General features: G+C 38.6%; 105 protein-coding genes and 1 other RNA gene (1 of these 106 running past the window's edge). 19 read left to right on the forward strand and 87 right to left on the reverse strand.

Annotated elements, in window-relative coordinates; genetic code table 11:
- Positions 1 to 354: 354 nt before the first annotated feature.
- The 5 genes from QYB95_RS09465 to QYB95_RS09485 form a co-directional block, all read right to left on the reverse strand.
- Complete coding sequence (locus QYB95_RS09465) at positions 355 to 1,467, reverse strand: conserved virulence factor C family protein (RefSeq protein WP_301138101.1); 1,113 nt, start codon at positions 1,465 to 1,467, stop codon at positions 355 to 357.
- 12 nt (positions 1,468 to 1,479) lie between these two features.
- Entirely contained in the window at positions 1,480 to 3,366 is a 1,887-nt protein-coding gene (locus tag QYB95_RS09470) for an ABC-F family ATP-binding cassette domain-containing protein (RefSeq protein ID WP_301138102.1), read from the reverse strand.
- Positions 3,367 to 3,559: 193 nt separating this feature from the next.
- Positions 3,560 to 4,348, reverse strand: coding sequence for an ABC transporter permease (locus QYB95_RS09475; RefSeq protein ID WP_301138103.1), 789 nt, complete (start codon positions 4,346 to 4,348; stop codon positions 3,560 to 3,562).
- Positions 4,348 to 5,250 (reverse strand): ABC transporter ATP-binding protein, encoded by a 903-nt coding sequence (locus QYB95_RS09480; protein WP_301138104.1) that lies wholly within the window; start codon positions 5,248 to 5,250, stop codon positions 4,348 to 4,350. Before QYB95_RS09480 ends, QYB95_RS09475 begins: the two co-directional genes overlap by 1 nt.
- The gene (locus tag QYB95_RS09485; protein ID WP_301138105.1) at positions 5,247 to 5,486 is read right to left on the reverse strand and encodes a PLD nuclease N-terminal domain-containing protein; all 240 of its coding nucleotides are present in this window, start codon (positions 5,484 to 5,486) and stop codon (positions 5,247 to 5,249) included. Before QYB95_RS09485 ends, QYB95_RS09480 begins: the two co-directional genes overlap by 4 nt.
- Before the next feature lie 118 nt (positions 5,487 to 5,604).
- Between QYB95_RS09485 and QYB95_RS09490 the strand changes: the two genes are divergently transcribed.
- Positions 5,605 to 6,144, forward strand: coding sequence for a transcriptional regulator (locus QYB95_RS09490; RefSeq protein ID WP_301138106.1), 540 nt, complete (start codon positions 5,605 to 5,607; stop codon positions 6,142 to 6,144).
- A 109-nt stretch (positions 6,145 to 6,253) separates the two neighbouring features.
- Here QYB95_RS09490 and QYB95_RS09495 read toward each other — a convergent pair whose 3' ends face one another.
- The 4 genes from QYB95_RS09495 to QYB95_RS09510 form a co-directional block, all read right to left on the reverse strand.
- The gene (locus QYB95_RS09495; protein ID WP_301138107.1) at positions 6,254 to 7,693 is read right to left on the reverse strand and encodes a M20 family metallopeptidase; all 1,440 of its coding nucleotides are present in this window, start codon (positions 7,691 to 7,693) and stop codon (positions 6,254 to 6,256) included.
- On the reverse strand, positions 7,686 to 8,996 hold the full coding sequence (locus QYB95_RS09500) for an amidohydrolase (protein ID WP_301138108.1): 1,311 nt from the start codon (positions 8,994 to 8,996) through the stop codon (positions 7,686 to 7,688). The genes QYB95_RS09495 and QYB95_RS09500 overlap by 8 nt, the downstream gene beginning before the upstream one ends.
- The gene (locus QYB95_RS09505; protein WP_345783715.1) at positions 8,878 to 9,246 is read right to left on the reverse strand and encodes an AbgT family transporter; all 369 of its coding nucleotides are present in this window, start codon (positions 9,244 to 9,246) and stop codon (positions 8,878 to 8,880) included. The genes QYB95_RS09500 and QYB95_RS09505 overlap by 119 nt, the downstream gene beginning before the upstream one ends.
- A gap of 217 nt (positions 9,247 to 9,463) precedes the next feature.
- Positions 9,464 to 10,753, reverse strand: a complete 1,290-nt coding sequence (locus QYB95_RS09510; RefSeq protein ID WP_301138109.1) for an AbgT family transporter — start codon at positions 10,751 to 10,753, stop codon at positions 9,464 to 9,466.
- Between the two features lie 461 nt (positions 10,754 to 11,214).
- Here QYB95_RS09510 and QYB95_RS09515 point away from each other — a divergent pair, with 461 nt between their 5' ends.
- Positions 11,215 to 12,171, forward strand: coding sequence for a hypothetical protein (locus QYB95_RS09515; RefSeq protein WP_301138110.1), 957 nt, complete (start codon positions 11,215 to 11,217; stop codon positions 12,169 to 12,171).
- 187 nt (positions 12,172 to 12,358) lie between these two features.
- Here the strand turns inward: QYB95_RS09515 and QYB95_RS09520 are convergent, their stop codons facing one another.
- Positions 12,359 to 12,982, reverse strand: a complete 624-nt coding sequence (locus QYB95_RS09520) for an HD domain-containing protein (RefSeq protein WP_301138111.1) — start codon at positions 12,980 to 12,982, stop codon at positions 12,359 to 12,361.
- A 654-nt stretch (positions 12,983 to 13,636) separates the two neighbouring features.
- Here QYB95_RS09520 and QYB95_RS09525 point away from each other — a divergent pair.
- On the forward strand, positions 13,637 to 14,059 hold the full coding sequence (locus QYB95_RS09525) for a DoxX family protein (RefSeq protein WP_301138112.1): 423 nt from the start codon (positions 13,637 to 13,639) through the stop codon (positions 14,057 to 14,059).
- Between the two features lie 62 nt (positions 14,060 to 14,121).
- Here the strand turns inward: QYB95_RS09525 and rbsB are convergent, their stop codons facing one another.
- From rbsB to QYB95_RS09565, 8 genes are all read right to left on the reverse strand, one after another.
- Positions 14,122 to 15,039 carry a ribose ABC transporter substrate-binding protein RbsB gene (gene rbsB / locus QYB95_RS09530; RefSeq protein ID WP_301138113.1) on the reverse strand — a complete coding sequence of 306 codons (918 nt, stop codon included), beginning with the start codon at positions 15,037 to 15,039 and terminating at the stop codon, positions 14,122 to 14,124.
- Positions 15,040 to 15,052: 13 nt separating this feature from the next.
- On the reverse strand, positions 15,053 to 15,994 hold the full coding sequence (rbsC, locus tag QYB95_RS09535) for a ribose ABC transporter permease (protein ID WP_301138114.1): 942 nt from the start codon (positions 15,992 to 15,994) through the stop codon (positions 15,053 to 15,055).
- Positions 15,981 to 17,477 carry a sugar ABC transporter ATP-binding protein gene (locus QYB95_RS09540; RefSeq protein WP_301138115.1) on the reverse strand — a complete coding sequence of 499 codons (1,497 nt, stop codon included), beginning with the start codon at positions 17,475 to 17,477 and terminating at the stop codon, positions 15,981 to 15,983. Before QYB95_RS09540 ends, rbsC begins: the two co-directional genes overlap by 14 nt.
- Positions 17,478 to 17,502: 25 nt before the next feature.
- Positions 17,503 to 17,892: a D-ribose pyranase gene (gene rbsD / locus QYB95_RS09545; RefSeq protein ID WP_301138116.1), complete on the reverse strand. Its 390-nt coding sequence runs from the start codon at positions 17,890 to 17,892 to the stop codon at positions 17,503 to 17,505.
- On the reverse strand, positions 17,889 to 18,767 hold the full coding sequence (rbsK, locus tag QYB95_RS09550) for a ribokinase (protein WP_301138117.1): 879 nt from the start codon (positions 18,765 to 18,767) through the stop codon (positions 17,889 to 17,891). The genes rbsD and rbsK overlap by 4 nt, the downstream gene beginning before the upstream one ends.
- Positions 18,764 to 19,750: a LacI family DNA-binding transcriptional regulator gene (locus QYB95_RS09555; RefSeq protein ID WP_301138118.1), complete on the reverse strand. Its 987-nt coding sequence runs from the start codon at positions 19,748 to 19,750 to the stop codon at positions 18,764 to 18,766. Before QYB95_RS09555 ends, rbsK begins: the two co-directional genes overlap by 4 nt.
- A gap of 394 nt (positions 19,751 to 20,144) precedes the next feature.
- On the reverse strand, positions 20,145 to 20,711 hold the full coding sequence (locus QYB95_RS09560) for a hypothetical protein (protein ID WP_301138119.1): 567 nt from the start codon (positions 20,709 to 20,711) through the stop codon (positions 20,145 to 20,147).
- A gap of 215 nt (positions 20,712 to 20,926) precedes the next feature.
- Positions 20,927 to 22,654, reverse strand: a complete 1,728-nt coding sequence (locus QYB95_RS09565; RefSeq protein ID WP_301138120.1) for an ABC transporter ATP-binding protein — start codon at positions 22,652 to 22,654, stop codon at positions 20,927 to 20,929.
- Between the two features lie 227 nt (positions 22,655 to 22,881).
- Here QYB95_RS09565 and QYB95_RS09570 point away from each other — a divergent pair, with 227 nt between their 5' ends.
- Positions 22,882 to 23,082, forward strand: a complete 201-nt coding sequence (locus tag QYB95_RS09570; RefSeq protein WP_036203795.1) for a cold-shock protein — start codon at positions 22,882 to 22,884, stop codon at positions 23,080 to 23,082.
- A gap of 173 nt (positions 23,083 to 23,255) precedes the next feature.
- On the opposite strand, the gene QYB95_RS09575 is transcribed toward QYB95_RS09570, so the two are convergent.
- A complete protein-coding gene (locus QYB95_RS09575; RefSeq protein ID WP_301138121.1) occupies positions 23,256 to 24,419 on the reverse strand; it encodes a PstS family phosphate ABC transporter substrate-binding protein in 1,164 nt (387 codons plus the stop codon).
- Positions 24,420 to 24,634: 215 nt separating this feature from the next.
- Here QYB95_RS09575 and QYB95_RS09580 point away from each other — a divergent pair, with 215 nt between their 5' ends.
- Positions 24,635 to 25,234: a YitT family protein gene (locus tag QYB95_RS09580; RefSeq protein WP_301138122.1), complete on the forward strand. Its 600-nt coding sequence runs from the start codon at positions 24,635 to 24,637 to the stop codon at positions 25,232 to 25,234.
- 123 nt (positions 25,235 to 25,357) lie between these two features.
- Here the strand turns inward: QYB95_RS09580 and QYB95_RS09585 are convergent, their stop codons facing one another.
- From QYB95_RS09585 to QYB95_RS09605, 5 genes are all read right to left on the reverse strand, one after another.
- Positions 25,358 to 25,507 carry a hypothetical protein gene (locus QYB95_RS09585; RefSeq protein ID WP_301138123.1) on the reverse strand — a complete coding sequence of 50 codons (150 nt, stop codon included), beginning with the start codon at positions 25,505 to 25,507 and terminating at the stop codon, positions 25,358 to 25,360.
- On the reverse strand, positions 25,500 to 25,868 hold the full coding sequence (locus QYB95_RS09590; RefSeq protein ID WP_486684537.1) for a YhjD family protein: 369 nt from the start codon (positions 25,866 to 25,868) through the stop codon (positions 25,500 to 25,502). Before QYB95_RS09590 ends, QYB95_RS09585 begins: the two co-directional genes overlap by 8 nt.
- 163 nt (positions 25,869 to 26,031) lie before the next feature.
- Positions 26,032 to 26,784, reverse strand: a complete 753-nt coding sequence (locus QYB95_RS09595) for a VOC family protein (protein WP_301138125.1) — start codon at positions 26,782 to 26,784, stop codon at positions 26,032 to 26,034.
- A gap of 15 nt (positions 26,785 to 26,799) precedes the next feature.
- On the reverse strand, positions 26,800 to 27,318 hold the full coding sequence (locus QYB95_RS09600) for a YbaK/EbsC family protein (protein ID WP_301138126.1): 519 nt from the start codon (positions 27,316 to 27,318) through the stop codon (positions 26,800 to 26,802).
- Positions 27,319 to 27,427: 109 nt separating this feature from the next.
- Positions 27,428 to 28,102 (reverse strand): phosphopantothenoylcysteine decarboxylase domain-containing protein, encoded by a 675-nt coding sequence (locus QYB95_RS09605; RefSeq protein ID WP_301138127.1) that lies wholly within the window; start codon positions 28,100 to 28,102, stop codon positions 27,428 to 27,430.
- Positions 28,103 to 28,470: 368 nt separating this feature from the next.
- On the opposite strand from QYB95_RS09605, the gene QYB95_RS09610 reads away from it, so the two are divergent.
- Entirely contained in the window at positions 28,471 to 29,457 is a 987-nt protein-coding gene (locus QYB95_RS09610) for an SEC-C metal-binding domain-containing protein (RefSeq protein WP_301138128.1), read from the forward strand.
- Positions 29,458 to 29,531: 74 nt separating this feature from the next.
- On the opposite strand, the gene QYB95_RS09615 is transcribed toward QYB95_RS09610, so the two are convergent.
- Positions 29,532 to 30,889 (reverse strand): IS3 family transposase gene (locus QYB95_RS09615; RefSeq protein ID WP_301138129.1). Its coding sequence is split into 2 segments (ribosomal slippage): positions 29,532 to 30,424 and positions 30,424 to 30,889, totalling 1,359 coding nucleotides; the frame shifts between segments, so codons are not numbered across the junction.
- Positions 30,890 to 31,014: 125 nt separating this feature from the next.
- Between QYB95_RS09615 and QYB95_RS09620 the strand changes: the two genes are divergently transcribed.
- The gene (locus tag QYB95_RS09620) at positions 31,015 to 31,236 is read left to right on the forward strand and encodes an acetyltransferase (RefSeq protein WP_301138130.1); all 222 of its coding nucleotides are present in this window, start codon (positions 31,015 to 31,017) and stop codon (positions 31,234 to 31,236) included.
- 147 nt (positions 31,237 to 31,383) lie between these two features.
- Here the strand turns inward: QYB95_RS09620 and QYB95_RS09625 are convergent, their stop codons facing one another.
- Positions 31,384 to 31,578 (reverse strand): zinc-finger domain-containing protein, encoded by a 195-nt coding sequence (locus QYB95_RS09625; protein WP_301138131.1) that lies wholly within the window; start codon positions 31,576 to 31,578, stop codon positions 31,384 to 31,386.
- Positions 31,579 to 31,733: 155 nt separating this feature from the next.
- Between QYB95_RS09625 and QYB95_RS09630 the strand changes: the two genes are divergently transcribed.
- Entirely contained in the window at positions 31,734 to 32,123 is a 390-nt protein-coding gene (locus QYB95_RS09630) for a reverse transcriptase-like protein (RefSeq protein ID WP_301138132.1), read from the forward strand.
- Between the two features lie 118 nt (positions 32,124 to 32,241).
- Here QYB95_RS09630 and coaW read toward each other — a convergent pair whose 3' ends face one another.
- Both coaW and QYB95_RS09640 read right to left on the reverse strand, forming a co-directional pair.
- Positions 32,242 to 33,087 carry a type II pantothenate kinase gene (coaW, locus tag QYB95_RS09635; protein WP_301138133.1) on the reverse strand — a complete coding sequence of 282 codons (846 nt, stop codon included), beginning with the start codon at positions 33,085 to 33,087 and terminating at the stop codon, positions 32,242 to 32,244.
- 257 nt (positions 33,088 to 33,344) lie between these two features.
- Positions 33,345 to 34,412, reverse strand: coding sequence for a 3'-5' exonuclease (locus tag QYB95_RS09640; protein ID WP_301138134.1), 1,068 nt, complete (start codon positions 34,410 to 34,412; stop codon positions 33,345 to 33,347).
- A 332-nt stretch (positions 34,413 to 34,744) separates the two neighbouring features.
- On the opposite strand from QYB95_RS09640, the gene QYB95_RS09645 reads away from it, so the two are divergent.
- Positions 34,745 to 35,572, forward strand: a complete 828-nt coding sequence (locus QYB95_RS09645) for a squalene/phytoene synthase family protein (protein ID WP_301138135.1) — start codon at positions 34,745 to 34,747, stop codon at positions 35,570 to 35,572.
- A gap of 77 nt (positions 35,573 to 35,649) precedes the next feature.
- Here the strand turns inward: QYB95_RS09645 and QYB95_RS09650 are convergent, their stop codons facing one another.
- From QYB95_RS09650 to QYB95_RS09660, 3 genes are all read right to left on the reverse strand, one after another.
- Positions 35,650 to 37,218 (reverse strand): histidine kinase N-terminal 7TM domain-containing diguanylate cyclase, encoded by a 1,569-nt coding sequence (locus tag QYB95_RS09650; RefSeq protein WP_301138136.1) that lies wholly within the window; start codon positions 37,216 to 37,218, stop codon positions 35,650 to 35,652.
- Positions 37,219 to 37,295: 77 nt separating this feature from the next.
- Positions 37,296 to 38,621 carry a D-serine ammonia-lyase gene (dsdA, locus tag QYB95_RS09655; protein ID WP_301138137.1) on the reverse strand — a complete coding sequence of 442 codons (1,326 nt, stop codon included), beginning with the start codon at positions 38,619 to 38,621 and terminating at the stop codon, positions 37,296 to 37,298.
- Entirely contained in the window at positions 38,614 to 39,084 is a 471-nt protein-coding gene (locus tag QYB95_RS09660; RefSeq protein ID WP_301138284.1) for a YaiI/YqxD family protein, read from the reverse strand. Before QYB95_RS09660 ends, dsdA begins: the two co-directional genes overlap by 8 nt.
- Positions 39,085 to 39,246: 162 nt before the next feature.
- Between QYB95_RS09660 and gdhA the strand changes: the two genes are divergently transcribed.
- Both gdhA and pepF read left to right on the forward strand, forming a co-directional pair.
- Positions 39,247 to 40,620 carry an NADP-specific glutamate dehydrogenase gene (gdhA, locus tag QYB95_RS09665; protein ID WP_301138138.1) on the forward strand — a complete coding sequence of 458 codons (1,374 nt, stop codon included), beginning with the start codon at positions 39,247 to 39,249 and terminating at the stop codon, positions 40,618 to 40,620.
- Between the two features lie 210 nt (positions 40,621 to 40,830).
- Complete coding sequence (pepF, locus tag QYB95_RS09670) at positions 40,831 to 42,636, forward strand: oligoendopeptidase F (protein WP_301138139.1); 1,806 nt, start codon at positions 40,831 to 40,833, stop codon at positions 42,634 to 42,636.
- A gap of 171 nt (positions 42,637 to 42,807) precedes the next feature.
- Here the strand turns inward: pepF and QYB95_RS09675 are convergent, their stop codons facing one another.
- From QYB95_RS09675 to QYB95_RS09695, 5 genes are all read right to left on the reverse strand, one after another.
- Complete coding sequence (locus QYB95_RS09675; RefSeq protein WP_301138140.1) at positions 42,808 to 44,016, reverse strand: NAD(P)-dependent malic enzyme; 1,209 nt, start codon at positions 44,014 to 44,016, stop codon at positions 42,808 to 42,810.
- Between the two features lie 404 nt (positions 44,017 to 44,420).
- Positions 44,421 to 45,320 (reverse strand): stalk domain-containing protein, encoded by a 900-nt coding sequence (locus QYB95_RS09680; protein WP_301138141.1) that lies wholly within the window; start codon positions 45,318 to 45,320, stop codon positions 44,421 to 44,423.
- A gap of 92 nt (positions 45,321 to 45,412) precedes the next feature.
- On the reverse strand, positions 45,413 to 46,237 hold the full coding sequence (locus QYB95_RS09685) for an MBL fold metallo-hydrolase (RefSeq protein WP_301138142.1): 825 nt from the start codon (positions 46,235 to 46,237) through the stop codon (positions 45,413 to 45,415).
- A gap of 110 nt (positions 46,238 to 46,347) precedes the next feature.
- The gene (locus tag QYB95_RS09690; protein ID WP_301138143.1) at positions 46,348 to 47,154 is read right to left on the reverse strand and encodes a sulfurtransferase; all 807 of its coding nucleotides are present in this window, start codon (positions 47,152 to 47,154) and stop codon (positions 46,348 to 46,350) included.
- Positions 47,155 to 50,778 (reverse strand): dynamin family protein, encoded by a 3,624-nt coding sequence (locus tag QYB95_RS09695; protein WP_301138144.1) that lies wholly within the window; start codon positions 50,776 to 50,778, stop codon positions 47,155 to 47,157.
- 429 nt (positions 50,779 to 51,207) lie between these two features.
- Here QYB95_RS09695 and QYB95_RS09700 point away from each other — a divergent pair, with 429 nt between their 5' ends.
- The 4 genes from QYB95_RS09700 (at position 51,208) to QYB95_RS09715 (ending at position 54,504) form a co-directional block, all read left to right on the forward strand.
- Complete coding sequence (locus QYB95_RS09700) at positions 51,208 to 51,663, forward strand: chemotaxis protein CheX (protein WP_301138145.1); 456 nt, start codon at positions 51,208 to 51,210, stop codon at positions 51,661 to 51,663.
- 485 nt (positions 51,664 to 52,148) lie between these two features.
- On the forward strand, positions 52,149 to 52,274 hold the full coding sequence (locus tag QYB95_RS09705) for a hypothetical protein (RefSeq protein ID WP_301138146.1): 126 nt from the start codon (positions 52,149 to 52,151) through the stop codon (positions 52,272 to 52,274).
- 33 nt (positions 52,275 to 52,307) lie between these two features.
- Complete coding sequence (locus QYB95_RS09710; RefSeq protein ID WP_301138147.1) at positions 52,308 to 52,805, forward strand: cytochrome c oxidase subunit II; 498 nt, start codon at positions 52,308 to 52,310, stop codon at positions 52,803 to 52,805.
- A complete protein-coding gene (locus QYB95_RS09715) occupies positions 52,786 to 54,504 on the forward strand; it encodes a b(o/a)3-type cytochrome-c oxidase subunit 1 (RefSeq protein WP_301138148.1) in 1,719 nt (572 codons plus the stop codon). The genes QYB95_RS09710 and QYB95_RS09715 overlap by 20 nt, the downstream gene beginning before the upstream one ends.
- 111 nt (positions 54,505 to 54,615) lie before the next feature.
- On the opposite strand, the gene QYB95_RS09720 is transcribed toward QYB95_RS09715, so the two are convergent.
- The 19 genes from QYB95_RS09720 to QYB95_RS09810 all read right to left on the reverse strand — a co-directional run bounded on the left by QYB95_RS09720 (position 54,616) and on the right by QYB95_RS09810 (position 77,606).
- Positions 54,616 to 56,091, reverse strand: coding sequence for a class I adenylate-forming enzyme family protein (locus QYB95_RS09720; protein ID WP_301138149.1), 1,476 nt, complete (start codon positions 56,089 to 56,091; stop codon positions 54,616 to 54,618).
- Positions 56,092 to 56,108: 17 nt separating this feature from the next.
- Positions 56,109 to 56,849: a 3-oxoacyl-ACP reductase FabG gene (gene fabG, locus QYB95_RS09725; RefSeq protein WP_301138150.1), complete on the reverse strand. Its 741-nt coding sequence runs from the start codon at positions 56,847 to 56,849 to the stop codon at positions 56,109 to 56,111.
- A complete protein-coding gene (gene phaZ, locus QYB95_RS09730; protein ID WP_301138151.1) occupies positions 56,833 to 57,759 on the reverse strand; it encodes an intracellular short-chain-length polyhydroxyalkanoate depolymerase in 927 nt (308 codons plus the stop codon). Before phaZ ends, fabG begins: the two co-directional genes overlap by 17 nt.
- Positions 57,746 to 58,780 carry a 3-oxoacyl-ACP synthase gene (locus QYB95_RS09735; RefSeq protein ID WP_301138152.1) on the reverse strand — a complete coding sequence of 345 codons (1,035 nt, stop codon included), beginning with the start codon at positions 58,778 to 58,780 and terminating at the stop codon, positions 57,746 to 57,748. The genes phaZ and QYB95_RS09735 overlap by 14 nt, the downstream gene beginning before the upstream one ends.
- On the reverse strand, positions 58,777 to 59,781 hold the full coding sequence (locus QYB95_RS09740; RefSeq protein WP_301138285.1) for a branched-chain amino acid ABC transporter permease: 1,005 nt from the start codon (positions 59,779 to 59,781) through the stop codon (positions 58,777 to 58,779). The genes QYB95_RS09735 and QYB95_RS09740 overlap by 4 nt, the downstream gene beginning before the upstream one ends.
- Before the next feature lie 20 nt (positions 59,782 to 59,801).
- Complete coding sequence (locus tag QYB95_RS09745; protein WP_301138153.1) at positions 59,802 to 60,665, reverse strand: branched-chain amino acid ABC transporter permease; 864 nt, start codon at positions 60,663 to 60,665, stop codon at positions 59,802 to 59,804.
- 12 nt (positions 60,666 to 60,677) lie between these two features.
- Positions 60,678 to 61,385, reverse strand: a complete 708-nt coding sequence (locus tag QYB95_RS09750; RefSeq protein ID WP_301138286.1) for an ABC transporter ATP-binding protein — start codon at positions 61,383 to 61,385, stop codon at positions 60,678 to 60,680.
- Complete coding sequence (locus tag QYB95_RS09755) at positions 61,360 to 62,136, reverse strand: ABC transporter ATP-binding protein (RefSeq protein ID WP_301138154.1); 777 nt, start codon at positions 62,134 to 62,136, stop codon at positions 61,360 to 61,362. The genes QYB95_RS09750 and QYB95_RS09755 overlap by 26 nt, the downstream gene beginning before the upstream one ends.
- 199 nt (positions 62,137 to 62,335) lie before the next feature.
- Positions 62,336 to 63,562, reverse strand: a complete 1,227-nt coding sequence (locus tag QYB95_RS09760) for a substrate-binding domain-containing protein (RefSeq protein ID WP_425609194.1) — start codon at positions 63,560 to 63,562, stop codon at positions 62,336 to 62,338.
- 181 nt (positions 63,563 to 63,743) lie between these two features.
- Complete coding sequence (locus QYB95_RS09765; RefSeq protein ID WP_301138155.1) at positions 63,744 to 66,929, reverse strand: AfsR/SARP family transcriptional regulator; 3,186 nt, start codon at positions 66,927 to 66,929, stop codon at positions 63,744 to 63,746.
- Between the two features lie 157 nt (positions 66,930 to 67,086).
- Positions 67,087 to 68,991 carry an ATP-dependent DNA helicase gene (locus QYB95_RS09770; protein WP_301138156.1) on the reverse strand — a complete coding sequence of 635 codons (1,905 nt, stop codon included), beginning with the start codon at positions 68,989 to 68,991 and terminating at the stop codon, positions 67,087 to 67,089.
- A 252-nt stretch (positions 68,992 to 69,243) separates the two neighbouring features.
- Positions 69,244 to 70,383 (reverse strand): THUMP domain-containing class I SAM-dependent RNA methyltransferase, encoded by a 1,140-nt coding sequence (locus QYB95_RS09775; protein ID WP_301138157.1) that lies wholly within the window; start codon positions 70,381 to 70,383, stop codon positions 69,244 to 69,246.
- On the reverse strand, positions 70,380 to 72,131 hold the full coding sequence (locus QYB95_RS09780) for a putative bifunctional diguanylate cyclase/phosphodiesterase (protein WP_301138158.1): 1,752 nt from the start codon (positions 72,129 to 72,131) through the stop codon (positions 70,380 to 70,382). Before QYB95_RS09780 ends, QYB95_RS09775 begins: the two co-directional genes overlap by 4 nt.
- A gap of 253 nt (positions 72,132 to 72,384) precedes the next feature.
- Positions 72,385 to 72,767, reverse strand: an RNA gene (gene rnpB, locus QYB95_RS09785) — RNase P RNA component class B.
- A gap of 119 nt (positions 72,768 to 72,886) precedes the next feature.
- Entirely contained in the window at positions 72,887 to 73,186 is a 300-nt protein-coding gene (gpsB, locus tag QYB95_RS09790; protein ID WP_301138159.1) for a cell division regulator GpsB, read from the reverse strand.
- Positions 73,187 to 73,464: 278 nt separating this feature from the next.
- Complete coding sequence (locus tag QYB95_RS09795; protein ID WP_301138160.1) at positions 73,465 to 74,715, reverse strand: ribonuclease H-like domain-containing protein; 1,251 nt, start codon at positions 74,713 to 74,715, stop codon at positions 73,465 to 73,467.
- Between the two features lie 6 nt (positions 74,716 to 74,721).
- Positions 74,722 to 76,998, reverse strand: a complete 2,277-nt coding sequence (locus tag QYB95_RS09800) for a DEAD/DEAH box helicase (protein WP_301138161.1) — start codon at positions 76,996 to 76,998, stop codon at positions 74,722 to 74,724.
- Complete coding sequence (locus QYB95_RS09805) at positions 76,988 to 77,359, reverse strand: YppE family protein (RefSeq protein ID WP_301138162.1); 372 nt, start codon at positions 77,357 to 77,359, stop codon at positions 76,988 to 76,990. Before QYB95_RS09805 ends, QYB95_RS09800 begins: the two co-directional genes overlap by 11 nt.
- Positions 77,360 to 77,378: 19 nt before the next feature.
- Complete coding sequence (locus tag QYB95_RS09810; RefSeq protein ID WP_301138163.1) at positions 77,379 to 77,606, reverse strand: endonuclease; 228 nt, start codon at positions 77,604 to 77,606, stop codon at positions 77,379 to 77,381.
- Between the two features lie 149 nt (positions 77,607 to 77,755).
- Here QYB95_RS09810 and recU point away from each other — a divergent pair, with 149 nt between their 5' ends.
- Positions 77,756 to 78,370 carry a Holliday junction resolvase RecU gene (recU, locus tag QYB95_RS09815; protein WP_301138164.1) on the forward strand — a complete coding sequence of 205 codons (615 nt, stop codon included), beginning with the start codon at positions 77,756 to 77,758 and terminating at the stop codon, positions 78,368 to 78,370.
- Between the two features lie 26 nt (positions 78,371 to 78,396).
- Complete coding sequence (locus QYB95_RS09820) at positions 78,397 to 81,063, forward strand: penicillin-binding protein 1A (protein ID WP_301138165.1); 2,667 nt, start codon at positions 78,397 to 78,399, stop codon at positions 81,061 to 81,063.
- 460 nt (positions 81,064 to 81,523) lie between these two features.
- Here QYB95_RS09820 and QYB95_RS09825 read toward each other — a convergent pair whose 3' ends face one another.
- The 16 genes from QYB95_RS09825 to dapB all read right to left on the reverse strand — a co-directional run bounded on the left by QYB95_RS09825 (position 81,524) and on the right by dapB (position 97,556).
- Positions 81,524 to 81,874, reverse strand: a complete 351-nt coding sequence (locus tag QYB95_RS09825) for a YpoC family protein (RefSeq protein ID WP_301138166.1) — start codon at positions 81,872 to 81,874, stop codon at positions 81,524 to 81,526.
- The gene (nth, locus tag QYB95_RS09830) at positions 81,871 to 82,533 is read right to left on the reverse strand and encodes an endonuclease III (RefSeq protein ID WP_301138167.1); all 663 of its coding nucleotides are present in this window, start codon (positions 82,531 to 82,533) and stop codon (positions 81,871 to 81,873) included. Before nth ends, QYB95_RS09825 begins: the two co-directional genes overlap by 4 nt.
- 11 nt (positions 82,534 to 82,544) lie before the next feature.
- Positions 82,545 to 83,264, reverse strand: coding sequence for a DnaD domain-containing protein (locus QYB95_RS09835; protein ID WP_301138168.1), 720 nt, complete (start codon positions 83,262 to 83,264; stop codon positions 82,545 to 82,547).
- Between the two features lie 179 nt (positions 83,265 to 83,443).
- Positions 83,444 to 84,739, reverse strand: a complete 1,296-nt coding sequence (asnS, locus tag QYB95_RS09840) for an asparagine--tRNA ligase (RefSeq protein WP_301138169.1) — start codon at positions 84,737 to 84,739, stop codon at positions 83,444 to 83,446.
- Complete coding sequence (locus tag QYB95_RS09845) at positions 84,736 to 84,876, reverse strand: hypothetical protein (protein WP_301138170.1); 141 nt, start codon at positions 84,874 to 84,876, stop codon at positions 84,736 to 84,738. The genes asnS and QYB95_RS09845 overlap by 4 nt, the downstream gene beginning before the upstream one ends.
- On the reverse strand, positions 84,864 to 86,057 hold the full coding sequence (locus QYB95_RS09850; protein WP_301138171.1) for a pyridoxal phosphate-dependent aminotransferase: 1,194 nt from the start codon (positions 86,055 to 86,057) through the stop codon (positions 84,864 to 84,866). Before QYB95_RS09850 ends, QYB95_RS09845 begins: the two co-directional genes overlap by 13 nt.
- A gap of 15 nt (positions 86,058 to 86,072) precedes the next feature.
- Positions 86,073 to 86,558 (reverse strand): cell wall elongation regulator TseB-like domain-containing protein, encoded by a 486-nt coding sequence (locus QYB95_RS09855; protein WP_301138172.1) that lies wholly within the window; start codon positions 86,556 to 86,558, stop codon positions 86,073 to 86,075.
- A gap of 27 nt (positions 86,559 to 86,585) precedes the next feature.
- Complete coding sequence (dinG, locus tag QYB95_RS09860; RefSeq protein WP_301138173.1) at positions 86,586 to 89,402, reverse strand: ATP-dependent DNA helicase DinG; 2,817 nt, start codon at positions 89,400 to 89,402, stop codon at positions 86,586 to 86,588.
- A gap of 559 nt (positions 89,403 to 89,961) precedes the next feature.
- A complete protein-coding gene (gene panD, locus QYB95_RS09865) occupies positions 89,962 to 90,345 on the reverse strand; it encodes an aspartate 1-decarboxylase (RefSeq protein ID WP_301138174.1) in 384 nt (127 codons plus the stop codon).
- Entirely contained in the window at positions 90,338 to 91,201 is an 864-nt protein-coding gene (gene panC / locus QYB95_RS09870; protein ID WP_301138175.1) for a pantoate--beta-alanine ligase, read from the reverse strand. The genes panD and panC overlap by 8 nt, the downstream gene beginning before the upstream one ends.
- Positions 91,198 to 92,037: a 3-methyl-2-oxobutanoate hydroxymethyltransferase gene (panB, locus tag QYB95_RS09875; RefSeq protein WP_301138288.1), complete on the reverse strand. Its 840-nt coding sequence runs from the start codon at positions 92,035 to 92,037 to the stop codon at positions 91,198 to 91,200. The genes panC and panB overlap by 4 nt, the downstream gene beginning before the upstream one ends.
- Positions 92,038 to 92,870: 833 nt before the next feature.
- A complete protein-coding gene (locus QYB95_RS09880) occupies positions 92,871 to 93,857 on the reverse strand; it encodes a biotin--[acetyl-CoA-carboxylase] ligase (protein WP_301138176.1) in 987 nt (328 codons plus the stop codon).
- Positions 93,835 to 95,019: a CCA tRNA nucleotidyltransferase gene (locus tag QYB95_RS09885; RefSeq protein ID WP_301138177.1), complete on the reverse strand. Its 1,185-nt coding sequence runs from the start codon at positions 95,017 to 95,019 to the stop codon at positions 93,835 to 93,837. Before QYB95_RS09885 ends, QYB95_RS09880 begins: the two co-directional genes overlap by 23 nt.
- Entirely contained in the window at positions 95,016 to 96,152 is a 1,137-nt protein-coding gene (bshA, locus tag QYB95_RS09890; RefSeq protein ID WP_301138178.1) for an N-acetyl-alpha-D-glucosaminyl L-malate synthase BshA, read from the reverse strand. Before bshA ends, QYB95_RS09885 begins: the two co-directional genes overlap by 4 nt.
- Before the next feature lie 186 nt (positions 96,153 to 96,338).
- A complete protein-coding gene (mgsA, locus tag QYB95_RS09895; protein WP_301138179.1) occupies positions 96,339 to 96,743 on the reverse strand; it encodes a methylglyoxal synthase in 405 nt (134 codons plus the stop codon).
- Positions 96,744 to 96,758: 15 nt separating this feature from the next.
- Positions 96,759 to 97,556, reverse strand: coding sequence for a 4-hydroxy-tetrahydrodipicolinate reductase (gene dapB, locus QYB95_RS09900; protein WP_301138180.1), 798 nt, complete (start codon positions 97,554 to 97,556; stop codon positions 96,759 to 96,761).
- Between the two features lie 632 nt (positions 97,557 to 98,188).
- On the opposite strand from dapB, the gene QYB95_RS09905 reads away from it, so the two are divergent.
- On the forward strand, positions 98,189 to 99,055 hold the full coding sequence (locus tag QYB95_RS09905) for a YitT family protein (RefSeq protein ID WP_301138181.1): 867 nt from the start codon (positions 98,189 to 98,191) through the stop codon (positions 99,053 to 99,055).
- A 156-nt stretch (positions 99,056 to 99,211) separates the two neighbouring features.
- Here the strand turns inward: QYB95_RS09905 and QYB95_RS09910 are convergent, their stop codons facing one another.
- Positions 99,212 to 101,425, reverse strand: coding sequence for an outer membrane protein assembly factor BamB family protein (locus QYB95_RS09910; RefSeq protein WP_301138182.1), 2,214 nt, complete (start codon positions 101,423 to 101,425; stop codon positions 99,212 to 99,214).
- Positions 101,426 to 101,703: 278 nt separating this feature from the next.
- Between QYB95_RS09910 and QYB95_RS09915 the strand changes: the two genes are divergently transcribed.
- Positions 101,704 to 102,075: a VOC family protein gene (locus tag QYB95_RS09915; protein WP_301138183.1), complete on the forward strand. Its 372-nt coding sequence runs from the start codon at positions 101,704 to 101,706 to the stop codon at positions 102,073 to 102,075.
- 202 nt (positions 102,076 to 102,277) lie between these two features.
- On the opposite strand, the gene QYB95_RS09920 is transcribed toward QYB95_RS09915, so the two are convergent.
- The 15 genes from QYB95_RS09920 to QYB95_RS09990 form a co-directional block, all read right to left on the reverse strand.
- Entirely contained in the window at positions 102,278 to 102,952 is a 675-nt protein-coding gene (locus QYB95_RS09920; RefSeq protein WP_301138289.1) for a zinc metallopeptidase, read from the reverse strand.
- 129 nt (positions 102,953 to 103,081) lie between these two features.
- Positions 103,082 to 103,696: a lipoprotein heptaprenylglyceryl N-acetyltransferase LhaT gene (lhaT, locus tag QYB95_RS09925; RefSeq protein WP_301138184.1), complete on the reverse strand. Its 615-nt coding sequence runs from the start codon at positions 103,694 to 103,696 to the stop codon at positions 103,082 to 103,084.
- A 127-nt stretch (positions 103,697 to 103,823) separates the two neighbouring features.
- Positions 103,824 to 104,612 carry a menaquinol-cytochrome c reductase cytochrome b/c subunit gene (locus QYB95_RS09930; RefSeq protein WP_301138185.1) on the reverse strand — a complete coding sequence of 263 codons (789 nt, stop codon included), beginning with the start codon at positions 104,610 to 104,612 and terminating at the stop codon, positions 103,824 to 103,826.
- Between the two features lie 53 nt (positions 104,613 to 104,665).
- Positions 104,666 to 105,340 (reverse strand): menaquinol-cytochrome c reductase cytochrome b subunit, encoded by a 675-nt coding sequence (qcrB, locus tag QYB95_RS09935; protein WP_107937155.1) that lies wholly within the window; start codon positions 105,338 to 105,340, stop codon positions 104,666 to 104,668.
- A 21-nt stretch (positions 105,341 to 105,361) separates the two neighbouring features.
- On the reverse strand, positions 105,362 to 105,865 hold the full coding sequence (locus tag QYB95_RS09940; protein ID WP_301138186.1) for a QcrA and Rieske domain-containing protein: 504 nt from the start codon (positions 105,863 to 105,865) through the stop codon (positions 105,362 to 105,364).
- A 156-nt stretch (positions 105,866 to 106,021) separates the two neighbouring features.
- Positions 106,022 to 106,471 carry a YpiF family protein gene (locus QYB95_RS09945; RefSeq protein WP_301138187.1) on the reverse strand — a complete coding sequence of 150 codons (450 nt, stop codon included), beginning with the start codon at positions 106,469 to 106,471 and terminating at the stop codon, positions 106,022 to 106,024.
- A 429-nt stretch (positions 106,472 to 106,900) separates the two neighbouring features.
- Positions 106,901 to 107,458, reverse strand: a complete 558-nt coding sequence (locus QYB95_RS09950) for a ReoY family proteolytic degradation factor (protein ID WP_301138188.1) — start codon at positions 107,456 to 107,458, stop codon at positions 106,901 to 106,903.
- Between the two features lie 16 nt (positions 107,459 to 107,474).
- The gene (locus tag QYB95_RS09955) at positions 107,475 to 108,710 is read right to left on the reverse strand and encodes a tetratricopeptide repeat protein (RefSeq protein WP_301138290.1); all 1,236 of its coding nucleotides are present in this window, start codon (positions 108,708 to 108,710) and stop codon (positions 107,475 to 107,477) included.
- 163 nt (positions 108,711 to 108,873) lie between these two features.
- Positions 108,874 to 110,169, reverse strand: a complete 1,296-nt coding sequence (aroA, locus tag QYB95_RS09960) for a 3-phosphoshikimate 1-carboxyvinyltransferase (protein ID WP_301138189.1) — start codon at positions 110,167 to 110,169, stop codon at positions 108,874 to 108,876.
- A gap of 37 nt (positions 110,170 to 110,206) precedes the next feature.
- Positions 110,207 to 111,304, reverse strand: coding sequence for a prephenate dehydrogenase (locus tag QYB95_RS09965; protein WP_301138190.1), 1,098 nt, complete (start codon positions 111,302 to 111,304; stop codon positions 110,207 to 110,209).
- Positions 111,301 to 112,401, reverse strand: a complete 1,101-nt coding sequence (gene hisC / locus QYB95_RS09970; protein ID WP_301138191.1) for a histidinol-phosphate transaminase — start codon at positions 112,399 to 112,401, stop codon at positions 111,301 to 111,303. Before hisC ends, QYB95_RS09965 begins: the two co-directional genes overlap by 4 nt.
- A 13-nt stretch (positions 112,402 to 112,414) precedes the next feature.
- A complete protein-coding gene (aroH, locus tag QYB95_RS09975; protein WP_301138192.1) occupies positions 112,415 to 112,789 on the reverse strand; it encodes a chorismate mutase in 375 nt (124 codons plus the stop codon).
- Complete coding sequence (aroB, locus tag QYB95_RS09980) at positions 112,786 to 113,877, reverse strand: 3-dehydroquinate synthase (RefSeq protein ID WP_301138193.1); 1,092 nt, start codon at positions 113,875 to 113,877, stop codon at positions 112,786 to 112,788. The genes aroH and aroB overlap by 4 nt, the downstream gene beginning before the upstream one ends.
- A 2-nt stretch (positions 113,878 to 113,879) precedes the next feature.
- Entirely contained in the window at positions 113,880 to 115,061 is a 1,182-nt protein-coding gene (gene aroC / locus QYB95_RS09985) for a chorismate synthase (RefSeq protein WP_301138194.1), read from the reverse strand.
- Between the two features lie 269 nt (positions 115,062 to 115,330).
- Positions 115,331 to 115,343, reverse strand: partial view of a CheR family methyltransferase gene (locus QYB95_RS09990; RefSeq protein WP_301138195.1) — the final stretch only. 758 nt of this gene lie beyond the right edge of the window; 13 of the gene's 771 nt are visible here — the last part of the coding sequence; its start codon lies off the right edge, out of view; the stop codon is at positions 115,331 to 115,333.

Raw genomic sequence — 115,343 nt, forward strand, 5'->3', positions numbered from 1 at the left:
GAATGCGTTTCATCCCTCTTATATAACGTATCTCAAACTCTTTCTCCCTTCGGAGTGCGTTTCATCCCTCTTATATAACGTATCTCAAACTCTTTCTCTCTTCGGAATGCGTTTTATTCCTTCTCATATAACGCGTGTCGAGCTATTTCTCGCCTCAGAATGCGTTTCATTCCTCGAATGAAACATTCCTTAAGCTTTTTTCGCCTCAAATTCTATTTATTCCTCTTTCGAAAACACCTTGAAGCAACTATTCCATATAGTTACTTAACAAAAAACAACAAACCCTATTTTGCCCACATCACCACAAAAAAACAGATGAAGAAAAGTTCCCCTTTTCCTCACCTGTTCCATATATTATCTCTCTGTCATTTGCTTCCAAACGGAACCTTTTGCTTCTTCCCCTTGTTCGATGCGAGCGATGGCCATTTTCACTTGAAGTTTCACTTCAAATTCTTTGTCATCTTCGGCATCGTGTAATGCTGGAAGGCAGTTTTCCGTTCCTGTTTCGAATAAGTACATTGCTGCACGCCAGCGGACAAGTTTATTTTTATCCTTTAACGCTTCAATCATGTACGGTTCAAACTCTACAAAACCTAAATCACTCATGCAATCTCCTGCTGTCCGTCGAACTGCCGAGCTTTTATCTTTTAGAGCGCGAGCCAGATATGGAACAACCGCTACATCTTCTATCATCCCAAGGTAAACAGTTGCTAGACGGCGAATTGACATTTGCTCGTCTTCCAACGCTTTTTCGAGTAATGGTAAATCGTCTACCTCTGGATCAGGCAGTTGATCCAATAACTGGTAGCGTTTTTGCCAGTCGCCGGCTTCAAGGTATTGCCCCAACGTTACTTTTTCTCTTTGCAAGGTCACAGTGTTTTTCTTGCTTGCTGCTTCAATAATTTGTGCTACACGTTCTTCCGGGTATGTTGCATTGATTTCTTCAATAATTTCTTTGGCAATATCCTCTTTTTCACCATATCGAATACCAAAATCAACCCATTTGCGTTCAAGCAAATAGTTATCATCGAATTTGTTGATTTCTATGGATTGGAAAGCTTGCACAAAACGGTCTCCTACAGAAACACGGTGTTCAATTGCTGAATCAAATACTTTTACCTGCAGTGGAAGACCTCTAAGCATTTGTACATGAACAAACACTTCTCCAAAATGGTCGTCCGCTTGTACTTCCTGGGCAGTAGCCTCACTGTTCTCACCTAGTGCTGCTCCAACACTAGCTAAAATTGGCTCCCATTGGAACTTGGCATTGCGCTCAACTGCTAGAAAGTCGGCAACATGGTAGACCCCTTTTACCCCTTCAATTTCTAAAATTGCTTGAATTTGTTCAGGGGCACTTTCGGCATTATCCTTTGTGTAATTAAAAGCTTTTCCAAACGGAAGTTCCTCGTCTACTACAACTTTCATCGAATTCGGACTTGGTGTTGGCTCGATTGTTACGATCTTCATTACTATCCTCTCCTACCCATTCACGATGTCGTCTAAATACGTCCATCTTTCAATTAATTGTTCATATTCTTTGTTTAAATCATCCAGTTTTTCTGTTAGTTGTTGAAGCTTTGTATAATCCGCTCCAGCCGTTGAGATTCCCTCTTCGGTAGCCTCAATTTCTTCTTCCACTTTTGCGATTGTATCCGAGATGGTTTCCCATTCTTTTTGTTCTTTAAATGAAAGCTTTTTCTTTTCACTTTTCGTTTTTTGCGGTTTTGGTTTTTCCACCTTTACTTCTTTAGCTTCTTCTTTTTGGGTATGCTGTTGTTTCTCGAGGTAGTCACTATATACATCCAGGCTTTCATCAACATTTCCTTGCCCATCCAAAATCCAAAGCTTTTTCGCGATACGGTCCAGGAAGAATCGGTCATGGGAAATTGTTAATATAACGCCAGGGAAATGCTCGATAAAATCTTCTAGAACCCCTAAAGTTTCAATATCCAAGTCATTTGTTGGCTCGTCCAATAACAATACATTCGGCTGTTCCATCAGTAAGCGCAATAAATGAAGTCGTTTTCGTTCCCCACCAGATAATTTTCCTATTGGTGTACCATGAGTATGTAGCGGGAATAGAAATCTTTCAAGCATCTGGGCTGCAGAATATCGTACTCCTTCTGCATCTGTTATGTCATTGGAAGCTTCGCGAATGTATTCAATAATGCGTTCGTTTTCGTTCATGGCAGGGATTACTTGTTTAAAATGCGCTCTTTTTACTGTGGAACCGACAATCACTTCACCATTGTCCGGTTCTAACTCGCCAGCCAATATATTTAATAAAGTCGATTTTCCGTAGCCATTGGCACCAATTATTCCTATACGATCCCCTTGCTGTAATAAGAAATTAAAATCTTTCAAGATCACACGATCGCCAAAAGTTTTTGACAGCTGTTCACCCTCAATTACCTTTTTACCTAGGCGTGATGTCGCAAGCGACAATTCTAGGCTAACATCATTTGAGCCTCGTTCTATTTTAGTATCCAATTCTTCAAAACGTTGAATTCTCGCTTTTTGTTTCGTTGTACGTGCTTTTGCGCCACGGCGAATCCACTTCAGCTCCGAACGATAACGGTTTTGTAATTTCTCTTGAGTTGCTGCATGCATTTCTTCACGAATAGCACGAGACTCTAGATAATCTGCGTAATTTCCTGTATGTCGATACAATGTTTGGTTGGCAAGTTCATAAATATGTGTTGAGATTTCGTCCAAAAAGTAACGGTCATGGGTAATGAATATAACTGCCCCTTTTAGGCGCATCACCATTTCCTGTAACCATTCAGTGGATTGCACATCCAGATGGTTCGTCGGTTCATCAAGCAAGTAAAGGTCTGCCGGCTCAATTAGAACCTTGGCCAAAGCGACCCGTTTTTGTTGCCCACCTGAAAGAGTGGTTACTTGCCGATCAAACATATCGATGCCTAATTTTGTTAGCGCTTGTTTTGCAAGAGCATTTACATCCCAGGCTTCGTCATTGTCCATTTGCTGTTGCAGACGGAACAATTGATTTTGTAATTCTTCGGATTCAGAATTTTTCGATAGCTTTGTTAAAGTATCTTCATATTGTCTATTTAGTTGAAGAATCGGCGAGTCACCCGAGAAGACGGCTTGTAATACGGTCTCCCCTTCATTGAATTGAGGATCCTGCGGTAAATGTGAAATTCGATATTTGTTCGGGTGATCGAGTTCAACCGTATCGGCATCCTGCTGCCCTGCTAAAATGGATAGCAATGTAGATTTCCCCGTTCCATTAATCCCGATTAACCCGGCACGTTCTCCCTCATAAATAGTAAACTCAATATTTTCGAATAGCGTTTTATCGCCAACGGTTTTTGTTAAATTTGATACGATTAAATGACTCATGATATTCCTTCTCTTTCCTTTTAGCTCCTATAAATTTGTAAATTACAAGTTTATCGCTAATTTTATATAAACGCACATTACAATTACTGTTATTTAATTATTATAATTGATTTCAATCAAATAGTGCATTGATTAGCATTTAATTGGAACGATTAATTGATGCGGCCTCAGCTAATTGGAAAGAAATCCAGGCTCACTCATGATCTCCCTTTCTATAAGTAAGCCAATAATTCGTAATAGAAAATAGTATAAAAATCCAGATAAACTCAATGAATACTATACTTATAACCTTTGTGTTAATAGTGCCTGAAATGAGTACCTCCATGGCATATTTACTTAAACTGGCTGGGTTAATAAAATCGATATTGGGAATTAAACTTATAATGATTCTGCACCCCAAAAGAAAAATAATTGAGATCAAAGCGATCATTCCCTGACTCCGAAAAACTGCGCTTACCATCGTTGTGAAGGACACGACGAACAGCACCCAGGTAAGATACAGTAAAAGAGCAATCAGCATATGGGACAATGGGACGACTGTAAATAAATTGTTTACATACAAATAAGAAATTAAAAATCCTATTGTGACACTAAAAGCAGCAAGCAGATAATTTGATGCAACTTTACCACTCAAATATGAAATTACACTAACAGGTCTGGTTAAAATAAAGGCCAACATGCCGCTTGATTTATCTGATTGAATGATTCCCATCAAGGCGATTACAAGAATGATAAGTCCAAGCTGATCAAACTGAGAACCAAATGTACTAGCTAGCACTTCCCCGCCTTCTTGGCTGATTAGGGTAGAATCTATTGTAATTCCTTGCCCGCCGCCTAAAGTATCAAGTATGTTTGGCAAATAATAAGTGACGATCGGTTGAGTACATCCCAGCAGGATGAAGACCATTGGCAGCCAAATTACTTTCAAATCGCGAGCCATTTGAACAAATTCCTTTTTCATTAACAGAATACCGGCATTCATTATCGCATCACCATTTTCAGGAAAATTTCTTCGAGAGTATCTCTTTGAATTTCAAATTTCAGGATATCCACGTTATGTTCAATAGCATTTCTTAATATTAGATTTTTATGGTTATAGATATCATCTACTTTTACTTCAAGTTTATTTCCTTTTACGGTTAGTTCCTTAACATAAGGCAATTTTTTCACAATGTTCATCCACACTCCATCATTGCTGGCAAGTTCTATAATTAACCTATTTTTATTGTTACGTTTGAAAAGCTGTGATATGGATGAATCCTCCAGTTTTACTCCATTCTTGATAATGACAAATCTTTCACAGATTTCTTCGGCATCATTTAGAATATGAGTGGATAATAGGATTGTTGTTTCTTTCTTTATTTCTTGTATGATGTTCAAAACTTCTCTTCGGCCAATTGGATCCAATGCTGATACTGGTTCATCCAGGATAATCAGGGAAGGCTTATGCAGCAGTGCTTGCGCTATTCCAAGCCTTTGCTTCATACCCCCGGAGAATGTCCCCACCTTTGAGTTTTCTGCATCCTGCAACCCTACTTTTCTTAAAATTAGCGGAATTTGATTGTTTAAAGCTTTTTTTGGCACGCCGGAAAGTTGACCCATGAACATTAGCGTTTCTTTGGCTGTCATCCAATTAAAAAAGTTAGGATACTGCGGTAAATAGCCAATTTCTTTTTTCATCTCCATATTTTTATTTCCATTTAGTAAAATTTCGCCTTTTTCTGGTTCAATCATATCTACTATCATTTTTATTAAAGTTGATTTCCCTGCCCCATTTGGTCCGATTAAGCCGACACATTCACCTTTTTGTATTTCCAGATTAAAATTATTAACAACCGATTTGTTTTTGAAGGATTTCGTCACATCTCTTATTTCTAATTTCAAATTTTTTCACTTTCCTTTCTGCCTATTACGAAGTAAAGAATAGGCCCGACTGTGTTAACAAATAGAATAACGATCGTCCATAAAAGCACATTTTCCCTTGTTTTTCTATGGCGATAGAGATCCAGCAGAGCAAACAGTACCAAGAACATACCTATTGCAATAAATGGAAGTACGACAGGAAGGAACTGCATTATTTCGATGTTTTTTAGTTCATCTAATTCGTAGTGGAGCTGCACTTTCAACACCTCATTTCATTATCATTATTGATAATGATAACTAAATTGGTGGATATTTGCAATTGTTATTCTCATTTTTTATAATGAGATTAAAAATATATGTTAAAAAGGTGATGAAATGACGAATAAAGTTGATATATTAATGCATCCAGTAAGAATGAAAATCTGCCAAGCATTAATGAGAAATAAGGAAAATGGGCTAACTCCATTAGAGATGGTAAAAATCATTAAAGACGTGCCACAAGCAACCTTATACAGACATATACAGATATTGGTGGATTCGAGTATCATCCATGTGATTAATGAAAAAAAAGTAAAATCGGTTTCGGAAAAGTACTATGCTTTGAATGAGGTGGAGGCAACCCTCGATGAGGATGAATGGAAAAACATTTCTAATGAGGAGAAGCTTAATTACGTTTCCTACTACCAATTATCCCTTCTAACACAATATCAAAGTTATCTAAAAGGACTTGAGGAGCAAAACGTCAAGGAAGACGGTGCAACTTTTTCGATAGTGGAACTAAAAATTGACGATCAACATTTTTCTCAATTTCAAAATGATTTAGACGAATTAATGAAAAAATACTACAATTACCAGGATAACGAAAAAGATGTACCGGCTCGTACGATTGCCATTACGATTATTCCCGATGTTTGACATAAAAAAAGCAATTGAAAGTATGTCATTTGACCAACCTTCAATTGCCTATTGTTTTGTTCAAGGAAAGATCTTTGATAATGACTACTTCGAGTAATAAAGGTAAAAATTATCCATACATATTTGGTACCACTTCTTTTGGTATGGGGTTAACGTATTCACCTTTAGTTTGTGCCAGCAATTCATCTTTTGCTTGATCAATCAAAACCGGATTTTGCAATAATTCGATAGCCGTCAAAGCTAACACTTTACTTGCATAAAGCATACCTTTATGGGCTAATCCTGTTTTCCCCTGGGAAACAAGCTGCCAGCTGTGCAGCGGCGTGCCTAGTACAAAACATGTAGTAAAGAATTGTGAAGTCGGCACAACCCAGCTTACATCCGCCACATCAGTAGATCCTGCCATCGTAAGTGACGATTTTTGATAGGAAACTACTTCCGGATAAAATGGGTAGTCTGTTTCATTTAAGTAATCTAACTGGCTATCCTCGAAAATCGATTTAATTTCCTGCAGGGCACTTGAAAACTCTTCTGGCGTAAGAGTTTTTGCCATCTTTTTCGCATATTGGAGTTCTTCTTCATTATAAGAAGGTATACCTACTAACTGTAATTTATCGTAAATAATTTTGTTAATGGTATCGTTGGGAATATAGTTCGAACATGCTTTATCAAATTTTACTTTTACTTTTGTCTCAGTCATTAAAGCCGCACCATCTGCAATTTTAACAATACGTTTAAAGATGTTATCGACTTCTTTTATAGTATTCGCTCGAATTAAATATAAAACTTCAGCATTGGCTTGTACAACATTTGGTGATATTCCCCCTGAATTCGTCACTGCATAATGGACTCTGGCACTACTGGGGATGTGCTCGCGTAAATAGTTGACTCCAACATTCATCAATTCAACGGCATCCAGCGCACTTCTTCCCAAATGTGGCGAATTGGCTGCATGTGAGGCAATTCCTTCAAACTCGAAATACACTTGATAGTTTGCTAGGGAAGAATAATTGAATACACTTGTGAATGAATTTGGGTGCCATGTTAATGCAACATCCACTTCCTCAAATACTCCTTCCCGCACCATAAATGTCTTACCTGATCCACCTTCTTCTGCAGGACAGCCATAATAATGGATTCTACCCTCCAGTTCACCTTTGGCAATCAAATCTTTCACCAGGGCAACTGCCCCGACTCCAGCTGTCCCTAGTAGATTATGACCACATCCATGGCCATTGCCTCCTTCAACTAAAGCTTCTCGAACTTCACTCGCGGCTTGCTGACTTAATCCGGGAAGTGCATCATATTCTCCTAAAATACCTATAATTGGACCTTTATTTCCGTACTTAGCGACAAACGCAGTATCAATGCCCCCTATACCCATTTCAATCTCAAATCCGATTTCCTCTAAGTATGTCGTTAGAATCTTTACAGAATCAAATTCTCTAAATCTTGTTTCAGGAATCTCCCAGATTCTATCAGAAAGTTTTATAATATCCTTTTCATACAGTTGATATAAACTCTCAACCTCTTCTAGTTTACTAGGCATTACCTTTCAACTCCTCATAAATCTTGAAAGGTACATTTAACCAGATTTCAAGAGCTGAAAGCATATCGTCTTCCTCGATATCAAACTCTTCGTGATGATGACCTGCTGCCAAATTTGTCCCAATAATGGAATAGCATGCCAAACCACCTTGTTGTTGTACTTTTTGCATTAGGAAAGTGGCATCCTCGGAGCCTGCCTTAAAGTTTTTATATTCGATTACTTCATTAAGGGATTGTTGAAGTTTTGCTGTATCGTTCAAGATTCGAGCCAACTGTTGGTCTGAAGGAATACTTAGAGCATATCCAACCTTATCCAGTTCAACTTGAACATCATACATTGCGGCGATGCCATTAAATATTTGATGTACGCGTTCTTCGTAGAAATCATTGATGGCAGTAGTTTCACCACGAATTTCCAATTGCATTTTTGCGATTGATGGGATAATATTTCGACCACTGCCCGCTTCTAAAGTCCCTACATTTACACGAGCTACTCCTTCACTATGCGGAGGCAGACTGTGCAAAGCAAGAACCGCTTGTGCACTTGCCAATAATGCATTTTTTCCTTTTTCCGCATTAACCCCAGAATGAGCGGCTACTCCTCTAATTGTTACATCAAATTTTGAAGTTGCCAAAAATCCATCTACTCCTGCAACATAGGTTCCTTTAGGGACACCTGTTCCAATGTGAAGTGCACATAGATAATCTATGTTATCCAATAAAGGTGATGAAACAATTGCACTTCCTCCCCTTACTCCTTCTTCGGCTGGTTGGAAGATTAGGATAATTTTTCCGCAGAGCTTATCCTTAACTTTCATTAATTGCTCAGCTAGCCCTAATCCGATTGTAGCATGGCTGTCATGACCACATGCATGCATGAAGCCTTCGTTTTGGGAACGGAAATTCAATTTTTGGGGTACATGGTTTTCATGAGATGATTCCAAAATCGGCAATGCATCGATATCTACTCTATAGCCAATTGTAGGTCCTTCAATACCAGTATCGAAAATTCCAATTACCCCTGTTTTTCCGGCCTCCATTTTTTCTAGCCATTCGGATGAGATATTACTATCCAATGCTTTATTATAAAAAACTTCTGCTAACTCTTTACCAGGCACTCCTAGAGAGACCCCGTTTACAATCTCTTTTCCTACATAAACGTCATAACCCAAAGCTTCAAGTTTTTCAGCTATAATAGCAGAAGTGCGAAATTCCAGCCAACCAGGTTCTGGAAATTGGTGAAAGTCCCTTCTCCATGCTGATAAAACCTGTAAATAACTCTTTTCTACTGTTAAAAAGTTCATCTAAATCATCTCCTATTTTAATAAGTAAATGAACCCCTGGACCAATCGGAATATTAAATAATACAAACACCAGCATCAAAAGAATCCATGCAATTAAAAATACAATCGTGTATGGAATCATTAGCGACATCAGAGTTCCGATACCGGCTTTTTTGTTGTAGGTTAACATGAACCCTAAAATTATCGCGAAATATTGATTGAGTGGTGTTACCATGTTTGTGGACGATTCCCCGATGCGATTAGAAGAGATTGGAGGAAATTAATGAATCAAAGTAAAGCCATCCACGCTTCTGAAAAGGTATGCTTTGTCGAGGAATAACAAAGAAGTGCGAAAGACTGGAACAAATTAATTATACTAAAATTTCCGAATTATATAAATGGAACGCAAATTATTAAGGATATAATTGTATTAATCTTCAATACATAAAATTAGAATGAAAGACTCGAAAATAGGTGAGAATATTTTCCTAATAATTACAGGTAGGGAGCATGAATGTCGGAACAAAAATAGGTGCAACAAGCGACCAAAGAGCAGATCCACTAATGATAAATAAACTCAGAACAGCTACTAGTAAAGTAAATAAAACAACCGCAAAGACATTTGTTAATTTTATTGCAGTTAAGATATCGGCTAAATGTACAGCCATCCACGTAGCGATGTTTGTCCAGTTAAAGTATCCAATAAATTGACCAATAATAAAGATCAATACGATATAACCAGACAAATCCCGGATTGCCTCAGCCATAATATTTGGAACGTCAGCTACCTTAGTAATCTTTTTAACCGACACACCATATGTAATACCTGCCAACAAGAAGAAAGCAACTAGAATCGGTATTATACCGGATAAAAACGGCGAACGTAAAATTGTACCGTCATCATTTAATAGCGGTGAATCTGGAATAACCATCAAAACGATTAACATGCCAACATAGAGTAAGCTTGCAATGCCTGTGTTGCGTAAAGCCCGATTTTCTATTGGCGTAAGTTCGTGTAAATCTGCTTTCTTCTCACCATTATATGGCCCTAAACGTGGTTCTACTATTTTTTCAGTAACAATTGCCCCTAAAAAGGCTAGTAAAAACGTTGAGGCACTCATAAAGAACCAGTTATCTAATGCTGACACTACCATATCCGGATCAATTGTTTTGGCGATTTCTGTTGAAATACCTGACAATAACGCATCCGTTCCTGCTATTAAAATATTTGCTGTAAATCCAATACCAACACCGGCAAGTCCAGCAGCCAAACCGGCAAGCGGATGTCTACCCAAAGATAAAAATACCAATGCAGCTAAAGGAGGAATTACTACAAATGCTGCATCCGAAGCAATATTACCCAAAATACCAATGAAAACGACCATGAATGTAACGATTCGTTTCGGTGTCTTAATAATTGCTTTTGTCATTAATGCAGAAAATAGCCCTACCCGCTCAGATAAACCTATACCAAGCATCATTGTTAATACTAAACCCAATGGTGCAAAACCAGTAAAGTTTGTCAAAGTATTTTCTAAAATATAGCGAATCCCTTCTTTTGACAGCAAATTATTAACCGTTACTGTCTCACCTGTATTAGGATGGATAACAGAAGCATGCATCGTTCCTAAAATAAATGAAATTATTACTAGAATAAGTGTAAGATACAAGAAGAGCATAAATGGATGCGGCAACTTATTACCGATTTTTTCGACGAGATTCAGGAACTTGTTGAAGGCACCATTGTTTTCAACTTTTATCTCTGGATTATTTTCCATAATCAAATTTCCCCCTTTTTTATTTTTGGACTATTTATTACAATGTCTTAAAATAAATATTAAAAAAGTTTGAAAATTTCCACAATAGTAAATTTGGAGGGTTTTAAATGTATAATATATGCGTCTTTTCAACCAAATATTCTTATCGGTGGGTAAAAAAATGTGAAAATATGAAATTTGATAATATCAATCTACAAAATTACATTTATGATGATTTAAGTCATTTAGAGACACTATTTCTTGAGAAGATAAAAAATTGTGATGCAGTTATATTTAGTGCTCAAATTCCCTACATACATATTCAAAAAAAATTTAAGGAATACTTTTTGACAATTCCTTGTGCTTTTTTTGATATTACCGAGCGTGATTTTTATTTTAAAATTGCGGAGATCCAGTATAAGTATCCGGAATTTTCCTTCAAGCATTGTATTATAGATTTTCTTTATAAAGAGAACAACTATTTGAGTTTAAAAGACATACTGTTACCTGAAGATTTCCCGTATCTTCTTGGGGAAAGCATCGAAGTCTATGCCCAACCAGATGCTTATGAGGTTGTATATCAAGCCCACGCTAAACTTTGGCAGGAACAAAGAGTCCGTTTCTCACTTACACGTTTGACAAATTTGTATACTTATTTTGAGGATGAGAACGTTCAAATCATTCATATTACCCCAAGCTTTGAGAGTATGCAGACAACAATTTTGGACGTAGTTAAAGAAATTGAAGTAGCTAATTTAATGAATAGCCAAGTTGTAGCAGGATATCTAGAATTTTCAGTCTCTCAAAATGATCCAACGGAAATCGAATACCGCCAAATCGCCCTTTATAAATCAATTCTGGATTTTAATCGAAAATTAGGAACATCGTTAATTACATATAGAAGTGCAATTCACTATGAATTGCTTACAAATTATAGTGACTTTTCCATGATTACAAATAATCAACAAAATTGCTCTTTAGTTGATTTTTTACGGGAACAACTTTCTTTCAAAGTTAAAATCGGATGGGGTATCGGCAAAACATTACAGGAGGCAAGAATCCAAGCAGAGAAAGCAGCAACCTATTGTACAGGTTCTCTAACAGAATCCTATATTTTAACGAAAGAAAATCATCTAATCGGACCATTGGATGGCAAGACATCAATTGCCATGAATGATTCTGATATCGATAAACTTGAGGAAATCTCCAGGAACACAAATATCTCGTTGCTTCATCTACAAAAAATTTACGGATTAGTATACAAACTAAAAAAAGAATCCTTAACAGCTGAAGAGTTGAGTATTCACATGTCCATTTCGGTTCGTACAGCAAGCCGGATATTAAAGCGCCTGGAGGAATTTAATTACGCTTCACCAATTGCAAATAATGTGACCAGAGCAAAAGGTCGCCCTAGTAAATTATATAAAATGAATCTCTAGACCTTTTTAACATGACATTATGATGTTAACTTACAAATCGAGATATTAAGCAATTTAATAACCCTAAAGTGGCGGTTGAAACCTGCTGCACTTTAGGGTTGGTTTTTTGCTTTAAATAAGAAGATTATTAGCGATTTTATCAATTTGATTTTATTGTGGAAATAGCATTGTGTAAAAAATCGATATCCTAAGCCCGGCCTTCTCTTTCAGCCTTCAACTGGTCCAAAAAACTCTCCATAAATGCATGGCGTTCCTCAGCCATTTGCTTACCTTTTTCCGTCGTCATTAAGTCCTTTAATAATAATAACTTTTCATAGAAGTGCGTGACAGAAGCAGTACTTTTCGAACGGTATTCTTCTTCTGACATATGTATGCGAACTTCTTCTGCATCATCATAGAGTTTTCTGCCCTTTGCGCCGCCATAGGCAAATGTACGAGCAACTCCGACTGCTCCGATTGCATCCAATCGATCAGCATCACGGACGATTTTCGCTTCGATTGATTTTGCAGCTACTTCATTCCCACCGTTGAATGATACACTTTCTATTATTTCTTTGATATGTCGCTTTTTCGCATCCGAAAGAGTTAGCGAGTTTAATAAGGCGTCTTCATTTTCCTTGGAATCTGTATATTTCTTATCACTCACATCATGTAAGAGTACCGCGATTTGGACAATTTCACGATCAGCTTCCGGTTCAGTTTCAAGGATGCTTTCCGCATTCTGAAAAACCCTCTCGATATGTTGAAAATCATGACTTGCATCAAATTGGTTATAGATTTCCTGAACGGCTTGTTTAAGTTGATTTATCATTTAGATCACTCCTATTCTTTCTATTATAGATAGAAAAAAGGGATTGTGCGAGCTTGAATCGTTTCTGTGTATTGGTCTTAATCTACTTTACCGTTAACCAAGTTACGAGCGGCTTTTACTTTTATACGTGCGAAGCTCCTTTTTACGGTCAAGTTTCTTTACTTTACGTGCGCGTTCTCTCCCTTTACGTGCGACCTTCACTATTTTACGAGCGTGGCTCCATTTACGAACCACCTTCTTTTCCTTACGTGCGCGTTCTCACGCTCTCTGAACTGCTTGCATAATTTTACGTGCGAATTCCCTCTTCACGAGCGATTTTCTTATCTAAACTTGTACCTTTGCCTAGTTTACTTGCGGCTTGCTGTTTTTCTTGCGACTTTCAAGCTTTTACTTGCGAGTTCACTTACTTTTCTTGCGAATTTACTGACTTTTTTGCGCCATCCCCTAGTTTACTTGCGAGACTTTGAATCACTTGCGACTTTCAAGCTTTTACTTGCGAGCTTCACACATTTACTTGCGAAACCGCCTAATACTCTTTACTCGCGCCCCCCCCCCCGAACTCCCCTCTTTCAAAACTATTTCACTTGAACAGTATTATATTGGGACAAGCCACAATATGATAGTAAAAAGAAGTGTTGGAGGGGAGTTTCAATAATGCGCAAGAATGAAGTTGGTGGGTTGGTTTTGAGGATTGTGTTAGGGGGCATTTTTCTTCTACATGGATTTATGAAGTTTAAGGACGGCATATCTGAAACGATTACAACATTTGATGGATATGGTATACCATATGCCGAGATTGCCGGCTTTGGTGTAGCGGGAATCGAACTGCTAGGGGGTTTCTTTTTGATTATCGGCTTTTCCGTTCGTTTTGTTTCGTTTCTTCTTACCGGTGTGATGGTTGGTGCCATCGTATTCGTGAAATTTGAAGAAGGTTTTTTAAATGGGTTCGAATTTAATGTGGCGCTTATTGCCATGGCCCTATACCTGCTTTTCTCAGGAAGCAATCTGATGGCCTTGGACCAGCTATTTGCAGAAAAAAACAAGAATCCGAAAGGAAAAATACAATTTCGCAGCTAACTATATCTAAAGAAAAAAACTGCAGCTCTAATTGTATGTCACAATTAAAACTGCAGTTTTTATTATTTTACAAGCTCTAGGTCAACAGGAACAAATTCCTCTACTGTTTCGCCATTTAAATAGGCAACAGCTGTTTCGATTGCTGCTTTCCCGATTTCTTCCGGCTTTTGAGCAACTGTTGCTGCCATTTTTCCTTCTTCTACTTTTGCCACAGCATCGTCTGTTGCATCAAAACCGATGACTGTAATATCTTTACCGCTCGCTTCAATTGCTTCCAGGGCACCTAACGCCATTTCGTCATTTTGAGCAAATACTGCTTGTATCTCAGGATTTGCCTGAAGCATATTTTCCATTACCGTCAATCCTTCACCGCGGTCAAAGTTGGCTGTTAAACTTGACACTAAATCCACTTTGCCATCTACAGCCTTCAGGAAGCCTTCGCCGCGATCTCGTGCTGCCGACGAACCGGCAGTCCCTTCAAGCATCGCAACTTTTGCCCCTTCCCCTGCTAATTCAAGTAAGTATTCCCCGGCTAAAACACCGCCTGCTACATTATCTGACGCGATATGTGAAACTACCTCGCCACCTTCAGTCGAGCGGTCAACCGTAATGACTGGAATTCCTGCTGCATTAGCCGATTCAACTGCAGAGCCAACTGCTGATGAATCTACTGGGTTAATCAGGATCATATCCACACCTTGCTGAATTAGGTCTTCTACATCGGAAGCCTGTTTAGATGCATCATCCTGTGCATCTACGATCGAGATTTCCGCACCCTTTTCTTGCGCATTTGCTTTTGCCCCTTCACTTAATGTAACAAAGAAGGGATTATTTAAAGTTGAAATGGAGAATCCAATTTTAAATGAAGCATTTCCACCAGCCGTATCCTCTTTTGCATTCTCCAAAAATGGTGATTCCATTGAACACGCAGAAAGAACCAGTGTGATAAGTGCTACAAATAGTAATGTAATCTTTTTCATATGTCTGTTCTCCTTAAGCAGTTTTTTTGCGGTCCATCAAGACAGCGATTAATATAACGATCCCTTTTACTACCTGTTGCCAGAAAGAAGAAACCCCGATTAAGTTCATACCGTTATTTAGCACACCAATGATTAAAGCACCGATCAATGTTCCAAAGATCCAGCCTTTACCGCCGTTTAAGCTTGTACCACCTAAAACAACGGCAGCGATTGCATCAAGCTCATAGGATTCTCCTGCTGTAGGTTGTGCGGAATTCAGACGGGAAGTTAAAATTAAAGCTGCAAGTGATGCCAGTAATCCTGTAATCGCATACACAGCAATTTTAACACGGTCCGCATTGATTCCTGATAATTTTGCAGCTTCTTCGTTTCCGCCAACTGCATAAACTCGGCGGCCAAATGTTGTTTTTTGCAAAATGAAATAAAGAACGATAAACGCAATAACCATCGTTACCACCGGGACAGGGAATCCTAAAAAATATCCTTTCCCAAACAATTGGAACGAATAATGGTCACCCAGATCAGAAATAGGTCGACCATCAGTATAAACGAGCGTCAAGCCACGGTAAATTGTCATAGTTGCAAGTGTGGCAATAAATGGAGCAACTTTACCTTTTGTAATAATTACACCGTTGATTGTTCCCAAAATTAAACCAATGATTAAAGCAATGCCCATCGTTAAGAATGGATCCATACCACTTGATAGTAGGCTTGCTGCTATAGCACCAGTCAAGGCTAGGGTAGAACCGACCGAGAGATCAATTCCGCCTGTAAGGATAACAAATGTCATCCCGAAGGCAATAATTGCACTGATGGAAACTTGGCGCAGGACATTGAATATGTTTGCGATTGATAAGAAACTTGGATTTAAGATTGAAACAATAATGATTAATAAAATCAAACCAAATAGTGGTCCAAGTTTTGAGACTAATTCTTTTGATTTATAATTGGACAACTTTTTCTCCTCCTGTTGCATATTGCATAATGACTTCTTGCGTCATATTATCTTTATTTACTTCACCTGTTAAATTGCCTTCTTGCATGACAATGACACGATCAGCCATTCCAATCACTTCAGGTAATTCTGAGGATATCATTAAAATGGCAACACCCGCTTGGGCTAATTGGTTGATAATCTGATAGATTTCTTTTTTAGCGCCAATATCAACACCGCGTGTCGGTTCATCCAATATTAGAATCTCAGGCTCTGTACCAAGCCATTTTGCGATAACGACTTTTTGCTGATTCCCGCCGCTCAATGATTTTGCACTTTGATTTGGGCCTGAAGTTCGTATTTTTAAGTCTTCAATATATTTTGCAACCATCACGTTTTCTTTTTCGGGCTTCACAATTCCTGAAGACGAACATTTCTCAAGATTGGCCAAGGCAATATTGTCCTTGATTGAAAAATCAAGAACCAAGCCTTCCGTTTTTCGGTCTTCCGTAACAAAACCAATTCCATGTTTCATGGCATCGATAGGTGATTTAACGCTAACCTTCTGTCCATCTATGAAGATTTCACCTTTATTTGCTTTTCGATAGCCAAAAATCGTCTGAGCCACTTCCGTACGTCCTGCTCCCATTAGACCAGCTACGCCAAGAACCTCCCCTTTTCTCACCTTGAAGGAAATATCTTGGAATAAACCATTGACTGCAAGATTTCGCACCTCTAATTTTGTATCGCCAATTGCACAATTTCTTTCCGGGAACCGTTCTCCAAGCTCACGGCCCACCATCATTGCCACGATTTCATCAAAATTCGTTTCTGGAATATTGCGCACTCCAACATATTGGCCGTCACGCAGAATCGTGATTCGATCACAAATTGCAAAAATTTCTTCCATACGGTGTGAAATATAAACAAATGAAATGCCTTTTGCTTTTAGCTCATGAATCGTTTTAAATAAAGTCTCGATTTCTCGATCTGTTAAGGCCGCTGTCGGTTCATCCATGACAATATATTTTGCATCACTAGCTATAGCTTTGGCAATCTCGATAATTTGCTGTTTTCCTACCGATAAATCTCCTGTGCGCGTACGAGGATTGATATCGAGCCCTAATTTTGATAGCAGCTCCGATGCTTCCTTTTCCATTTGCCGGTTTTTTAGGATGCCCGTCTTTCCATAAGTTAGTTCTTTACCAAGAAACAGGTTTTGCGCCACTGTTAGATCCGGCAGCATATTAAGCTCTTGGTGAATCACTATAATCCCAAGTTTTTCTGCATCCTTTGGCGTTTTAAATTGAACAGCCTGTCCGTCCACTTTGATTTCCCCGGCATCCTTTGAATAGATGCCGCTTAATATTTTCATCATCGTAGATTTACCTGCACCATTTTCACCCATAAGAGCATGGATTTCGCCATTTGCTAATTCGAATTGAACATTGTCTAATACGACGTTGCCACTAAATGCTTTCGTTATGCCTGACATTTGAATCATGCAACTTCACCTACTTTTATAAATTCTAAAAAATCACACCAGATTGCAATATAACGTTCGCATATGGTGTTGTTTCACCAGTCCGAATAATCAACTTTGCTTGTTTTGTAAGTTCTTTAAATTCCTCATGTGATACATATGAGATATTTGATAAATTGTCTTTTAGTTTTCCAGCAATACTCTCATTCTTTGTTTTTACTTCTTCTGCTGCAACTGCAGCTTCTACAACCAAATCTTCCAAAACTACTTCCAGGATTGAAAGAAATGATGGTTCTCCAAGTTTGTATGCTAGATCAATACAAGGAACGCCATCCGGTATCGGTAGACCACAATCTGCAATGACGATTCGATCAGTATGACCTAATTTGGCAAAACGTCCTGCTAATTCCCGATTCAAGATTCCATGTTTCTTCATTTCATGCCCTCCAAACGTTCCATCACTTTGTCGATTTGAGGCATGCCGCCTTGTGCACCAAATTTCTCAACTGAAAGTGATGCGGCGATATTAGCAAATTGAACAGCATCTTCAATAGATTTCCCTGACGTGATGGCATGGGCAAAGGCACCATTAAAAGTATCGCCGGCACCAGTAGTATCGATTGCCTTAGTTGCAAATCCCGCAACCTTGACGATTTCAATGCCATCATGGTAAGCGGCTCCATCACCGCCCAGCGTTACGATAATTTTATTTGGATACTGTTTTAAAACTGTTTCGTAATCAGTCCCAAAGATTACTTCACACTCTGTTTCGTTTGGTGTTAAGTATGTCACTTTTTCAATCCATTCAGGTTTATAGTTTGCAGCTGGAGCCGGGTTCAATAAAACAGGAATCGAATATTTCTCGCAAACTTCAAGAATATAATCGATTGTTTCTGCTGGAATTTCAAGTTGCAACATGACTAGCGAACTTTTTTGGATTTGTTCCATATTTTGATCAATCATGCGCTGGTCTACATCAAAATTCGCACCAGGTACAACGATAATTCGATTGTCATTATCATTTAAAAGAATATTGGCAATCCCTGTAGAGTTGCTTGACTTCGCGACTCCACCTACCAGGATATTCTCATTTGTTAAATTAGCATATAATTCATTTCCAAAAGCATCCTGTCCTACAGCACCAACCATTTGCACCTGGCTGCCAAGTCTTGCTGCTGCAACAGCTTGATTTGCTCCTTTTCCTCCTGGAATTGTTGTAAATAAGTTGCCAAGCACCGTTTCCCCTTGTTTTGGGAAAATATCTGTCTGAATCGCGATATCCATATTAATACTGCCAATTACAGTAATCATTTGAATCTTTCCTTTCTTGTTGTTTCTCTGATAATGAGCTCCGGATCAATACAAACAGACTCTTGCGTTAATTTGTGGCCTTCAATTTGCTTGATGAGCAACTTTGCTGCCGTTTGCCCCAATTGATAGATATTCTGGGCAACTGTCGTCAAACTTGGTGTGACAACATTGCCAACTTGTATCCCATCAAATCCCACGATTTGCAGGTCCTCTGGAATGCAAATACCTAATCGATGCGCTGCCTTTAAGGCCCCTATAGCCGAAGCATCACTGCAAGCAAATATGCCATCAATAGCAGGATTATTCTTTAAATAGTCATAAAGAATTTTTTCTGCTATCTCAAAATCATAGGGACTTTCAATAATATATGTGTTTATATTTTTATGGGTAGCAGCCAGATTAAAACCATCGACCCGTGTTTGCGATGAAGTAAAGGTATCAGGCCCACTAATGCACAAAAGGTTTGTTGCTCCACAGGCAATTAGATAATCGGTTGCAATCTTTGCACCTTTTTCATTGTTTGTTGTGACAGTAGGAACATTTGAATTTATTGGCCTATCTAAGGCGACGATTGGCAATTTTACCTTTTGCCAATGATTTTCTTGTTCAATAATCGAGGTTAAAATAATTCCTGCCACATATTTTTTTGTGAGTTTTTCTAGATAGTGTTTTTCTTTATTTGCATTTTCATCTGAATTGCAAAGAATAACAGTATAACCATATTCAAAGGCGGTATCTTCCACCGCTCTAGCCAACTCGGGAAAGAATGGGTTCTTAATGTCCGGAATGATCAATCCTATAATATCCGACTGTTTTGTTGAAAGTGAACGAGCCACTTCACTAGGCACATAATTTAATTCTTTTATGGCGGATTGGATTGACTCCCGTGATTTCGCCCCTACATACCCGCTTTCATTTAAATATCTGGAAACTGTAGCAACAGATACTTCAGCTAACCTTGCAACGTCACTAATTGTAGCCATCGTATTCTCACTTTCAAACTGTATAAGTGTGAATGTGGTATCGGTTACATATTGGACAAAAAATAAAAAACCAAGTATGTAATCGGTTCCACATTATTTATGGTATAAGCCCTTTTATATGAATGTACCTTTAATAAGGTGTTGTGAACTTTTCATAAGTCTATGAAAATTGGTTCTCTTAGAGTTTATTAGAGTAACATCAATTAAACTTTTTATAGTATGTCACATTTTAATCAATTAAGCTATACTTAAATTAAATTTTCAACATAATTTCACAAATTCCTTTTGCCATTATCTTTGTATCTGAACACCCTGAAGGAATCAGAGATACTATTCTATAAACCACTGTCAGAAGTAAAAGGTAGCTCATATTTTAAGAGCTACCTTTTTCTATTTATCTTCTATTGAATTTTTTAACGAACATAGCACTTGCAACTATAATTAATAATGCAACACCGGCAAATATAGTAATGAGAATGTCCATCGAATTTTGTTGACCTTCCGCTAGTTCGACAACCTCCGACGGCTTTTGACCCTTTCCTAACGCTGCTAAATCATCCGCAACTTCTACTAATAAAGCGGTATTTGAGCAAAGATTGACAGATTTCTTTCCATCATGTTCATTTCCGTAGACTAAATATTCACCGTCCAGTGTAAATTTGAACCCACAACTTGCCGAGTCACGTTCAGTGTATATAAGAACCTCGGATGCTTCTACACCCTTCCATGTATCTGAAACTTCAAATTTTATTTCCAGTAAGTCTGCCGATGACTTGATGAAAGCGTTTTTGTTTGGATCATGAATAGCGGTTACCTTACCCGTGAACACAAAATCACTGTTATCCATTTCCTCAACTGCCCCACCTGGCTCAATACAGGAACATGCAAGGCTGGAAGTGGATGAAAAGTTAACTAGAAATGGAAAAATGAATAGAAAAACAAGAAGCAGTTTTATTCTCACGGTGTATCCCCCCCTTTAAGTATTGGACACAAAAATGGAAATAAAGTTACAATGCAATTGGTTTTTCCATTGAATTTTGAGGATAATGTTAACAACGAAAGTTGTGGATTTTGAAATAAACAACTTCAATCGGATTAATTATTCATACAATAAAATCCAAGAAAAAATGACTCAAAAGTTAATTAGCATCCTTTTGAGCCATATGAATTCAACTATCAAGTTAATTGCTGTTCAGCATATTTTCTGTATAAGTCATGGGAATCTGTTAATTGTGCGTGGGTTCCAATTCCGGTGATGCGACCTTTTTCAATAAAGATGATTTTATCCGCATCAACAATCGTTGAAAGTCGATGAGCAATAACGAAAGTTGTGCGTCCTTTCATTAATCTGGATAGCGCTTGCTGCACCACACTTTCAGATTGACTGTCCAAACTTGCTGTTGCTTCATCCATTAGCAGTATTTTAGGGTCCCGCAAAAACGCACGTGCTATTGCAATTCTCTGCCTTTGACCGCCAGACAATTTGACGCCACGCTCACCAACTTCAGTATCAAGTCCATTTGCAAAGGAACGAATAAATTCCTCCGCATAAGCCATTTTTGCCACTTCCCATAGTTGTTCATCCGAAGCCTCTTCACTTAACCCATAACAAAGGTTATCCCGGATTGTACCAGCCATCATGGCACTTTCTTGTGAAACATAGCCAATTTGGCTTCTCCAGGAAGATAATGAAATATCATTGATAGGGGTTTCACCGACCATAATTTCGCCGGATGTCGGAAGATAATAGCGTTCCAAAATTGCAAACAAGGTAGTTTTACCCCCGCCACTTGGTCCCGCAAATGCAATCATTTCTCCTGGATTAGCTTCAAAAGAGACATCATGAATAACAGGTTCATCCTCATTATAGGCATATGATACATTTTTCACCTTAATAGGCTCGTTTTTGATATCCATTACAATTCCTTCCTGACCTTCTTCACGCGTCATTTCCAGGATATCAATAATTCGTTCTGTTGCTCCCTTTGCTTTTTGAAGCTCTGTAAAGAACATGGCAAAGGAAGTGATCGGGAAGATAATTTGGAAGAGATATAATAGAAATGCAACAAGTGACCCTGTTGACATCGTTCCTTCTGCAACACGTATCCCTCCATAACCAATAATCATGACAATCACAAACATGACGACCGTATACATAAAGGGCCCGATTAAAGCGAAAATCTTAGCTTCCTTCAACCCAAATCTCAAAAGTGAATTAATTCCCTTTTTCCCTTTTTGCTCTTCCAAGTTTTCAGCATTAGAAGATTTCATTAGGCGGATTTCACTGATTGTTTGTTGAATACTTCCTGAAAAAACGGCTGTTTCATCCTGTAATCCTTTTGAAATTTTGGCCATCCTGGTTCCCAGTGGAACCATGATCACTACGGTTATTGGCACAGAGATCAACATGATTAAAGTCATTTTCCAGTCCATTATAAATAAGATAATCACTGCCCCAATAATTGAAATAAGACCTGAAATAAAATTCGGGAAATGCTGCGAGATTAAGTCTTTAACAATCCCGGTATCATTGACAATCCGACTGACCGATTCTCCACTCTGCTGTGAATCAAAATACGATACAGGCAACCGAATCATTTTTAGCCACATTTTTTCCCGCATATTGGCCACTACTTTTTGGCCAACATAGGCAAGTAAATATGTAGAAACGCCATCAATCACTGCTTGTAGAATAAAGACCGCGACAATGAGAATGATTAAAGTTGTACTGATCTTTGAAAGAGAAAACCCGTCCACAAATTCCCTTGTCAGCATCGGGATTGTAAGCCCGACAATGGTGGTAATCAAGCTGAAGATTAACCCAAAAGTAAGGGCTGCTTTAGGGATTCCGATAGAGAATACTAGTGACAAAAAGGGTTTTAGGCTATTTTTTTGATTATCCATTTTTTAAAACTCCTAATTTATAAATTTATTAACTTTCAAATAATCCTGTCTATAAGTTTTCTCGGGAGGCAATTGGTTGAGCTAAGGAGTTAACATTCGAAATAGGCCAAGTTTTGTTGGTAAAATGTCAAAATGTTGACACTATTAACACAATCATGTATATTTTAAGTCGTAATAGCTCCATATTAATAAATGCCATACTAACGAAATAGGAGGAGATCGCCTCTATGCACCAAGGAAAAGTGAAATGGTTCAATAATGAAAAGGGCTATGGTTTCATTGAATGCAATGATGGTGAAGACGTTTTCGTTCACTTCACTGGCATACAAGAAGAAGGCTTTCGGACGTTGGATGAAGGACAACCCGTATCATTTGATATTGTCGAAGGCAATCGCGGTCCCCAGGCTTCAAATGTTGTAAAACTATAAGTTAGTACCAGTCAATCAAATAAGTAAGACTGGTTTTTTTATTGTTTAAATATTTACTATATCATATTATCGATTGAATTGAGGTATCGTAAACCGATACCTCATTTTTTATGGACACTTAGATAACGCCGCAAATTAAAGAAAGCAACTTTTCAGCTTCTTGAAGAGAATGCTTACTCTTTAACTGGAACATAACCTGCCTCTTCAACTAGCCCTTGTCCTTGTGGCGAAAGAATCCAGTCAATCAGCTTCTGTACGTTGGGATTATCAGTGCCGGCTGTCACAATATAGAAATCCGTTGTGATAGGATACCGATTATTCCGGATATTGTCTTTTGTAGGGGCTACTCCGTCGATTTCAAGTAATTTTATTTTGTTATTTCGGACCATTTCGGTTGAATAAAAGCGAAAAGTATAACCAATTGCATTTTTGAAATTTTTATATTGTGCCACTTCGCTTATTATGCCACCCATTCCTGAAGCAATATCTTCTGTCGGTGCTTCCATTATTGGCTTTTCTCCCATAAAGGACTGTAATGCAGATTGTGAACCGCTATCTTCAGGGCGTTGGAAAGCACGAATCGCATCCTTTTCTCCTCCAACCTCTTCCCAATCAGTGACTTCCCCGGAATAAATCCCTTTCAACTGCTCACTGGATAACCCATCTATCTTATTCTTTTGATTCACAAAAAATACAAAGGCTTCTTTTCCGATTGGGTTAAGGTTTAAATCTAGTCCAAGCAGCTTAGCACGGTTTAATTGCGATTTTGATGGTGCTGCTGCAAAAATCATGTCGACTTTTCCTTCGAATAAGTTCGTGTAAGCACTCGGTGTAGTTGTCACAATCACTTCACTATTATGTATATCATATTCTTTTTTAGGATAAGTAGCTTGTACAATTGCAGAATATAAAGGATATAATGCGGTTGCCCCATCGATTTTAGGCAGGCTTTCCTTTATGGCTAATGAAGATGGTTCGCTTAAATGGGCAACTTTTGAATTATTCAGGAATGGCGCATATTCAGTAATATCCACTTCAGAATCTACGGTCGCCAATCGACTTTTATACCCTTCATATACAGGTTGAATACATGCCAACCCTAATGCGAGAAAAGCAATCGCAAAAAAGATCGCCTTTCCTTTTTTATTTTTTAAAAGCTGAAATTTCATAAAAGCAAATAATATAAGCAGTAAAAGTCCAATAACAACTATTAACCCTATATAATGAACTTTCCCTATTAAAAGAGTGTATAGGATAGCAATTCCTGCGACAAATGCTAAACAAAGAAAGATGAAAATAATCTGAAATACTCGCTCGAAAACTGATTCATTTTTCAAACTAAAAACCTCCTACTTTAAATTTCGATTTAGTCGAGGAGAAGTCCTTTTTACACGTACAATCTATTGTAAAGATTCTATTAATATTGAAACAAGGCTTCCTATAAAATTTTTTGATAGGGTACGTATCTTCTTGCTGTTAAACTCATAATTATGGGATAGGTGTTTTGCTACCGTTTCATGGTCCTACAACTTTACATATAAGGAGAAGTTTTTTGCAACCAAAACCGCCCTATAAACTATATATTATTGACTTTTTCTCAAAGATTCCATGGATTATAGTAGGTGCTTTTACGGCAGCTATTAGTTTGGAAGTGATACTGATTCCGAATGGATTGATAGATGGGGGTATTACAGGTATATCCATGATGCTTTCTGAGATCCTGGGATTATCTTTAAGCTCGCTCCTGTTGTTATTGAATATCCCTTTTGTTTTATTAGGCTATATCCATTTAGGCAAACGATTTGCTTTTTCTACGATGTTGGGGATCATAGCGTTAACACTTTCAACTGGTTTTTTAGAAGTATTTCCGCCTTTTCTTTTTGGAAGTTCCATTTTATTGGTCTTCATCGGTGCCATTTTATTGGGATTGGGTATTGGAATCGTACTTCGAAATGGAGGAGCATTGGATGGGACGGACGTACTGGCGATCCTTATTTCTCGTAAAACTTCCTACTCTGTAGGGGAATCCATTTTTATAATAAATATCTTTATATTCATTTTAGCTTTTCTGATGTTCGGGCTAATGGGTGCCATCGTTTCAATTATTACATACTTTATCGCCACAATTGTGGTGGATATTGTCAGGACATAGAATGATGAATACAAATCAGTAATTTGGTAGGCACTTGTCCGAGACTGGATTAAACGCTTATACACGAAAATTATCCGGCTCGTTCCCTTAGCTAAAATTGTGGTTTAATACAGTCTGCGCCTTCTAAAATCGCTTTGTTTCTTTGATCCCTATCAGCTGCAAAGCAAGTTTGATTTCTTCCAGCGTTTTCTTTTCTATAATCGGAATAATTTCAGCCTTCAATAGTTTACGTTCTGCCTCAGAAAGGCAGCAGGTTTTTTGATGCTTATTCATGATATGCTTCCCCTTTATATTGCTTTAAGATTAAATCATATTTTCGTTCTACTTGCTCTTTTAGTACTTCCCCATGGTATTGAAAGGGTATAATTTTACCCCGGTAATTAAAGCTATAGATACATTCGCTATGATTAAAACACTCATACTTTTCATAGGTAATTCCCTGTTTATAGAGAAATTTTGAAACCCTGTTGAATTCCTCATTCAACGTTTCTAATTGCTGGGTACAGAACGCTAGATAAGGCCGTTTCACCTTAAATGACTCAAATAATTTTTGATCGTGTTTTACCGACCTAATCGCCAACTCAATAATGACATATAAATGGATGCTTGATTTTATATCCTTTGGCAGAACCATGCAGCTCACTCACTTTCCCCAACTTCTTTTTGATCTTAATCCAATTATAAGAACGTTTGTTCCCTATTACAAGTATTAGATTCAAAAAACAACAAAGAAAAAAGAACATGTCCCTATAATAATCCAAACATGTTCTTATAAATCAGGTGACTAGTGATATTCCTTAATCTTTAAAGAGATAACTCGTCCCTTCTATAATTAATTCCTTTTCTTCCTGTGCACCAGAGATTGTTATTTGCGATATTTTGTTATTACCATCAACTGCTTTAAATTTCAATTCACAATTCGCTATTTTTATCGTTCGTATACTGTCAGTACCTTCTACTTCAAGACCGAAAACTTTTCCCCACTCTGCAGCAATCGAGAGGTCCCCTACTTCAATTTCGATCTCCTTAATTTGAAGATCACCTATTGGATGCGGCTTAATCACTCCCGACTCAACAAGCTCTTGAAAACGCTGATCATCATCACCATCCCATTGGATAACGAATGGAAAATCTAGACTTTGACCCGTCTTTCCAAAGTGAAGAAGCTTCCACTTCAGTATGGTACCATCCGGCCGTGTTCTTGAAAATTTTTCGGGGCCATGGACCTCATAGCTTAATAAACGAAGATTTTCAGCTGCCTTCTCGATATTCTCCGTTCTTAAAGCAATTCGAACTACCCCATTTTGAAAGTTCTTTTTTTTGTATGTTTCGTGTAATGTGAAAGGTTCCAGTGCTGATTTTTCAAATAAAGCTTCATCAAAAATGCCGATAAATTCAATATAAGATAACTCGAAATAACATAAGGAATTATAGGTTCCCCACATTTCATGCTTCCCGCCATTAACAGTATGTATTCCATGTTCTCTAGTTGTTTCAACCAACTTTTCAGGTTTTTCAACGAAATGGACTAGATGATCTAGTAAATACAAAGCGTTACCTCCTTTTCAATAATCTATTATGCTGGGTTCCATTTTTTCTTCCATTAACTCGGTATTCCAATCTTTGCTGACATCCACCCAATCAACCGAACCTGAATATTGTTCGAGCTCATCGCATGTTACTTCAATAGCAGAATTAATGCTTCCACATGCCGGGAAAACGGTATTGAAGCGCTTCATTGAAATGTCCAGATATACTTTCAAGTTATTTGCTAAACCAAATGGGCAAACCCCTCCGATGACATGCCCTGTTTGATCTACTACTTCCTGTGCACTCAACATCTTCGCTTTTATATCAAATCGATCGCGGAATTTTTTATTATCTATTTTTGCATCACCTGCGGTTACAATCAAAAATGAGTTCCCTTCCTTATCTTTAAAAGATAAAGTTTTCGCGATTTTTGCAGGAGTTACATTTAGAGCATTTGCAGCTTGTTCAACAGTGGCGCTGCTTTGATTCAATTCCAATATATCTTGTTCCCGTTTAAATTTCCCCAGATGTTCTTTAACACTTTGCAACGACATGCATTACCACCCTTTCCAATTCATTTAAATTACATTATACATGGAATATTCGGAAAACAATAAGCATGGAACTTCAAAAAAAGACCAGAAGAATCCAGTCTCTTCAACATTATCTGTTTGCCAGAATTTCAACTAGTTTTTTAGCTGTTTTTTCTTTTCCATCTATCCTCACTACTTCTCCACTTTGAGCAATTATGAAATGCGGCTCGTCCATTCCATAAAGAGATTTAGAGCTATTGGCTACCATAAACCCGGCTTTTGAAGAATCCATGCGTAGTTGTGCTCGGCTGATCAAGTAATCCACATCATCCGTTGCTTCTAATTTAAAACCAATCAAAGTGGTATCTGGGGACCATCCTTTAATCTGACCCAATACTTTTGGAGCTTTTTTAAAATGAATGATTGGCGGCTCATCTGATGGCATTTTACCTTGTTCCTCCAGCAGATTACCTGATTGGTCATAAACTTTATCAATGATCCAATCAGAACCTGCCGCCGCCATGATAACAAAATCAACAAATTCGTTTTGAACGATTGACTGTATTTTTGCACCTAGATCTTCTATTCCCTCGAACGTCATCAACCGCATTTTTGATGCATTATCCGGAAGCTTGGCGAAATAACCATGTAAATAGATTACCTCTGCACCGGCCGTCAAGGCAGCTTCTGCAAGAAAGCACCCCATTGCTCCTTTAGACAAATTCGTATGGCCCCGCACATTATCCCATTTCTCCAATGTACCGCCACTTGTAATTAACACTTTTTTGCCACGTAAAGTTTGCATTTAAAATCACCTATTTTTAAATTAATATTTTCATTATCACCATTATATATTAAGAATTTCCAACAAAGTTATTATTAAAGTAAAAAAATAAAGTCTAATACATCTATCAAACCCTGGATTTTTAATTAGTATGGCCAGTTAGATGGCGATAGAACAAAAAATAAATCTATTAAACTCTAGTTTTTAATTCTATTTCTAATTTGCAAAACATATAAATAACTATATGTCCGATATTTCTAATAGTTTCAAATAAACTATTATTTTTCATTGGATTATAAAGTCGCTATTATTATAATTGGATAGTAATATCGAATTGTGCTTATTCTACAAAACATTCAACTAGAATTATTGAAAAGGAAGTGTTGTTCATGATAGGACGCAATGACCCATGCCTATGTGGCAGTGGAAAAAAATACAAAAAGTGTTGTGAGGGAAAACAGCAAGTTACAACTGAACAAGTTTTTTTAGATGAAATCGAACACGTTCTTCAAACATTTTATAATGTATATCCTGAGAAAAAGGATATTAAGGATTATATTGATATAGTAAATGAATGGTCGCCAAAGCTGGACTCCCATTTACAGCGTGAATTGATTGAAGCTGTAGCTCTAGACGACTTTTTCTTCCATAAACGTGCAGATATTTGGGCAAACTATTTAAAACGAACAATGAAAAAAATGATTCGTCCGAAAATGGTCGAGCTTTTAAATGGCTGGAACCAACCTTCCTTGTTTATCGGTGAAGTCGTTGCGATCGAGGAAAATTATTTCAAAGCCGTTCATGCCTTGACAAAGGAAGAACTATTTATACGTCGCGAATCAAATCGAGTGATTCCTGAAGGGATGCAAGTTTTTTCTTTCTTGCTTCCTGATGGCTCTAAAGCAGATAATCAATTTTTAGCAGTTTCTACATTGATTTTCTTCCCAACAAACTATAAACAAGCATTCGACAATTTTGCTAGTCAATTTGATCGTTCAAACAACTCTGTTGAACAATTCCTGAAAGACAACCATTTGAATTTCTGGATTGGACTAGTAGATTCAGGTTATAGTGGTGAAGAATATACATCCTTTGAAATCGAGGTTGTGGATCAAGCCAAGCAATTCCTTGAAGAAAAGAACATTGAGGCTCCCCAATTACTCGTTTCACTAGAGGATTACTTAGTCGAGAAAAAACCTAAAGCAAGAAAACCAGCGGCTATTGCTGCAGGTGCAATCCGTTTTGCTCAAGAAAGAAATCTTTTGAACGGAACAACTTTCACAGTAAAGGAAATCGCTGAAAACTTTGGTGTTTCCTCTTCTTCCTTAAACAAATATTATCAAGAATTGTTAGATTATGATGCAGTTCTAGCTTGATGACCAAACAAAAAAATCCTCTCAAACATTGAACTGTGTGAAGTGACCCCTAAAAGTTAGACACGGTTATTTCATTAGGCAGCGGTTAGGGCATGAGTTCGATATTGTATCGGGCTCATGCCTTTTAATTTTGCCTTAATCCGTTTTGTGTTGTAATAAGTTATGTACTTTTCTAATTCAATTTTAAAATGCTCCACACTTTCAAACTCTTTTATGTAGAGAAACTCAGACTTCATAATCCCGAAGAAATTCTCCATGACAGAATTGTCGTAACAGTTTCCTTTACGAGACATACTTTGTACAATCTCTTTAAATTCTAGCGCTTGACGATATCGCTTCATTTGATAGTGCCATCCCTGATCTGAATGCATCAATAGTTGATGCTCTTCTGGTAGACGTTCCAAAGCCTTTTCCAACATCTCTGAAACAAGCGAATACGTTGGTCTAGAGCCAATTGTATAGGTAATAATTTCTCCATTAAATAAATCTAAAACAGGTGATAAATAAAGCTTCTCGCCAAATAATTTAAACTCCGTAATATCCGTTACCCATTTCTGATTTGGGGCATCTGCAGTAAAATTACGATCTAAAATATTGGGTGCGATTTTTCCAACAGTCCCTTTATAAGACTTATATTTTTTCATACGTACAATACACTTCAAACCTAGTTCTTTCATAATGCGTTGAACCTTCTTATGATTCACTTTTTGTCCACGATTCACTAGCTCATCACGAATACGGCGGTAACCATAACGGCCTTCATGTTCCTCGTAAATTGCCTTGATTTCAGCTTTTAAATCGGCATCTTGATCTGGACGACTCATCTTTTTTACTAAATCGTAATATGTACTCCGTACCAGTCCGGCAAACTTCACAAGTGCCTTCACCGGATATTTATGCCTTAACTCAAAGACTACTTGCGCTTTGTCATGCTTGGTGATTTTTCCTTGTTTTGAACTAAGGCATCCAACTTTTTTAAGTACTCGTTCTCCATTTCAAGTTGCTTAATACGTGCTTGAAGTGCTTCTGTCGAGCCTTCTTCTGGTGCTCGTTTTGATTGTTTAATTGAATCTTTTTTCATGGATGGACGCCCCTTTTTCTTTGATTGAAGGGCATCTGATCCTTGTGTTTCAAATTGCTTTTTCCAAACAAGAATTGTGGAGGGAGCCGCTATATTAAACATAGCCGCAGTTTCAACAAAGGACGTACCGTGTTCAATCATATAATTTAGTACGTCTAGTTTAAACTGTTGTGTGTAATTTGTATATCGCTTTATAAATGCTTCCACACCATTGTATTCATACTGTTTCACCCATTTAAGGATTGCCTTATGATTGGTTCCTAAAGATTTAGCTATATCATAGGAACTCTCATTTCCATTTAAGTAACGATTCACTGCTTGTACTTTGTCTTCTGCAGTAAATTTAACCATATAAAAACTGCACCTCCGATTGTTAGATGTGTCTAACAATCGAGGTGCAGTTCAGTGAGAGGATTTTTTGATATCTTTTTCTGGGCTATAGCATTATACAATTACAATTTAATGGGAGTGATAGGATGTTATATAGTAACTGTACTCACTGTAATAGCACAAAAATTCAAGAAGGGGTTATCCGTGCTGCAAATGCTCCATTACGTATGTATCCTGAAGAATCCTTTACTCGAAATGCACCTTTAAATGCTCACCTAAGAAAATCATCTGCGATCTCTTCATATTATTGTCAAGAATGCGGCTGCATTTTAGGATTATTTTTGACGGAACCTAAAAACCTTGATTAAACAAAACAACCGCCCTTCTTAGCAAAAAGAGGCGGTTTTCAAATATCCAAATTAAATAATCTTTCCTGAAACATTATATATTATAATCCTTGTGGGATTTGTTCTTTAAAAATAATTAATCTTTTGGTAAATCGCGCAGGGAAAACCTTAACGTTTTTCATATATTTTCAACAATTCTTGCCCTAAAAACTGTAACTGTTCCCCTACAGTACATTGTTCTATGCAAAATCTATGTGCCCCTGATTTTCCGCGTTTTTTGCGTAAATCCCCTTTAATAGGACAGTCGTTGCAATAAGTGTCCGTTAATTCATCGATATCTTGTATTACTGTATTTTTATTCACGATACTCCCCCTTTACACGAGCATTCCCCTATTTTACTATGTCCGTTTTTCATTTGTCAAAATGATTACACCGAGTTTTGTATTACTTATTTTTTATTTAATAAGATATAATATGGTTAAAATGAAAGTATTCATTCGAAAAAGTAGGGATGTTATTGCTGGAAGTTTATATTGATGGTGCAAGTGCCGGTAATCCGGGACCAAGCGGGATTGGAATTTTTATTAAAGGTGAAGGTCACCATATCATGATCAGCGAATTCATTGGTGAAACAAATAACCATATAGCTGAGTTTATCGCCTTGAACCGTGCATTACAAGAAGTAAAAAAAATCGGATCTTCCCTTATCTCGGTGCGCTCGGATTCAAAAATTGTTGTTGCTTCAGTAGAAAAACAATATGTTAAAAATGAAGAATATAAGCCTTATTTGGAACAAGCAATACAATTAATCGAAACGATGGATCTGTTTTTTATAAAATGGATTCCTGATAGTCAAAATAAAGCAGCTGATGCACTTGCAAGAGATGCTATATTAAAAGGAAAGTAACTGTTATATTCAATATTAAATGAAAAATAAGTATTTTTCATATGTTATGCAGAATCAGTGCGAAATGTATAAGACGGAAAAAGGAATGTCTCAAAATATTGACATTCCTTTTTTGATTTTAGGATTGGATCGTTCTAGAGAGTTCCACTTTATATAATAAGGCTCCAATCGCCCCGGTAAATCCGCAGTCTTTCAAGAATATAGGGTGGTGCTTTTTCAAGATCGTATAGTTCTCAATAACCTTTTTTAGATGCTCATTATTTGTTAATGTTGAACCAATATAGATGATGCTTTCACACTTTTTTTCTTGCGCAAATTGAATGCTTAAAGTAGTAATAACCTCCCCAACCAATCCTTGAATTGTGGCCAAAAGGTCATTCGTTTCGTGTTTCGACTTTTCCAGTATGTTAACGTTTCCAAAATTACTCGCTGTTAAATGCCCTTCAATGGGGGGCTCCATACCCTTAAAGATATCTTTTACAAATAGGTCGATGCCTTCACGGCTTCCGATCGCTGCATTTGCTGTTATTTGAGCGAAGTCCGAAATTCCTGTCATGATTGTCGAAAGTCCAGTCAAAGTTCCTCCACCGACACCTGTTCCTCCAACACGAACATGACTTTCTGCATCCATATGATGAATTGAAGTTCCTGTACCTATATTCGTAATGATGGCATTTTCAAGTTTATGGCCGTATTTCCCCAGTAAATACTTTACACCTTTAAGTGTGGCTTCAAATTCAACTAAATATTGTATGGATTTCATCGTTTTTAAAACATCCAAAAGCTGTTTTGTACGCCCGCCCGTTAATCCGATTTCTTCTATATGCGGATGATCTTCAATCCAAGCTTTCACTTGCGAAAAATCATTTGAAGGAAATACTACGAAATCCATTTCATTTTGCTCATTCGTATAAGCGATCTTAGTTAAAGTTCCCCCTGCATCAATACCTATTACATTTTGCATAACCGTTCTCCTTTTACCGCGCATTAACTTCCAGTATATCCTAGAGGTTTAGTCTTAACTGTTAGTGTATGTCCCATTGGTTCAAAACCATGGAGTGGAGAAATCCTCCACCCTTGAACGCTTGAACGTATATTGTCTATCTCACTCACTAAACTTTAACTTTCTTTGATTTATCGTGCAATTATTTTATCTTAGAATACAATCTAATAGGATTACAGGGAAGTTTTTCCGGCAAGAATTCTATCGGAGCTGCTTCTTTAAATGGGAATCTCCTCTTTTGTAAAGAGATTTCTTTTTTCGAATTCTTCCAAGATGTTTGCTTCATATTTATTGAGCAAGCCAGGGAGCTTCTCTTCGTACAACGGGAGGCTGAGGCTATTCAAAGTAAATTCGTTGACAGCTTCTTCGGAATGTAAAATTTGTTGTAATGTAATGGTTTCCACCTTAGGGAACATAACTTGATGTAATCGATTGATCTTTGACAGCTGTTTTAAGCCACTTCGAGTAATCAATACTTTATTTTGTATATTGGAAACAATCGCCTTCAAAAAAGTTTCTACCTCTTCGCTGGGGTGAATGATTGTCCTCTGTACCGTCTCGGTTACACCCTCTGATACGTTACGCTGTTCTTCCTTTACTTCACAAAGCAGTTTTTCATTGATCGATTTAATCGACTTCATATCAACTGATCCTGAGGAGGAAATATTACCAACAATGAAGGTTAAATATAAATCATATACCTCTTCTTGTTGCCTGAATTCACTTAACAATAATCCAAATTCGTTTGTCTGCTGTTTTTCTATTAGCTCTGACCCATTGGACTCTTTAAAGATATTATATAAACTAATCGCATCGGCTAATGCCCGATGTTGGATATTCGTTTCGATCTTAAATGTTTCCAGTAATTTTGAAAGACTCGGCTGCTCCTTCAGCTGGTTTTCTATCATATATTTTTGCTGAAAATCCACGAAAGGATACAGGAAACTCGAATCCATCCTATGGCGCAGTAATTCATCTTCCAACACTTTGCGGTCAAATTCCCCAAAGGCTACTAATATTGTATCTCCTTCACACCACTGCATAAACTCGGGCATTACCTGTTTCATGGAAGGAGCATGTAATAATTGTTCTGTTGAAATCCCTGTAAGTTTTTGAATATGAGCATTTAATTTTCGAAATTTATACGGTTGAATAAGTTGCGAAAATTCTTCAATAGTTCCATCCGGCAACCACTTGATTGCCCCGATTTCAATAATATTCTGTTTACCACGTATCAATGTAGCCTCTACATCGATAAATATGTAAGTATATTTGCGCACCATCATTCCACCTTAACTGTTCAAGCAGGTTTCATCCTGCTTTTTTGTAAAATCTAAGAAGTTTCGAATTTACCGATTGTAAATTTTTACTTTAGAACTTTACAATCTCTTAAACTCATTGTAACGAAACAGCAGAATTATGACACATATATGACACAAATCACATTATATCATTCATAAATAATAGAATATAGAGTGATTCTGTTGTTGGCATGGTTAAAGTACATTGCCCGAAGAAAAAGAAACGAACTCAAAAAAGCAGATTATCTATTGTTCATTTCTTTAAAATTAATGTACCATTATACTGATGTATTTTATGAACGAAAGGAAAAATCAAAATGTCTGACAAAGAACTCCTTAAAGATGCAATGAGGGTATTGAAAGAAACTAGCCGAACGTTTTATATACCAATCACTTTCTTACAAAAAGAATTGAAAACTGCCGTTGCAAATGCCTATCTAATGATGCGGGCAATCGATGAAATTGAAGATAATGAACATCCCGATGTCACAAGTGACTTAAAACACAATATTTTAATGGAAGTAAGTAAACTATTAAAAGAAAATCATTTTAATGAACAAAAATATCTTGAAATCATCAAACCCGTGGAAGAACAATTGTCTGAAGTAACATTACGCCTTGCTGATTGGATTTCCCTTCTTCCTGCCGGTTCCGAAAAAATTGTAAAAGAGGCTACTAGCGAGATGGCAGAAGGTATGGGGAAATGGGCGAAAAATGACTTCCAGGTTCGGACAAAGGATGACTTAGATGAATATACATACTATGTAGCCGGATTAGTTGGCGTCATGTTATCTGAGCTTTGGGATTGGAATGCTGGGGTTAAGACGGATCGAGAACTGGCAATAGGCTATGGTCGAGGCCTCCAATTAGTCAATATTTTACGAAATCAAGAAGAAGATTTACGGGAACGTGGCGTAAGTTTTGTTCCGGAAGGGTGGACAAGAAATGACTTGTTCCAATATGCGGAAGAAAATCTGGAAAAAGCCGACCTCTATATGAAAGATATTCATAAACGGTCCATTTTATTATTTTGCCGACTCCCACTTGCCTTGGCTCATAAGACACTAAAAACTTTAAAAGAAGGTAAAGAAAAGATGTCTCGGGAAGAGGTCGAAAAAACGGTTGAAGAAATACAAGCAGACTAGCAGAAAAATGGAGATGTCTATTCCTGTATGAGACATCTCCATTTTTTTTGTGTAATTTAATAATTTTAGTGAATGAATTAGACAATTTGCAATTGGTCTATATGCGTTTGAATATTATTTCTACCATTATTCTTCGCTGCGTAAAGTGCCTTGTCGGCATATCTTAGAGCTTGTTTAAACGCCTCTTCCCGATTATATGGAGTAATCTGAATGGGTGAAATTCCAAAGCTGGCTGTTACATTAATATACTGATCATGAATGGCTGTAAGACTTTCCGAGATTGCTGACCTAATCACATCAGCCAGGTCAACTGCAACTTCTAAATCCGTTGCAGGCAGCAGGATAATAAACTCTTCTCCACCATATCTGCCGATCAAATCTTGTGGCCTTAAGCGAGCCTTAGCTAAATTCGCTACTCGCCTTAGAACTATATCCCCCGCTTCATGTCCGTAAGAGTCATTAATCCTTTTAAAATGATCGATATCAAACATAATGATAAAAGCATTTTCTTCTTTATCCAGAATCGATTCCAGCATTTCAACAGATTGATCCATAAAATATCTTCTGTTACAAACTTTTGTTAACCCATCATAGTTCGCCAGCTCACTTAGCTTTTGCTGCATCTCTATTCTTTCAGTAATATTTGCAAAAGTTACGATAGTACCTAGCTTCGCACCTTTCTTATTTACAACATTCGAGAAACGAACTTGATAATGCTCAACTTGAGCGCCTTCTGAACACTCATATTCACATTCCTCACCTCGTGAAATGAGTTCCAGCAGTTTTTTATCTCCGGCAAGCACCATGGCAATCCCTTTACCAATTGAAAAAGTGCCCAACACGGGCATTACTCGCAGGATTGCCTTGTTGAAATCAACAATTGCGCCGTTTTGATTTAAAACAATTACCCCTTCAAGCATGTTATCAAATACTCTTTCCCTTGCGATAGGCAATACATTAAACATCTGAAGAGAAAAAAGTGCAACTCCATGAAAGATAAACGATATGCTCATGGAGACCGGACCTAGATCAATTCCATAAAGACTTAAATCATTTAAGTATAAGGAGTTTGCCACTATCGGGATAAATAATCCGGCAACCATTGTAATCAACTGCACCCGAAATCGAAAAATAGATTTTCTCAGCTGCAAAAGCAGAATGATAATACTGGTCGAAAGGCATAAGAATAAATAAAAGGAATGTAGATAAAAAAAGGGTCCATATTGAAGACTAACGATCGGAAAAGGCGCATCTGCCCGTAAGCCAACTTCTTTGTAATAAAGATGATGTAGTTCGTTTGTGTGATGCATAAAGACCGTTATCAGAGGAAGCGCAAACAACAAAAACAAATACCGTTGTCTAAGTTTTATTCCGATATACTCCAAACACATCAACAACGTAAAAGCAGGTATAAAGGGCATTACAATATACTCCATACCTAACCAAAATTTAATCTCTTTCAAAGAAGTAGCTGACAGTTCAAAGACATATAAAAAAGCGAATATTGACGACAATAATGTGACAAACATATACTGTTTGGCACCTGGAGCATTTTTTAGCTTAAGATATGAAAAAAGAGATAAGATTAAACTTAAAACACCTGCAATGATGATTAATAGTCTATAAAACAATAGTTCATTACCCATTTTTTTCTCCAGATAAATTAAATCAATTTTCTACTATTATATAATTGGTTAACACTGGATTACTAGTTATTTTTTCCTTACAACATCTTCTTTAAAAACTCCCGTCTTTGTTCTTCTGGTACCATATTCCCACCAGTGGACCAAATTAAATGAGTTGCATTTTTCATTTGCAAATCATTTTGTTCTATATAATAGGATTTCCCCTGTTTGAAAAGCGAGATAGGTCCAAAAACAGCTGCATGGGCAGAGGGTTCCATAAAAATGTGCTCTCGATTCCACATTGCTCTTATACTGTTAAACAAAAAAGAATCCTCGACAGTGTAACAACCGCTTAGAATCGGCTCCATCAATTTGCCGACAAATTTTGAAGCTCTGCCTACCGCTAAACCGTCTGCTTCCGTTTGATTTGTCAGCCCTATATCAGTTACCGAAATCTCATCATGCAGGCCAGTCATCATCCCCAGAAGCATACAAGGCGATTGTGTCGGTTCTCCGAAGAATAGATGTACATTGTCGCCATAGATCTTCTTTAAACCATAGGCAACCCCACCTGGGCCTCCCCCTACACCGCACGGTAAATAGACGAATAAGGGATGGGCGGCATCAACGTATATATTGGCGTCATGTAATTGTTTCTCAAGACTAAGAGCTGCAACTGCATAGCCAGCAAACAAGGCTTGCGAATTTTCATCATCTACAAAATGACATCTTGGATCCGTGGCGGCTTGATTTCTTCCCTCTTCAACTGCCTTACTATAATCAGATGAGTATTCAATGACTTTAACCCCTTTTTCCCGCAGCAGCTGTTTCTTCCATTCTTTTGCATCACTGGACATATGTACAGTTACTTGAAAGCCCAGCTTTGCACCCATGATTCCAATACTTAACCCCAGATTTCCTGTAGAGCCAACAGCTATCTTATACCCCCTGAAAAATCGGTAAAATGTGTCATCGTTAAACTTGGCATAATCATCATCATAATCAATTAAGTTATGTTCGATTGCCAGCTGTTCCGCATACTTGAGTACTTCATAGATGCCCCCGCGCGCTTTTATGGAACCCGAGATTGGTAGTGCATAATCACATTTCAATAACAGTTTTCCAGGAAAATCCTCATCAATATTTTCTTCTATCCATTTCTTCATATCGGGAATTTCTTTCAATTCCGATTCAATGATTCCCATTGAATTTTTTGTCTCCGGAAAAGCTATCTTTAAATAAGAAGCAAAGCGCTCCAGCCTCTTTTCCGCTTCAATTACCTGGTCAAAACTAAACTCCTCGCCGCTTGATCTATCCTTCTTTTTATCATTCAACCAAAAAACAGGATTTGACGCAGTGATGTTATCTAAGAAATCCGAATCCTTCACAAGATTTTCTAGGTTTTGCTTTTGGAATTTAACCATTTAATCCCTCCTCTAATTTTGTCGAAATCGCTTGTTCACAAATTTGTCGAAATTCATTTGCGAAGGCAATATTATTTTTTTCTGTTCGTTTTTTTGGTCCTTTTGTGCGCCCGCCTGCTCTTCTGATTTTCGCACTTTCATATCTGAAAGCCAACAATTGGTCAATGTTGTCTGAAGTCATCCCTCTTCCATTTTGATCAACAACAAACGCCCCTTTTGCTAAGCACATGGCAGCCAAACCATAATCTTGTGTAATGACAATATCATGCTTATTGACGGCATTAACCAGCTTAAAATCTACCGAATCAGCCCCTTTAGGGACCATAATTGTTATTGCATTCTCTCTTTCTATCCGATGGGAAGTATCGCAAAACAAGATGGTTTTAATCTCATATCGAGATGAGATGGATAGCGCTAAATCAATAACGGGACACGCATCAGCATCGATTAATAATTGTAGAATGGTTATTCTCCTCCTATTTCAAAAATACCGAAATTATTATTTTAAAAAAATAATTTTATTTAATTCCTTATCCTAACATATACACGTAAGAAAAAAATCGATTGAATTGCAAGAAAAATCATACTATTATACATTCAATCAAACAAATTGGGGGATGACATAATGACGACTCAAATTACTGGAAATAAAGCATCAGCTGAAACTTACATTAACGGAGTGTTTGAACAATTAAAAGTAAAGAACGCACACCAACCTGAATTCCTGCAGGCAGCAGAAGAAATCTTTTTATCCTTGACTCCTGTATTCGAACAGCATCCTGAATACATCCAGCATAATATTCTTTCCCGAATGGTAGAACCTGATCGAATCATTTCCTTCCGCGTTACATGGCAGGACGACTACAATCAAGTACAGGTCAACCGAGGCTACCGTGTACAATTCAGCAATGTTGTAGGGCCATATAAAGGTGGATTGCGTTTCCATCCATCCGTTAATGAATCCATCATGAAATTTTTGGCATTTGAACAAGTTTTCAAAAATACTCTAACAGGTTTACCGATTGGTGGTGCCAAGGGTGGCTCGGATTTCAATCCAAAGGGAAAATCAAATTCGGAAATCATGCGTTTTTGCCAAGCTTTCATGACAGAATTATACCGTCATATCGGAGCGGATGTCGATGTTCCTGCTGGTGATATGGGTGTTGGGGCAAGAGAAATCGGTTACCTATTCGGACAATATAAACGTATCCGTAACGCACACGAAGCTGGCGTATTAACGGGTAAAACACCAGGCTACGGCGGATCATTAGTTCGTAAAGAAGCAACTGGCTATGGTTTAGTTTATTTCGTGGAAGAAATGTTGCGCGATATCAATGAAACATTCTTAAACAAAACGGTGGTTGTATCCGGATCAGGAAATGTAGCAATTTACGCTATTGAAAAAGCTCAAGATTTAGGTGCCAAGGTCGTAGCATGTTCTGACTCAAACGGTTATATTTTTGACCCTGAAGGAATTGATTTAAACATTGTCAAAGAAATTAAGGAAGTCAAAAGTGATCGCATCCAGACTTATGTAGATTACCGCCCAAATGCAACCTATACAGAAGGGTTCCAAGGCATCTGGTCCATTCCTTGCGATATCGCATTACCTTGCGCAACTCAAAACGAAATAGATGGCGATTCAGCTCGCACCCTTCTAGCAAACGGGGTAAAAGTGGTTGCAGAAGGCGCCAACATGCCTTCGAACTTGGAAGCGATTAATGTCTTCCTGGAAAATGGTATCCTGTTTGGGCCAGCAAAAGCGGCAAATGCCGGTGGTGTAGCAACGTCTGCTTTAGAAATGGCGCAAAACTCCGGTCGCTACTACTGGACATTTGAAGAAGTCGATGAAAAATTGCAAGAAATTATGAAGAATATTTATGTAAAGAGTAAAGAAGCTGCATTTAAGTACGGCAGTCCTGGAAATTTGGTAGTCGGTTCCAATATTGCAGCATTTGTTAAAGTGGCAGATGGTTTGATTACCGAAGGCGTATATTAATTTAGTATTCCTTATAAATATTTATGGAGGGCATCTTTAGCATATGCCCTCCTTTTCTTTTTCTCAGCTATTAATCTAAAGATAGGAACTTAAAATCCTCAAAAACGTCAAAACGAACTACAAAGTTTAGAATTTTCTATCAATAGATTTTCAATTCAAACTATATATGATACAATTTATTTCGAATACCGTAATACGGGAGGGAATGGAATGCTTAAAAGAAGCGAAGTAAAGATTGAAGAAACATGGGATTTGACTCCCCTATTTGAAACGGAGCTGCTTTTTGAAGAAGCGGTTGAAAGTGTTTTAGGAAAAGCTGGCGAGATAGAAAAAGAATTCAAAGGGAAAATTGTGAATGCCCAAGACGCAGTAAATGTAATTGCAGCATATCAAAGCTTATATGAAGCACTTGTTCCTATCGGTACGTATGCCAGCCTTTCACTAAGTGAAGATCAAACAAATGACGAGGCACAAATGCGTTCGGCCAAAGTAGGCCAACACTATTCAAAAATTGGTGCACAGCTTTCTTTTATTACAAGTGAGTTGCTCTTATTGGATGAAGCTGTTTTGACAGAGGCAAAAGACTTGGCGCCGCAATTTGAACGCTATATCGATAACCTGATACGCAAAAAGCCTTATCAATTACACCCTGAAGCAGAAAAAGCTTTAGCTGCTTTCGGTACAACATTTGATGCACCTTACGAGCTTTATAACACAACAAAATTGGTAGATTTAAAGTTTGATAATTTTGAAGTAAACGGCGAAAGTTACCCACTAAGTTATAATTCTTTCGAGGGTGATTGGGAACTGGAAAGTGATACCGAAATTCGCCGTGCTGCATTCGAATCTTTCTCAAAGAAATTACGCGACTATCAGCATACAACAGCAAAAACATACGACACACATCTAAAAATAGAAAAGACGGATGCCGACTTACGCGGCTATGATACGATTTTCGATGCCCTTCTATTTGATCAGGAGGTTGATCGTGAGCTTTATAACCGCCAAATTGATTTAATTACAACTGAATTAGCTCCACATATGCGTCGTTATGCGAAGTTGCTGCAAAAAGAACATGGCTTGGAGAAAATGACATTTGCCGATTTAAAAATCTCTTTGGATCCAACATATGAACCGAAAATTTCCATTGAGGAATCTCGCCAATATATGAACGATGGTTTATCCATCATGGGTGAAGATTATCAAAACATGCTTGACCGCTCATTTGACGAGCGCTGGATTGATTTTGCCCAGAATGAAGGGAAATCGACAGGTGCCTTCTGTTCAAGTCCTTATGGTAAACATCCATATATCTTAATCTCTTGGACGAGCCGTATGAATGAAGTATTTGTTCTTGCACATGAGCTAGGCCACGCAGGACATTTCTATTTAACGCACAAAGAACAGAACATTTTTAACTCCAGACCATCTTTATATTTTATTGAAGCACCATCTACAATGAATGAGATGCTTATGGCGAACCACCTATTATCAAATTCAAATGATGCCCGCTTCAAACGTTGGGTAATTTCAACGATAGTTGCACGTACTTATTATCACAACTTTGTAACACATTTACTGGAAGCCGCTTATCAACGTAAAGTCTATGAAATCATAGATGATGGCGGTAGTGTAAATGCTTCGATTTTAAATAAATTAAAGCGCGAAGTATTGGAAGATTTCTGGGGTGACACAGTTGAAATCACTGAGGGTGCCGAATTAACTTGGATGCGTCAACCACATTACTACATGGGCCTATATCCATATACGTACTCAGCAGGGCTAACAATCGCTACTCAAGTTTCACAACGCATTCTGAATGAAGGAGAACCAGCAGTACAGGATTGGCTAAAAGTTCTTAAAGCAGGTGGAACAAAATCGCCTGTGGAATTAGCTAAAATAGCAGGTGTTGATATTACAACAGATCAGCCATTAAAAGACACTATTGCTTATATCGGTTCTTTAATTGACCAATTGGAAGTACTTTCTGAAGAGATCGCATCGGAAAACGTATAATTCATAAAAAACGAAGGTGTCTCGGCTTGTTTGAGACACCTTTTTTCAGTTCTTGTTAGCAGAGAGTCAATTTATTTCTATATGAGGGGTAAGTTCAGCAGGAAGATCAGGAATTTTTCCTAAAATCAACCTGGATAGCTTACATTCTGCTGCAATATACCTTTAAAGTTTTTAGATTACAACACTATTCTTTAATAGCCGGGGATACAATTCAGATACACCAGATTGAATAGCTGCTTCCCCAACTGCTTTAGCGACTGCCAACGCTACTCTTTCATCTATTGCTTTTGGAATAATGTATTCTTCGGATAGCTCTTCATCAGTCACAAGAGATGCGATCGCTTCCACTGCTGCAAGTTTCATGTCCTCATTGACATCCGTTGCCCTTACATCTAGTGCCCCTTTAAAAATACCAGGGAAGGCTAATACATTATTCACCTGGTTTGGATAGTCTGAACGGCCTGTCCCAATAATGCGGACACCCCAGCTTCTAGCGTTTTCATAAGTAATTTCAGGATTTGGATTTGCAAGGGCAAACACAATTGGGTCGTGGTCCATGGATTGAATATGTTCTTTTGTAAGCAAGTTCGCAACAGATACACCGATAAACACATCTGCTCCAACAAGCGCCTTATCCAGACTGCCTGTTAGGTTAGCTGGGTTTGTCAATTGTGCAATATTCTCCTTAATTGGATTCATGCCTTTTTCTCGGCCACTATAGATGATGCCTGTTGAATCACACACGACTACATTCTTATAGCCCTGATGGAGTAAAATACGAAGAATGGCAATTCCTGCTGCACCAGCCCCATTAATGACAATTTTTAAATCTGCTTTGTCTTTTTTTACGATTTTCAAGGCGTTTTTCAAACCTGCGCCTACCACAATCGCCGTTCCATGTTGATCGTCATGAAACACAGGGATATTACACTCTTTACGTAATCGTTCTTCTATTTCGAAGCAACGTGGTGCAGAGATATCCTCTAAATTAATGGCACCGAATGTTGGTGAAATAAGCTTCACTGTTCGAACGATTTCATCCACATCTTTGGTATCCAAACAAATTGGTACTGCATCTACATTGCTGAATCGTTTCAATAATAAAGCCTTGCCTTCCATTACTGGAAGTGCAGCTTCCGGTCCGATATCACCCAAACCCAATACTGCTGTTCCATCCGTTACAACCGCAACCAAATTCCCCTTAATTGTATAGTCATAAGCCAGCGAACGATTTTTTTCGATTTCTATACAGGGTGCAGCGACTCCCGGCGAATAAGCCAAACTCAAATCATAAGAATCTTCCAACGGAACTTTTGAACTAATTTCCAGCTTCCCCTTAAATTGTGCATGCATTTCAATCGATTTTTTCATTAAATCCATTTTAGCCACCCCGTTTGTTTAATTTTTAAAAACATTTATATTTTCGTATCATAGCGCTTCAACGCAATGAAGTCAACACAAAAATTCTTCATAAAGCAGATAATTCTTTGTAAAATTAAGAGATTTCAAGAATTCGACTTTTAAATAAATGGCATAGATTGTAATTTATCAAGCGTTTTTTAGTATATTAATATAATATATGAAAACGTTTTTATTATTCAAATCCCCTTATGCCGCTAGTTTGATATTGTGAAATATCACACGTACTGTTTTAGGAGGCGTAATATGAAACTTTTCACAAAGTCTTATGCTCAATTTTTCACATATTAACAAATTTTTTCACAATTTTGTAACAAAAAAAGCTACATACACGTTAACATGTACATAGCTTTTAACCATTAATCTTATTCTTCTTTAGTTAATTCAATTAATTGTTCCAATAATTCATATGGTACATATGTCTTGCTTTTTTCCAGCAATTCTGGTTCTTCTTTGAAATAGCGGATTGATTTATTGTAACCATAATGCTTTGCCCCCAACGTAATAGTAAAGGAAACGCTGCCTTTAGAAATAACAGAAACCTTTCCATATGACTCGACTGTGAATCCTAATTGCTCCGCTACCAGCCTAAGGGGGATCATTTTCACACTATTTACTTTGTAGTAATCCTTATTTGCAATATCAGCTGCTTTCTCAATGTTCGTGGTTTCTTTTTCTAGAACCACGATTTTATATGGCCCTGTTTGTGCCGGATAACTCTCTAACACATACTCATAGAATATGAGAACATCTTTTTCTACTAAGGCTTCTTTCGGCACATCTCTTCCCGATAAATCATGGATTTCTGTTTCATCAGTGACATGAATAACTAAGTCTCCCTTTTCATTTAAGAGTTGTTCATTAAATCGCTGTAGTTCCACAGTACCCGGATGTTTTGAATGCACAATGATGACTTCAGGAGAATATCTCGGAGGATAAATCATGATCATTGATTTGCGGGAATCTACAAAGGCTGTAATCTCTGTCCCTTCCGTGAGTTCGACCTTTTCTCCAGCATTATTTAAAACCATGGTGCTTTCATTGTAGTAAAAACCAAACTCTCTCTCTCCTGCCTTCACTGTTGCATAATTGTTCCCTTTTGGTTCATTTTTGATAGAGTTTACTTCTCCAGTCACTTTTAAAAAATTACCATTTTGATTTTCTTCTGCAACTGGATCACCAGTACCCTCAGCAGACACAGACGGTTGTATTAATAAACCGCTAACCAAAGCTACAGTCATAAGTATGGATGCATATCTTTTCATTTTGCACTCTCCTTCTTAATGCTTTTCGAATGATTAGTCGAGAAACATTTGAAAAAGTTACAATGTGGTTAAAAAACATCATTAACATTAAATTAACTAACCTCTTGTTTCATCTCATCTATTATTGATGTGACAATATGCAATGAGTCCCATTCTCCCCTGGAGAGCTTCGTGATAGGGTATTTACGTTTAAAAAGACTGTCATGAATTTGCTCTGGTGAAAGACCCTCCTGATACCGGGATTTTACTTGTTGCTGTATATCAGATAAATAATCTTTTTTATTCTCAAGGCTCTTTCTGCCATCCTTTACAAACCCTGCATGGCTGCAATACATCTCATTAAAGTCATAGGTTAAAAGATGTTCTATTGAACGGATGATTGTGGGTATGCTCTCTTCTCTTAAAACTACTTTCGTTTTTGTTTGGACATAGAGATCCCCTGTAAAAAGCTGCCCCGTTTCTTTATTCAAAAATGCAAGATGATCCTTTGCATGGCCAGGTGTTTTAATTACCTCCCAGTCGGCACTGCGTGATGAAAAGCTGCTGTCAATGGCATTTGCTCTAAACGGCATTCGCTTCCCCCAAAAAACCTTTCTGTAAAGGGGATAATCGGGATTTTTTTCACAATCTTGAACAGACATTTCATGTATATAAATTGGTACATTACGTTGCTGTTCCAAGATGGACGCGCATCCAGTATGATCTTCATGTATGTGGGTTAATACAACTTGGTCAATATCAGCTTCCAATAAAAACGGTTCAAACTGTTTGCTCAGAGATCTGGAACCAGTATCAATCAAAACACCGTCCACCATAAAACAATAGACATTAAGAGAAATCTTGCCCAACGTGACCTTTCCATTTGCATAATGTACATTATGATGGCTTCCAAAATCAATGTATTTCTTCAACAGCATGTTTCCATCCCCCTTTGTAAATTTCAACGCACCAATTTTGAATGACCATTCATTCATTTTATATGGAAGAGAAAACGTATAATTTTTACATTATACGTTTTCACAATCATTTACTGATTTTCCCCTGTTTCAACCTCATATTGTGTAATCCAGTCACTATAGCTTCCAACATACAGCTTCAAATTTTCATATCCTGAATCTGCCAGGATAGCATATAACGGTGACGCCGTTACACCTGAACCACAATAGACGACAATTTCTTCATCGCGCTTGAATTTTTCGACAAGCTGGTCATTGGCATGTAGTTCAGACCCCTGTTTTAATTGCTCCCAGTCAAAATTTTTCGCTGTTGGTATATGGCCCGCTACTTTGTCTATTGGCTCGTTTTCCCCACGGTATCTTTCATTTGAACGCGCATCCAATAGTACCGCTTTTTGAACTCCATCGACAATATTTTTCACATCTGCTCGATTGGAGTAGATTGCATCATTCCAGCCCAGTACCAAATCGGTAACATCATAATTTGACTTTTCTGCTGTGACAGATTTTCCAGCTTCCTTCAATGCTTCAAAGCCGCCATTTACAATATAGACATTCGGGAAATTTGCATACTTTAACATCCACCAGGCACGGGCGGCAAAGGGTGCCCCGCCTTGGTCATAAATATAAATAATGTCATCATAATTTAAGCCCGATTGTTCAAATAAATGCTGTAGTTGTTCTTTGGAAGGCATTGGATGACGGCCTTCGCTTTTTGTCATTTCAGATAGATCTTGTTCCAGGTCCCAATGAATCGCACCTTGTATATGGCAATTTTGAAAGGCTTGTTTTCCCCAATTTCGGTCCTGCAAGTCATAACGAGTATCGATAAACCTGCCTTCCTTTACGTCCTTTGCAGCAACGAACACTTTTCCCATTTATTTTACCTCCGATTTTTGTAAATCATAATAGATAGATTTCCATATCTCTAAGCGATTTACCTCTTCAAGAAGCAATTTTTCTGTTTCAATTTGCTTTAATGCCTGTTTACGCAAATAGATATTCAAGTTTTCTGATTCATGTTCAATTAAATCAGTTGCCCAATGAGAGATTTTCTCTTTTTCAGCATCGACGTAATTTTGAGCATCCGGTTTCGTTAGTTCTTCCAATGCCAATTTCAGATTTTCTTTTTCATTTTTCTCAAAAAATGACTTTGCATTTTTAAAGTAAGATTTGACGGAAGCATACTTCTTTTCATCCTCAAAGGGACCTTTAAATTCCAATAATTTTGGTTCCTCGGACTCGAATGCCATGAAGGAGAAACTTGGGTTTAACTCTTTTAATGAACGTACTTCCTCTTTGAAACGTTCGATGATTTTCTTTTGGACAAACTGAGCCAGACGGAAATTCGTTACACGCAGTTCTTGTGCAAAGTCAAAACGTAATGCACTGATCGTTTCCTTCAATGCCTGCTCCAATGCTGTTTGAACGGGCTTAGAAGAGAAAGTGGAAGGATTATAGCTTTCTCTGAAGAAATCCGGATAACGATAGTAAACGCGCTGCATCACATAGTAAAGCAATTCATCCAATTCCTGCTTCATATCACTCTTTAATATGTTGGTCGATGGGCTGCTAAACGCTTTTTGGACATGTTGCTCAAGCTCGGCAAGCTCTTTTAATCGTTCATCTTTGCGCTTTAAATTCTCTTCTGTTTGCTTGATTAGATCAGCCAGACGTGCTTGTGTTTTCTCAACCTCTTCATGCAAGGCCTGGATTGCAATGGCTGCTAATTCTTCATTCAAGAAATGATGGAACGAGTGTTCAAATGGCTCCATTCCTGAATTAAGCAAACTGCCTTCTACTTTTTCACGAAGTGCCAGCAAACTTGAAACACCAAATAATTTAGGGAAACGGATACCAAAACGTTGTAATTCCGTTTTGACATAGTTTTTCACATCTTCTTCTTCATCTGGTGTAGAAGCCAGATCGATGGCATTTACAATGAAGAACATTTTATCCAGTTCAAATGCATCCTTCACACGACCTAATTGGATTAAAAATTCACGGTCCGCTTTGGCAAAGGCATGATTATAGTACGTGATAAATAAAATCGCATCTGCATTACGGATATAATCAAAGGCAACACCCGTATGGCGGGCATTGATCGAGTCTGCCCCCGGTGTATCCACCAAGGTCACACCCATCCTAGTCAACGGGCTATCATAGTAAAAATCAATATTATCTACAAAGCAGGAACGATTCTCTTCAGCTACATATCGTTCAAACTCTGAACGCTCTACACGAATGGTTTGACCTAGCTGCGACTCATATGTCTTAAATCCTTGGCTAAATGCCCGGATAAAAGATTTATGAACATTTAATCGCTCGTCTTTTAATTGTACAGCAAGCCCCTCTTCTGCACGTTCATATGCCTCTTGCAAGGTACGTATAGCAATACCGATTTCCTCATATGAGACTTTGATATCTTCCAATAATTGATCGGCTGTTTTTAGATGAACATCCGCTGTTTCATGTGGGTGGTCTTTTGTAACAGGGCGAATTTTATTGATGGCAGCCGTCGTCGGGTTTGGAGATACAGGCAAAACCTTGGAACCCATTAAAGCATTGGAAAAACTTGATTTCCCCGCACTAAATGCACCAAATAATGCAATTGTAAAATCCTTTTGCTGCAATCGTTCTACTTTTCTCTGCAGGAACTGGGCTACTTCTTCAAATCCATCCACATTTTTCACTGCATTTGCCGTACGAATAGCGGCCTCAATGACTTCCTCGCCTTTTTGAGTTTGAGCCGCCGCTTGCTGGATTTCTGTCGAAGCCACTTCAATTTCGCTTTCCTTCTTCACTAACATGGATGAATCAAATGGACGAATCTCTTTAAGAGCTTGCTCATAGTCATCTTGCCATTGTTCGAACTGGCGTTTTGCCCCGGAACGCGTATCCTTTGTCGCTGTCGCTATTTCTTTCTCAGCATTTATTTTATATTTATTTAATTGCTCGATGGATTGGATAGCCTGCACTTTTTCTTTCAGTACTTTTAGCTTGGCTTGAACCGGAGTGGATAAGCTTTGGGATGCATCCTTTAATACAGCCTCTTGTTGATCCTTCCAGTCATCTGTTGCTGCGATGAAATAACGTTTCGTAGCCTCGGCAACACGATTAGCAAAATTTAATAAAGCATCCGCTGTAAGAAGTGAACCTTGTTTAATTTCACCTTCGATCAGAGAAAATGGAACATCAAATTGAAGAGCATCAATAATTCCTGCTCTTTCATCCGTTAATACCCCTACTTCCTTTAGGGATTGCTTCATTAGATTTCTTAAATGTCCAATTATTTGAGATTGCAAGATCACCTTATATTGTTCATAAACGTCTTCAATACGGCGTTTCTTTTCTTCTTCTGTTTTCTTTTTAGCAGAGAATAATCCACCAACTTTAAAGCCTTCTTGGGTACTTTCAAGATATGCACGTAATTTTTCACGGAAATCAGCTGGAATAATCGCTGCGTTATCAAGTAACTCCTTGCGTCGATCTTTAAACGTATCATTCCAAGTTTCACTGGAAAATAACTCTGTTTGGAGGTTTAACCTCTCATATTGTTCCAGTAAATCCTGTCGATTTTCCCACTCATCAGTACTCAGGACATTTTCATAATCCGACAGCAGAGATTGTTTTTCATCCTCCAAGTAAGCAAGATGCTCATTCTGCAGTTTGCGCAATGTATTTTCAGCAGTTGATACAAGCTGATCCTGCCAATCGTTCATCGAATCCATGACTATTTTCTTTACTGTGTCAAAGTCATTATGAGGGTGGTCAAATTCCCTTAAAGAAGTGAAAAAGATCCCTTTTGGTTCAACTCCCCAAGCTGAAAAGGATTGCTGAACGGATTGTTTAAAATCGACAAATGAAAGTTCATTTTCTTTATGTTTATCGATTTGGTTTACAATTAAATATACATTGGGATTGTATTTCATCAATTGCTTCGTGAATTGAAAATTCAATTCGGATTGTACATGGTTGTAATCCATTGTATAGAAAACCACATCTGCTATATGGAGTGCTGATTCTGTTGACATTGCATGTGCATCATCCGTGGAGTCAACACCGGGCGTATCCATTACCGTTACACCTGAAGGAAGCGAAGAACCACTATGTCCAATCTCGATCTGGGATACAAGCTCACCGTTTTTACTCAATTCCTTTACGGTTTTAAAATCATAGCCAGCTTCAAATTTAACCGGCTTCTCATGATGCATATAGACAATGGCAAAATCTTCCTCGGATTTATGGACTTTCACGATGTTGGCACTCGTCGGAATTGGACTTGCAGCTAGGATATCCTCACCGGATAGAGCATTGATCATACTGGACTTACCTGCCGAGAAATGACCTGCAAAACCGATCACATATTCCTTTTGTAATAATTTCCTTGCAAATAAATGAAGCTTCTCCATACGTTCTGTATCTTCATTGTTTTGGTAGATTATGTATTGTATCGCAGATTGTTGTAATAATTTCTCTAATTTTTCTTCAAAAGAACTCATGCAAATAAATACCCCTTTGCCTCATTTTTGTCACAATTATATACTATTATGATTAAATAATAAAATCGATGAAAAAGAAAGAATGAAAGAGGAATTTTTTAAATATTAAATAGAAAGATTACTGGAGGATTGTTTTTAAGGAGCTAGTAAGGATAGGAATGGGGGCAGTTAATTAGGATTTTATCGTATTCTTCACTAAATACGTACCTATACCTGCGTAAATCACAATTGTTAAACCAACAAATAAATAAACCATTTGTCTCCCCCTCAATAATGAGAATCATTTTCACTTACTATTATAATATACAATATAACACCTCACAAGTTAAATGAAAACGGGTACATTGGTATAGTTTGTAATTATTTTACATGTACTAATGTACTATCAACATGGTAATATGGAAAAAAAGCCGTAAAAGGTGTGATTCAATGAATAATTCGCTACATATACAAGCCATTTTGAATGGATCAATCCATTCTTTAAAAAGCATTCTTCCCATGGAATTGGATATTCAATCCCCTTCTCTTTTGACAGAGCCCTTTATTCAGCAAGAAATGGGCGTTTTAATTGGATTGATTGGTGACATAAAAGGAAGAATCATTATCGATAGTACAGCGTTATCCTTTAGTGCCATTGGAGCAAAAATGTTCGGCATGCCACTTGAAGGCGAGATGCTGGAATCCTTTACCGGGGAGCTTGGGAATATGTTTGCCGGTAATCTATGTACCCATATTGGTCAACAATCTTTAAATGTTGATATTACTACCCCAACGGTGATGGTTGGAAATACAAAGCTCCTTGGATTTGAGAAGGTTTTAAAGCTGCCGACAATCATCGAAGAAGTTGGGACACTTACAATTTTATTTACAATTGACGAAGAATAATTAATTCATCAAATACATAATGCAGAATAATAATTTGTACATATAATTGAAGTCGATCAGGAGATCGATTTCTATCTTAGTAACACGCCAATGTTAAAGTTGGGCGTGTTTTTTTACGTTTTTTCACTTCGCTAACGTGACTTGGCTGTGGAAGTCTTATAGTGGAAATCCGGGCTTCTGTTGTACCTTGTTCTCAGATAGAAAGTTTATTCAATTCCCTTCTTATTCTAGTGATTAAAAGCTTATTTACCCCTTCTTGCAATTTTGAATTTCCTATCCAAAGGAGCTTCAACCTATTAAGAACTGTCTCCCGCTAGTCCCATAGCCACCCTTTTGATTAATGGCCACAGTAAATTATACCTTCACATTACGTTCACATTTTAACGCCATATATGTGATTTTTATCACATCATAGCAAATCAATTTTATATATGATTTGGTTGTAAATTATTTAATATTTATTTCTTCACTTAGGAGGGAGAATCATGGCAAACCACAAAAAAACGTCAGATGATAATTTAAAAGGAACACTTTATGCTACTTTTGGCATTGGGATTATCATTATTGTCATCTGGGCTCTTTGCTTCAATTTATTCATTGATCGTTTTTAACTAAATTTATATATTCTCTAGGAGGGAATTTACATGCACATACACAAGTATGAGAAATGGTGGCTTGTATTCGGTACATCGACACTCATTATATTTCTGATAATAATCGGTGTGAGCGCATTCCATGCGGGTGCACACCCGAATAATTCAAAATGGACAATCGACTATGAAAAAGTGGATGAGATTGCTCCATTTGACAACCCAGGTGTCCATAAAGTAGAAGGAAAAGACTGGGACTATGAAGTGGTTTTGGTTGCTTCTGCATTTAGCTATACTCCAATGGAGATCGAAGTGCCAGTCGGCTCCAAAGTAAGGTTTGTAGCTACTACGAAAGACGTTATACACGGATTTGAGGTTGCAGGGACAAACATTAATATGATGCTTGAACCCGGCTATGTTTCCGAACTCGTTACTACCGTAGATAAAGCTGGCGAATTTACAATCGTATGTAATGAATATTGCGGTATTGGACACGCAATGATGTATTCTACACTAAAGGTGGTGGACGCTGATGACAACAGCAGTCACTAATAAAGAAATTATTAAAGAAAAACAATTGCCAAAAGGAAAAAATTTAACAACAAAAGATCGTTTAATCAAAGTTGACCGCAAGGATGCGAAGTTAGCATTAGCACATATGTATGTAGCATTTACTGCTCTTTTAGTTGGTGGTCTTGCCGGTCTTTTACAGGTATTTGTACGATCAGGTGCATTCCAGTTGCCATTCGGCATCGGATATTACCAAATACTTACAGTTCATGGTGTACTATTGGGACTTATTTTAACAACATACTTCATTATGGGCTTCCAATTAGCTGCAGTAAGCCGTACTGCGGGTGCCCTTTCAAATACACAACGCAAATTAGGCTGGATTGGTTTCTGGTTAATGACAATCGGTACGGTAGCAGCTGCAACAATGGTGCTGCTTAATGAAGCTTCTGTACTTTATACTTTCTATGCTCCACTTCAAGCACACTGGATTTTCTATGCCGGTCTTGCTCTGGTTGTTGTTGGCTCATGGATTGAAGGTCTTTCTCAAATTATGAGATATGTACAATGGCGCAAAGAAAATAAGGGTCAGACTTCACCTCTTCTGGCTTTCATGGCTGTCGTAAATAACCTTATGTGGTTTGTAGCCTCTTTAGGGGTTGCTATTGAGGTATTATTCCAATTACTTCCTTGGTCATTAGGGTTAGTGGAACGTATTGATGTATTATTATCACGTACATTATTCTGGTATTTCGGCCATGCTCTTGTATACTTCTGGTTATTGCCTGCTTATATGGTATGGTATGTAGTTATTCCAAAAGTAATTGGAGGTAAACTTTTCTCCGATGCATTGGCTAGATTATCATTTATGCTATTCCTATTATTCTCTATTCCTGTGGGAGTTCACCACCAATTAACGGAACCAGGGATTGATGGCTTCTGGAAATTCCTGCAAGTTGTATTAACATTCTTTGTAATCGTTCCGTCTCTTATGACAGCCTTCTCCATGTTTGCTACATTTGAATTGCGTGGACGTGAATTAGGCGGTAAAGGCGTTTTAGGATGGTTTAGACAATTACCTTGGAAAGATAGTCGTTTCTTGGTTCCATTCATTGGAATGGTTGCATTCATACCTGGTGGGGCTGGCGGTATTGTGAACGCTTCTTACCAAATGAATCAATTAATCCATAACACAATCTGGGTTACAGGCCACTTCCACTTAACAATTGCAACAGCTGTTGTACTAACTTATTTTGGTGCTGCTTTCTGGTTAATCCCCCATTTAACTGGGCGAACGTTAACAAGCAGAATGAATAGCCTGGCCAATACAGCAGGTATTCTATGGGCAGTTGGTATGTTCATCATGTCCGGTGCTATGCATATCGCAGGATTGCTTGGTGCACCCCGTCGTTCCGAGTACTCTACTTATGGTGGATCTGAGCAGGCAGCTGAATGGATTTCTTATCAGTTTGCACAAGCAATTGGAGGTACTATTTTATTCATCTCCATCCTGGTAATCATCGGTGTGGTTGTTAACCTATTATGGTTTGCACCTAAAGGAGAAGAAGAATTCCCTGTTGCGGAAGTTGCTGAAGGTGGCGGCAGCACACCGGCAATTTTAGAGAACTTTAAAGTATGGGGAGTTATTCTAGTTGCATTAATCCTAATCGCTTATACGTTCCCTATCTTCGATATCCTTAGTAACTCACCTGCTGGTTCAACAGGATTTAAATTATGGTAAGATAAAAATTAAACAACCTCTCCCCTAATCCTTGGGAGAGGTTGTTGTTTTTATTCTCACAATTTATTCAGCAATACCCTTAATCTATTAGAGCTGTTTTTTTAAAATTAGTTAATTCACACTCTCCTTCAATCGTTTCTTATCGATTTTTCCTACATGCGTTTTCGGTAATTCATCAAGAAACAAAACCTTTTTTGGAACTTTATAAGTGCCCAGTTGTTCACGGCAATAATTTTGTATTTCGCTTTCAGAGCAAACCCAATTACTTGAAGAAACAATAAACGCTGTCACGACTTCTCCCCACTTTTCATCTCTTATTCCAACAACCGCTACTTCCCTTACATGGGGATGATTCACGATACATTGTTCTACTTCCAAGGGATATACATTTTCCCCGCCTGTAATAATCATATCTTTGCTTCGGCCAACAATGAAAACATCGCCATCTCCATCGACTTTGGCCAGATCTCCAGTTTTCAGCCAGCCATCTATTATGGCGTTTTTTGTCTCTTCAGCATTATTCCAATACTCCGTGAACATGTGCCTTCCTTTTATATATAACTCTCCAACCTCCCCTACTTTGCAGATAGCCCCGTTTTTATTTTTAATTCGAATCGAATTAAACATCATGCTTTTCCCTACAGATCCCGGCTTTTTAGCCGCATCATCCGAATCGATATAAAAATTGTTTGGTCCGGCTTCTGTTAAACCATATCCTTCTTTGAACTTTAATCCTTTTTTTATAAAATGGCTGTAAATGGTTTGAGGACATGGAGCTCCTCCAGATAGAAATACTTTAACTGTTGGAAAGCTTGCATGCTGGAAATAGTCTGTTTCGATCATTGATTGGTACATTGTCGGCACAAACAGAGAGATGGTGGATTGATAATCGTTCACTGACCGAATGGCTTCCTCGGCGTCAAACTTATTGCCGACTACTACCGTTCCACCGCACATCAAGATGGGAATGGATAAAGCATTAAGCCCTCCGGTATGAAAAAGCGGCATATAATTGACCGTGCAATCTTCGCAGCTTAAGTTCCAACTCAAAATCGTATTGAGTGCATTCCAATTCACGGCATCAAATGATAGCAAGACACCTTTTGGGTTACCCATCGTCCCACCCGTATAAATCATTAACCACGGATCAGTTGATTGCCATTGGGGAGTAGGATTAAATTCTGGGGAATCAACTGAAAAATCGGATGGAATCCGAACAAGTTTTTCCTTAAATATTTCCTCCCCTAAATTATGGAATTCCTCATCTGTTATAAGGATTGATGGACTGCTATCATTTAGAATCGAAATAAGCTCCCGCTTGCTTAACCGCCAATTTAACGGAACGTAAATGAACCCACCCAACCCGCAGGCGAATAGAATTGGAAAAATATCAATGCTATTTTCTGCCAGTAAGGCAACCCGGTTTCCTTTCTTTATCCCTTCATTCCTTAGATAGCACAACCATTTCAATGATTCATTCGATAATTCTTCGTAGCTCCATTTCCTCTTTGTCTGAATGTCAATGAGGGCTATTTTAGAAGGGGTTAAGCTCGCTCTATCTAATATCCAAGTTTGTTCATTTTGCAACGCGTTTCCCTCCCACATCACATCATAATTCCACCATCTACGTGCAAAACATGACCTGTAATATAGCTTGATTCCTCCGATGCGAGGAAGAGATAAGCGTTTGCAATATCCTCTGTTTCTCCTAATCTTTGGAGGCTCACTATGGATTCCATATGCTGAATCACTTTTTCGGGCATTTTCTCTACCATTGCCGTTTTGGTGAATCCAGGGGCAACTGCATTTACATTGATGCCTTTGCGGCCAAATTCTTTTGCCCAGGTTTTGGTCATCCCCACTACGGCAGCTTTCGTTGCAGCATAATTGGTTTGTCCTACATTTCCATAAACGCCACTTACCGAAGAAGTATTAATAATCTTGCCGTAACCTCTTGACACCATATGGGGGACCACTGCTTGAGTGCAATTAAAAACTCCCTTTAGATTCACATCTAGTACGCGGTCAAAATCCTGTTCCGTCATTTTTACGAGCATGGCATCCCGTGTAATACCGGCGTTATTGATTAAAATATCAATCTTTTCATGATGAGCCAGTACTTGGGCTACCATGTTCTCGACACTTTCTTGACTTGCTACGTCTACCGCAATAAACAGAACCTCTTTACCTTGGTTTTGGAAATGCTGTTCCAATTCCTTGCCGCTTGCCTCATCAAAGTCAGCGATTACAACTTTTGCACCTTGATTTAAAAACGTTTCACATGCGGCCTTCCCAATTCCATTTGCTCCACCTGTAATAATGGCAACTCTATTCTGTAATCGCATTCTTTTTGCTACCTTCCTTTAAAAAAGATTCGATTTGTTCGGTTAATTGCCCTAAATCATCTACAAGGGGCGAATGTCCACAATTAACAAGCTTCACTGATTTTGCCCTTTCCCCAAAATCTTCGATGATTTCATTGGTCATTTGGAAGGGAACGACATAATCCCGCTCGCCATACAGGATTAAAACCGGAATATTAATTTGATTAACCTTACCGGTACCTTTCGCTGCCTCATTATCCAGATGGCTGATATTGAATGTGTTCAGCACATGATAAATATCTGCAAGATTCCGTTGTGTCAACATATCATCTATATATTCCTCATATCGATCTTCTTCGGGTTGATTATGCGTATAAATCGCAGCGTTCCAAACAGCCCTTAAGCCTTCTCTATTTCCAGTATCATAGAGAGCTTGCATCGGAAGTGTCCGCCCTTCATCTGCCTCTATTTCCTCAATAGTAGTAAATCGCTGTGATACTTCTGCTGATCCCTCATTATTTGCCTTATAAAATGGATAGCCGCGCGTAGAAGCCGAGGCAAGAAGAACCAGCTTGTTGCAGTATCCAGGATAATCTATGCAAAACTGCATCGCGATTGCTCCACCTGTCGACCACCCAGCCATACTGAAATCTTTCAAGTTAAGTAAATCGATAAAATTCTTGATATCATCACTAAAATCTCTTATATGCTGAACTCTTTTATTATAAGTAGATTGCCCGAAACCTCTTAAATCAGGAGCAACTATGGTATAGTCCGAGCTTAATGACTCCATAAGCAAATCCCAATGCTTCGAGGAGGTCATATTGCCATGAATCAAAAGCAGAAGCTTTTCTCCCCCTGAGCGTACACGATACGAAATTTGTTCTCCATTTTGCAAATTCACTGATTTCAAATTTTCAGAGACTGTCATCTCTTCTCCCCCTTTGTTTTCCCCATTGAATTGTTATAGCTCCCCATGCGTATCCAATTCCGGCGCTAACCAGTGTCAGTACATCCCCATCCTGTATTCTTTTCTCATTCAAGGCGAGTTGTAATGATAAAATTTGATCAATTTGACCGATATGTCCGTAGTTCGATAAATAAATCGAGTTTTCCTCTTTTAAGTGGAATGTCCTTAAAACAAAGTCATGGGCTGATCTTTTCATATGGAGCATTCCGATATAGGCTAATTCTTTTTCATGGAACCCGCTTTTAGTTAAGGAATTCCGGATCACCTTGATAAAGTTATCAAGGGATCTTTGTTCCAATCTTGTCTTCATTCCTTGGGGATCTGTTACATCCAAACGATATAATCCCATCATGATGTGTTCGGCTGTCAGAGGCTGCCTGGTTCCTCCAACCGGTACAATGACATCTTCGGAAAAAGACCCATCCGTCATGATATCCGCTTCATAGATAAGGTTTTCTGAACTATCGCGTTTAAGGATGAGTGCACCCCCACCTGCGCCTAGATTAAACATAAAACGCGTTCGTTCATTTCGATAGTCAATCAAGTCATGATTACGGTAACCCCCTGCAAGTAAAACTGTTCTGATATTTTCGTCCGAATGCATTAGACTTTTTGCGAGTTTCATTGCCAGAATCGCCGTACCGCACCTGAGCTGTATGTCGAAAGCCCAGGCATTTGTCGCACCAATTTCTTCTTGAATCTTGATCCCAGCCGTCCATAAAGGATATTCTTTATGTTCTTCACCAAAATAGATAATCACATCAATCTCTTTTCCATCAATATTGGCATGATTGATTGCATTTCTGGCAGCCCGGATGGCCATCTGTACTGTATGGTCATCTTGGCCTGCTACTCTTTTTTCTATTATCCCCATTTTTGTTTTTACGACCTCAATGGGGAGGCTTGCTTTTTCCGCTATGTCTTCAGCGGTCATTCTTTCGATTGGCAAATAGACTCCGATCCCTAAGATTCCTACGTTCATGGCGAATGCTCCTTATCTTTTTCTAAAGCAAAGATTTTCCTATCTTCATGTTTTGATTTCCATTTAGAAAGAGCTTGAAGAATGGATCCTACAATTCCTTTCGGGAAAAAGATAACTGCTAAAATATATATAATACCGAAGAAGATAATCCATCTTTCAAAGATTGGGAAATCCCTTGCAAGACCAGATAAATAATGCTGTGCAAATTCAATCACGACAGAACCAACGATTGGCCCTACCAACGTTCCCACACCTCCAATGATTGTCATCAGAAGAGCATCGAGCGTAATATCCATTGCCATAACACTCGTATTGACGAATCGGAGGGAAACTGCATATAATGACCCTGCCAAACTCGCTATAACACCGGCAACAACAGAAGCTATGACTTTATAATGCAATGTTTTAAACCCTAAAGAACGTGTGCGTTGTTCATTTTCCCGTACAGCAATCAGTAATCTTCCAAGAGGAGACTGAACAAAGCGCCTAAGAATCAGGAAGACGATGACCAAGCAGGCAAGTACACAAAAGTAAAAGACGATGCGATCCTTGAAAATATCAGGTGCCCGAAAAGTGAAACCGTCATTCCCCTTTGTCACAGTACGCCATTTTTCCGCTACAACTAATAACAGTCCCGAAATTGCCAAGGTTAACATGGCGAAAAAGTGGCTCTTCAATCTCAAGGTTAAGAGCCCAACAAGGAAACTTACGAATCCCGAAAGAACAATGCCAACTGCAATAGACCCAATAAACACGCCAATTGTCGGTTCAAAGGTATTCAGCAGTATAGCTGTTGCATACGCACCGATACCAAAAAACATTGCATGGCCGAAAGAAACAATTCCCGTATAACCGAGCAAAATATCATAACTCATTGCCAATATCGAAAAAATAAAAATTTGCGTAAATAAAATAGTTAATGTCCGTGAATCAGCTACAAAAGGAAAGGCAATTAGGAATAGTAAAATAATGAGAAACAGAACATGATATTTGGAAACCAGATTTGATGTTTTCAAGAAGCTCACTCCTTTGCCATCCTGAATAAGCCTTGAGGACGGAAAATTAATACGATGGCCATCAAGATCATATTGACCGCCAATGATAAAAATGGAATATAGTAAGCCATAAAGCTTCCAGCCAATCCTACTAAAATTGCCGCAAGCAAGGAGCCGGAAAAACTCCCCATACCGCCAATCACCACGACAATAAATCCTAATATGGCAAACTCCATTCCCATTTCTGCGTAAATAGAACCTGAATAAGGGGCCATTAACATTCCACCAATGGCTGCAAGAGCAGCCCCAGTCATAAAGACGAACAAAAATACTTTCTTTATATTAATGCCGAGTGCCTGCACCATTTCTTTATTCATCACACCTGCACGGACAATCAGCCCAATTTTTGTGTGTGTCAAAATATAATGGAATACTCCAAAAACAATAAAACCGACAACGATAATGAATATCCGGTACTTAATAATAATGACTTCACCCATTTCCCAACTGCCGGCTAGATAATCCGGTACTTTGACAGGAATTGCATTCGGTCCAAACACTACTTTAATCATTTCTTGCAATACCAGCATAAAACCAAGAGTGATTAAGATTTGCTGTACATGATTGCCGTATACAGGTGTAATGATCAACTTTTCCATTAAGAAGCCCAATACCATACCTGTTAAAATGGCAACCATTATTCCGACTATGAAACTCTCTGTAATTATATAGGTAAACACACCTGTATAAGCACCCCATACGAAGAGTCCACCATGAGAAAAATTGAGTACATCCATCAAGCCGAAAATTAGCGTAAGCCCAGCTGCAAGTAAGAAGATTAGCATTCCTGTTGCCAACCCATTAATTATCAAACTTATAAGTAAATCCACTCGACTCACCCCTTACCCAATGCCTAAATACTTATGTTTCATTGCATCATCCGAAATTAATTCATTCATGGCACCTGTATGCACAGTTCGACCATCATCAATCAGGGTAAACGTGTCTCCAATACGGCTTGCCATGAAAAAGTTTTGTTCAACGAGGACAATGGTCGTTCTTTTTTTCATTTCCATAATTGCTTCCATCACTTTTTCAACAACGATCGGTGCTAATCCCTTTGAAGGCTCATCGATCAGCAAAAGCTTGCTATCATTGACAAAGGCCCTTGCCATTGCCAGCATCTGTTTTTGACCACCAGATAAATTTCCGCCGGCTTTTTTCCAGAACTTCTTAAGGTCCGGAAATAGAGTCAACACATACTCCTGCCTTTCAAACGCTTCACTCGTCTCTTTACGCATGGCAACCTTTATATTTTCTTCTACCGTTAGCTGCGCAAAAATACCCTGATCCTCCGGCACATACCCAATTCCAGTATTGGCAATCTCATATGTGGGCTTTTTCGATATCTCTTCATTCAAAAAGGTTATAGAACCACTTGATGCTGGCGTTAGCCCCATAATTGTTTTTAATGTAGTTGTTTTCCCGGCTCCGTTACGGCCTAATAGTACGGAAACCTCACCTACCCTAGCTTCAAATTGAATGCCCTGTAAAATATGGAACTGCCCAATATGTGTTTGGATGTTATGAAGTTTCAACAAGCTCTCCATCATAAAGCCCTCCTAAATATGCATTCTGAACGGTTTCATTATTCATAATTTCAGTTGGTGTACCATCCGCGAGTAATTTTCCATTAAATAACACCATGATCGAATCGGATAAATCCAGAATCATATCCATCTTGTGTTCTATTAATAGAATGGTTTTATTGCCGCGTTGTTTGATGGTACGTATAACATCCAAAATTGTCGGTACTTCTTCCAAAGACATGCCGGCTGTTGGTTCATCCAACAATAGTACTTCTGTATCCAGTGCGAGCAGCATGGCAATTTCAAGTTTGCGCTTCTCACCATGGGATAACTGACTGGCAATTGCCTCACCCTTATTGAGCAGCAGTACTTGATCTAGTATCACTAGTGCTTCTTCTGTTATTTTTTTGTAACTGCGATAAGATTTGATAAAATGAAACCTTACTTTTTCCTTTGACTGTACCGCCAACCGAACATTTTCGAGGACAGTCAGATTAGGAAAGACATTTGTAATTTGAAATGATCTCCCCAGACCTTTGCGTGTCCTCTCCACTGAAGAGTATTTTGCTAATGATTCACCCTTAAAAAATACATCTCCTTCAGTCGGCCTTAATTCACCACTAAGCAGGTTAAAGAAGGTTGTTTTGCCAGCACCATTCGGACCGATAATCGACTTGAAGTGCTTTTCGGGCATTTCAAAATTCACGCGATCCACCGCTTTGTGCCCGCCAAATTGGATGGACAAATCCTTTGTACGTATAATTGGCTCCATCTTGATTCTCCTTTCTGTTTCTCTTAAAATCTTTGGAAGAATTGAAGTCTGCTAATTTATTGGATACCTTATCGTTTTTAGTGGACATTTTTTTCAAATTAATGGACAACCCCAGTTTCCTAGTTTTCTTTACTGACCAGGAGAAAAGATTTTAAGAGAAACAGACCAAACGTGTTGGTCTGTTCGATTGATGACCCAACTAGTTCATGATTGGAGGTTCTGTTTCCTCAGGGCTTAATTCGCGGATTAGCACCGGCACAGGATAATCAAAACCATCCACAGTTTCTAAACGAACCGAATACATTGTTTGCAATGCTTGATGATCTTCTTCGCGGAATGTCATTGTTCCCTTTGGTGTTTCGAAGGACATTCCTTCCATGAGCGGTATCAACGTATTACCATCTGCATTCCCACCAGATGCTTCCAATGCTGTAACAATTGCCACTGCCGCCGAGAATCCACCAGGTGTAAACAAGTCAGGTACTTCACCGTTAAAACGTGTTTTATGTTCCTCTACTAACCAATCATTTACTTCATTGTCTGGCAGCGTATGATAATAAACAGAAAATCCTTCCATTCCAACTAGTGGTCCCATCATCTGAAGCGCAACAATATCCGGTGCTCCCGTAGAAATTTTGATTCCTTTTTCCTGCAGTTTTAAATCTGCAATTTGATTCCATGGAGAGTTCGCACCAGCCCAAACAACAAATAAATAATCTGGTTTTGCTTCAACAATCTTTTGTAGATTGGAAGTAAAATCTGTTGCCGCCGGGTCTGCATATTCTTCGGCAACAATCTCAGCACCTAATTTTTCTGCTGCGTCCTTAAATGCCGAGACACCATCCCAGCCAAATGAGTAATCAGGTGCAAATGTTGCAATTTTGACGCCTTCACCTGCTATAGCTGCAGCCGCAGCATAGGCATCTTGGGAAGAATTCCGGGCAGTCCGGAATATATATGGATTGAATTCCGAGCCTGTAATGCTATCCGCAACAGCAGGTTCAACAATCATGATTTTTTCGTATTCCTCAGCAAGTGGAAGCACGGCTAAAGTGTCTCCCGAACTCGAAGATCCCACCAAGAAATCGACGCCATCATCTTCCAATAATTTTGTTGCTTTTTGCACCGCTACTTCCGGCTTTGTCTCTGTATCTTCCCAAACCACTTCGATTTTTTTGCCTGCAACCTCCATTGTTCCTTTTGTTGCATATTCGAGTCCAAGTTCAAACCCTTTTTGAGTTTGTTTTCCGTATGATTCCAATGCACCCGTTAAAGAAGCAAGCACCCCAACTTTAATTGTTCCGGCAGATTCCGCAGTTTCCGTACTATCTCCTGACGCTGTACCTTCTTCAGAGTTTGCCTCATCTTCTGTTGAAGTCGTTCCATCTTCACTACAAGCAACCATCAGTAAGAGAACTAATCCCATAATTAAAAATAATGACCAAAACCTTTTCAATTTTGTACCCCCCTTTATTTAATTAAAGCGCTTACAATTCCTGCTTCATGTATAAAATAAACTACTCCAGTTACAAATTAGTTACAAAGATGAAGCGGAACTATTATGTGAAAAAAAAAGCCAACTGCATACAAGATTACCTTGTAAACAATTAGCGTGAAATCATTTCAAAAATTTGTTCCGTTGTTTCCATTGGTTCAATAGCTAATTCATCTTCCAAAATTTTTACGCACTTTTCATACCACTTTACCGCTTGTGGACGGTTATCTTGATAATAGTAGGCAAGCATGATCAACCGGTAGCCCTCTTCCCATGTTTCTTCAAGCTGCAATAATTTCTGTGCCCACTCAATCGTCTTTTGAAACTCTTTTAATCGCGTATAATTTTGTGCAATTCGTTCCATCACAAGGATATAGAGTCGCCTTAATTCCTCTCTTTGCTGAGTTAGCCACTCTGCAGTTTGAAAATCCTCCAGCAAATCCCCCTTATAAAGTGAAGCAGCCAGATGCAGCCATTCTAAACCCATCTTCGGATTCTTTTCTTCCAGACCTCTTTGTGCACATACCTTAAAAACATCTATATCACTTGAAAAAGCAATACTTTGGTGCAGACGGTACATAGATTGTTTCCTCACAATATAGGCACTTTCGTCCCGTGGTGAGCGATTTGGTTCGATTACTTTTAGGCATGCATTGTAAACTACTTTAAAATCTCGATTCATTGATTGTTCATCACTGTTTGGCCACAAGGTGTGCATGATTTCTTCTTTTGAAACATATCTGTGGCGGTTGATATATAAAACTAAAAATAATTCCTTTGCTTTTTCCCTCTTCCACTCTTTATCGGCAATTTCGTCTCCATCCCGCATCATGATGAAGGGGCCAAATAACACAAGCTCAAAAGAATGTTTGGGTTTTGGCGAACCTCTTTTCACCTGCAATAGCTGTATCAGAGAATGGCTTTCTTCATTATTGTTTTGGGATACCCACTCGCTTGCAATTTCCAAGATTACGCTTAATCTTGGTCCCAACAAGGTTTGTTTCTGCAAGAAAAAATAATATTGGTGTTTTTGGCAAAGTGTCAAAAATTGCAAGAAGTAATGATTGAACTCTTTATTGCTTCCTTGTCGAAAAGAGATTAAGGCGAGCCAAAAGTTTGTCACCATCTCCCCGAAGTAATCAGGACTTTTTTGATAAAGAGTGTTTGCCTTTTGGGCACATTCTTTCGCTTTTCCAAAATTATCGCCTTCGACATAAATCACCGTAAATGCCGTCAATAGAAGAGCCGATACCCACTGATCCTGTACCCTCTCCGTTTCATATAGCCCCTGGTTCGCATAGGATATGGCTTCCTGAAGATATCCTTGACGTGATTTCACAAGCGCCAACCCCATATAACTTTCCGCTTTTGCCCTTGTTACATGAATTCCATCCATTAAATCGTTTGTTTTTAAATAGCAATTTTCGGCTGCTTTCAGGAATTTGGGGGATAGCAGCATCATTGCATGTCCTTTACGTAAATATGCTACAGCTTCTGCATATTCAGCATAGTCCTTTACACTATTTTGGATAGCCATTGTTGCATAATCAAAGGCTTCCTCAATATTGCCGATTAGAGTCAATATTAAAGCATGCAATACATCCGACTCCCGATGAGCATCCAGTGCAAGAATTTCCCGCCCCTCCCGTTTTTGGAATAGTCGGCCTGCTTCAACCAGTTTTCCCTGCCTAAGCAGCATACGCACGTCCAAATTACCTTTTATCAGGATATGGTCAGGCAATCCTTTTCTCTTTACTCTCTCCTCAGCTTCTCCTGCTCTGCCTAGATTCACCAAATTTTCGGCATATTGCCTTTCCAGCAAATATACTTCCTCTTGTTCTAGTTCAACTTTTTCCGCAAGCTCCAATGCCTCAATTAAATAGTTCTCCGCCAACGCGGGCTGGATTGTATCTAGATAAATATGAGCCATACCGGCATTTGCTCTTAAGGTAGCTAAGTCATCTTGCTGTATTTGTGCTAATCTTAAGCATTTTTCATATGCTCTCTTTGCTTTCTCATATTGAGCCCTAAAACGCTGACATTCACCCTCGTAAAAATACAGTATAAAGCGTTCTTCCTTTGTTTCTATGGACAACTCTTTGATTCTCTCTAAAAAGTGATCAAATTGACCGGCCTCTATAAAATAGCCGGCAAAGTGAACCAGACTGTCTGTAATCAACTGTTGATCTTTAGATTTGCCGCTATGATAGAGTGCCTTAATGGCTTTGTTTGTTTTTCTAAAGTAATCAGCTGCTTTTTTGTGAAGCGTGGTATATTTATGTTTATTTCTCTCCAAAAGCTTCATTTCCAGAAATTGATGAAAAAGTGCGTGAAAACGAAACTCTTCAAATCCGATTAACGGCTGAATAAATGATTGCCGTTTAACAACCGACTTTATCTTGGAGGCAACCTCTTCATCATAGATTGCACCAATTTCATCCAGAGTAAAAGATTGAAAGATACTACATTTTAATAGAGCATCTTTTTCTGCTTCATTCAACGTTTCAAAAACTTCTTCAGAAATATAAGCAAAAAAATCATGCAAGGATAGATTTGCAATTTCTTCAATCGGAAGCACCAGCTCATTTGATTGAAAGGCCAACAAACATACTGCAATAGCCCAACCTTCCGTGACAGAAAGAACTGCTTCGGTTTCTTCCGAGGTCAATTTTCTATCATAAAAATCTTCAAATAGCACTTGCACTTCTTCTGTGGTAAAGACAAAATCTTCCTCTTTACATTCGATGATTTTCCCATTCATACGAAGCGGTAAAAGACAATTCCAGTTTGGATAGATCCTCGAAGCTACAATGAGATGTATTTTTGGGGGTAGATTTTCAATAATCTTGTTCAGAATGAAATTTATCTGGAACACATGATGGACGACATGAAAATCATCAATTACGATAAATAATTTCTTATTAATTTTATAAAATTCATTGATGAAAAGGAGAGCTAGTTTATTTAATTCTTCAAGATTCAAGAAACTTGTAAAATTGTCCCATCCGCCCATAGAAGTCCCAAATTGGGGGTAGATTCGTTGAATACTATAAAACAAATGTCTAAAAAAAGGTAGAGTATCATCGTCTTCCTCTGTTACTTGATACCATGAAAACAGATGTTCACTATCGGCCATTAATTGGGCAAGTGCAGAGGTTTTCCCGAAGCCTGCTCCACTATGTACAATCGTTAATTTCATCGTCTCGCTTTTCGATAGTTTTTTCAATAAGTTCCTTCTTCTTAAATAGTAAATAGATGGATCCGGTGGAATAAGCTTTGACATAAGAATATTTTGCACTTGGCTAATCCCCTCCCCTTAAAGAAAAAAATACTCTTTCTAGAATAATATGATTAACTTCCAGAAAAAAATAAACTTTTTAGGATATTTTACCTTAAAATGCACTTCCTTGAAACTAAAAAAAGCAAAAGTCCGCGAACGAACTTCTGCTTATATTTTAGATAGGCTGAACCGGTAGGATATTAACAAATTCAGATTTGTATTGTACTTCGTTTTCATTTAGGAAGATATGAATATCTCCATAGTCATTCGAAGTACGAATGAGTCTTCCAATTCCTTGCTGAAGTCTTAGCTGCATAAATGGCAGCTCCACTTCTTCAAATGGATTTTCGGAGAACGCTCTTTTCGCATCGAATAAAGGATCTTGTGGAGGGAAAGGTAAATCATAAATGATGACACGCGTTAACGCTTCTTCCGGTAAGTCCAGCCCCTCCCACAAATGGTAAGAACAAAGAGTGTTTATAGTACCTTCCTGGAAATCACGTACGATTGCCGATAACTCACGATCGCCCTCGAAAGCCATTGACAATTTTGACATCATCGATAATTTTGATTTAAACGTAAGCATGGATTGCTTAGATTTAAATAAAATTAAGGTTTGCTGCTGTCCTTCCTGTAATAACTTTTCTACTGTGGCAGTTTTTTCTTCTTGTTTCAATTCATGCAAGTGCACCTTCATCACTTCTTCATAATCGAAAGGCGATGGCACACTAAAGGATTGATACTTTTTAATGCCTAAACTATAAGCAATATAAGAAAAATCTTTACCCACAGATAAAGTTGCTGACGAGAAGACAATAGGCAGTTTTTTAGAGAATAGTTTTTCTTCCAGCACATCCGTTATCAATCGCGGCATAATGACTAATGTTTCTTCGCCATCGGTTTCTTCCAGCCAGTCGACTGCATCGCCTTGGGCAATAAAAATACGGATCGCCGCTTGATATTGTTCCAGAAACTCTTCAGCCATATTTAATTCATATTCTGGTATCATATATAACTCAGATTCAAAGACAAACTCTTCCAATAATCGTTCCACATCGGCAATCAATTGTTTCCCGATGCTTAAAAGCCGATCCGATTTCTTGATCGCCTTTCTTTCCTCTTCTGAAGGAACAACATCATCACGAAGTTGATCAAAGAAAAGTTCATGATGGTCCTGCAATGTTTCCATGGCATATAGTGTTTTTTCCCGAACGCCATCCACCATTAAGCGTTCCAATAAGTTAACAATTGTATAGCCTTGAACCTTGACTGTCATTGCATTTTGGGCAGCGTATTCCAGTAAATGTCCTTCATCAAGAACAATCATTGATACTTCCGGAAGTAATGGCAATTGCCCTTCTCGCTCGCGGGATTCTTTCGTAGCTAGATGCTCCATAAGAAAATCCTGCGAACAAATAATTAAATCAGAAGAACTGCGATAGTGCGCACGATGCAGTGTTTGACCACAACGATTTCGCATATCGCACGTAGAGCATTGCATAATGGCATTGTAATTGACACTTTGCCAATCTTCGTCACTAATAGCCGAGTAATCGCTTCTAGCTCCATATGGACTAACCGTAAGCATAGACCCTTGTGCATATACACCATCTGGAATGGACATCGCTATATCGTCAATCCATTCCTCCGTCACAACTTTTTCAGTTTCTTCAAAGCGCTTTAGGCATAGATATTGGTTTCTTGATTTTGCTAATCGAACATCAATCGTTAACCCTAGATGTTCTGTCAGTTTATATATATCTCCGCCCTCTTTGACCAGCTGATCGATCAATGTCTCATCTGCACATGCTATAAGTGCAGGTCGACCTGTATAGCGGGCATAAGAAATCGCAGGTAAGAGATAGGCAATTGTTTTGCCGGTACCTACACCTGCTTCTGCAAACAAGACATTTTTTTCTTTCAATGCCTGTTCGATCTGATAGGCCATAAAAATTTGTTCGTCACGGCATTCAAAACCCTTTTCGGGTAATTCATCATATAATACATCGCCCATCCAATCACCAAGTGAATCGAAAAAGGAACGATCCTTAGAAAGTTCAAACGGTAAAGACTGTCTCATTCTTTTAATCTCCTTCATGAAAAGCGGAAGGTGCTTGCGCAAGCCTTTCCGTCGACGAAAGCGAAAACATCCCTGTTGTATCGTCGACATGACTCACATCGCTTTAGGTTTAACGATCCGCGACATGCAATCACCTTGCTGCTGGACACTGTTCGTAATTTATACTTTCATATAAAACAAAAAATATTGTCTTATTTGGATAAGACATTGAAACGGAAGGGAGTCCTCCCCCCTTCCGTTAAACCTTGCAATTTAGTTATCTCGTTTCGACTTTTGACCCCAATATTGATAGAGGTCTGTGCGAATAAACCCATTAAATAGTTTACGCTTCTTCGTCGCTTTCTTGCCATATAATTCTTCAAAATTTTCCATCGATGAAAGCATATAAACAGACCAGGTAGGATAATCTTTCATAACTTGTCCAAAGTCTCTTATCACTTTCTCGATCGTTTCTTTCTCACCAATTCGTTCTCCATAAGGAGGGTTTGAGATTATTACACCATCTGTCAGTCTAGTTGTAAAGTCTGTTGCCTGCATTTGCTTGAAAGTGATCATATCGCCAAAACCAGCTTCCAGAGCATTTTCCTGCGCGATTGATACCATGCGGTGATCGATATCCGAACCGACTATTTCAAGAGCTTGATCATAAATCGCTAAATCATCCGCTTCATTGCGCGCATCATCCCAGATTTTCGCCTTCATCCATGACCATTCCTCGGAAATAAACTCACGGTTATAACCAGGTGCAATATTTTGCCCAATCATTGCCGCTTCCAGTGGAATTGTTCCAGAACCGCAAAATACATCAACAAACGGTCTGCTAGGACTCCACTTTGAAATTTTCACTAGTGCAGCCGCTAATGTTTCTTTTAATGGAGCTTCCCCTTGAATTTGTCGATATCCGCGCTTATGTAGACCTGCACCTGAAGTGTCGATTGTGATAGTTGCTACATCTTTTAAAATTGAAACCTCAATTTTATATGTTGCACCCGATTCGTCTAAAAAACCTAAACGTTTATAGTGAATCTTCATTCGTTCAACGATGGCTTTTTTTACGATTGCTTGACAGTCGGGAACACTATATAATTTCGACTTTACTGATTTCCCGGATACAGGGAATGAAGCGTCGACTGGTAAATATTTTTCCCATTCAACCGCTTTAGTGCTTTCGAATAACTGGTCGAAAGTGTTTGCGGGAAATTCGGCAACGACGATTTTCACGCGATCTGCCACGCGTAGCCAAAGATTGCATCTTGCAATAGCCGTTTCATCGCCTTCAAAATAAACTTTTCCGTTTTCGACGCGTGTTTCATAGCCTAAATCTTGTACTTCCTGTGCAACAATTGATTCCAGACCCATTGCTGCTGTCGCCACTAATTGAAATTTTGTCATAATCCAATATCTCCTTGCTGTTCATATTCCCAAAATTGAAGGAATTCGACTAGTTCCTCCATCGGAACCGGTTTACTATAATAATAACCTTGTATAAAATCACAACCCATTTCGTTTAGATAGTTGAGTTGCTGCAAGCTTTCCACTCCTTCGGCAACAACTTGCATATTTAGCCGATGAGCCATTTTTATAATTGCATCCACAACCGCTTGCTTGTCTGCAAGGCTTACAATATGCTGAATAAAACTTTTATCTATTTTTAAGTAATCTACCGGAAATCGCACTAAATAGCTGAGCGAAGAGTAGCCTGTACCAAAATCATCTATTGATAATTTAAAGCCCAATTGCTTTAAGCGTACTAGCTTGCTTATTGTATCTTGATCACTATTCATGACTGTTCTTTCCGTTACTTCGATTTCAAAGTTTTGAGCAGATGTATTATTTTTCTCCAAAATCCTTTGGATCGATTCTAGAAAATTCGATTGCTGAAAATGGATACTCGATATATTGATTGAAATCGGTAATTTCGAATATCCTGCCTTTCTTAAATTCACCAATTCCTCACAGGCTTTTTCCAGGATGATTTCACTTATTGGAATTATCAGCCCTGTTTCCTCGGCATATGGAATAAACTCGGCAGGTGAAACAAACCCTAATTTCTCGCTGTTCCATCTAACCAATGCTTCTAATCCGACAACTTTGTTAAGTTTGACATCTACTTTTGGTTGGAAATACAATACAAAATCCCGGTGTTCAATAGCCTTCCTCAATTCAGAATCCAATAGAATGAGTCGGTTCGCATCTGTATTTAATTCGTCAAAGTAAAAGGAGAAAGAGCTTTTTCCTGACTGTTTAACATAATACATTGCCCTATCCGCCCTGTTCAAAAGATCTTCTGTTGTATTCCCATCATGCGGATAAATACTAATTCCTATACTTGTAGACACGAAAATTTCCTGATTATTTACTTTAACCGGTTTCTCGATTGCTCTTATGATTTCATCTGCAAATTGGGCAGCTTCACGAGGGTGGCGAATGTTTGTCAGTGTCAGAACAAATTCATCTCCTCCATACCTTGCAACGATATCTTTGGCTCTTAATAATTTTTTTAAACGGTTAGCAACTTCGACCAACAATAAATCCCCAAATTCATGACCCAATGTATCATTTACTTGTTTGAATCGATCTAGATCCAAGAAGAAAATTGCATGCTGCGAAATTCCATTTTTTGAGCCTTCGTTTAACAATGTTTCCATTTTTTCCAGGTAGCTAAAACGGTTATTTACTTCTGTTAACGAGTCTTTGAGAGCTCTCTCTTCCAATTGCTCTTCTACCCTTTTTCGTTCGGATAAATCTGTGAATATACCGCAATAATTCGTTAAATTGCCTTCATGATTTTTTATTTCTATAATTGATAGCCATTCAGGATAAATTTCTCCGGATTTTCTTTTATTCCAAATTTCTCCTTGCCAATTCCCGTTCTTTCTGATGTTTACCCACATCTCAGAATAGAATTGACGATTATGTACGCCCGATCGTAAAACTTTTGGTCCTTTCCCAACGACCTCATCCCTTTTATAGCCAGTTACATTTTCAAACGCACTATTAACAAACAAAATAGTCATCTTGTCATCGGTTACCATAATGCCTTCATTAATGTTTTCAAATACTGTTAGCAGTAAACTTGTTGTTTGAAGTAGATTTCCATTTTGTTGGTATAATTCTAAGTTATTAAATATTTCCCTCATATTGACGCTCCCATTCACTTAGAAACCTCGATTGACCCAAAGATGGCATTATCGATTCCTTTCTTTCACGGGTACTAGACCTTAAGCTTGTCTTTTCCGCTAAAAGAAAAGCTCTCCAATTTGAATGGAGAGCCTCTTATGTGACATGCATTACTTTTAGTTTGTGTAAATTGATGAATCCACCTACAACAGGGAGTTAAACCTATTAGTAAGAATGATTCATGCATGAGTAATAATATTAAAATCATAGAAATTCATAAGCCATGTTTTGTTCCCGGGTACTCAAACGGCGATTAGCCTCGTACGAATCGGGTAGTAATCATCTATCTACGAGAAATTACTTCTCGTCCCTCCATCCGTTCAATTCCTTTTGGAGAGTGCCCCTACCATAATTTGGGTTTCTCACTCGTGGGGTTTACCTCGTTCCACCTTTATGGTTTCCCATAAAGCTCCGTCACTGTGGCACTTTCAGGAAGTGTCAACCATATCGAAAACGACTTAGGTCTTCCTTCCGCCGTCAAGGTAATTACCTTGCCTTACCTTATTTTTTCAGTAAGCACGAACACTACGGTCATCTCAGAACCGTGCGAGCATGGACTTTCCTCTACAATAATATTGCAGCGATTACTCGAATTTGACTATGATAGAGTATACTATACTAAAAAATCATCAAAAAGACAACAATCGATTAGCATTTGGCATAAATTCGTCATAATTATAAAGGCAAGTACTGCTAACCTTACTAGATTTAGAAGTTATTCGAACAGTTTGCTTCCAAATACATGCTTTTCTAAATTTGAAAGACGCTTTAAAATATCAAAGTTAGTATTTCCTACTGTTGGAGGGGATACTTGTGGGCGTCTTGTTGTATTATTTTCAAGTTCTTCTTTTAATTGCTTGTTTTCAGCTCGCAATTCTTCGACAATTTTCTCAAAAGTATCATAATCTTCCATAATTTGATCTAAAAACTGATCTACTTGGTCAACACTGTAACCTTTCATCGCCTTTTTAAATTCTTTTTCCAAAATGATTTTTGAATTTAATTTAATTTCCATTCACATCGCCCTTCCATGCCATACGGTACATATTTCAATTATATCATAGACTGTTGCAAAAGGGATTGAAAGTAACCAATTTTAGAGAACTTAGCTATCGGAATTAATAAGATAACGCATTAGCCTATATCGTTGTATCTTGATGCCAAATTAAGCCTTCTCCCTTGACGCTAATCGACACAAACACACTTTTGTTGTCTAATCATGCGCTTGCCCGGGAAATTAATTTTTAAATATTCTGGAAATATTCCGATTCCTCTTTGGTCAACTTCCCTAATTTATCTCTTGATCAGTTTCATTTCAATCCTTTGAAGTCTTTTTAACCACTTGCCAGATAACTTTTCTGTTTGCTCTTTTTTCAAAAAGATATTGTTATTGATTAGGTTTATCCCTTGGTTTGTATAGTATATTGCTTTTTCATAGTCTTTAAATTGATGTTCATAAACTATTGCCAACTGCTCCAATGCTTTTAGTTTTTCTCGATTATCTATAAAAAATAAGGCTTTTTCAAAAGAATTTGCCGCTTCGGCAAATAGGCCATTTCTTTTTTGCTGCAACGCTAAATAATAGTGTGCCAATCCTGTATCAGCCTTATCAAAATTGTTTGTAACGGTAGATAATACATCCTGACTTTGATCACCATGCTTTAAATCTCCAAACCATTTCCCAATGTTCGTATACGTCGTAGCCGATTCGTATAATTCACGCTCAAGCAATAGATTGGTAGAGTGGATATAGAGTGTTACTAATGAAAGGAGATCCCATTCATTATGGTGGAGCACTTTCATTAATGCTTCAGCATTTCCACTTTTAACGGCATCCGTATAAATAATTGGTGCCAAAAATCCTGGTATATCACCCTGTCTTTTAAACCCGAGCTTTTCTTCTTCCACCTTTGTTAATTTCATTCTATCCAAATTATTTTTCCATATTCGTTTTGAACTATGTAATAAGTCAATTTGTTTTTGAGAGCGCAATTTAGGCAGGATGTGTTGATTTAATGTCCACCTTGTTTCCAATTGTGGCCAGTCAAAGCTTTTTCCATTATAGCTGACAACCGTTCTGCTATGCTGCCAAAACCTCGATTCAAATAAAAAGGCTGCTTCATTGGCTGGATCCGCCAATACATACTGGGTTAAAACAAAACGGTCGTCAAATGCTTCGAGCAGGCCCAATAAAAATATATTCGTTCCAACACCTTTTAAGCCGGTTGTTTCCGTATCGAAAAAGACAATCGATTCCTCGAAATCTACTGCATACGGATGCTCGATCGTCGTATTTTGCCACTTCTCTATCGCATCATACAAAGACCCCAATTGGTACGATCCATGCTGATGATGGAGTGGATAAGTCACCTCACGTTTAAATAGAACACCGAGATCATTCTCTATGACTGTTAATCCCGTACTTTCCCATTGTTCCATATAAAATGGTTTCTCCGGTAGCAGGAATGCAGGCTTTTCTTTTGGCTGTTCTTTCTTTTTGCCAAGTTTTTGTTTTAATTGCAGCATTTTATTTTCGTACGACATGGGAGATCACCCTATTTCATTCAATAAAATTGAAAGCACCTTGATTACTTTATCTTTGCTTTCATTCAAACTATCTTGTGCACCAATACAAGATGGGCAACCGCTTTTACACGGGCAATTTTGTACATGTCCAATCGTTTCTTCCAAAATTGGCCCTAAAATATCATATACTCTTTCTGATAATCCAATGCCTCCAGGATAACTATCATAGATAAAGAGAGTCGGTTTATCATTATGCGTGGATTTTACTTGCGGCACCACTGACAAATCACTTCTGTCACATTGAATATACAATGGAATAAATGAACCAATCGCATAGGCAGCACCTGTTAGTGCATCGGTCAACATCTCCTCCGACCAGTTTTCGGGCAAGTTAAAGGACATCCACGTAGCATTTGTATGCATTTCAAGAGGTGGAATATGTATTTTGCCAGAGCCAATATTATCATGAGTTTGAAAACGGATTTTCTTGAAGATTGTTGGAATTGCCAGGAGGCTTATATCCCCATAGCTGACGGTTGCGGAGTTGTAAGCCGCACTTTTGTCTTCATTTAGTATTTTTAATTCTACTGCTAGATTCGCATCTGTAAAATAGTCAACATCTACTTCCCGTACATATGCCTTTTTCTCTTCCCAATCCAATAATTCTACTTGAAATTGCGTTCCCTGGTGAAGATAAATTGCCTCTTCATGCAAAAGTGTCATGGCGCTGTACGTATCCATTTCACCAATGACTTTCGTTCCAGCCGGAATCGTCTGATCTATAATGACAACATTTTCCTGCGCAGCTGAACGTAGACTGATTTCATGTGCAGGAAAACGTTCACTCATCCAATACCAAGTTGAACTTGTCTTGACGAGCACACCTTCATCCTGCAAAAACTCAAGCAGTTCCTGTACCTCAAATTCCCCATAAGTATCTGACGCGGAAAAGGGCAATTCGAAGGCTGCACATTTCAAATGGTCCATTAAAATCAGGATATTTTCCGGGTTGATCAATGCTTCTTCCGGTGAACTACCCAATAAATAGGTTGGATGATTCACAACATATTGATCCAGTGCTGTTGAGTTTGCTACATATATAATCAATGCCGAGTCCTGTCTTCTCCCTGCTCGCCCAGCCTGTTGCCATGCACTCGCAATATTGCCCGGGTAACCTGTCATGATACATGCTTGCAATTGTCCGATATCTACACCTAACTCTAAGGCATTTGTACTGACCACAACTTGTATCGTTCCATCACGCAAACCTTTTTCGATTTTACGCCGTTCTGTTGGCAGGTAGCCCCCTCTGTATCCCCGGATCGATTCATCCTGGATTTTGTTTTTTGTGAGGCTTTTTAAGTAGGTGACGAGCATTTCAACTCGCACACGTGATTTTGCAAAGACAATCGTTTGAATCCCGGCTTCAAATAAGCGGGTAGCCAAATCTCGAACTTCCAAGATACTGCTCCGCCTTACGCCAAAAGTCGGGTGCACAATGGGCGGATTATAAAATAGAAACGTTTTTTTGCCTACGGGCGCACCGGAATCCGCAATCAGCTCATGCTGTGTATTTGTTAACTTTTCTGCCAGTTCTTTTGGATTTTTGATCGTTGCGGAAGTACAAATAAAAATTGGATTACTTCCATAAAAAGCGCAAATTCTTTTAAGCCTGCGAATTACGTGTGAAACGTGGCTTCCAAAAACTCCCTTATATGTATGCAATTCATCTATTACGATATACTTCAAGTTTTCAAAAAGTGATACCCACTTTGTATGATGCGGCAATATCCCCGAATGCAGCATATCAGGATTTGTCATGACAATATGCCCTGCTTTTCTAATTTTTTGCCGGATGGCAGGTGCTGTATCTCCATCATAGGTATAGCTTAGAATTTCTTCCTCCATATCCTCAATTAGCTCATTTATATCCGATTTCTGGTCTTGGGCAAGTGCTTTTGTAGGGAAAAGATAGATTGCTCTACTCGACTTATCTTCCAGAATCTTTTGCAAAACAGGCAAATGATAGCAAAGTGATTTCCCCGAAGCAGTAGGTGTCACAGCTGTAAAGGATTTACCGTCAAGCGCTAAATCAAATGCTTCTCTTTGATGTGTATACAGCTGTTCGATCCCTCTTGACTCTAAAGCTTTTTTTATGGAAGGATGCAGTTCTTTGGGAAATGACGCATATTTGGCAGGTCTTGCTTCCAATGTGTGCCAATGCAATATATTTTGTTTTAGTTCTTCATCAAACCGCCATTCAGTAAGCAGATCATCAATCGATCGTTTTTTATTGAACATCCGCTTCTTCACCCTCCTCTAAATATCTTAAAAAGAAAGATAGTGTGTAATGCACGGATTGAACGGATTGAATAAAGCGTTTTTTACTTGTTTCCTTATAAAACGATTGCACGACAAATTGATTCATCGCATCCACAACGTTTTGAATTTGGGATTTATGCATATATTTTGGATTATTTTCTTGTATCCATTTTAACGCACTTTGTTGCCAATCTATTAAAACGGATTGATAGTAATCCGCATGTGGTTTCACTTCTTCAAAAAATTGAGGTGTTGCGTCGAGTTCACGCTGTTTAAAAAAGCGACTAATCGACGCATCACACTCATTTAATAATTGCTTTGATAGTTCTATTAGTTGCATTTTAGTACCTCTTAAAAGTTTATATTTCTTCTTTTAATTGTACCAAAAATTCATTGTTAACACTAGTAATAGGGGAACAGGCATTCTTTACATGAAACTGCTTTTCTGCTAAGCTTACTTTTTGATAAGTAGTTCCTAGTTGAGAAAAAATTTGGTTGTGAATTTGAGATCTTTCATTGTCAATTTTCGCAGTCATTATTTGATCTATACACTCAAGTTGTGAAATAAGCATTTGAATTCGATGCATGGTCATTCCTCCTTTAGGAGTTTAAATTCCTTGCAGCCATTCAAATCCCTTCCAACATGCCAAAACTAGACAAAGGTTGCTAAAACAACAAAATTTTCGATATGTTATGTTAAAAGTGGGTATTACTTTAAGAAGGAGTGTTTTTTTCGATGATTCATTATCCAAATGGCAAACCATACAAGCCCAGTGAGCCGCCAAAGACAAAAACTACTTCAAAGAAAAAAGATTTCTCCTTTAGCAATCGAGGAAAAACACTTGAAGAAGAAATTAACGAAACAAACACTTACTATCTAAATCAACAAATTGCAATTATTCATAAGAAACCTGTTCCGGTGCAAATCGTCAAAGTAGAGTATCCATCAAGGAGCGCAGCAGTTATTCGAGAAGCATACTTCCGTACACCTTCGACTACTGATTTTAATGGTGTTTGGAATGGATACTATATTGACTTTGAGGCAAAGGAAACAGAAAGCAAAACCTCCTTCCCATTAAAAAATGTCCACCAGCATCAAGTAAACCATATGAAAGAAGTGACAAATCAAAAAGGAATCGCATTTACGGTAGTCAAATTTACAACTTTGGACCGTTATTTCATTGTACCTTTCACCGTTTTGCATGAAGCTTGGCTAGAGATGGAAAATGGCGGCAGAAAATCGATTCCATTAAGCGTATTTGAATCAAAAACCATTGAAATCAAACCCGGTTACAATCCTAGGATTGACTACATAACCGCAATAAAAAATATGATCACAAACGATAATTAATTGTTTGCTAAAGTGAGGAGATTAATTTGGCTGAAAAACGTCGAACTCGCGAGGAATTAAAGCGTGAGCGTGAATTACAAAAGAAAAAACAGAAAAAACCGGTTGGAAACTGGGTTAAACGAATCCTTCTAGCCATTGTCATTATAGGCGTTGTTGGATTAATAGGCGGTGCAGGTCTGTTTGCAGTTTATGCAAGCTCAGCACCGGAGCTGGACGAAGAATTACTGAAAGATCCGGTATCATCTGAATTCTATGATGCCAATGGCGAACTATTCGCATCAATCGGTGCGGAAAGTCGAAAATATGTGGAATATGAAGATATACCGCAGAACATGATCGATGCAATTCTCGCAACGGAGGATGTTCGCTTCTTTGACCATTTCGGTCTTGATATCTGGCGTTTAGGAAGTGCCGTTGTTGCCAACTTTACACAAGGCTTCGGCTCTCAAGGTGCAAGTACAATCACACAACAGGTAGTAAAAAACTCATTTTTAAGCAACGATAAAAAGTTAAAACGTAAAGCACAAGAGGCTTGGCTTGCTATCCAGCTTGAAAGGCATTATGAAAAAGAAGAAATATTCGAAATGTATTTCAACAAAATACTTATGTCGGGTCGAATCTACGGATTTGGTACGGCTTCGGAGTACTTCTTCGGCAAAAAACCTAGTGAATTGGAGCTGGATGAAGTAGCATTGCTAGCTGGTATGCCACAAAGTCCGAACAGATACAACCCATATAAAAACCCTGAACGTGCACAACAACGCAGAGATTTAGTGCTTGACTTAATGGTGCAGCATAAGAAGATTACGGAAGAAGAAGCTGCTGCTGCAAAAGAAATTGATGTTACTTCCCGTCTACTTCCAGAAGAAGAACGCCAATCAGTAGCCGGTACTAAATATGATGCCTTTTTGGATGTTGTATTGGATGAGCTTGAGGAAAAAGGCGATGGAGAAGCACTTGCAGAAGGACTTAAAGTTTACACAACACTTGATCCAAATGCACAGCAAACTGTTGAAAGTATCATGAATAACCCTGAAAACTTCCCTACCGAAGACATTCAAGCAGGCGTTTCAGTCGTGGATACAAAAACAGGTGAGATTTTGGCCATAGGTGGTGGCAGAAACTATGCTGACCGAGGCTACAACTTTGCACACGATTTAACAACCCGCTCACCGGGTTCTACAATCAAACCATTACTTGACTATGGCCCGGCCATAGAAAATTTAAATTGGTCTACAGGTCAAACGATTTCAGATGAACCAATGACCTATTCCAATTCAGAGCAGGTTATCACAAATTTTGATAATAATTATCTAGGTAAAATGACGGTACGTGAAGCATTGTATCAATCCCGTAACGTCCCAGCAGTAAAAACGCTTCAAGAAGTGGGTATAGGTGACGCAGAACAATTTATTAATAAGCTTGGAATCGAAACAGAAACAATCTATGAGTCAGACGCAATCGGTGGCGGTAAAATTACGATGAGTCCAATTCAAATGTCGGCCGCCTATGCTGCATTTGGAAACAATGGGATTTATAACGAACCTACTGCAATTAAAGAAGTAGAATACCGAGACGGATCCAAAAAGTCGTATGCTTCCAAGCCGGAAGTGGCGATGAATGACTATACAGCATATATGGTAACAGATATTTTGCGTGATGTTGTCAGCACAAAACCTGGCGCTTCAGGTACTGCGGCAGCCGTTTCAGGCTTGGATATCGCTGGTAAAACGGGAACAACAAACTATGCTGCAGATGAATTTGACAAGTTTGATTTACCGGAAAGCAGTGTTCCGGACTCTTGGTTCTCAGGCTACACTACAAACTACTCCATTTCCATTTGGAGCGGTTATTCAACTCGCGGGGAACCAATCACCACTTGGGATGAGCGACGTTTACCGCAACGACTATTTAGTTCGATTATGTCAGAGATTTCGGCTAATGTGGAAACCGCTGAGTTTAAAAGACCAAGTTCAGTGGTGGAGGCAACAATTGAAGTTGGAACAAGTCCCCTTCAATTAGCTAGTGACTATACACCGTCGGATAAGCGACGTACAGAATTATTCGTTAAAGGGACAGAACCGACTCATGTATCGGAGGAATTTGTGCAAGAGGATCTTAATGCCCCAACGAACTTACAAGCAAATAATGTTGAAGATGGTCTAATAGATTTATCTTGGGAATTCACACCTCCAGGCGAAGAAGACAGTGATATCAATTTTGAAGTATCGATGGCTGTTGACGATGGAGAACCAGTTGTCATTACGACAACACCAGACAAGCAAGTATCTGTTTCAAATATTGAAGCTGGACGTAATTACACGTTCACAGTAGTTGCCGTATCAGGCGATGTGCGAAGTGAACCTGCTTCCGTCTCTATTCTTATCGATGGTGCGATAGAAGAACCTGAAGTTGACTCCCCTGAAGATCCTGAAAATCCTGAAGACGGAAATGGAAATGACGAGGGAGAAAACGGGAACGGCAATGACAATGGTAGCGATAATGGCAATGGCAACAACGGAAACGGCAATAACGGCGAAGGCAATAATGGAAACAGCAATGGTGATGGAAACGAAAATGACAACGGAGAAATCGAAGAAAATGAAGATTTCGAAGAGTGGTTTGGACCGGGAGATGAAGGCGAAGTAGAAACACCTACTGAGCCAACAGATCCAACTGAAACACCAGAATAACTTATATTAAGCAAAAGGGCGATGAAAAATTAAATTTTTTCATCGCCCTTTTTTGCGGTTTTATTAGGGATTATTCGTTATTCAAATGCGAATATCTGTTTCTAGCTTATATTGCGCCGCTGAGGAGCTGGATTCTGCTAGTGCGATCTCATCCGAGCTTACGTTTGGATATTTTAGTGATGATTGTTGCCCGGCTTATCTAGTTAGAGCTTACTTTAGGACATTTCAGGTGATTGTTGCTCGGTTTGTCCTAATAATAATGCCTGCTTTAGGACATTTTAGTGGTATGAAGACTTTACCCCCACTAAAATCAAAACCGAAACCTATTCAAACCACCCGCCTAATTCATAAGAGTAATTAAATTCAATAGTCCCCCACTATTCTTAAAGTTCACCAAAATAAAAAAAACGACCCAAAGCAAAAATTTTCGCTTCTGGGTCGCTCTATTTCATTTAATTTATTATGATTTAATGCGTAAACGGGCCAGCCGCTTCTTTAGTTCTTTAAATAGTTCGTCCAGCTGCCTGAAGCAAGCATATTGGCCTGGACGCATTTTTATAAATTGTAAGCGTTCCATGCCGTTGATTGGAAGCACCTCGTATTCTTCACTTTCAAGGATAGAGAGTGAAGTGGTTTCCGAACAATTTATAATACAATTTTCGAATAGTTGAATTCCCTCGTCCATTAAGGATTTTGCTTCGCCATTGCGAAGATCGTGAGCTTTATGAATCAGGCTGCTTAATTCATTCCATTGTTCAAAATATGGATCTACCAGTTCTTTTACAATGGCCCCCTGATTAACCTTGATCATAGTTGCTTCACCAACCCTTTTTTCAGACGCTTCTGTCCTTCTCGGCAATCGTCAAGAAGTGGACAAATATGACATTGAGGATTTTGGGCTTTACAATGATAGCGGCCAAAAAAGATAAGCTGGTGATGGGTTTTCGACCAATTTTCTTTTGGCGTCTTTTTCATGATTGTTTCTTCCACTTCCAAAACTGTGTCCTTTATTCTGCACAGGCCCAGACGTTTGGAAACACGTTCCACGTGGGTATCCACTGCAAGAGCAGGAATATCAAAAGCAACGGATAAGACGACATTTGCGGTTTTTCGGCCAACACCTGGCAGTGTGACAAGCTGTTCACGGCTTTGCGGAATTTCACCATTGAACTCAGTTAGTAATTTCTCGCACAAAAGTTGTATATTTTTTGCTTTATTTCGATAGAGGCCAATCGATCGGATATCATTCTGTAATTCCTCTAGTGGAACAGCCAAATAGTCTTCTGGCGTTTTATATTTCTGAAATAAAGTTTTCGTTACTTTATTGACAAGAACATCGGTACATTGTGCTGATAAAAGTGTTGCAATCGTTAACTCAAAAGGGCTATCGTGAACAAGCTCGCAATGTGCATCCGGGAACATTTCACCCATTACTTCCAAACAATGCTCCCATTGTTTTTTCGTAAGCATCGCTACACCCCCTATTCTCTTTCCTCTAACCAGTTGTAAAAGGAAACTTTGGTCTTATTTTCTTGCGTGATTGTGGCTTTTGGCAACACAGCAGTTGTCTTGCTATGGAATTGTTCAGTATGTTTTTCGATTTGTTTAATGGATGTAATATTTTTCTTTTTCCATTCAAATAAAATTCGATCTATATAACGCAGCGAAATCTTGCCTGCCAGCACTGCCTCTTTTAATGCTGCTTTTATGACGGCCGGTGAGTGATGATCTGTATCAATCCACATGGAAATTGTTTCAATTTCCATAGGGGATAGCAGGCGCCCGAATTCCTGCTCAAAAATCGTAAAGATTTCCCCTTCTTCATTTTTTTCAATTTCTAATTCTTTCTGTAATGAAGAAGCTTCGATATAATCGAGAATTCTTTCCCATAATGGATATAAGGAATATTTTTCATATACTATCCCATTGGCATCAATTCCTTGGGTAATCTCCAAAAAGCCTTTTTGCATAAGCCTTTGTAATTTCAAACTGATTTCGTTTTCACTAAAATAGATTCTTTCCACTAAATCACTTGGTGTCGGAAAATCATTCTGCTCCGAGTGAAAGGCCAATAAATGCAATAATAGAAGTGCTTCGTCATCCGAAATCTTTAATGCTTTATAATGCTGGAAAAACAGTTTTGGAATTGACACATTCCCCTGCTCAATCCACATATGGAGTCGTTGATATTTCTTGTTCATACTAAAGACTCCTTTCTATATCAAATACGCTTAATGTCTTGTACTTATCGTTTACTACATCGCTTTGGGTGATACTCGAATCCTGCCTGAACAATTATGGAAATACTAAGGAAAGCGCCCGTACGAAACGAGCGCTTTGTTTTTTATCTAATGGAATTCGACAAGCTAAATCGCTCTACTTATGGGTATAAACGATTTAAAAGTCTTGGGAATGGGATACTTTCGCGAACGTGCTCTGCTCCACTAATCCATGCCACTGTACGCTCCAGTCCTAATCCGAAACCAGAATGCGGTACTGAACCTTGTTTGCGTAAATCTAGATACCATGCATACGCTGATTCATCCAGATTGTGTTCGGCAATACGTTGTTTTAATAGATCGTAATCATGGATACGTTCTGATCCACCGATGATTTCTCCGTAGCCTTCCGGTGCAATTAAGTCTGCACATAAAACAACATCATCGCGTTCCGGATGCGGCTGCATGTAGAATGGCTTGATGCCTACGGGATAGCAAGTGATAAATACTGGTTTATCATAGTGCTCCGCAATCGCTGTTTCATGAGGTGAACCGAAATCGTCACCCCACTGAATATCGTCGAAACCTTTTTCATGCAAGAATTTAATCGCATCATCGTAAGAAATACGAGGGAATGGCGCTTGAATGTTTTCTAGCTTGGATGTGTCGCGGCCAAGTCGCTCTAATTCAAGCTTGCAGTTTTTCAACACTGATTGAACAATGTAAGCAACATATTGCTCTTGTACTTCAAGGTTTTCTTCAAATTCTACGAAAGCCATTTCTGGTTCAATCATCCAGAACTCAATCAAATGACGACGTGTTTTTGACTTTTCTGCACGGAAAGTAGGACCAAATGAAAATACTTTTCCCAACGCCATTGCGGCTGCTTCCATGTAAAGTTGTCCAGATTGAGAAAGATAAGCATCTTCATCGAAGTATTTTGTCTGGAATAGCTCGGAAGTACCTTCAGGTGCAGAGCCAGTTAAAATAGGTGGGTCAATTTTAACAAAGCCATTACTATTGAAGAATTCATATGTTGCTCGAATTACTTCGTTACGAATTTTCATGATTGCATGTTGTTTACGTGAACGTAGCCATAAATGACGGTTGTCCATCAAGAATTCTACACCGTGCTCTTTTGGCGTTATTGGATAGTCCACTGCAGCATGAATTACTTCAATGCCAGTAATAGCCAACTCACAGCCAAAGCTTGAACGTGTGTCTTCTTTTACAACACCTGTAACATACATGGATGTCTCTTGAGTCAAACCTTTCGCTGTAGCAAATAGCTCTTCTCCGACTTCCTCTTTTACAATTACTCCTTGCACAAAGCCGGAGCCATCTCGTAATTGCAGGAAGGCAATTTTGCCGCTTGACCGTTTGTTTGCTAACCAAGCACCTAATTTTACAGTTTCGCCAATATGTCCTGGCATGTCTTGAATCATAATTTTTTTCATAGTTGTTCCTCCGTCAAAAAACTAATCAAGTTAAAATTCATCATCCAACCCCAGCTGGATGAATAACCAGCTTGCAAACCAGCGTGTCTTCTGCCATGCCTGCAAACTGTTAAGTTAACAAAAATTAGTCTTGCCATTTTGATTTCACGAAATTATCCATGCGACGAACCGCTTCTTCCAGGTTCTCTAAAGAAGTAGCATAGCTTAAACGAATAGTGGATGGTAATCCAAAGCCCGAGCCCGGTACTACTGCAACATTCGCTTCAGTAAGAAGGGCTGTTACGAATTCATCCACGGATGTGTATCCCGTTTTTTGTGCAGCTTCCGAAACATCCGGCAATAAATAAAATGCGCCTTGCGGTTTGATCACATTATATCCTGGAATTGCATTTAATTTTGGATAGATTGTTTCTAGGCGAGACTCAAAAGCCGCTCTCATCTCTTCTACTGAATCCTGTGATCCGTTGTAAGCTTCGATGGTAGCATATTGTGATGTAGTTGTTGGATTGGAAGTTGAGTGTGATGCAAGATCTGTCATCGATTCAATAATCTCTGCATTTCCAGCTGCATAACCAATACGCCATCCAGTCATTGAATGAGATTTCGCTACACCATTTATAACAATTGTACGAGCTTTCACTTCTTCAGAAATTGACGCAACAGAAAAATGTTCTAATCCATTGTATAGAAGTTTTTCATAAATTTCATCCGATACGATTAATAAATCCTTTTCTACAGCAACTTCTGCTATAGCCATTAACTCTTCACGTGTATAGACCATTCCGGAAGGGTTGCTAGGTGAATTAATAATAACTGCTTTTGTTTTTGGCGTTACTGCATCCCGTAATTGATCCGCTGTAATCTTGAAGTTTTGTTCACTAGTACTTTCAACGTATACCGGAACTCCGCCAGCCAGTTTTACTTGTTCAGGATAGGAAACCCAATAAGGGATTGGAATAATCACCTCATCACCTTCGTTCAAGATGACTTGGAATAAAGTATAGAGAACGTGTTTTGCTCCTATCCCTACAAGAATTTCACTTGGCTTATAATCAAGTTGGTTGTCTCGAGCCAACTTGTCGATAATCGCTTTCTTTAAAGCAGGCAGTCCGCCGGCCGGAGTATATTTTGTATACCCTTGATACATTGACTCTGCTGCAGCATCAAGAATATTCTTTGGTGTATTGAAATCTGGCTCTCCTGCTCCTAAACCAATCACATCAATACCATTTTCTTTTAACTCTTTTGCTTTTGCAGTAATGGCTAAAGTTGCTGATGGTGTTAATGTTTTAACACGATTGGCTAATAATTCTCTCATGAAACATCTACTCCTCTACAAGTTCAAAATGCGTTTCCACCATTGTCCGTCCTCAAATATGATATAAACATAGTTGAGCTTTTCATCTCCGTTAGTATAAGTAATTTCCCAAACGGGACCGATTTCTTCCTCATAGCCTAATTTTGTATGAAGGACTTCCTCTACTTCAACTTCGTTATTTAAAACCGACAATGCCTGTTCCTTAGTAACACCGTCTTGCAAAAACACTTCCTGAATCGACTTTTCTTCTAAACTGATCGGAACAAATATTGCCTTTTCATTACCATCCTCGTCTTCCCCGAACACAGTAACGTACGGTTTATTACCATTATAAACATACGAGTCCGATACAGCTGCCAATGAATTAGTTGTTAAAGTCAGCTCTTCTGCCTTCTCCTCAATTTCATCGAAAGGTTCGTCGGATTTCCAAATTACGAGTACAGAAATAACAAGTGCCAAAGAAACAATAAAAACGGAAATGAAAATTATCCAGTTCTTCATCGAATCACCTTCATTTCTGCTGCTTTTTTATTTGTCATTTTTGTCAACCTGCTTTCTTTCCTCATGCTTGTTATTATACCAATGTTCTACCTCTAAAACCATATCTTGCAGGGGTAGTTTAGTGACAGAAATTTGGGGTAATGCACGCAAAAATTCTGTTCCATACGATTTTGTTTCGATTCGGCGGTCCAATACCACAAAAATGCCTTTATCTTCCGAAGATCTGATCAATCTTCCAAATCCTTGTTTGAACCTTAAGATCGCCTCGGGCAAAGAGAGTTCGGAAAATGCATTCTTGCCTTGTTGCTGAAGGACCGCTGACTTTGCTTTAAAGGTTGGTTCTTCAGGTGCAGAGAACGGCAGTCTTACGACAACAACTGATGATAAACCATCGCCCGGTACATCTACTCCTTCCCAAAAGCTGTTCGTCCCAAATAACACAGAATGACTGAACTTCTGAAAAGCCTTTAATAAACGCATCCTGCTGCCATTGGTAACTCCTTGTGCAAAAATCATATAGTCATCCAGCAGTCCGCTTTCCTGAATTAACTCGACTGTTTTTCTCAACATATCCTGTGCGGTAAACAATACAAAACATCTACCCTCAGTAGAACGAACTATCTGGGTAATTGCCAATGCAACAGATTCAATATACTCAGACTGTGAAACGGATTGAATATCCGGCATATCATTAACGATGAATGCTTTAGCCCCTTTGTAATATTGCTTTGGTGCTTGCAGCATTTTAAGCGGCACATTTTCTTTAATACCTAATTGTTTGGCGATGAACCTTTCATTGTTGGGCACGGTTAAAGTACCTGAAGTCCAAATCACCGCGGCTTTCTCCCTTATAGGGTTAAAAAGTTGCTCCATTGTAGCCGAGATGGATATTGGTTTTTTCAGGACCCGGATGCTGCCTGGAAGGTTTCTTTGGTCGATTTCTATCCAAGTCGTATAATCATCATCTAATTCGATGAAGATTTCATCCCATTCACTCAGCTTCATTTTATACTCGCGCACAAAAAAGTCCCACTGTTCAAGAACCAGATTATGCTCCGGGGCAATTTGTTCAATATCCTTTTTGAAAAGCGTTGACATGCTATCTGCCAAGTCAATCCAGTGTTGCATGGCTTTGGAAAAATCGACTAAAAGCCCACGGTTTAACTCAAGCTCCTGGAAAAACGCTATTCTTTTGGGGTTTGATTTTGTTGTTTTGGCTACCGTTTTCATTTGAAAAACGATATCCTGCATGGATTTATCAAATAATTCAACCATCCCGATATACACTTTTTCCAATTGATGAAATGCCTTCAAAGGGATTCTTTGTTTTTTTACGGCAATCTTTTGAAATGTAGAGAATAATTCCTGATCAGTTGATAACCCAATCCGACCGAATAAATACTTCCAATTGGTAAAGGTAAAAATGGCTTGTTCCCGTTGTTCTGCTGCTTGAACAAACTGATGCGCTTCATCGATAATCCAGCCGTCGATTTCATCGAATATCGGTTCATGGCGAACAAGGTCCGCAAGTAGCATAGAATGGTTTGTAATGATCAGGTCGGCTTCTGCACTCTCCTGAATTGCTCGGTCATAGTAATCAAAAGCGTGCTTTTTTCCGCTGCTTTCGCTGTTTTTCCGGATCTTATCAATAAACAGCTGTCCCCCACCAGAACAATTCAGCTCCGACAGATCTCCTGTCTGTGTTTTCGATAGCCAGACAAGCACTTGCAGGATTGTTAGGGTTTCATCATAGGATAGATCCTGGCTTTTCATTAACTGTTCAAAGAGCGCAACATCCACATAATTTTTCTTTCCTTTTAACAAGGTTACATTGATTGGACGCCCAATAATTTTTTCTATTTTTGGAATTTCGTTGTTGAGGAGCTGTTCAAGTAAGTTCGTTGTATACGTACTAATACATACTTTACGGTTATTTTGTTTGGCATAGAGTACGGAAGGCAATAAATAGCCAATTGTTTTTCCGATACCTGTCGAAGCCTCAATCAACACTTCGGATTTGTCATTTAAATTTTCCCAAATAACATCCATCATCTCGAATTGCCCTTGCCGCTCTTCGAACCGGTCCATGGCTCGTTGAAATAGACCTACTTTTTCGGCCGAAGTGCGAGGATAAACCATTCCTTCTTGTACATCTATTGCACTTTGGGCCGGTTTCTTTAATGCAAGTTTGTTGTAATAAACATAATCGTCTTCTTTAGCCATTTTTCTCCTCTTGATCTGTAAAGCTTCAAAGAACAACTGAGAAATATTCGACTTTAAGCGAAATGATTTTTTATGCATTTGTTCCAAAGTAACCTGCGGAAGCGATAGAAGCTCTTCCCAGCATTCTTTTAATAATAATGCACACGCTTTTGCGTCATCATCAGCGCGATGGGCATTGTTAAGCGGGATATTTAACTCTGCAGCTAAATCTCCTAATTTATAGCTTAATGAAGATGGAAATAATATTTTGGCCAATTCCACTGTATCAATTTTCTTCCCATTCCAATTTGGCAATCCAACACGCCTAAATTCACCTTGCAGAAAGGATAAATCAAAATCAGTGTTATGTGCTACAAACACTGCATCCTGCAAAAGCTCATATATATAATCCGCATGTGCCTCAAATGGGCTGGCATCTTGTACATCTATATCAGTAATATTCGTTAAATCTTGTATAAAAAGCGGGATGGACTTTCCCGGATGAATGAATGATGTATAAGTCTTCTTGATACACCAATCCTCCATAATGACAATTGCAATTTGAATCATTCGGTCACCATTTGCCTGGGAATGACCCGTTGTTTCAATATCAACAATTGCATATTTTTGACTTTCCACCATTTTTCTCAACTCACAGTTTAAAATTTATTATTAATCGGTTGTATTGTTGGATCTTGAAATATTTTATGAACCAATCGGATTTTCCGAACTTGATAAGCGAATTTTATCATACCTGCAGTCAATCGGTCACCTTATGCCCATCTTGAAATTAAAAAGACCCCAAAGTCATGGAAACCTTTGAGGTTGAGGTAAGTTGCTATGTAAATTTAAAAAAGACTATTAAGAAAATGCTAATGGTATTACAGAAGCACTATTAACTGAGCAGTCGCAGCCATCAGCAAAAGCTGTGGATCATATTTCAAAACGAACACTTTTTGTTAGAAGGCCTATGCTCCAGCCTACCTAATATATGTATATGGATTTTTTATATTTTATAGCGTTATTTATAAATAAAAAGAGCAGGGGCTCATCTCCCTGCTCATAAAAACAAAGTACTCCGACAAATCCGTGTCGTAATGAGTACTTTGGTTGTAAAGTATAAACTTTACATAGGTTTGGCACCTATCGTTATTCTATATCAAGATTCATAGAAACTCAAGAGGAAATATATTCTGCAATACTATTTTATTGTAGCTTCCGGTTCATGGGAAATCATTTCTTTGATTCTATTATGCTCACCCATAATGGCTACTGTTGGTTTATGCCATTTTGCTTCCTCATTTGTAACATAGATATAGGAAATAATAATAACAATATCACCTCTTTGAACAAGTCTTGCTGCAGCACCATTCACACAAATTACACCACTGCCCCGCTCTCCTGCAATAATATAAGTTTCAAAACGGGCACCATTGTTATTATTGACAATATGCACCTTCTCATTTGGCAGCATCCCAACAGCATCCAGAATATCTTCATCGATCGTAATGGACCCTATATAATTTAAATCGGCTTGTGTTACCTGTGCCCGATGGATTTTACCGTTCATCATCATTCTAAACATATGCTGCTTCCCCTTTTAAAGAAAAAATAATATTATCTATCAATCTCGTTTTTCCTATATAAACTGCCGTTGCAAGCAAAAAGTGATCTGTTTCCTCTGTAACCCCTTTTAAATCCGGGTAAGATAGCAGCTCTATATAATCGATTTTTCCGGAACTTTTACTTTTAATATGATGTGACGCAAGTTTAATCGCTTCATCAGCGTCCCCATTCAATAGAAATTTTTCTTTGGCTATCACTATTGCTTCATAGATTACTGGTGCCACTTCACGTTCATGCTCTGATAAATAGACATTGCGCGATGATTTTGCCAACCCATCAGCTTCACGTACAATGGGCAGGGATCTGATTTCTAATGGGAAGTTGTAATCCCTTACTAAAGTTTGTATGATTGCCACCTGCTGTGCATCTTTCTGGCCAAAGTAAGCACGAGTTGGTTCTGTTATATGGAATAGCTTAGTGACCACTTGCAGCACCCCATCAAAATGTCCAGGTCTTGAAGCACCGCACAAAATTTCGGATTGTCTTCCAGCTCTTATCATAATGCCGCCATTTTCCGGATACATCTCTTCTGCAGACGGAGCAAAAATAATGTCAACTCCTACCGACTCAGCAAGTTGAACATCTCTATTTAAATCACGGGGATAGGATTCAAAGTCTTCGTTTGGCCCAAATTGGGTTGGATTAACAAAAATGCTCATAACCACAAGTTCATTTTCTTCTCTTGCTTTGCCTGCCAACGCTAAATGCCCCTCATGCAAAAAGCCCATGGTAGGAACCAAGCCAATGGATTTGCCATCTTTTTTTGCCTGGTGAATAGTAGCTTTCAATTGGGATATTGTGTGTATGATCATCATTTTTCCACGCCCCCATAAATTTGCGATAGCTCTTCATCCTTCATCGTAAAGCTGTGCTTCAATGTAGGGAAGGAGCCATCTTTTACTGCATTCTTATAGTTTTTAATCCCGCTTTCAACCTCTTCCCCTACAAACGAAAAGCTCTCAGCAAATTTAGGAATATGATGCTTCCCATAACGCAGTAAATCGTGATAAACAAGTACCTGCCCATCAGCAGAAGCACCGGCCCCGATACCAATTGTCGGAATCTTCAATGCCTTAGTAACCGCTTCAGTTAGCTGATGTGGAATGCATTCCAATACGACAGCACAGGCTCCTGCTGCTTCACATTCCTTTGCATCTTGTATTAATTTCATTGCTTGCTCAGCTGTTTTCCCCTGTACTTTATACCCACCTAGAACACTCGCTGACTGTGGCTGCAATCCTAAGTGTGCAACGACCGGGACTCCAGCGGTTGTTAACTTTTCAATCGCTGTTAATACAACGCCAGCACCCTCGAGCTTCAGAGCATTTGCACCAGTTTCCTGCATCATTCTGACCGCGGTTTTCAATGTCTCATTGGAATCCCCATGATACGATCCAAAAGGCATATCTACAACTACAAAAGTATCCTTTGCTCCACGTCTTACAGCTTTTGCATGGTGGATCATATCTTCGACTGTTACAGGGAGTGTTGAATCATACCCCAGAACAACCATTCCTAAGGAATCCCCTACTAAAATCGTATCAACTCCAGCCTCTTCAGCGAACTTTGCAGCAGGGTGGTCATAGGCCGTAATCATAACGATTTTTTCCCCTTCTGCTTTCATTTTTAAGAAGTCGCTCGTACTTTTCATCATTTTCTCCTCCTTTTTTAAGAAGAAAACATGAGAAGAACTGATTATCGACCATTAGCGATAATCAATGTTTTTCCCTTATGCCAAAGCCCGGCAAAGGAGCGGTGCCCCGGCATAAAAAAATCCCTCTGTCGGTAAAATAGACAGAAGGATTGCGTTGTTGTAATTCAAATCTTAACGCAGTTGTTTTCTTCCGTCCCTGTCTTTCATTAGATCAAGGCAGATCTTTTTGGTTAGTAAAGCGTGTAAAAAGGTACAGTTCAAAAATGATACTGTCCATACCGCTACTATAACAAGTTTTAAACTAATCGTATACAGATTTAAATGAAATTTATCACTATTTTAATTGGAAGATTTTTTGGAGAGGTCGTCCACAATAAAACCCTTCCACTTTTTAATGGAAGGGTTTTTTCATGAAAAATAATTTTTAAGAAATACTAGAATACCTTAGACCTTGTGCACACCTGTAGATGAAGAATTTGAAGAACGTACTTTCCCGCAACGAACGCAGCGATCTGTAAAATAACTGTATTTATGATAGCCAAGCATACGACAAAACAAAGAACTAATCATTTTCATAAAGCTAGTTCACCCCGAATCTAGTAATTATAAAGTCTATCAACTATTTTTCTTAATTATATATTCCTATATGTAATAGAAAATACCATAGTAATAGTAAAAATGTAATAATCAATTTGAATATTTTAACATTTTGTACTTTTCGATTATTCTGAAATTTAAATTCAGTAGACTTATTGACTATACAATAAAAAAACTCTTTTTCATCAGTGAATATTCACCTAAGAAAAAGAGTTTTTCGAATTTCCATGATATTATTCTTTTAGTTCAATGTCTGCCGAATAGACACTGCGGATTTCACCATTCTCAAGTTGTATCTCAAGAACTCCTGATTCTGTGATTCCAATTGCCTTTCCTTGAATCACATCCCTTAAAGTCGTTGCTTTAATTTGTTTACCGATTGTTCCCGATGCTTCTTCCCAAAGTTTCTTGATGGGAGCGAAACCCTCTGCCATATACAAATCACTATATTTCTCTAAATAGTTTAAAATGGTCCCAACTAGTTCAGCTCGATTTAAAGCTCTATCTTCTTCCATACCTAAAGAAGTTGCAATAGCATGCAGCTCTTCCGGAAAGTCGCCTTGCTGTTGATTTACATTGATTCCGATTCCGATTAATAAAGCTTGTACCCGATCCATCTCAGCAATCATTTCTGTTAGAATCCCTGTACATTTGCGTCCATTAATCAAAATATCATTTGGCCATTTGATGACCGGAGTAAAATTGCTGTAGAGTGATTTCATTGCATTCACAATTGCAACTGCGGCAACCAATGTAAATTGTGGTGCTTGGTGCGGCAATACGTCCGGTTTAATAATAACTGTCATCCAGATGCCTTTCCCTCTTGTCGATTCCCAAGGACGACTCATCCGTCCTTTGCCATCAGTTTGAGTTTCAGCTATGACAACCGTTCCATCCGGTGCCCCGGTTCGTGCTAGCTCATGCGCAATTGTTTGCGTTGTGGCACATTCCTGATAATAATGAATTGTTTGACCGAATCGTTCCGTTGATAGCAAGGATGCTATACTGGCAGCATCCACCCTGTCCGGTTTGCTTCTTAGAAGATAGCCCTTTTTCTTGATTGTATCAAAAGTATATCCTTCTTCTTGCAGGGACTGTAAATGTTTCCATACTGCCGTTCGGGAGATTCCTAGTTCTTCTGCCAGATTCTGGCCAGAAATCGGTTCACCCGAAGACAGCAGGAAACGTTTAAGTATTTTATCCTTCATTGATAAAGTCATTTATGAACCATTCCTTCAACTTCTCTTCGTCATTTTCTACATATCCATTCAACACGGCAATAGTTGCAGCATCCAGTGCTACTTTAATCCATGGACCCTTTTTCCTGGTAGTCCAGCTCATTAAATGATTGCCATTGATCGCTAGCTGATCAATGGCCTGCAATGGCAAGTTATTCTTAATTTCCCGTATTTTTTCCTTTTTAAAAGGCAGTCCTATATTCTGCCACCTTGCAAAATCATAAGCAGTTTCCAGTACTTCCAATTCATTTGTAAAGTAGTCCATTGCAGTCCAATTTTGCCGTAGCGCGTCAAACGCATTTAGCACTTTGCGGATATAGGTTTTTTCTCTATTCGACAATCGATAGAAATCTGCAATGTTTTGAAACTCCTGGCGGTTGAGCAGACATAAGTAAGCCCAACCCACCACTGGTTTCCCAGCCTTAAATATACGCCAATGCTCGAGCTGTTCTGCAAATTGCCCAACTAAAAATTTCGATAAATTTGTCTCGATTAGTGTTTGAAGCCCGTAATAGACATATTTACTTTTCCATATCTTTGCCAATTCCATCGAGATTCGTTCATTGGCGATAAAATCAATTAAATCGCTATCTACCTGAATTGCCTTTAAAGTTTCTTCTTCAATAGAAAACCCTAATTGTGCACAGAATCGAATTGCCCTTAACATTCGAAGGGCATCTTCGCGAAAACGGACATTTGGATTACCTACTGCACGAATCAACTTTTTATCAATATCTTCTTTGCCGCCAAACAAATCGATAATCTTGCCTTCTTTTGTAAAGGCCATTGCGTTGATTGTAAAGTCGCGTCGTTGTAGATCGTCTTCCAGATTACGAACAAATGCTACTTCTTCCGGTCTCCGATAATCGCTATATGTACCATCCGTACGATAGGTTGTTACTTCAATTGGTTCGCCTTCGTCCAATACTAAAACGGTCCCGTGCTCAATTCCGACATCCACTGTCGATGTAAAGATGCCTTTTATCTCAGTAGGCAGGGCATTCGTCGCTACGTCCACATCATTGACTGGTCTTTGCAATAGGTAATCACGTACCGCACCGCCAACAATCACTGCTTCGAAACCACTCTTTTCAATTTTGTCAATTACCCGTAATGCAACGTGCCATTCCTTCTTCACATTCATACACGAAGTGCCACCAATCGCTCATATAGTTGTTCATAATGATCAATAATCGGTTTTGCCAAGAACTTCGTTTGAATGGAAGTAAGTGCAGCTTGCCGGAATTGAATTAATTTCTCTTCGTCCTTCAATAATTCAATCGCATATTTGGCTGCTCCCTCAGTATCACCTGGTTCAATGATAAAACCGTTTTCCCCATGTTGAATAACTTCGGGTATGCCGCCCACGTTTGTTCCAATTCCTGGAACACCACAGGCCATTCCCTCCAATAAAACCAAACCGAAAGACTCGGTTTCCGACATAAGTAATTTTAAGTCGCTTAAGCCGAATAATTCTGCTACGTTTTCTTGTTTTCCTAAAAACAGGACATCCTCTTTAAATGGTGAGGACTTTACTAAATCCACCATTCTTTGTTTTTCTGGACCGTCTCCAACCAATAGCAGTTTGGCAGGCATTTCTTCCCGTACTTTAAAGAAGGTATTGATGATATCCGGCAGGTTCTTGATTTTACGGAAATTCGATACATGAATCAATACACGTTCATTATCGCGAATGCCGTACTGCGCTTTTAAATTACTTGAATCGATTGGCTTAAATACAGATTCATCAACGAAATTATAAACAGTCTCTATTTCCTTCTTTGGATCTATTAACTGATAGGTCTGTTCTTTCAAGGCATCTGAAACAGCCGTCACAATATCAGACTTTTCAATTCCATACTTAATGGCTTGAGCCATGGTTGAGTCCTGGCCCAAAACAGAGATATCCGTTCCATGCAGGGTTGTAAGAATCCCTATATTTTCTCCACACATTTCACGAGCCAGTACCGCACATACAGCATGCGGGATTGCATAATGAACATGCAATACATCCAGCTTCTTTTCTTTAATAACATCAGCCATCTTGCTCGCCAGTGCTAGATCATAGGGAGGATATTGGAAAACGGAGTAGTTATTAACTTCAACTTCGTGGAAAAATACATTAGGGTAAATCTTGTTCAATCGAAATGGAACACTTGATGTAATAAAATGTATTTCATGTCCTCGCTCAGCAAGCATTTTTCCAAGTTCTGTTGCAAGAACTCCCGACCCGCCAACTGTTGGATAACATGTAATACCGATTTTCAATCTTCTCATCCGACGTTCATCCTCTCTATCCAAATAATTAATTGACTTAAAACCTTGAAAACAAATTAATTAATCAAATATGCGCAGATTCATTTATGCCCAATTTTTCAACAGAATTCAAACAAGCATCCGTGAGAAGTTCCTATATTTAGATTAACAGTTATTTATAATTCAAAAGTTTATTTGCTGCTCCTATTATTTACGTCTTTCCTGGATTAATCTCCAATCAACAAATCCTTCTTGCAGGCCTTTCAGCAGAATTTCTGCTGTGCCCATATTCGTTGCCAATGGAATGTGGTATACATCGCATAGTCGAACAAGTGCCGTCACATCAGGTTCATGTGGCTGGGCCGTCAACGGGTCCCGGAAGAAGATGACCATATCCATGTCATTGTTGGCGATCATGGAACCAATTTGCTGGTCGCCGCCTAATGGACCTGAACGAAATCTTGTTATTTCCAAGCCAACCTCATCTTGTATTCGCTGCCCTGTTGTCCCCGTTGCAAATAGTTCATGCTCAGATAATATCTCTTTATATGCTATTGCAAACTCAACTAGACTATCTTTTTTGCGATCATGTGCAATTAGAGCGATTTTCATGTTAAATCTCCATTCCTATAGGATATTTTCTAATCCGTATACTAATTCTTCCAGTGTCATAACTTTTTCGACACAGTAAACTACTCCACCCATAAAGGATTCTCGATTATAGGAATCATGTCGAATCGTAAGCATTTGCCCTTCTCCGCCGAATAGAACCTCTTGATGCGCTACCAAACCAGGTAAACGCACCGAGTGAATACGCATGCCTTCAAAATCTGCCCCTCTTGCACCCGGCATCGTTTCGGCTTCGAATTCATGGCCCTGTTTTGTTGCTTCACGCACTTCTGCAATCATTTGAGCAGTTTTTTTACCTGTACCGGAAGGAGCATCCAATTTACGATCATGATGTAATTCGATGATTTCAACATGGGGCATATATTTTGCAGCCTCTCTTGCAAATTTCATCATTAAGACAGCACCAATTGCAAAGTTCGGGGCTATAATACATCCCACTTTGTTAACCTTTGCCAAATTCGTCAACTCTTCCAATTGATCGTCGGTAAATCCAGTTGTTCCAACAACCGTTCGAACATTGTGCAGCATTGCTTCTTTCGTATGCTCATATACAGAGTGTGGATTTGTCAGATCAATTAATACATCAGGTTTTGTTTCGGTAATTAGTTGAGTTAAATTCGTATAGATAGGGACATCCAGATTGGATGGAAACATTTCAAGTTCAGCCAAACTTTCTCCTACATGCTTGTAATCCAACGCCGCGACAAGTTCCATTTCTTCACGGTTACAAACAGTCTTTACTGCTTCTGACCCCATTTTCCCTCTGCTTCCTGCTATTGCTACTCGAATTGTCATAATTGCTCATCCTTTCATATCCATAATGGAATCCCCTGTACGATAATTCGTCTTTGCTATTAAAAGTATCTTCTACTTGGATACCAGATACAACTTCATAACATACTAAATTGAAGAAAAGGCCCTTTATTGTTTATTGGATTTTACTTCAGTACGATTGCTATTTGGGTTATTTAATTTGGTATTTTACATAGTTCGAGGATTGTTTCTAATAGCATTAAAATGGGAAGACATAACTAATTCTTGATTTTTACTATGTACTTATCTCTTGTGTTGCGCGAGTAAATATCTATTCGTCATCATACCACGCACTTAGTAACATCGTATATAATAAAGGGCTATGTTGTCAAAAGAAGAAAAATACAACATAATAAGGTGTAACTGCATTTTTGAGGAATGTTTATGTCCACTAATTGTTGGTTGACCTAAACGGGCTTTTACTTGCAGTAGTCCCTACCGTACTGCAAGTTAATGTGGGGTAAGGTGAAACTGCATTTTGTGGATTATTTTTGACATTAGGCTAATTATGGGACAAATTAGCTATTTTCCGGTTTCTCCACCCCATTATTTTTAAATAGGGGTATCGGGGCAAACTACAAAATAATATTGGAATCGTGCAACTGGAAGCGAGAATGTATGGGGGTTTTTTATTGAAAGGCTTAAAGATCAAAAATATTATTGGAATATTATTGGGGGCAGCCATTTATAGCTTTGGCTTTGTGCATTTTAATATGCAGAATGAACTGGGTGAAGGTGGCTTTAGTGGAATCACGTTAATATTATACTTCACATTGCATTGGGATCCTGCCATATTGAATTTAATCCTCAATATCCCCATGTTCATACTGGGCTGGAAGCAATTTGGGCGCAAGGAATTTATTTACACGATTATTGGGACAGTAGCTGTATCTATTTTTCTTCGTATTTTCCAAGTATATCAATTTACCCTTGATCTACATGATGACTTGCTGTTGGCTTCATTATTTGCAGGGGTGTTCGTTGGTGTAGGATTGGGTATAATTTTTAGATGTGGAGGAACTACGGGCGGAGTGGATATTATCGCACGTGTGACGAACAAGCATATTGGTTGGAGTATGGGACGAACAATGTTCTTATTTGATGCGTTTGTTATTTTGGCATCCTGGATGACATTTTTGGATGCCCGGTCGATGATGTATACTCTTGTTGCCGTTTACGTTGGGGCCAGAGTGATTGACATGGTCCAGGAAGGTGCCTACACTGCAAAAGCTGCACTCATCATTTCAAATAACCCTGATGAAATTGCGAATGTAATTTCTGAAAAGATGGAAAGAGGGATTACAATTTTCCATGGGTATGGGCACTATACAAAGCAATCGAAGGATGTACTATACTGTATTGTCGCAAGAAATGAATTAGTACGGCTCAAATCAATAATACGCTCCATCGACCCAAATGCTTTTGTATCCATTATTGATGTAAATGATGTCACTGGAGAGGGTTTCAGAATTGATGAATAACAAAGAATCTTTCGGCTGAAACTATAATTCACTTAACCTTAAGAGGGTTCATCTATAAATAATTAAATGGGAGCGCTTGGATTATCAACATTCCAAGCGCTCATTTTTTATTGCATTTTACTTTTTAGGGTGTTAAAAATTGTTAAAAATAGGTGATTATTCATCTGCCTTCGACAAAACTTCATTTACATAGCGAGCAACCTCATCTATTTCTTCCTCTGTTAGAATTGTTCCGAATGCGGGCATTGTGGAGCCGCCATTTTTAATTCGATCAACAACTTCTTCATAGTTTTCCGCCAATTCACTTAGTTGCAGATTTGGCCCATTATGTCCGTTTTCACCCATATTTCCATGACATGATAGGCAGTTTCCTTCGTAAACGGAAAGGCCTAATTCATAAGAATCACTTGTCTCGCCAGTTGTTTCCGGTTCTGTTGGTTCTTCATCAGTAGCTACGTCGTCCTTAGCTTCACCATTGCTTTTTTCCGAAGCATCAATTGGTGTTCCATCCCAGCCGCCATTAAGTTTGAACGTATATACTTTATCTCCATGAACAGAGCCGGCTAAAGAATTCCCTGCAGCAAAGATTGACAGATATTGTTCACCATCAATCTCATAGGTAACAGATGGAGCGTTCGCACCTGCATCCATCTTGTAGCTCCATACTTCTTCCCCTGTTTTTGCATTGAAACCGATTAGACGTCCATCATTGTGGCCGACAAAGATTATATCCCCAGCTGTTGCAAGTATCCCTGAATACGCATTAGTATCCCAAACAACTTGCCATGCAATGGTATTGGTTTTTACATCCATTGCCGTAACCGTTCCGCGAGTTGGGGCATCGGAAACCGGAACCATTATACTGCCTATATACATTCCGCCTTCTTCATAGATATCTTCATCCATGCGAGACAGTGCAATATATCCGTCTGTACCTAAAACATAGAAATATTCTGTTTCAGGAGAGTAGGCTGACGGTGGCCAGTTAGCACCTCCGAAAGCGGATGGTTTTAAGGTAATTGGTTCATCCCAGAAAGGTGTAAAAATAGAACCGATTTCTCCCTCAAAATCATCACTTAAATCACGTGCTACATCTTCTTCTGTTACTGCTTGTGGAACAAAGGAATCCCCCACCGGGAACGGCTGGGTTGGAGAGGTCTTCTGTTCAGCAAGCTGAGGCACCTCTTTTTCCTCAATACCTATTAATGGTTCCCCTGTTTCGCGATCCAGGAAATAGATCCACCCGGTCTTACCAGCTTCTCCAAGTGCTTTTCTAGTTTCTCCATTGATTTCTACATCAAATAGTATAACTGGGTTTGTAGGATCCAAGTCCCATATATCATGATGTACTTGTTGGAAATGCCATACATAGTCACCCGTTTCAGCATTTAAAGCAACAATGGAGTTTGCATAAAGATTATCCCCTTCTCGTTTGCTTCCATCCAAATCCGGGGCGGTATTGCCTGTTACAAAATAGATATATCCAAGCTCTGGATCGACTGCTGGCGTGTTCCAAACCGGGGCACCGCCATGTAGCCAGTTTTTATTTTCATCATCGGGCCATGTGTCCCCATTCTTTTCATAAGGTGTTGGAATTGTATACCAGCGCCATACTTCGTGACCGAATTCTGCATCATAGGCCATAATCCTTCCGCGGATTCCGTATTCCCCACCAGCAACCCCAGTGTAGACCTTGCCGTTATAGTAAAGAGGTGCACTTGTAATCGTATAGCCTTCTTCCCAATCTGCTACTTCGGTTTCCCACAGCAGCTCACCTGTTTGTTGGTCTAAAGCTATTAGTCTAGCATCCAGTAACCCAGCAAAAACCTTACCATCCGCTACCGCTACACCGCGAGTCGTCCAGCCACAACAAACTGTATCAAGCTTTTCCTCAATTTCAGGGCGATACTCCCAAATCTTCTCCCCGGTTTTTGCATCCAATGCCAAGACATCATTTTCAGCAGTGGCAATATACATAACGCCATCAACGACAATAGGTGTTGCTTCACCGGAAAACTTCATATCAAGACTGGCACCTAAACTCGTTACCCACTCTGGCTTTAAATCATTAATTGTCTCGAGATTAACCTGGTCAAGTTCTGAAAAGCGCCGATTGTAGTAGTCGCCTCCGTGGGTTATCCATTCTTCTTTAGCATAGTCCACATTTATATCCGGTTGACTGGGACTTTTACCATTGTTTTCTTCTGCTTCTTCTGTTGTTGTTTCGATAATGAATTCACCACTATCTTCTTCAGGTTTGAGATCTTCTAAACTATTCTTTGTTAATACACCTGCATAAAAAGCAAGACCTGCGATAACAATTATTCCAACAAAACTAAACAACAGCACCTTGGAAAAACTAAATTTCATTTCTCTCCCCCCTTATATTTGCTATGCAAAGCACATGATGGCGCTTTCATAATTTAGGAATATTTCTCTACATTCTATTAATCTAGCGTACTAGTTATTATTTGAATGAAAAAATTTTTTCCTTTAAGGCAAGGCTTTGTTAAAGAATAATGTTGTTATTTGTTTTTCTCAAACATTCGTTCTATAACGGAGGTCAGGTTAAATCAATATTGGGAAGGAAAAAGGGATATAGAAAGGGAACTATTTGAAATACAGGATGAAATAAAGGAGAGAAGGCTATGAGTAAATCATTTATTGAACAAGTACATTATATTAGAATTCCCGTAAAAGATTTAGAACTGTCTGTACAATGGTATCAAGATGTTTTAGGGCTCCAATTGCTAAACAATACAGAAGAACTTGCAATTTTAAAAGTAAATGAAGGACCTTTCTTACTTATATTAGTCCCTACCGAAGATGAAACATTTGCACATTTTACAATTAATAATGAACAAGAATTTAGCATTGCCTTTACAAGTCCAGAATTATCAAATTTTCATCAACACTTAATCGATAATCAAGTTAAAGTCGAGGATATAAAAGAAGATAATGGTCATGCCTTTTTCCATTTTTTTGACCCGAGTGGTAATAAACTTCAAGTACACTGGTAAGATTATTATAAATTAATTATCTTACTTCATTAACAGGTGCCTTAACGGGATAAGTACGGGAACGTCCAGATTAGTTGTTCCCATATTTTAATGCAAAAAAGAACTCGCACCACTGAGTGGAATCCCCTTCTTAAAATAAAAATAAAAAAGCCCCGAAGGTATGCTGACCATACCTTTGGGACAAATCTTTTTAAGTCATTTTTTAGTCATCAGATCTCATACCCGTGTATATTAGGATTAATCGTAATAACTCCAAGACTGCAACTGCTGCTGCTGCAACATAAGTCATTGCTGCTGCATTTAGTACTTTTTTCGCAGCACGCTCTTCATTATTTGGAATAATACCTAAAGACACGACTTCATTCATCGCACGTTTCGAAGCATCGAATTCGACCGGTAAAGTTACTACCTGGAATAAAACTCCTGCTAAAAGCAAGACAATCCCTAATAATAGAAAACCTGAACTAGACGCAAAAATACCAATCATCACAAATATCCAGGATGCATTCGACGTTATATTAGCTACAGGTGCTAATTTTGAACGTATATTTAAAAACGAGTAAGCTTCTTTATGCTGAATTGCGTGACCAACCTCGTGTGCAGCAACTGCAATGCCCGCAATTGACGATTCATAGTAGTTACTTTCTGACAAAGCAACTGTTTTCGTTGCTGGATTATAATGATCCGATAAAACACCTTGTGTCGGTACCACTCGAACATCAAATAAACCATGGTGATCTAAAATCTGTCGTGCTACTTGAGCACCAGTCATCATTTTTGAAGATTGCACTTGAGAAAATTTCTTGTAAGTACTTCTTACTTTCATCTGTGCATAAATTGGCAAAATCAGGATAATTAGAAAGTAAACAATATACATTCCTGCTGTCAATTGACCTCTTCCTTTCTAATAGATTACTATACTACTAATTTTAATAGCTCACTGTTGGTTATGCAAATATTCACGCCCATTAGATGTGAGAAAAGAATAAGCCAAAGAATAGAGATATTATTTTCGATTAAACTGTTCCTGATACATATTACGATTATTAGTATAAACAAAATAAGCAATTGCAATGCAAACTATTGATAGCCAAAATGTAAAATAACCGATTTGGCTTGAATATTGGCTTAGAACGCTATAGGTAGGCATTTGTCCAAATACATAATCAATCACATCATTATGCAATGTCCAGATAGCCGCGATTGCAATATGAATCATGCTGAAACGATATTTTGCCATGTAAAGTATCGCTTGAACAGCCATTAATCCATGGGAGAAAACAAGCATCCAACCAGCTGGACCAATTGAGCCAATCTCCGCCAACGTCAATAAATTCATAACAACAGCCCATACCCCGTACTTGACAAGTGTTATTAAGGCTAGCGCTTCAATTAGCTTAAAATGTTTTCCAAATATCCAACCAAGTACTGCAATCGAAAAAAACAAACTTGCTGTTGGGCTATCTGGAACAAATATTAGAAATTTAGGTTCAGTTCTGGATAATTGCGAACCATACCAAATATAACCATAGATTGTACCAAGAAAGTTGATCAAAAATAATAGCGTCAAAAATGAACGATGTGTTAATAAAAACCATGATTGACTTAAAAATGACTTCATTTTCTATTCCCCTTATTATTCCTCTAAATTTTAAAAAATTATGTATATTTTCTTACAATTCAACATATGAAATAGAAATAACTAAAAGAGAAGAGAGCCAGTTTCCCGACTCTCTTTTTTAAAAATATTATTCTTCGGCTTTTAGACTAGCGATGAATTCAGCTAATACTTGAAGTTCTTCATCAGTACCTGCAAATTGGCCTGCCGGCATTGCGCCACGACCATTTTTGATTACTTCTGCAACCTCTTCAGCTGTTAATTCGTTACCTACTAGAGCAGGAGCTGCTCCTCCACCTTGCATATCAGCACCGTGACATGCGATACAAGATTTACCTTGTTCACCAGAGAAAATTAAGAAACCTTCTGCAGTTTCGTCAATTTCAATGTCCACTTCTTCTTTAATTTCACCTTGCTTTGCTGCAGCTTCCCAGTCATGGTTAACTACTGACTCCCAAGTTAAGAAAATCATTGCAGCTAGTGCTAACAGCATAAATGCAGTTGGTAGTGGACGTTTTGATGGACGACGTTCAGGACCTTTGTCCAAGAACGGCATTAACATTAATGCACCAATCGTTAGACCTGGCATAATAATCGCACCGATTACATTGTATGGACCTGATGCATAAGTGTATTTTAATAATTGGTACAAGAATAGGAAGTACCAGTCTGGTAATGGAATATATGAAGCATTAGTTGGATCTGCCGGACCTTCAAGTGGTGAAGGATGTGCGACAGTTAATAATAAATATCCAATTAAGAAAACTGCACCAACCATCCATTCTTTTAATAAGAAGTCAGGCCAGAAAGCTTCTGTTTTACCTGGATACTCGGAATAATCTTTAGGCATATTCACCATACGGTTATTTGCTTTAACGCGTGAATCACCTACGAATTTCATCCCTTTTCCGCGATGCATAGTGTCCCCTCCTTTAGAAAATCATAGACCATTTCATTAATTTTGAAATTGAATCAAAGTGGTCCAGAAATACCTTGACGACGAATCATAATAAAGTGTGCTGCGAGTAATGCGAATAATGCTGCAGGTAAGAAGAATACATGAATTGCGAAGAAACGTGTTAACGTTTGAGCACCAATTATTGTAGCATCCCCAGCAAGTAAAACTTTAATAAGTTCTCCAATAAATGGAACGGAAGCAGCAATTTCAATACCTACTTTAGTAGCGAATAGCGCTTTCATATCCCAAGGCAATAAGTATCCTGTGAATCCTAATCCTAACATTACACAGAAAATTAAAACTCCCACAATCCAGTTTAACTCACGAGGTTTTTTATAAGAACCTGTGAAGAACACACGAAGTGTATGTAAGAACATCATTACGATAACTAATGAAGCTCCCCAGTGGTGCATACCACGTACGATTTCACCAAAAGCTACTTCGTTTTGTAAGTAATAAACTGATTTCCATGCATTTTCCACGTCCGGCACGTAGTACATTGTCAAGAACATACCCGATAAAATCTGGATAACTGTAATAAAGAATGTTAAACCACCGAAACAGTAAACAAATGCAGAGAAGTGATGTGCAGGGTTAACGTGCTCAGGCACTTCGTGGTCGGCAATATCACGCCAGATTGGAGTGATATCCAGTCGTTCATCGACCCAATCATAAATTTTATTTAGCACTGATGTCTACCCCCTTACTAATTAAACTAAATTATTTGCGATTTTTTTCCCAAGCAATAAAAAGCCATCTTTTTCTGATACTTCGTATGCATCTAATGGACCAAGTGGTGGTGTACCCGGAATGTTTTTACCAGTTTTTTCATAACGTCCACCGTGACAAGCACAGAAGAATTGATTTGGGTGCTCAGTATCACTATTCCAGTTAACAGTACAGCCTAAGTGTTTACAAACTGGCGATAGTGCTACGATAGAATCTCCACTTTTATAAACCCAAGCAGTATCAGTAACTTCTGATGTGTACCATGCATCAACTTGTTCATATGAAAAGTCAACTTTTACAGGCTCCTCTGTAAGATCTGCAACTTTTTGGCTAGTTTGTACAAAATCACCATCAGTTTTAGTTTGTAAAGCTGGATCAATTGCAAAGCGAACCATTGGCATTAAAATACCCGCCGCCATAAATCCACCAACACCAGTTAAAGTGTAGTTAAGAAATTGACGTCTTGAAACTCGATTGTTACTCATCCTTTTCCCCCCTCTAACTAAAAGGTCAGTCCAACGGACATACTTTTACAAATAGTAATTACTAGGACATATCTATGATATATCAATAAAATAGGTTGGTCAATATTGGCTTTCCATACTTTCGACAAGTTTGTGAACATTTAATGAAACAATTTTCTAGCTTTGGAACCATTTGGAAGTCAATATAGGAATTATCTGTTTCAATTGCTCTTCCAACACTGTTTTCCTAACCCCTTTATCCATTGATTCCAAAGGAATGGAAGGTAACCAGATGACATCAACTTGTTCGCTATCGCTTGTCCAAGCGTGATCGTTTGTAATAAAGATGACGTGCTTAAAACCTGCATTTTGCAATTCTTCCTTTAGTAAGATTACAGGTAATCCAGCTTTTGTCTGTTTAGTATAAGAAAATGGAGGGACAAGCATTAATCTGCCTTTGAACTGCTGTTCAACAAATGCTGTCAGGGACATCAAGAAATCTGCTGCTGAGCTGCTTTGCTTTATTCTCTCATCTTCGAATTCCAAAGAAAGCAGCGGTACGAGTGCCGTATCAATAAAATCCTTTTGTGATTGAAATTGTTTTACATCATTTACATTAAAAAACATGATTTCTCCTCCATATATCAATATTTACTATTGCCAAAAACAAAAAAAAATAACAGTTTAATTTTAATCAAATATTACTTAGTAATTTATAGAGTTATAAGAAAGTCAAAACGACGCCACTTTAGATTTATCTAATTCAAGGCTGAATTAGAAGAATCCAGCAACAGCCGCCCCTTCAATTGCCTCGTTTATGCGTTCTAGCAAGTCAGTTATTCCACAAACTTCTTGCATGAGTTTCCACATTGCATGGCAAGCGCTTTCATGACATTCACTACTAGACAGGAAATGAAAAAAATTCGTGCAGACAAAGTCAATCAACAACTTTGTCTACACTCTGTGTGCCCCTATCATAATTGAAGAGATATTTTCTTTCACCCTGTATCTTTTCGAATTTATATAATTCTCTAATTCTATCTTTCAACGATACGATTACATATTTTTAGTAGTTTGCTTCAATGCCTGGAGTAAGTTGGATAGCGAATAGAATCTTTCTTTATCTCCTTTATCCAAAGCATCGTCTATTTCTTTTAACAACTTTTCTTCTTGAAATGCCAACAAACTATTATTCAGCATTTCTTCAGCTATGAGCCGGTCCTTTTCGCTAATATGCAAATACTTGGGCATAAATGGGTTTTCCTCTAATACAGCTAAATACTGTTGACTCGGAGGTATATTAGGAAAGTTTAATTGGATATACATGCTTTCATTAGGGTGTAATCTTAAATCATGAAAAGATTTTTCGGCATCACTTGTCATAATGTTTCCTTTATAAAACCGAAATGGTACGCCAGTCGAATCAACAGAGGACATTACTATTGCTCGCGGACAATAATGCGCTTCTTCTACAAAGTGAATATTTTCAAGTAGGCTATCATTGCTCAATAAATAGTTCAGTATCCAAACACATTCTCTTCTTTTTAATTGATAATTTTTTAGAAACCAACGAACAAAAGTTTTTTTATCAATAATTGGAATGGAAGAAGTCACTTTGCTATCCCTCCTTTTATTCAAGAGTGTAGAGAAGATCTAACCATTGTTGCTCTGTTGGTTCCAAAGCAATTAATTGATTAACGATACTTCGTGCTTCCTCTCTTTTTCCTTCTTCAATCAAGAAATAACAATATTTTTCTAAAAACGATGGTTCGTCTTTAAAATCATTATATGCTATCTTGTAAATTTCGCATGCACGTTCATAGTCCTCATTCTTGGCATAAGCATCCGCAACAAAGGGATATAAAGCGCTCCAGTCGAAATCATTATTTTTTAAATTTTCATATAATTCTATAATTTCTTCAAAGCGCTCTTGGTTTGCATAGATTGACATAAGGACTAGAATGGCTTCCATATATTCCGGGTCAAGGGCAATGGCCTGTTGCAAGTAATTAGTCGCCTCATTCGGCAAATTGTTTTTTAAAGCCATTTTACCGGCAAATAAATAGAATGACTTTTCGTACTCGTCACGCTGCAAGCCTTCTTCAATGGTTTTTAGCGCTCTTTTATTATCTTCCAGCATGGCATAGCTCTCTGCCAATAATAAGTAAGCACTAAAATAGTCAGGATCCAATTCTTTTAAATCCTCCAGCTGTTTCGTAGCCAATTCGTATTTTTCAGTTTGGAAAGCGGCGTAGGCAGAACCAAATAATAAATCAGGCGTTACTGATTCCTCTAACGCTTCCATATAGTAATCCAGGGCAGTTTCATATCCACCGCCTGCACGATATACTTCCGCCAATCTTGAAGCCAATAACACCCCAGCAATTTCTTTTGCTTTGGCATGCAATTCTTCATAAATACGAGCTGCTTCCGTAAAACGGCCGGTTTCAAACAATAATTCAGCTTTTGCAAATTGCAATAATGGTTCATTCGGCAATAATTCCAGAGCTTCGGTAATACGCAGTTCAGCTACTTCATATAATCCTTGCATTTGATAATAATCTGCTAATAAAAGTAAGCTTTGTGCATACTCTGGCGCCTCTGAATCAATCCCCATCAGTAACTGTAGAGCCTCATCTTCGTCACCTAATTCGATTAATACTGATGCACGATCAATGGCCACTTGAGCCTCATCCGGAAATAAAAATTGCAAATGTTCATAAATTCGATCTGCTTCAGTTAAAAAGCCGTATTGCATCAGTAAATCGGCTATCTCATATAATACATCCGGCTGCTCATTTAATAATATCGTTTCTAACAAATTATTAATTTGTTGTAATTCTCCACTTTGAATGGCTTGTATCATTTCGTTCGCTGTATTTGTCAACTTTTACTCACCTTTTTTATGTTTAGTCAATACTATGCTACTTCACTTATTTAATTGAAACAAGAAAAAGGACCTGCCCCGCATGAAATCGCAGGAGGTCCTACTATTTTATTTTGCCCTTCTACTGTTGGTATCTTAAAAATTATTTGTTCAAAAGTGTTTCTACATGTTCAAAGAACGTTGGATATGAAACAGCTATACATTCCGTATCATCTATTTCAATAAGTGAAGTTGAAATTAAGGCAGCGATTGCAGACATCATTCCGATACGATGATCTCCGTATGACTTTAACCTCGCTCCATGGAGTTTTGTAGGTCCATGAATAATCATCCCATCTTCGGTCGCTTCAATATCGGCTCCCAGCTTTTGAAGTTCTGTAACAACAGCAGTGATCCGGTCTGTTTCTTTAACCTTTAATTCCTCCGCATCACGGATGATCGTAGTCCCCTCTGCTTGAGTCGCTAAAAGAGCGATGATAGGGATTTCATCGATTAACCGTGGGATGATCTCCCCTTCGATTATTGTTGCTTTTAGGTTGGAAGTGCGAATTGTCAGTGTTGCAGTTGGTTCGGCAGCAGTTTCGTCTGCTAATGCTACCGACAGATCTGCTCCCATTTTTTCTAGTACTTCAAGAATCCCGGCCCTGGTTGGATTGACACCAACATTTTCCATAACAATCTCACTACCGGGAACAATTGCTCCTGCTACCAAGAAAAAAGCGGCTGAAGAGATATCACCGGGAACGTTGACATGGGTAGCTTGAAGCTGTTGTCCCCCTTCGAAAGCTACAACACCATCAGCAACCTCGATTGTTGCACCAAATTGTTTAAGCATTCTTTCTGTGTGATCGCGTGAGACCTCTTTTTCCCGGACAATTGTTGTTCCTTCTGCCCTTAGTCCTGCAAGCAATATGGCTGATTTCACTTGGGCACTCGCCACAGGCATCGTATAGTCAATTGCTTTTAACTTTGACCCTTGAACTGCTAAAGGGGTAAATTGGCCATTCTCTCTTCCCGCAATTTTTGCTCCCATTAATCGAAGTGGATCTGCCACTCTACGCATTGGACGTCTTCCGATAGATGCATCACCTGTCATTATGGTATGCAGGGTTGTGCCCGATAAGATTCCCAACATAAGTCTTGTCGTAGTACCTGAATTACCCGTATACAATACTTCTTTTGGTTCTTCCCAATTGTCCATACCAGGGCTCAGAATTGTTACATTTGTCCCTTCAACCTGGATATCAACACCAAGCTTACGAAAACAGTCAATCGTACTTAGACAATCCTCCCCCAGAAGAAATCCGCTAATCGTTGTTTTTCCTTGCGCAATCGATCCGAACATGACTGAACGATGAGATATCGATTTGTCGCCCGGAACAGTAATCGTCCCATTTAGACTAGCGTTGTTATAATCTAAACTAGTTGTAGAAGACATGTAAATACCCCTTTCTTTCAAAATAAACATTACTTAATTATGATATATACATTTCATACTTGGTTCTGCTATTAATACATTTTTGTGCTTTATCACGGTCTTCCGCATTTTGAAAGCTAATAACCAAAATACCAAATACATCTTCCCGCGCCTCTACTACACGAATATTCGTAATGCTTATCTGTTCCTCTGCTAAATAGCCTGTTAACTCGGAAATTACACCAGGATAATCAGGAATATCAACATACAGATCATACGTAGTATAGAATGCTCCCGTATTGATCGGTAACCGATCACGCACATCTTTTGCACTCGCAAAATATTCCTCAATCGTCTCTTCATTGCGACTTAGAAGAATGGATTTGACCCGCTCCATTTCATCCTGCCACGAGTTTAACTGACTCAGCAACTCATCTCGATTTTGGAGTACAATATCCTTCCACATGAGGGGATTGGAAGAAGCGATTCTCGTTACATCCCGAAAACCACCTGCAGCAAGCATACTTGTCATTGGATAATTTTGCTGTTCACTAACTAGCTGATGAACTAATGAAGCTGCAACAATATGGGGAAAATGGCTTACAACAGCTGTCATATGATCGTGTTCATGTGCATCGAGCCGCACGATCTTGGCTAGTGTAAATTTCAGTAAATCTTCAAGCTCTTTGACCTGTTGTTCATTTTCGTTTTCTAAAGGGGTTAATATGTAATAGGCGTTCTCGAAAAGATACGTTTTTGCGGCTTGAACACCACTTTTATGAGAACCAGCCATTGGATGTCCACCAATAAAAGTAATGCCCTTTTTTCGCAATTGTGCACCCTTCTCCATAATTAATCCTTTAGTACTTCCCGTATCAGTTACGATTACATTTTGCTTAAGTGGCCATTCCTTCATTTTTTCCAGCCAATCAAGTGTTGCATTCACCGGTGTACCGAATATAATGACATCAGCCATACTTGCTGCTTGGATCACATCATCCACAACTTCATGAACAATATTTAAATCAAGTGCTTGCTGCCTCGTTTTTTCATATAAATCGAAGCCGAACACCTTCGTGTTCGGCGCTTTTTGACAGGAAAGTGCAATCGAGCCCCCTATCAACCCTAATCCTATGACAAAGACGTTCCGTGTCATGCAAAAACTCCCTGTTCTGTAAGTACTTCTTCAAGTAAAGATAAGAACTTGCCATTTTGTTCTTCAGTCCCAATCGTTACACGAATAAATCCAGGAATACCTAAAGCATTTCCGCTCCGAATAATAAATCCGCGCTTCATCATCTCTTTAAATACAACATCACTATCCGCTTTTACTTCAAATAAAATAAAGTTTGTTTCCGTTGGGTAGTAATTCAAATTATGTTTTTCACAAAACTCAATATATTGTTTTTTGCCGGCTTCATTTTTTTCCCTGCATTCGTTGATAAAAGTCTGATCATCCAAGGCTGTGATTGCAACCTTTTGACTCAGGATTGTGTTATTGAAAGGAGCACGCACCGCGTCCAATTTGGAGATGACTTCCTCCTGGGCAAATCCATAACCAACTCGGAACGATGCCAGTCCGTATGCTTTTGAAAAAGTTCGCAGAACAATTATATTAGGGTATTTGTCGATATAAGATCGTGTTTCTTTATGGTCTGGTGAGTTCACGTATTCATAATAGGCTTCATCCAGCACGACTAGCACTTCAGAAGGAACTTTTGATAAGAAATTTTGTAATTCATCATCACTGACAATCGTTCCTGTTGGGTTATTCGGATTGCATACCCATACAACAGATGTCTTTTCATCAATCGCATCCAACATCGCAACAAGGTCATGCTTTCCATTTTGCATTGGAATTTCCCTAACTTCCGCACCTTCAATTTCTGCATTATGGCGATATTGTGAAAAGGAGGGAGTAGCCATTACTGTATTAACCCCTGGATAAAGCAATGCACGTGTAATAATTGCAATTAAATCATCTGATCCATTACCAAAAATCACTTGCGTTTCTTGGACATTTAGATGATTGGCAACAGCTGTACGTAAATCCTGTGCATATCCATCGGGATAAATCGCATGATTTGAATGATCATGTTCCAAAAACGCTTTAACCTTGGGTGAAAACCCATAGGGATTTTCGTTGGAGGCAAGTTTGACTACTTCATCCAATCCAAATTCTTTTTTCACTTCTTCAATCGGTTTGCCCGGTTGGTATGCTTTCATATTATATACTTGCTGTTTCCATTTCATAGTTAATGTCTCCTTACTTGTTAGCTTCTTGTACTAAATCCGGTCGTAAACTTACCGCATTGTTCAGATAAATATGCCGTACGTCTTTTTGATGCAGCTCTGTATTCACATGAAGCAAAACTCGAATACACAGTGGAAGCGCATTTGGAACACTCATTTCATGTGTACACATTGTCGGAACAAATTCCCAGCCTTCGATGGAACGAACTGCTTTTGCCGGAAATCCAGAAGTGATATCTGCAGTTGTCGAGATAAGGACCGAGATGATATCTTCCGGTTTTATAGCATTTGCACGTACAATTTCTTTAACCAAACTTTCCGTTTCATTATAAATAAGCTCAGGCTTATCCTCAGGTACTGTCGTTGCGCCTCTTACTCCTCTAATCATTTAAAAACCTCCATAAGTAAAGCACGATACTCTGAATCTACTTCTCTACATTCCGGTAGTGCAATTGATTGCATAAAAGGATGACCGATAGTATCCAATAATACAAATTTCAGATCGCCATATTCGACTTTTTTATCCTTTACTAAAAACGATTCCAGCGTTTCAAAAGAGTAAGTCGAAACTGCTTCAAATGGGTATCCATTATTGTATGCAAATTGCAAAAAAGACTTCGTGAATTCACGTGATACTTTGCCATAGCGCTCACTTAAAAGCAGCGCATAACCCATTCCTATGACAACGGCTTCTCCATGGGCTAATCCACCATATCCTGCTGCGGCTTCAATGGCATGGCCATATGTATGACCAAAATTCAAATATTTCCGCACCGATTGCTCTGTTTCATCTTCAGCTACAATCTTGGCTTTCACTTCGATACCAGCTTTTAAATAAGATGCAAGTTTGCTGCTTGGAATGTTCGTAATCGAATCAATCCCCAATAATTCTTGCAGCCATTCCTCATTGTCTATCATTGCGTGCTTAATGACTTCCGCCATACCAGACCGAATTTCACGTTCACTTAAAGAACTCAGAAATTCCAAATCATAAACCACGGCCTCGGGTTGATAAAATGCACCGATCAGATTCTTGCCTTGTGGGTGGTTGATCGCTGTTTTGCCCCCAACCGCCGAATCATGCGCCAAGATTGTCGTAGGGATTTGTACAAAGGGAATTCCCCGCATATATGTAGCTGCAACAAAACCCGCCAAATCACCAACCGCTCCACCGCCAAAGGCCATTAAAAGAGATTTGCGCGTGCACTTGTGTTCAATTAAAAATGAATGGGCTTCTTTATAATTTTCAAAGCTCTTGCATTCTTCCCCAGGAGGCATCACAAATACCTCGAAGGGATAGGGGAAATTTGCGGAAAAATAGTTCCCCCCCGCTTCCCAAACGTTTTTATCTGTCAATACGATGGTTTTATCTATCTTTGGCAATTGTTCATATAGAGTTTCGATTGCACCCGTTAAAATGTTGTTCCCAATCACAACTTCATATTGGTGTGATGCTGTGTTCACCGGAATTTTCATTTTTAAAACTCCCTTGAGTATTTTCTCATTTCTTCAATTTGTGCTTTCAGCTGCGGCAATTGATCACTATGGAATTGATCTACAAGCACACTTGCTACTTCCCAAGCTATCACATTTTCTGCAACGATGGATGCCGCCGGTACTGCACAGCTATCCGAACGTTCAACACTAGCTTTAAAAGGTTCCTTTGTTTCAATATCAACACTTTGCAGTGGTTTATATAAAGTTGGAATTGGCTTCATTACCCCGCGGACGACAATTGGCATACCAGTTGACATGCCACCCTCTAAACCACCTAAACGATTTGTTGCGCGAGTGTAGCCATTTTCTTCATCCCACAATATTTCATCGTGAACTTCCGAGCCTTTGCGACGAGCCATTTCAAAGCCGATTCCAAATTCAACCCCTTTGAAAGCATTGATGGATAACATGGCTTGTGCAAGCCTTCCGTCTAATTTCCGGTCGTAATGTACATAGGAACCAATTCCAGCTGGAAGCCCTTCAACGATGACTTCCACAACGCCACCAATGGAATCCCCTGCTTTTTTCGTATCATCAATCATTTGCACCATTTGGCCCGAAGCAGCTGGATCAACGCAATAACACGGATCCTGCTCGACTATTTCACGAATTTCGCTTGCAGATTTTCCTTCCACTTTGGTTGTATCAGCTTTAATGCCGGCAATTTCCGTTACATGTGCAACGATGGATATCCCCAATTCTTTTAATAGCGCCTTCGCTACAGAGCCCACAGCTACACGGACTGTGGTTTCACGGGCACTGGAACGCTCCAAAACGTTACGCAGATCTCTATGGCCGTATTTCATGCCGCCTACTAGATCCGCATGTCCGGGACGCGGACGAGAGATTTGACGTTTGATTTCGTTTGGATCTACGTCTTCGGGAAGCGGATCGGCTCCCATAATTTTCGTCCAATGCTTCCAATCATCATTATTTACTACTAACGCTACTGGAGAACCCAGTGTTTTCCCGTGACGAACACCACCTACAATTTCAACGGTATCTGTTTCAATTTGCATTCGTCTTCCACGGCCATGTCCACCCTGACGTCGCTTCAAATCATAATTAATAGTATCTGCAGATATTGGTAATAGGGATGGCAGACCCTCGATAATTGTTGTTAACTGAGGTCCGTGAGACTCTCCTGCTGTAAGGTATCGCATAAAACACTTTCTCCCTTCAACTCGCTAAAGTATGTATTTTTAAATATAACATAATACCTTCCAAAAAACAGTGCTAATTTTTGAATATGCACAAAATAGTACCGAATATTCAGATATTCCATTATAAATCAATTTCGTTATAATTCCCTTATCCTTTTCATACTTCCCTTAAAAAAGGTCATTTTTATAGTAAAATACGCTTTTCGTACAATTCCGAAAAGCGAAGTTAAAAAAGGATTATGATGAAATAAAAGTTTTGGCTCTTCCTCTTATTTCTTTCGA

This window comes from Ureibacillus aquaedulcis (assembly GCF_030418165.1).
Taxonomy (GTDB): Bacteria; Bacillota; Bacilli; order Bacillales_A; family Planococcaceae; genus Ureibacillus; species Ureibacillus aquaedulcis.

What these genes read in the sequence shown, in the direction of transcription:
- QYB95_RS09465 (WP_301138101.1), bottom strand. Translation starts at nt 1,467, where the DNA reads ATGAAGATCGTAACAATCGAGCCAACACCAAGTCCGAATTCGATGAAA.
- QYB95_RS09470 (WP_301138102.1), bottom strand. Translation starts at nt 3,366, where the DNA reads ATGAGTCATTTAATCGTATCAAATTTAACAAAAACCGTTGGCGATAAA.
- QYB95_RS09475 (WP_301138103.1), bottom strand. Translation starts at nt 4,348, where the DNA reads ATGAATGCCGGTATTCTGTTAATGAAAAAGGAATTTGTTCAAATGGCT.
- QYB95_RS09490 (WP_301138106.1), top strand. Translation starts at nt 5,605, where the DNA reads ATGACGAATAAAGTTGATATATTAATGCATCCAGTAAGAATGAAAATC.
- QYB95_RS09495 (WP_301138107.1), bottom strand. Translation starts at nt 7,693, where the DNA reads ATGCCTAGTAAACTAGAAGAGGTTGAGAGTTTATATCAACTGTATGAA.
- QYB95_RS09500 (WP_301138108.1), bottom strand. Translation starts at nt 8,996, where the DNA reads ATGAACTTTTTAACAGTAGAAAAGAGTTATTTACAGGTTTTATCAGCA.
- QYB95_RS09510 (WP_301138109.1), bottom strand. Translation starts at nt 10,753, where the DNA reads ATGGAAAATAATCCAGAGATAAAAGTTGAAAACAATGGTGCCTTCAAC.
- QYB95_RS09520 (WP_301138111.1), bottom strand. Translation starts at nt 12,982, where the DNA reads ATGATAAATCAACTTAAACAAGCCGTTCAGGAAATCTATAACCAATTT.
- QYB95_RS09525 (WP_301138112.1), top strand. Translation starts at nt 13,637, where the DNA reads ATGCGCAAGAATGAAGTTGGTGGGTTGGTTTTGAGGATTGTGTTAGGG.
- rbsB (WP_301138113.1), bottom strand. Translation starts at nt 15,039, where the DNA reads ATGAAAAAGATTACATTACTATTTGTAGCACTTATCACACTGGTTCTT.
- QYB95_RS09540 (WP_301138115.1), bottom strand. Translation starts at nt 17,477, where the DNA reads ATGATTCAAATGTCAGGCATAACGAAAGCATTTAGTGGCAACGTCGTA.
- rbsD (WP_301138116.1), bottom strand. Translation starts at nt 17,892, where the DNA reads ATGAAGAAACATGGAATCTTGAATCGGGAATTAGCAGGACGTTTTGCC.
- rbsK (WP_301138117.1), bottom strand. Translation starts at nt 18,767, where the DNA reads ATGATTACTGTAATTGGCAGTATTAATATGGATATCGCGATTCAGACA.
- QYB95_RS09555 (WP_301138118.1), bottom strand. Translation starts at nt 19,750, where the DNA reads ATGGCTACAATTAGTGACGTTGCAAGGTTAGCTGAAGTATCTGTTGCT.
- QYB95_RS09565 (WP_301138120.1), bottom strand. Translation starts at nt 22,654, where the DNA reads ATGGATAATCAAAAAAATAGCCTAAAACCCTTTTTGTCACTAGTATTC.
- QYB95_RS09570 (WP_036203795.1), top strand. Translation starts at nt 22,882, where the DNA reads ATGCACCAAGGAAAAGTGAAATGGTTCAATAATGAAAAGGGCTATGGT.
- QYB95_RS09585 (WP_301138123.1), bottom strand. Translation starts at nt 25,507, where the DNA reads ATGAATAAGCATCAAAAAACCTGCTGCCTTTCTGAGGCAGAACGTAAA.
- QYB95_RS09590 (WP_486684537.1), bottom strand. Translation starts at nt 25,868, where the DNA reads ATGGTTCTGCCAAAGGATATAAAATCAAGCATCCATTTATATGTCATT.
- QYB95_RS09600 (WP_301138126.1), bottom strand. Translation starts at nt 27,318, where the DNA reads ATGTCGTTGCAAAGTGTTAAAGAACATCTGGGGAAATTTAAACGGGAA.
- QYB95_RS09605 (WP_301138127.1), bottom strand. Translation starts at nt 28,102, where the DNA reads ATGCAAACTTTACGTGGCAAAAAAGTGTTAATTACAAGTGGCGGTACA.
- QYB95_RS09610 (WP_301138128.1), top strand. Translation starts at nt 28,471, where the DNA reads ATGATAGGACGCAATGACCCATGCCTATGTGGCAGTGGAAAAAAATAC.
- QYB95_RS09620 (WP_301138130.1), top strand. Translation starts at nt 31,015, where the DNA reads ATGTTATATAGTAACTGTACTCACTGTAATAGCACAAAAATTCAAGAA.
- coaW (WP_301138133.1), bottom strand. Translation starts at nt 33,087, where the DNA reads ATGCAAAATGTAATAGGTATTGATGCAGGGGGAACTTTAACTAAGATC.
- QYB95_RS09640 (WP_301138134.1), bottom strand. Translation starts at nt 34,412, where the DNA reads ATGATGGTGCGCAAATATACTTACATATTTATCGATGTAGAGGCTACA.
- QYB95_RS09645 (WP_301138135.1), top strand. Translation starts at nt 34,745, where the DNA reads ATGTCTGACAAAGAACTCCTTAAAGATGCAATGAGGGTATTGAAAGAA.
- QYB95_RS09650 (WP_301138136.1), bottom strand. Translation starts at nt 37,218, where the DNA reads ATGGGTAATGAACTATTGTTTTATAGACTATTAATCATCATTGCAGGT.
- dsdA (WP_301138137.1), bottom strand. Translation starts at nt 38,621, where the DNA reads ATGGTTAAATTCCAAAAGCAAAACCTAGAAAATCTTGTGAAGGATTCG.
- gdhA (WP_301138138.1), top strand. Translation starts at nt 39,247, where the DNA reads ATGACGACTCAAATTACTGGAAATAAAGCATCAGCTGAAACTTACATT.
- pepF (WP_301138139.1), top strand. Translation starts at nt 40,831, where the DNA reads ATGCTTAAAAGAAGCGAAGTAAAGATTGAAGAAACATGGGATTTGACT.
- QYB95_RS09675 (WP_301138140.1), bottom strand. Translation starts at nt 44,016, where the DNA reads ATGGATTTAATGAAAAAATCGATTGAAATGCATGCACAATTTAAGGGG.
- QYB95_RS09680 (WP_301138141.1), bottom strand. Translation starts at nt 45,320, where the DNA reads ATGAAAAGATATGCATCCATACTTATGACTGTAGCTTTGGTTAGCGGT.
- QYB95_RS09685 (WP_301138142.1), bottom strand. Translation starts at nt 46,237, where the DNA reads ATGCTGTTGAAGAAATACATTGATTTTGGAAGCCATCATAATGTACAT.
- QYB95_RS09690 (WP_301138143.1), bottom strand. Translation starts at nt 47,154, where the DNA reads ATGGGAAAAGTGTTCGTTGCTGCAAAGGACGTAAAGGAAGGCAGGTTT.
- QYB95_RS09695 (WP_301138144.1), bottom strand. Translation starts at nt 50,778, where the DNA reads ATGAGTTCTTTTGAAGAAAAATTAGAGAAATTATTACAACAATCTGCG.
- QYB95_RS09700 (WP_301138145.1), top strand. Translation starts at nt 51,208, where the DNA reads ATGAATAATTCGCTACATATACAAGCCATTTTGAATGGATCAATCCAT.
- QYB95_RS09705 (WP_301138146.1), top strand. Translation starts at nt 52,149, where the DNA reads ATGGCAAACCACAAAAAAACGTCAGATGATAATTTAAAAGGAACACTT.
- QYB95_RS09710 (WP_301138147.1), top strand. Translation starts at nt 52,308, where the DNA reads ATGCACATACACAAGTATGAGAAATGGTGGCTTGTATTCGGTACATCG.
- QYB95_RS09715 (WP_301138148.1), top strand. Translation starts at nt 52,786, where the DNA reads ATGACAACAGCAGTCACTAATAAAGAAATTATTAAAGAAAAACAATTG.
- fabG (WP_301138150.1), bottom strand. Translation starts at nt 56,849, where the DNA reads ATGCGATTACAGAATAGAGTTGCCATTATTACAGGTGGAGCAAATGGA.
- phaZ (WP_301138151.1), bottom strand. Translation starts at nt 57,759, where the DNA reads ATGACAGTCTCTGAAAATTTGAAATCAGTGAATTTGCAAAATGGAGAA.
- QYB95_RS09735 (WP_301138152.1), bottom strand. Translation starts at nt 58,780, where the DNA reads ATGAACGTAGGAATCTTAGGGATCGGAGTCTATTTGCCAATCGAAAGA.
- QYB95_RS09750 (WP_301138286.1), bottom strand. Translation starts at nt 61,385, where the DNA reads ATGGAGAGCTTGTTGAAACTTCATAACATCCAAACACATATTGGGCAG.
- QYB95_RS09755 (WP_301138154.1), bottom strand. Translation starts at nt 62,136, where the DNA reads ATGGAGCCAATTATACGTACAAAGGATTTGTCCATCCAATTTGGCGGG.
- QYB95_RS09760 (WP_425609194.1), bottom strand. Translation starts at nt 63,562, where the DNA reads ATGGGATTAGTTCTCTTACTGATGGTTGCTTGTAGTGAAGATGGAACG.
- QYB95_RS09770 (WP_301138156.1), bottom strand. Translation starts at nt 68,991, where the DNA reads ATGAGACAGTCTTTACCGTTTGAACTTTCTAAGGATCGTTCCTTTTTC.
- QYB95_RS09775 (WP_301138157.1), bottom strand. Translation starts at nt 70,383, where the DNA reads ATGACAAAATTTCAATTAGTGGCGACAGCAGCAATGGGTCTGGAATCA.
- QYB95_RS09780 (WP_301138158.1), bottom strand. Translation starts at nt 72,131, where the DNA reads ATGAGGGAAATATTTAATAACTTAGAATTATACCAACAAAATGGAAAT.
- gpsB (WP_301138159.1), bottom strand. Translation starts at nt 73,186, where the DNA reads ATGGAAATTAAATTAAATTCAAAAATCATTTTGGAAAAAGAATTTAAA.
- QYB95_RS09795 (WP_301138160.1), bottom strand. Translation starts at nt 74,715, where the DNA reads ATGTCGTACGAAAATAAAATGCTGCAATTAAAACAAAAACTTGGCAAA.
- QYB95_RS09800 (WP_301138161.1), bottom strand. Translation starts at nt 76,998, where the DNA reads ATGTTCAATAAAAAACGATCGATTGATGATCTGCTTACTGAATGGCGG.
- QYB95_RS09805 (WP_301138162.1), bottom strand. Translation starts at nt 77,359, where the DNA reads ATGCAACTAATAGAACTATCAAAGCAATTATTAAATGAGTGTGATGCG.
- QYB95_RS09810 (WP_301138163.1), bottom strand. Translation starts at nt 77,606, where the DNA reads ATGCATCGAATTCAAATGCTTATTTCACAACTTGAGTGTATAGATCAA.
- recU (WP_301138164.1), top strand. Translation starts at nt 77,756, where the DNA reads ATGATTCATTATCCAAATGGCAAACCATACAAGCCCAGTGAGCCGCCA.
- QYB95_RS09825 (WP_301138166.1), bottom strand. Translation starts at nt 81,874, where the DNA reads ATGATCAAGGTTAATCAGGGGGCCATTGTAAAAGAACTGGTAGATCCA.
- nth (WP_301138167.1), bottom strand. Translation starts at nt 82,533, where the DNA reads ATGCTTACGAAAAAACAATGGGAGCATTGTTTGGAAGTAATGGGTGAA.
- QYB95_RS09835 (WP_301138168.1), bottom strand. Translation starts at nt 83,264, where the DNA reads ATGAACAAGAAATATCAACGACTCCATATGTGGATTGAGCAGGGGAAT.
- asnS (WP_301138169.1), bottom strand. Translation starts at nt 84,739, where the DNA reads ATGAAAAAAATTATGATTCAAGACATGCCAGGACATATTGGCGAAACT.
- QYB95_RS09845 (WP_301138170.1), bottom strand. Translation starts at nt 84,876, where the DNA reads ATGGCAAGACTAATTTTTGTTAACTTAACAGTTTGCAGGCATGGCAGA.
- QYB95_RS09850 (WP_301138171.1), bottom strand. Translation starts at nt 86,057, where the DNA reads ATGAGAGAATTATTAGCCAATCGTGTTAAAACATTAACACCATCAGCA.
- QYB95_RS09855 (WP_301138172.1), bottom strand. Translation starts at nt 86,558, where the DNA reads ATGAAGAACTGGATAATTTTCATTTCCGTTTTTATTGTTTCTTTGGCA.
- dinG (WP_301138173.1), bottom strand. Translation starts at nt 89,402, where the DNA reads ATGGTGGAAAGTCAAAAATATGCAATTGTTGATATTGAAACAACGGGT.
- panD (WP_301138174.1), bottom strand. Translation starts at nt 90,345, where the DNA reads ATGTTTAGAATGATGATGAACGGTAAAATCCATCGGGCACAGGTAACA.
- panC (WP_301138175.1), bottom strand. Translation starts at nt 91,201, where the DNA reads ATGATGATCATACACACAATATCCCAATTGAAAGCTACTATTCACCAG.
- panB (WP_301138288.1), bottom strand. Translation starts at nt 92,037, where the DNA reads ATGAAAAGTACGAGCGACTTCTTAAAAATGAAAGCAGAAGGGGAAAAA.
- QYB95_RS09880 (WP_301138176.1), bottom strand. Translation starts at nt 93,857, where the DNA reads ATGACTTTATCAATGAAGGATAAAATACTTAAACGTTTCCTGCTGTCT.
- QYB95_RS09885 (WP_301138177.1), bottom strand. Translation starts at nt 95,019, where the DNA reads ATGAATGTGAAGAAGGAATGGCACGTTGCATTACGGGTAATTGACAAA.
- bshA (WP_301138178.1), bottom strand. Translation starts at nt 96,152, where the DNA reads ATGAGAAGATTGAAAATCGGTATTACATGTTATCCAACAGTTGGCGGG.
- mgsA (WP_301138179.1), bottom strand. Translation starts at nt 96,743, where the DNA reads ATGAAAATCGCTCTAATTGCACATGATCGCAAAAAAGATAGTCTAGTT.
- dapB (WP_301138180.1), bottom strand. Translation starts at nt 97,556, where the DNA reads ATGACAATTCGAGTAGCAATAGCAGGAAGCAGAGGGAAAATGGGGTCA.
- QYB95_RS09905 (WP_301138181.1), top strand. Translation starts at nt 98,189, where the DNA reads ATGTATGGGGGTTTTTTATTGAAAGGCTTAAAGATCAAAAATATTATT.
- QYB95_RS09910 (WP_301138182.1), bottom strand. Translation starts at nt 101,425, where the DNA reads ATGAAATTTAGTTTTTCCAAGGTGCTGTTGTTTAGTTTTGTTGGAATA.
- QYB95_RS09915 (WP_301138183.1), top strand. Translation starts at nt 101,704, where the DNA reads ATGAGTAAATCATTTATTGAACAAGTACATTATATTAGAATTCCCGTA.
- QYB95_RS09920 (WP_301138289.1), bottom strand. Translation starts at nt 102,952, where the DNA reads ATGTATATTGTTTACTTTCTAATTATCCTGATTTTGCCAATTTATGCA.
- lhaT (WP_301138184.1), bottom strand. Translation starts at nt 103,696, where the DNA reads ATGAAGTCATTTTTAAGTCAATCATGGTTTTTATTAACACATCGTTCA.
- QYB95_RS09930 (WP_301138185.1), bottom strand. Translation starts at nt 104,612, where the DNA reads ATGCATCGCGGAAAAGGGATGAAATTCGTAGGTGATTCACGCGTTAAA.
- QYB95_RS09940 (WP_301138186.1), bottom strand. Translation starts at nt 105,865, where the DNA reads ATGAGTAACAATCGAGTTTCAAGACGTCAATTTCTTAACTACACTTTA.
- QYB95_RS09945 (WP_301138187.1), bottom strand. Translation starts at nt 106,471, where the DNA reads ATGTTTTTTAATGTAAATGATGTAAAACAATTTCAATCACAAAAGGAT.
- QYB95_RS09955 (WP_301138290.1), bottom strand. Translation starts at nt 108,710, where the DNA reads ATGATACAAGCCATTCAAAGTGGAGAATTACAACAAATTAATAATTTG.
- aroA (WP_301138189.1), bottom strand. Translation starts at nt 110,169, where the DNA reads ATGTCTTCTACAACTAGTTTAGATTATAACAACGCTAGTCTAAATGGG.
- QYB95_RS09965 (WP_301138190.1), bottom strand. Translation starts at nt 111,304, where the DNA reads ATGACACGGAACGTCTTTGTCATAGGATTAGGGTTGATAGGGGGCTCG.
- hisC (WP_301138191.1), bottom strand. Translation starts at nt 112,401, where the DNA reads ATGAAATGGAAACAGCAAGTATATAATATGAAAGCATACCAACCGGGC.
- aroH (WP_301138192.1), bottom strand. Translation starts at nt 112,789, where the DNA reads ATGATTAGAGGAGTAAGAGGCGCAACGACAGTACCTGAGGATAAGCCT.
- aroB (WP_301138193.1), bottom strand. Translation starts at nt 113,877, where the DNA reads ATGAAAATTCCGGTGAACACAGCATCACACCAATATGAAGTTGTGATT.
- aroC (WP_301138194.1), bottom strand. Translation starts at nt 115,061, where the DNA reads ATGCGATACCTTACAGCAGGAGAGTCTCACGGACCTCAGTTAACAACA.